This window comes from Sphaerothrix gracilis Ecp01 (assembly GCF_030405905.1).
Classification (GTDB): domain Bacteria; phylum Cyanobacteriota; class Cyanobacteriia; order Phormidesmidales; family Phormidesmidaceae; genus Sphaerothrix; species Sphaerothrix gracilis.
Map to the genome: position 1 here is coordinate 1 of NZ_JASATW010000014.1, position 115,343 is coordinate 115,343.

Here is a 115,343-nt window from a genome sequence, read left to right on the forward strand (position 1 = left end):
CCTCTGACGTCATCTGAGTAGCCTCGGTGAGGTTCGTAGGTGTCGATGAACTGACGACCGCAGGCGACGCAGATGTGATTTTGCTTACCTTTTCTCTTACCGTTCTTACGGATGTGAGTGGCTCCGCACTCTGGACATTGCATCGCAGATTCCCTCTAATTCATCTTTTAATTATGCAACGCCGACTATCTCTGGTTTTATCGGCGGCTGATCGAGAGTCTCAATGATCAGTCTCAACGCCAGATGCTCGTTGAACTCAAACAAAACGTAGCTGCATTAGAGAAAATCGTTGTCTCAAGCAGCCGCGATCGCTGCTTTAACTGGAGAAGCCAGGGCCGCAGTAGAGCGAACCCGGCAGATGAAGATGTGATAGTTCAAGTGCATCCAGGTAACAGCCATAGATGAATTCAGGCCCTGCAAAGGGTCTAAAGCTGTCAGCAGGTCATCATCAGTTTGAGCTGATTGCTCGGTGGGCTGTGCGTACTAAAGATTTACGGCGATCGCTCCTAGAGCATGTCCCCCAAATCGTTCATTTTTCCGGTCATGGCACTGGCGAGCCGGGTCTGATTTTGGAAGATGAGCTCGGTCAGACCCAACCTATCACCGGCACAGTCCTGGCTAGACTGTTCTTTTACGCCTAGCGAGAACTGACATATCGTCGAACTTGAAGATCGTGAAGTAACCATTAGACAGCATGAGCCAGCATTTCTTCTGTCTTAGCTAAACTGCTTCAACAGCCAGCGATTGACGGCTCCGTCGTCTTCGGTTTGGCTGCGCTGTAGAGCTTCTTCGATGACCGATATGGGTAAGTCGGGGAGGACTGCGGAGACCTGAATTTGGCGACTGCCACCGTCTGCGATCGCAAACGCAATCACTGTTGCAGTCTCTACATTGACGACCCAGTATTCCTGGACGCTTAACCGCTCGTACAGCAGGCGTTTTTGGCCGAGATCGTCGCTTAAGGTGCTGGCAGAGATTTCAATAGCTAAGTCTGGTGGGCCATAGCGATCGACATCGACGGGTTGATTATTTTTGGGGGGACGCTGGATGTCTGGGCCGATGTAGTAGGCCAAGTCTGGCTGGCATTCGCGTTCACCTGCTTTCCGAAAGCTGCCGTTGGTAAATGAGATATAGCTAATGTCTTTTAGGGTGCCGTAGAGACTGACCACGGCAGCCAGAATTGAGTTGTCCTGACCGTGGGCTGAACCAATCGGCATAGTTTCAATTCTCATCCAGCCAAGGTCGTAGTAAAAACGGGCTTTTTCCAGGTCGGGATGTCCTGTTAGCGTCAAAAATTCGTCCCAGGTGGCTACTACCCAGGTATCAGTGGCTATGGCTGGGGTTGCGTTGACCATTGGCTCTCACCTCGTGAGTTCCAGTGTACTCAAATTCTGCTGGTGCGATCGCAGGCATGTCACTTTCAAATCGGGACTTGATCCAGGGTGAACATCAATGGATTTACTTGACTGAGCAAAGCTGATTTTTAACTTCAGAAGGTTGCCTCGCCCTTCTTTATTGTCATATTGAGTAAAACTTTGCCGTTTTGAAACTCGCGGGCGATAGTCAAGTTTCCATCAATGCGTATCTTGATGTCCCTCTGTTTAACTTTAGTGTTTGGGTCGCGAGTAATGTAAAACTTGCCATCGCTGTCTTTAGAAAGGACCGGTCAGCCTGCGAAGAAATTGATACAGCAACTCAGGATGCGATCGCTATCACTACAATTCAGTTCACTCCCGAAGAATATTTTGAAGTGGATTGGAAACTGGGCAATAAGAGTACAGCCAGCTATCAAGAGTCGCCCGCACAGTTTCTATCCGAATGGGTTTAGCAATATAGTCATTCATGCCTGCTGCTAGGCACTTTTCGCGATCGCCCTCCATCACGCTTGCCGTCATCGCAATAATGATAGGCGACGAATCTAGCGCCATCTGGCGCAGTTGGCGTGTTGCTTCAATGCCGTCCATTTCTGGCATCCGCACGTCCATAAAGATGAAGTCGTAGGGCTGCTGCCGGATGGCCGCCAAAACCTCTAGCCCGTTGGTAGCTGTCTCAATCGTGTAGCCAAGCTGAGCAAAGACTCTGACCGCAACTTTTTGATTAACGGCACTGTCTTCGGCCAGCAAAATCTTAGGGAGTGGGCGATCGCCAGCATCAGGGCGTTTGGCTGGCTGTGACAGCTTTGACATGTTGAGGTCAGTCGCGATCGCCGGTTGGGCCGCAATTGTGAAGCCCACCTTAGTTCCCTGACCGATCCTGCTTTCAATCCAAATTTGTCCCTGCATCAGGTTGACCAATCGCTTGCAAATAGCCAGGCCCAAACCTGTGCCTTCAAACTTTCGCGTGGAAGATGAATCAGCTTGAAAAAAGGGTTCAAATAGAGAAGCCTGTTGCTCAGCCGGAATGCCGATACCAGTATCTCGAATAGTGAACAGCAGCCGATCGCCTTCCTGGGACTTTACGGCTACCTCAATCTCACCCTGATCGGTAAATTTGACCGCATTGCTGAGCAAATTGACTAGCACCTGCCGCAGCCGAATCACATCTCCCTGAATCCAAGCAGGTACCGTAGGAGCCACATGCAAGTTCAGCTCCAATCCTTTAGATTTGGCTTCTGCCACCAGCAGATTGACCACCTCATCCAAGCAGGTTCGCAGCGCAAAGGGCCGAATCTCCAAATCGAGCTTGCCCGACTCTACCTTAGAAAAATCCAGGATGTCATTGATAACAGCCAGCAGGGAGTCCCCGCTGAGGCGAATGGTTTCAACATAGTCCCGCTGTTCATCCGTCAGTTGGGTATGATCCAGCAGGCTCGTCATGCCGATTACCCCGTTCATCGGCGTGCGAATTTCATGACTGACCATTGCCAAAAACTCAGACTTAGCCTGAGCGATCGCCTCAGCAGTCTCCTTCGCCTGCTGCAGCTCTAGCGTATCGTTGCGAGCCGCCAGCAGTTGTCGCATCGTCACCAAGCTGCTCTTAACTACCAAATAGACAAACAGCGCTCCAAAAAAGAAGATAGCTCCCGTCAGCGCCAGCAAAAGCGACTGATAGCCAACCAGTAATAAACCTAGCACTCCCAGATAGCCGCACAGGAAGAAGACCATCAGCCATCGCAGCACCTGCCAGGTTTTGCGCGTCGGCTGCTTTTCAACTAGCTGTAGTACGTGCCTTGTCTCTAAGATGGAAAGAAATAAAACACCGCCACCACTTAGAATCAAGAGGCCCGTCAGAGCAAGGTCAACCATAAAGGGACACGGACTCTCAAGGATTGATTACTTTAGTCTACCCGCAGTCCGCGGACGGAGTTGAATCTGCCCCAGCGATCGCGTTCACAGGCTTTTTCTAAACTTTCTGTTCTAGCAACGCCAGCATCTGCTGCAGCAAAAGCTCATCGGGTCGGGTCGCCAGAATTGACTTAACCAGGTTAACAAAGGCATTGTCTAACACGGCATCATCCTTAATCGTTTTGCTAGCTGCGTAATAAGCCACCTCTGGTGGTACATCTAGCTCATTGGTGGCTCCTGTCCGCAGAAGCTGCCGCTGGCGATTCCAGATTAAAGACTTGCCGCGCAGCGTTAACTGAAACCAGTCAATCTGGTCGGCTTCCATTTCGCCGTGGATATCAAAGTAAGCTTCTTTCCCCTGGTACCAGATCCGCGTTTTACCCGGTGATGTGCCTGGCTTCAGGTAGTCAGCGCCAATCTTTCTCAGAGATTGACCTAGCGCAGCAGTGTCTGCCTCATCTAGCTTTGAGATCCAACTGCTGGCAGAAGAGGTGTTATACGACATGATTTCATGGTGAGTGGTAATTCAGTCATAGCTGCTCCCTTGGTAACTATTAAGACAAGCCAGGGGGGCTTTCCGGAATGTTTGATAGACAGTTTTATCAGTGGATTACGACTAGGTGAACGCAGCGTGAGTTTGCGACCGCCGCCAGCGCGCCTATCCCCTACCGCTACAATAGAAAATTGACGCGCCTTTGTGGCTGGGATATGGCTGTAGATTTTATTGATGAATTTGAAGTTGTAGTTGTGGGAGCAGGCCATGCAGGCTGCGAAGCGGCTTTGGCTGCCGCTCGATCGGGCTGCCGCACTCTGCTGCTCACTCTGAACTTAGACAAAATTGCCTGGCAGCCCTGCAATCCGGCTGTCGGTGGCCCGGCTAAGTCCCAGCTTACTCACGAAGTCGATGCGCTGGGCGGCGAAATTGGCAAAATGGCCGATCGCACCTATCTGCAAAAGCGGATTCTCAATAACTCTCGTGGTCCGGCAGTCTGGGCCTTGCGCGCTCAAACCGACAAGCGGGAATATGCCGCTGTCATGAAAGAAATTGTGGAAAATCAGCCCCATCTCACTATCCGCGAGAGCATGGTAACGGATTTGGTGCTGGGGGCCAATGACGAAGTGGTTGGGGTCGAAACCTACTTCGGCGTCGCTTTTCGTTGTAAGTCAGTCATTCTCACGACTGGAACCTTCTTAGGCGGCGTCATCTGGGTGGGCAACAAGTCCATGCCTGCGGGTCGCGCGGGCGAGTTTGCCGCCGTAGGGCTGACGGACACGCTGAACCGTTTAGGCTTTGAAACCGGGCGGCTGAAAACAGGAACTCCAGCGCGAGTAGATAAGCGATCGGTAGATTACAGCCGGCTAGAGCCGCAGCCCGGAGACGAAGCGGTACGCTGGTTTAGCTTTGATCCAGAAGTCTGGGTCGAGCGAGAGCAAATCCCCTGTCATCTCACCCGCACGACAGCTGAAACCCACCGGCTGATTCGAGAAAATCTGCACTTGTCTCCAGTTTACGGCGGTTGGGTAGATGCCAAAGGGCCGCGCTACTGTCCCAGCATCGAAGACAAGATTGTTCGCTTTGCCGATAAAGAAAGTCACCAGATTTTTATTGAGCCAGAAGGCCGTACTATTCCAGAGCTGTATATCCAGGGCTTTTCCACTGGATTGCCAGAGGCACTGCAGTTGCAAATGCTGCGATCGCTCCCTGGTTTAGAACACTGCGCCATGCTGCGACCGGCCTATGCAGTCGAGTACGACTACTTGCCTGCGACTCAGTGCTTCCTAACCCTGATGACCAAGAAGGTGGCCGGGCTGTTTTGCGCTGGGCAGATCAATGGCACCACAGGTTACGAAGAAGCCGCCGCCCAGGGAATTGTCTCAGGCATCAATGCGGTGCGCTTTGCCCGCAATCAGGAGATGATCATTTTTCCGCGCGAGCAGAGCTATCTGGGCACGATGATTGACGATCTCTGCACTAAAGACCTGCGTGAGCCTTACCGGATGCTGACATCCCGTTCGGAGTATCGGCTGCTGCTGCGCTCAGATAATGCCGATCAGCGACTGACACCGCTGGGACGCGAATTGGGCTTGATTAGCGATCGCCGCTGGGATCTCTTCACCCGCAAGCAGGCTAATATTATGGCTGAAAAGGCTCGTCTGGAAGCCACCCGCATCAAAGCCCATGAATCTGTCGGTGAGAAAATTGCGGCTGATACCCAACAGCGAATCAAAGGCTCCATCACCTTAGCCGACTTGCTGCGCCGCCCCGGTTTTCACTACGTCAATTTAGAGCAATACGGCCTAGACAATCCAGAGCTAGATCAGGCTGAAAAAGAAGGGGCCGAAATTGACATTAAGTATTCCGGCTACATTCAGCGGCAGCAAAATCAAATCGATCAGATTTCTAAGCAAACTAACCGGAAGCTGCCGGAAAATTTGGACTATCACGCGATCGATACGCTTTCCAAAGAAGCCCGTGAAAAACTTGCTAAAGTTAAGCCGCTCACCATCGGTCAGGCAACTCGCATTGGCGGCGTTAATCCGGCGGATGTGAATGCGCTGCTGGTACACCTAGAAATTCAGTCGCGCCTCAGCGAACAGGCGGCTCAAAAAGTTTCGGTGTAGCAGTTTCCTTAACGTTATTGAAGACTGCGAGAGTGCTTAGCGCGCTTTAGAACACTTGCTTCGTCTAAGGGGCTAGATGGATGATAAGACAAGCATAGGGGAGTGGCCATCTTTACAGGCGGAGTTAGGCTTTCAGCAGCGGCATAAAACTGTCCCCGCTCTAGTTGCGGCACATCATCCCCTGTTCCGCCCCGCTGTCTAATTTGATCGCGAATTACATCAATGGCAGCGGGAGAATTAGCACGGCCATAAAACTGAGTCGAGCAGTTGGCGATGATGTTGTGATCGATGCTTTTGGGAGCCTGGGTTGCAAAGATCAAGCCCAGACCATACTTGCGCGCCTGGGCTGCTAGTCGATTTAGGCTCGATTTGCAGGGCGTAGTCCCCTTCGACGGGACGAAGTCTTTGGCTTCGTCAATTACCATTAAGCCTCTGAGCGGTTGCTCAGGGGGGGCTGGATTTTTCTTAATCCAGGTAAAAAGGGTCATTGCAAGCTGATTCAAAAACTGTTGTTGCTGAGTTTGGCCCGGTAGCCCAACAAAGTTAATCACCGAGAGGCGAACTTTATCTGAAGATGGGTTTGCCCCCAACAGTAACGCCGGATCTAAGGCCGCTCCCTGCTGTCTTAGCAGGGGATTATTAGAAATTTCTGCATATAAAGCATCAGCCATGTCCTGCGCTTTTTGGGCTGCTTTTGAAATATTTCCGGTGGCTTCTTCCGGTAAATCAGCCAGAAATTCAGCAAAACTGTCTAAACTGCCGCCCCCTGCTTTAGCAAAGCAGTGCAAAGCGTTTCTTAGAATACCCCGTTTGACTTTTATGGTTTGGGCCGTGCCGGAAATCACAGTGTCTTGGAGGCTGTCACGGGCCATGTCTATGGCTTGATTTAGCTCATCTGAGTTGTCAATGAGTGCCGCAAAATCAGGCAACGGGTTCAGCGTCATCGGATTTCCGGCCTCTCGGCCAGGTGTCCAGACGACAACTTCTGTACGGTGGTAATACCGCTCTGCTTTTTCTCGGTCTTGAGCTGTCAAAGCGGTTGGCGGCTGCGGCCAGCGATCGCCCAATCGGGCCAAATCATTGGCACAATCAACCACAATTGCCGGAATTCCCTGTAGTGCAGCTTCTTCAACTAGGCGGCGAACTAAGACGGTTTTTCCTGCCCCGCTACTGGCTAGGATGACAGTATGCTTGGTTAAAACTTCTAATGGAATCGAAAGGGATGTTGTCTGCTGTCCGTTTAAAGGGCTACCAATTGGTAAGCCTTGAGAGGTGGTTGAAATAGGCTGGCTGACAGGAGGAAGAGGCTGAGTACATGAGGCTGGCTGGTTAACGACAGGAACGCGGCCATTGGTAGAGGCTTGAGCTGGAACGACATGCGCAGAGGTGCCATTGGCAGAGGCAATATCAGTTTGAGGAGTGACTGTTTCTGAGAAACGCTTAGTCTCTTGGAACAGCCAGGCTACTGTGTTTTGCATAAAGGGCAACTGAGAAACTGGACGGCGATCGCGCAGCCAAGTATTAAAATTCGGTAAATTCTGACGTTTGAGCTGATGCAGTGCCCCTATAGTCCGCAGCTCTGCCTCTGTCGGATAGGCGAACAGGCCGCCAGCTTGTAAGCATGTCTGAGTTAGCTCTTGGGTTTTGGCGCCACCAGGTAGGTCGTGGGTGCGCACAATCATTAAGCGCCGAAAACTCAGAGCGTGATCAATACCTGAAATTGTCATGGCGGCTTTTAGTCTAGCTCTGTAAGCCGCGTGATTTGAGCGCTGTAAGGCTCTCAGACAAAGGTGCTTTTCGCGATCGCCTTCTTCTCGAAACACCAGTCGTACCCGCGAGTGCATTTGGGGATAGTTGCGCCCGCCTGGAAAACGAGTTTCGGTAAAGGCGTCAATCTCATCAGCGGTAGGGTTTTCTAAGACTAAGCAATCACCAACGGTTTCTAGCCACTTGCCTAAAACACCATCTTCCTGACTTTCATCAAGGGCAGCCTGAATATTGACCTGTCGTTGAGCAGCCGCAAATGCCCGATCGATTGTCTCGAAGCCATTTATTGGCGGCTGAATTGGATCTGCCGGATCAAACGTGTTTAGCTCAGTGACTTCTCCCACCGCTAAACACTGCTGACGATGCTGATCGCAGCGCTGTAGAATCCGGCGGGGTGATTGCCGAACGGCAGCTTGAAAAAAGGCGTCAGTATAAGGCCAGGTTGGATAAGGTGGCATGAAGCCAATCTGCTCATAAGCTTTTTGTAATCGAGCCTGAATAATGCTGCGGGCAGTCTCAGTTTTCAGTACCCTACCCAACACTAATGGCATCTGAAAACGAGCTTGAAACGTGCTGATGACCTGCTGCCGCAAAATTTGCCAGGTCGCCTCCAGGCAAGAGGTGATAATTTGGGTGCGATAGGTTTTATCGCGCAGTGCCATCAGACCGCCACCAATGCCCTCGATGATGAATTTGGAAGTCTGCTGTTCTGCTGATAGCTCGGCACCAGTGGCGGCACTAGCCACATAATGATGCTGCGTAACAATAGCGTCAAACTGATCTAGAGCCAACACCGAGGCTCCCCGCAGACTCATAATCCAAGACAAGCCTTCAACAATGTCGCTGAGTTGACTAGCTACGCTGGCTTTAAACCCAAACAGTTGCTTGTCTGTAGGTTCAATTTCTAAACCCTGAAGCCAGTTATAGCCAATTCCCGATAGGGCAAAGTCCTCTGAGTTGAGGAGTATTACAGCCCGGATGACGTCTTGGAACTGAATGGTTTTTGGCTTTTCTTTTTTAGCAAGCGCGTTCAAAATAGCGTTGACACCGTTTTTCAAAGCTTCATGTGTCAAACTAGCCATTTTCTTGGGTGTGACAGAACGTTCGGTGAACGAGACTAGACAGGCAATTAGCTTTTGAATTTGAGGCATACCCTTTGAGTCAGCTTCCTGTAAGGAACTGACATAGCCCTGTAAGACCGTTTCCCAAAAATCCCGCACATCAGTCATATCGACCAGTACGAAGTTCATCCCTTGGGATAGGGCATATTTGCGGATGGCTCCAAGCAGGTGTGTCTTACCCGATCCAGCTTCTCCTGTAATAGGAAAACCTAGAGGAGATTGAGTATCAGCAGCCTGATTCAGTTTATTTAATGCGCTTTCAATTTTTGTACGTTTCTCTTGATGAAGATCGTTAACATTTGAGGTATCTTGCCAGACGCTTTTGACGTGCATTGTCCAGCTAAAGTCAGCTATTCTGAGTGCTTGAATTGCAGAATCTCTCTCCGACATTGTTTTTATACTTGCAAATAAACAATATGACTCTTATGCCCACCGATTTCTACAGCTGCTTCATCATCTTCTGGATTGATCTCTTGAGGGTCATCTAAATGCATGAGTACAAGTTTTTCTGAAAGCTCCATTTCTCCTAAAACTCTATCCACCTCTGAACGAGAAAACTCACCTAAATGTTGTCGCAAATCGGCCAGTCGAACACGTACACTAGGTTGCCCACCTGAAACTTTCATATACGCTTTGCGGATGCTTGATTCTAGGTCATTCTCAACTGGCAAATTCTCTTGTATGTCTGGTTCTGACTGTCCTTCAACTGCAAGAAATTCGGCAAGGGAAATATTGTACTTTTGCAGAGACTTGTTCATTTTGATCAGCAACGTTTGAAGAACAGGTACCGCATATTTAGATAAAGAAAGCTGGGCATCGAAGTTCTCCACAGCCCAATCCCAAGCTTTGTCCTCTAACACAATATGCGTCGCTCGACCACGCCTATCTAACTGAATTAGGCCAGTCTCTAAAAGTACCTTCCGCTCAGCAGGCGACAAATCTGGTTGGACTTTAGACATCATTGGCTGATCACCTGTAATAATCAAATTCCAAATGACAAGCGCGTGTTTAGGGGTCAACTGAGTGCTCATATCGCTATTTTGCTTAGGTGAAATTAGGTGTTGCGACGAAACCGTACCACATCTCGAATCTTTTCAACAGCGCGTTCCACATCATTAACAACCTCATCATGAGGCAATCTTAAAATCAAATAGCCGCTAATTAAAAGTTCATAATCTCGGTGGCGATCGCGGCGAAATCCAAACTGATTGCCATGATGTCGATAGCCATCCACCTCCACAATCACTCGTTCCTGCGGCCACAGCAGATCGACTAAATACTGGCTATGACGAATCGTGTATACGGTTTGATTGAACTGAAATAATGAAGCGAGTTCCACATCTTTAGCCAACCACTCAGCTAGCTTTTGCTCGCCCGGACTGAAGGGATGGGGTCTGCCCTGAACTGGAAAAACGACATGGGTTGACTCTTCAAAATCATCCTCTTCAGGCATTTGAAAGAGTTTGGGCAGCGCGATCGCCCCGTATAGGACGCTGTCTAACTCACTGGCCTGAGCCAGCACTTCTGGGATGAATAGAGCAATCCGGGCCTGAGTCTGATGGGCTATCCAGCTAGCAGCTTTTGCTAAACCTAGTAGCTGATGCGCTAAAGGCTGTTCATCTTCAACAGCGATCGCTACCACTAAATTCTCGGGATCAATCGTCAATGCAAGCTGAGATAGCTGGAGTGCTCTTGTAAAACCAGGCAATACAGGCTGTTTTTGACTTTGACACGCGTTAACCGCAGCTTTTAGCCAAGGTAAACAAATAGCCTTCGTTCCTGCCTGCAACTCCAAGCATTTGAAATGATTGAGTAAGGCTGTCTCTGTTAGACATGGACTAGAGCGGCAAAAAATATCCTCTTGGCAATACCACCGAGGCCACAGTCCATAGGCAGCCTGTGCTAAAGCTTGCAAGACATCTTCAATAATCGTTTGCTGATCAGGTAATGAGTTCCAAGCCTGAGCGATGAAGCGATAACTATTCGTCCAGCTTGTAGCATTCAGCTCCAGATAAGGCAGCGTACCAGCGACATCATCACACACAAAAGTAGCGACCTCGCCTTTAGAAAGCTGGTCTAAGTAATCGTACAGACAAGCTAAGCCCTGAGTAAACCGTTGCTCCATGTGCCTGGAAGACTCTGTCAGCCTGTAATAATTGCGTCAATATTGCGACTAGGTAACAACAGCAACCAGCTCAAACTTTGATAACTTAACTGTTGTGGCCTATCTCTTGATACTTATAGAACTTAACAGCTAGCATTACCGCTAAAGAGGTAGACAGCTAGTTTAGACAACCAAGTAAGAGTCTACATATTCAAACTAGGCAGACAGCTCACTATATCTGTGCAACACTTTTACATAAGATATAGTAAATTGCGACTTTAGCAAGCTGAAATTTCAAGCAAACTGTAGAATTTGATAAAGATTTTCAGTAGATATGGCTTAAATGCTCTTAAATGCTAATTTCTGTGATAGAAATCGAGATCGTAGCCACCTTTGACCGCTCTGGTGAGGAGTTGCGTCCTCCATCGGTAGCTATAAAGCAGAGGAAGCGACAAAAACTCTGCACCATCTCGACCTTTAATTCCTAGACCGTCCTAGTACCTGGCGTCGCTCTCCTTCGGCACTAAGCAATGGAGCACAGCGGTAAAACCTCCATCCGGTCTTAACGAATCAATTTGTATCAACTCAACTTGCAGTATAGGTTTCATTTAGGTTCGCTGAATCACTCTTTAGTCAGACGTTTAAATCCGCAGAAGGAACAGTTCTAGCCTCGACTAAATCCCTCCTTAGCAGCATCCAGTCAAATCCTGTCTCTTGTATTGTTGCCTCAGCTTGGTCTGTGTGTCAGACCGCAGCAAACTATCTATTATTTTCAGAAGAAAGCACTATGCAAAGTCAAGAAAAACGTCCCACTCCGGATCAAATTCCAGGACAAAAGCAGCCCTATCCGGCCAAACAGTCAAAGATGACGCCGCAGCCCGATAGCGATCTTTCCAACTATCAGCCAGCCAATAAGCTAAAGGACAAGGTAGCTATTATTACCGGCGCTGACTCTGGAATTGGTAGGGCTGTGGCGATCGCCTATGCTCTGGAAGGGGCAAACGTGACGATTACCTATAACGAGAATGACGACGATGCCCAGACCACTCAGGCAGAAGTGGAAAAGCGCGGCGGCGAGTGCCTAGTTGTCAAAATGGACGTGCGTAAGCCAGAAGACTGTCAGGATACGGTGAAGCAAACCGTGAACAAGTTTGGCAAGCTCAATATTTTGGTCAATAACGCGGCTTTCCAAATGACGCAGGAAAAGCTAGAAGACCTGACCGAAATTCAGTTTCGTCAGACCTTAGAAACCAATATTTTTGGCTATTTTCATATGGTCAAAGCAGTCCTGTCTCATCTCTCTGAAGGAGATGTCATCATCAACACGGGCAGCATTGTCGGTAAAATTGGCAAAGGAATGCTGATTGACTATGCCACCAGCAAAGGGGCGGTTCATGCCTTTACAAAGTCTCTAGCTCTCAATCTGGCGGATCGCAAAATTCGGGTCAATGCGGTAGTTCCTGGCCCAGTATGGACGCCCAATATTCCTGCCACCATGCCGATTGAAAAAGTGGACAACTACGACACTGACAATGCTTTAGAGCGAGCGGCTCAGCCAGAAGAGTTGGCCCCCGCCTATGTCTTTATGGCAGCGCAGGACAGCAGCTTCGTCACGGGCGCGCTGTTAGACGTCACGGGCGGACAGCTATCTAGCTGAGATAGGAATATGCCTAGGCTGGGCCTGTACCCGCTCAATCCAGCCGCGAATCGCCGGAAAACCTGACAGGTCAAAATTGCCTTCGTGGGCAACGTGGGTGTAGGCAAACAGAGCGATGTCGGCAATGGTGTAGCGATCGCCGACAAAAAAGTCATGCTGGGCCAAATGCTGCTCCATCACCTGCAGCGCCGCATAGCCCCCCGGCTGCTTTTGGGCCAGCTGCGGCTGGTACTTTTCCGGCTGCCCTAGACAGGTAATCCAGTAGCGCGACGTAGCAATATACGGTTCGTGGCTGTATTGCTCAAAAAAGAGCCACTGCATCACCTGTGCCGCCTGCCAGCGATCGCTGGGAAAGTAGTCGGTTTCCTGACTGAGGTAGTAAAGGATGGCATTAGACTCAGCCAGGAACCGTCCTGACTCTAGTTCCAGCGTCGGCACCCGACCATTAGGATTTTTGGCTAAAAACGCCTCAGAGCGCGTTTCTTGATTAAGGATGTTCACCTCAATTCGCTCGAACGGCCTTTCCAGTTGCCTCAGCAGCAGACGTACCTTGTAACCATTGCCTGACGGCAAAAAATCGTAGAGTTTATACATGGTATGGAATTTGGCGGCTGGATTTAGCCGATCTTTAGCACAATAGTAGACAAGTAAAGAGGGGAATCGCAGGAAGATCGTCATGGCACATCTGCTCGCACTCACCGTCGGACTGGGAGGCTTTGTCCTATACATGGCCGCCTTTTTTTACCCGGAAGTTCACCGCCGCTTTGACTTTCTCTGGAGCGGCGTTGCCATGCTTTACGGGCTGGTGCTGTGGTTCTGCGCCGGACGCATTAGCGGTGCGCTGATGTTGGGTCAAATGGCGAGCGTTTCGCTAATTCTGTGGCTGGGCTGGCAAACTTTGACCCTACGGCGATCGCGCACCCCGGCTGAACTACAAACCCCCGCCTCTGCCAGCGACGTGCAGCAGCAAGCTCAGCAAGCCTTCTCCCAACTGCAGCAAGGTTCTCTCTCTAAAACCCTCCGCTCTGCCTGGAGCACTGTCCAAGACACCCTGCAAAAAGGCATCGCCGCCGCCACCAGCGTTTCTCAGTCCTCGCGTATCACCAAACCGCGCCACGCCGACTACGAATACACTGATGACTCTGCTGGGCGATCGCCCGCTCATTCCGCGATCGCTCAGGCATCCCAGTCTGCGTCACCACCGGCTACCCCTGATAGCCCAAGGACTCCCCGGCCCCCCAAACCGTCAGCTGCCTCTACCGCCGCCAACCCCTTTCTCCGCTCCTCCCAAACTTCCCGATCCACCCCATCTTCTTCCTCCGCCCCGGCTGATTCGGCTGACGCTCAGTCCTCTCCCAAACCTGCCCGCCTGCCTGCCTCCCCCAGCAAGCTCACCCTCCTCAAAGACTGGCTCACTGAACTCCTCAGCCGCAAACCCAAAGCCAAGCCTCCCATGATTGAGCTGCCCCCTCGTCCCCCTTCTATCCCACGTCCGCCAAAAGCCAAAACCGCAACGTCCAACCCCCAGCCCTCCCCGGCACAGCCACCTACCGACATCATTGATGCTGAGATTATTGACTCTGAGGATTAACTTTCCGCTGGGATACCGCGAGCTTAGCTGGCCGGTAAACGCTCCCTCACCGCTCAAATGCGCTACGCTAGCCCAATAGCAGATCTCAACAATCTCAGCTAGCTACTTGAAGCCGATAAGCTTGTAGCTGATAATGGCTGGGAGCAAGACTTTAAACAAATTAACGGGCAGTTGTGACAGAGTCCAAGAGCTACAAAGACACCATTCTCCTTCCGCAGACCAGCTTCAACATGCGGGCCAATGCGACTCGCCGCGAGCCGGAAATTCAGCAGTTCTGGGCAGATCACAAAATTTACGAAAAGCTCTCGCAGGAAAACCCTGGAGACGTGTTTGTCCTGCATGACGGGCCGCCCTATGCCAACGGCAGCCTGCACATGGGTCATGCCCTCAACAAGACGCTCAAGGACGTTATTAATAAGTATCAGCTACTTCAGGGCCGCAAAGTGCGCTACGTGCCCGGTTGGGACTGCCACGGTCTGCCAATTGAGCTGAAAGTTTTGCAAAATATGAATCCAGAGGCGCGTCAGCAGCTCACCCCGATTAAGCTGCGTAAAAAGGCCAAAGCCTTCGCCCTCAAGACCATTGAAGAACAGCGCACCGGCTTCAAGCGCTACGGCGTCTGGGGTGACTGGGATCATCCCTACATGACCCTCAACCCTGAGTATGAAGCCGCTCAGATTGGCGTCTTCGGCAAAATGGCGCTCAAGGGCTATATCTACCGGGGGCTGAAAGCGGTTCACTGGAGTCCGTCGTCGCAAACTGCTCTAGCGGAAGCAGAGCTGGAATACCCCGAAGGCCATACTTCTCGCAGCATCTATGCCGCCTTTCCAATAGTGAGCTTGTCTGAAGCGGCTAAGCCTGTGTTGGAGCCGTACTTGGACAATCTTGGTGTCGCCATCTGGACCACAACACCCTGGACAATTCCGGCTAATCTGGCAGTGGCTGCCAACCCAGAGCTGACCTATGCCGTCGTCGAGGTGGCTACGGATGCGCCCTACCGCTACTTGATCATTGCCAAAGATCTAGTTGAGCGACTCACCGATGTTCTAGCCACTGAGCTGAGGGTTAAAGCGACGCTCAAGGGGGAAACCCTAGCGGATTCCACCTATCGCCATCCCCTATTCGATCGCGAAAGTCGGATTCTTATTGGCGGTGATTACGTCACTACAGAGTCCGGCACAGGACTGGTTCATACGGCTCCGGGGCACGGGCAAGAAGACTTTAAGGTGGGTCAGCGCTATGGTTTGCCCATTCTCTGCCCGGTGGACGAGCGGGGCATTTTCACCGAGGAGGCAGGGCCATTTGCGGGGCTAAATGTGCTCAAGGATGCCAATGGAGCCATCATTGCAGCGCTCAGTGACGCTAAAGCGCTGCTGAAAGAAGAAGCCTACGTGCATAAGTATCCCTACGACTGGCGCACGAAGAAGCCGACAATTTTTCGGGCCACCGAGCAGTGGTTTGCTTCGGTAGAGGGCTTTCGGGATGAAGCGATGCAGGCGATCGCCGGCGTGCAGTGGGTGCCAGCCCAGGGCGAAAACCGGATTACCTCAATGGTGGGCGATCGCTCTGACTGGTGCATTTCCCGGCAGCGCAGTTGGGGAATGCCGATTCCGGTGTTCTATGACGAAGCGACGGGCGACGTGCTGCTGACTCAGGAAACACTAGATCACGTACAGGCCATCATCGCCGAAAAAGGCTCAGATGCCTGGTGGGAACTGCCGGTCGAAGACCTGCTGCCAGCGTCCTATCGCAATAATGGCCGCACTTACCGCAAGTGCATGGATACGATGGATGTCTGGTTTGATTCCGGCTCCTCTTGGGCGGCAGTGGCCGATAAGCGCCCGGAGCTGAAATATCCTGCTGATGTCTATTTAGAAGGCTCTGATCAGCATCGGGGCTGGTTTCAGTCCAGCCTGCTCACCAGCGTTGCCACCAATGGCTGCGCCCCTTATCGCACAGTCCTTACCCACGGCTATGTGCTTGACGAGCAGGGCCGCAAGATGAGCAAGTCCCTGGGTAACACAGTAGACCCGGCGGTCATTATTGAGGGCGGCAAAAATCAGAAAAAAGATCCGGCCTACGGCGCAGATGTCCTGCGCTTGTGGGTATCCGCCGTAGACTACTCTTCCGATATCTCCATTGGCCCCACCATCCTAAAGCAGATTGCCGATATCTACCGCAAGATTCGCAACACGGCCCGCTTCCTGCTAGGCAATCTCTATGACTTTGACCCGGCTCAGGACGCAGTGCCCTATGAGCAACTGCCCGAACTGGATCGCTATGCCCTGCATCTGGTTAATGAAGTATTCAGCAACGTTACCCAGGCGTTTGAAACCTATCAGTTCTTCCACTTCTTTCAGGCAGTGCAGAACTTCTGCGTGGTGGACTTATCCAACTTCTACCTAGACATTGCCAAAGATCGGCTCTACATCAGCGCGGCTGACTCTGTCCGCCGCCGGAGCTGTCAGACCGTACTGGCGATCGCGATCGAAAACCTGGCCAAAGCGATCGCTCCTGTCCTGTCCCACATGGCTGAAGACATTTGGCAAAACATTCCCTACGAAACAAGCTATCAGTCTGTGTTTGAGTCCGGCTGGGTTCGGTGTGAGTCCCAGTGGCAAGCGCCAAAACTGGCGGCGCAGTGGCAAGAACTGCGGTTTGTGCGGCAGGAAGTCAATAAAGTGTTAGAGCAGGCCCGCGCCGCTAAAGAAATTGGTTCTTCCTTGGAAGCCAAAGTCTTACTCTATGTGACGGATGCAGAACTGCGCCATCGCCTCGCTAGCATGAACCCAGAGAACGCGATCGCTGAGGATCGGCCCCATGTGGATGAACTGCGCTATCTCTTCTTGGTGTCTCAGGTAGAGCTGTTAGAAAGCAGCGATCGCCTCCAAGGACTGAAGTTTAGCAGCGAGTCTGATGCTTTGGGCGTAGGCGTGGTGGCAGCCGATGGTGAGAAGTGCGATCGCTGCTGGAATTACTCCACCCATGTGGGTGAATCGGCGGCAGATCCGGCGCTGTGTGAACGCTGCGTGGAGGCGATCGCTAATCGGTTTTAAGGCGGCAAGTCTTTTCGAGATTACTGTCGCAGTGCTCTTGTCGTTTTAGCAATTCAGTCGGGCACCCTAAAGCTACAGGCTACCGTCCCCTCCAGTTTTGGGACAGTAAATACCTATAGCGACTTTTGGCTAGAGAGCAAGGTGTTTAGATTACTGCGCTACTTTTCGATTACCAGCTTCCTGGCGCTAATTTTGACCGCCCTAGCCTTGAATATCTTGACCCGGCGCAGCGCTGTTGAGCAGCTCATTCACTTCAGCGAAAAAGCAAATACGGCTCTGGCTCAGTCTTTTGCCAATACGATTTGGCCCTATTACGAGAGCTTCTTAAGCAATACGTCTAATCTCAGCCCGCTGCAGCTACAGCAGGCCGACGAAGTGCAGGAAATTCGTCAGGCATTAATGAGACAGACAGAGGGGCTATCAATCGCAAAAGTAAAAATCTTTGACTCCCAAGGACGCACTGTTTTTTCCACTGATGAGACTCAAATTGGTCAAGACAAAAGTCACTCAGTCGGTGTTCAACGTGCCCTCCAGGGCGAAATTAGTACCTTTTTTGATCACCAGAAACTGTTCGGCACCTTTCGCAATCTCGGCGATCGCCAGCTTGTTTCTGTCTATATTCCAATTCGCCCTGAGGGCGCGGGCAGTTCCATAGTAGGTGTTTTTGAACTCTACACCGATGTCACTCCAGTTGTGGCTGAGGTGGAACAAACCCAGCGGCAGCTACTGCTAGGAATGATTGCTATTCTCGGTGGGCTTTACATTGTTCTGTATCTAATTGTGGCTCGCGGCGATCGCATTTTAAAGCAGAAACATCAGGTAGCCAAAACAGCCGCGATCGCTAAAGATCAGTTTTTAGCAACCATGAGTCACGAAATTCGCACGCCGATGAACGGTGTCATTGGCATGACCGGGCTGCTGCTAGATACATCGCTCAATCCACAACAGCGAGAATTTGCCGAAACGATTCGCAAAAGCGGCGAATCTTTGCTGACGCTGATCAACGATATCCTTGACTTCTCTAAAATTGAAGCCGGTAAGCTAGATCTAGAAGAGCAGCCTTTTAACCTGGTTGACTGTGTTGAAGACGCGCTTGATTTGATAGCGGCCAAGGCTGCGGAAAAGAAAATTGAGCTGGCCTATTGGATTGATGCTGAAGTTCCCCCAGTCATTGAAGGGGATGTCACCCGCTCAAGACAGATTCTGGTCAATTTGTTGAGTAATGCGATTAAATTCACTCATGAGGGAGAAGTCACAGTCAGTATTACCGCAAAGCAGCTGATCTCCAGTAATAGGGCTGATCCACTGTATGAAATTTGCTTTGCCGTCAAAGACACGGGCGTTGGCATCCCGACCAACAAGCTGCACCGCCTGTTTCAGCTTTTTAGTCAGGTAGACTCTTCAACCACGCGCAGGTATGGCGGCACTGGCCTCGGCTTAGCCATCAGTAAGCGCCTCTGCGAGATGATGGACGGCAGAATTTGGGTCGAAAGCGAAGTTAATCGAGGATCTACTTTCTATTTCACTTTGGTGGCACCGGCAGTGCCGATTGCCTCAGAAGCCATTTCTCTCGCGGCCAGTGCCCTCGCGGGCAAACGGGTGCTAATTGTGGACGACAATGCAACCAATCGCCGGATTCTGGCCCTCCAGGTACAGTCCTGGCAAATGCAGGCAATCACTGTCCAGTCAAGCGAGAAGGCATTAGACTTGATTCGATATGCTGCCCCGTTTGACATCGGCATTTTGGATCTACAAATGCCTGATATTGATGGTATCGCCCTAGCCAAGAAGCTGCGGCAGTCTCCTCAGGGCGCATCGCTACCCTTAATCATGCTGACCTCCATTGGCTATTCTGCGGTGCAAAAGCAGGAGGTTGATCAGTTGTTTATCGCTAGGCTTAGTAAGCCTATCAAGCAGTCTCAGCTTCACAACGCGATTGTCAAAGCCTTCACAGGCAAGGTGACACGGCAACAGGCAACAGCCGCAACAGTGACGTTCGACCCTGAGATGGCCCAGCGCCTGCCGCTGCGTATCCTCATTGCTGAAGACAACCGGGTCAACCAGCAGCTCGTTCTGAGAATTCTTGCCAAGATGGGGTACCGAGCCGATATTGCCGGCAATGGCTTAGAAGTGCTAGAAGCCCTACAGCGACAAAACTATGATGCCATTTTGATGGATGTTCACATGCCGGAGATGGACGGTTTTGAAGCGACCCGAGCGATTTGTCAGCGTTTTTCAGAAACCGAGCGGCCCCGAATTATTGCCATGACGGCCAATGCGATGCAGGGCGATCGCGAAAAATGCCTTCAGGCGGGTATGCAGGACTACGTGAGCAAACCCATCAACGTTGCCAATCTCGTCTCAGCACTGTGTCAATGCGGCCCTGCAGAGACTCAAAACCAAAGTCGGCCTTCTGCCTCGACCCCAGATTTAAAGCCTAAACCTCACGGTATCGATCGCAGCGTGCTGCAGACCTGCCTCGATATCTTCGACATTTCCGATTGGCAACAACCTCAGGTAGCCAAGGCGGAACTAGTCGAGGTGTACATCACTCAAAGCCAAGAACTGACTGCACTTTTAGCGATCGCTGTTGAAACCGGAGATATGAGCCAAATAGCCCAGATTGCTCATAGCCTCAAATCCAGCAGTGCCTCTCTGGGGGCGCTACAGTTAGCCACACTTTGTCAACAGCTAGAACAACTAATTTTTGCCGAAAATATCAGCCAAGCTTGCATAATTATTAAGCAGGTTCTTATGGAATATCAGCAGGTAAAAACAGATTTACAAAATTACCAGCTCACCTAAATTTTTTCTAAAAGATATCTGCTTATAAATGCTGAAATTGCCTGAGTGAGGGCAGATGCGACGTTTCAGCGATGCGACAGGCAAGCGATTTTAGTTCGTGGAAATTATTAATAAACGTCAACAAATGACAAACCGGAACCCATCTATATTGCTTAAAGATTAGCAATGTCTCAACTAGAACTTTACTGAAGTTTTAATCAGCCAATTCTAGATTAAACGTTCAGTAAACGCGGGAACCTGAAATTCGCTGTTCTCTCAAGATTAGCGCTACTCTTCTAGTGGAAATCACTAGTGCGTGTAACAAAAAACAAATCCATTTGGTGTTAAACACCTATCCCTAAGCTGCGGATTCTGCTCTTGGCAGGCTTAGTAGAACTCGAAAAGTCAGAGCCGGAGGACTCTCAAAGACACCCCAGGCATAAACTAGCTCTCCCTCAGATGAGGTCAGAGTTACCCCTGCCAAAAAATCGCTTCTGCCTTTCAGGGAAAAGAGTTAACTGAACCCATCTACCCAAAAGCCTCTCAGGAACTATGAGAAAAACTGCTATGGGCTTTGACACAATTGCAATCAGCTTCATGTCCAGAGCTAATAGATTTCACGTTGTCAAAGCTCTGAGACCTCACCAGTGGACTAAAAATCTGGTTGTGTTTGCTGCTCCATTATTTGACTTCAGTTTTGGCGGGTCATCTATCTTAAGGAGTAGTTTAGCCTTTGCCCTGTTTTGTTGTCTTTCCAGCAGCTTCTACCTGATTAATGATGTTGCTGATGTTGAGTCCGATCGGCGACATCCGATTAAATGCCAGCGGCCAATTGCATCTGGACTCGTAAGCGTGCCGTTTGCGGTCGCGATGGCCGTCGTTTTAATGGCAGGCAGTCTAATTGTCGGCTGGGCGACAGCTCCCCTGCTCGGCGCTATTCTACTGGGCTATGCGCTGGTGCAGGTCGTCTACAATCTCAAAGTTAAGCACTCGCCCATTCTAGATATTGTGGCGATCGCAACTGGCTTTGTGCTGCGAGCCTGCGCGGGCGGCGCTGCCAACAATATTGACCTCTCCCCCTGGTTTTTGCTTTGTACCGCAATGCTGGCGCTGTTTCTAGGCATTGAGAAGCGTAAGGCCGAGCGCCGCCTGTTTGAAAGCGGCAGCACTCAGAAAACCCGCCGCGTCCTCAAGCACTACTCCCTAGACCTGCTCAACCGCATGGAGAGCATGGTGACAACTGGAGCCGTCATGAGCTACGCCCTCTGGAGTTCTGGCCCTGCGGTCAACGGCGCTGCTACCCCCTGGATGCTGCTGACGCTGCCGTTTGTGCTGTACGGCATTTTTCGCTATCAGCTGCTCAGCGATCCAAGCGGGGCGCTTTTAGAATGCGATCGCCCCTGCAACCGCGAGCGCACCGAGCGGCCTGAAGAAATTTTGCTAAGCGATGGCCCGATTCTAGGCACCGTTGCTGGCTGGGTATTGACTAGCCTGATTATTCTCACTGCCCATCAGTACGGCTGGATTCAATAGGGCAGCTGCCGACTAACTTTGACCGCGTTTCAACTAACTATCATCGTTGTGGGAAACTCTACCAGAACATGCTGACGCTACAAGAAGCCGTCTCCTTAGACGTTAAACAGGCTAAAGAACTCTATAAAAAACACCTCAATCCTGGCCTCATGGAGATTTACGAACTCCTGGGCGTCAGCGAAATGGATATTGACTCTGCCGAAGGTATTGAAATTCATCTGCGCGATGGCCGCACAATTTTAGATTTTTCCGCTTCGATTGGCGTCTTAGGGCTAGGCCACAACCATCCCCGCATCCTCGCCGCCGAACAGCTTTGCCATCAGAGAAAGCTCATCGATGCAATTAAGGTCGCGCCGCAGAAGCTACAGGCTGCTTTGGCCCATAACCTGGCTCAGCTATTGCCCGATCCGCTGGAACTTTGCTTTCTTACCGTTTCTGGGGCTGAAGCCGTAGAAGCGGCGATGAAGCTCTGCGAACGGGCCCAAGGCCCTGACAAAACCAAGTTTATTTCAGCCACAGGTTCCTTTCACGGCAAAACCCACGGCTCGCTCTCTGTGACCAACAGCGGCGGGTTTCAAAGAGGCTTCCTGATGGGAATTCCCTCAGAGAATCGAATTGAGGTTCCCTATGGCGATCTGGAAGCGCTAGAAAAAGCGATTCGAGCTGAGGAAACCAGCTTAGGCGATAATGCCGTCATCGCCATCATCCTAGAAGCTTTTCAAGGTCAGGGGTTAGCCACACCACCACCGGGCTATCTCAAAGGCGTGGTTACGCTCGCTAAAGAGTATGACATCTTGACTATTTTTGATGAGGTCAAAGTCAGCATGGGCCGCACCGGCACCTTCTGCGCCTTTCAGATTGAAGATGTCGTGCCGGATGTCGTGACCATTTCCAAATCTCTGGGGGGAGGTAAGCGGGCCGTTGGCGCGATGGTGACCAGTCAAAGTTTGCATAAAAAAGCCTACGCCAAGCGCAAAGATAGCTCCCTGCATACCACGACCTTCGGCGGTTTGGGAGAATCCTGTGCGGTGGCGATCGAAGCGCTGAATGTCCTAGTCGAAGACAACTTAATTCAAGCGGCGAGAGAAAAAGGCGACTATCTGCGGGGCAGACTCTTAGAGCTGCAGGCTAAACATCCCGGCCAAATTACCGAACTGCTAGGCCGAGGTTTGCTGCAGGGCGTTCGCTTCTCGTTCAGTCACGGCTATCTCAATCTGCTCGATTCGGTCATGATGGCGAGCCTAGTCCGCTATCTCTACGAAAAGCACGACATCATTGCCCATTTCTCCGCCTCCGATCCAGACATTCTGCATATCATGCCGCCCCTGATTGTGGAACAAGCGCATCTCGATCGCCTAGTGGCAGCCCTAGATGACATCCTCACTCAAGGACTCGTCAAAGTTGTTGGCAGCTTTGTCAAAAATAACCTGCTGCCTTAGCCAAGTTTTTGTGCGGTGGCGAGACCCTATGCAGAGCGTCTCGACCACGCCGCTTTGCAACCATTCCTAAACGTTAATTGCGTTGCTGATAACTAATCGATTGAGGAGATTAGCAGGGTGACTCAGTCTTTACCCGTCGTTGAGCGTAACCTATCGGGCTGGGGCCGCTGTCCGGTCGTGAAAAGCTACGTCCATTCTTTGCAGGCTGCCTCGGCGGTACCGGACGTAGTTCGCACTAGTCAAAATTGGCCTGTTTTAGCCAGGGGGGCCGGGCGTAGCTATGGCGACGCTGCTCTCAATTCCCAAGGGTACACGCTTTCAAGTCAGCCGCTGGATCAGATTTTGGCATTCAATCCTGAGACCGGGATTCTGCGCTGTCAGGCCGGGGTCACATTTGCGCAGATTAATCGAACATTTGTGCCTCAAGGCTGGTTTCCCGCCGTAACGCCGGGTACCCAGTTCCCGACGATGGGGGGAGCGGTTGCCTTTGACGTACACGGCAAAAATCATCATCGGGACGGCTCATTTTCCCAACACCTGTACAGTCTCAAGCTGGTTTTGCCCTCTGGTGAGACTGCTTATTGTTCACGCCACGAAAACAGTGATTTGTTTTGGGCCACTGTTGGCGGTATGGGGCTAACAGGCATCATCACCGAGGTGGAGCTGACCCTGCGTCCAATTGAAACGGCCTATATTCAGAGCTATCGGGTCAAGGCGCAAAATCTAGATGAGGCGATCGCCCTATTTGCAGCCCACGAAAGCCAGTATCAGTATTCAGTCGCCTGGCTAGACTGCTTAGCCACAGGTCAGTCTCTAGGCCGCAGCGTTCTCACCTTCGGCAACCACGCTGGTTTGAATAATTTACCCCCCGCGCAGCGGGCTAAGCCGCTGCAGGTTCAGCCCAAGCAGCGTTTGCGCATTCCGTTCGACCTGCCCGCTAGCCTGCTGAATCGGTTTACCGTCGGCGGCTTCAACACGCTCTACTACCACCTACAGCCTAACCATCCCAAACGCTCAGTCGTAGACTACGAGAGCTTTTTCTATCCCTTAGACACGCTATGGGACTGGAATCGGCTCTACGGTCGGCGGGGCTTTATTCAATATCAGTTTGTGGTGCCGCCGGCAACGAGCAGAGCCGCGATCGCCCAAATTTTGCAGCTCTTTAGCCAAAAGGGCTGGGGCTCTTTTTTAACCGTTCTGAAAAAGTTAGGTCCGGAAACGGGCTGGCTGTCATTCCCCATGCCGGGTTACACCCTAGCCCTGGATATCCCGGTGCGCCGGGGACTGTGGCGCTTTCTAGAGCAAATTGATCAGGTCGTGATTCAGCATGGCGGGCGGGTCTATTTAGCTAAAGATGCTCGCCTAGGCCCAGAGGCTTTTCGCGCCATGTATCCCAACTGGTCACAGTGGAGCAAGGTGAAAGCCGCAGTCGATCCGACCCAGCGCTTCTCTTCTGAACTTTCCCGTCGCCTGAAGATTGGACAAAGATATCTATGAGCCAGCTTGCTTCCCATTCTGCCAAAACCGTCATCGCTGCCTTTGATTTTGACGGCACGCTAACTTACGGCGACTCGTTCTTTCCCTTCCTCAAATCGGCGGTGGGGCCAGTGTGCTTTTATCTAGGACTGGTGATTTTGAGTCCGCTGCTGCTGGGTTACGGGCTGAAGCTGCTGCCAAACTGGTGGGTAAAGCAGGCCGTTCTGCGCTACTTCTTCAGCGGCTGGTCGCCCGAACAACTACAGCAGGCCGCCGATAAGTTTGCGGTGCAAAAGCTACCCAGTCTTCTGCGTTCAGAAGCCGTGCAGCGCCTAGCCTGGCACCAGCAACAGGGACATCGGCTGATTTTAGTCAGCGCTTCTTTGGAAGCCTATCTGCGTCCCTGGGCCAAAAGTATGGCTTTCGATCAGGTGATTGGCACCCGGTTAGAAACGCGCAGAGACAGGCTGACTGGCCGCATTCAGGGTAAGAACTGCTACGGGCCGGAGAAGGTACGACGGCTGAAAGCGGCCATTGACAATCTCGAAGATCACGTCCTTTATGCCTACGGAGATTCTAAAGGCGATCGCGAACTTTTAGCGATCGCTCAGTCTCCCCACTATCGCTCTTTTGGCGCGATCGCTGAGGACAAGCCCTCGAGCCAGCGCTGGCAGAAACTCGTAGCGCCGATGGTGGCGGCAGTTGTGCTTTATGCGGCGATTGTGCTGTGGAGCGGCAGCGAGCAGTTTTTAGCTGCCCTGCAGCAGCTCCCTGGCTGGCTAATTCCAGCAGCTTTGGGGATTGTACTGGTTGGTTTTTACTTCCGCTTCTTACGCTGGCAGGGCTACTTGCTCAATATGGGCTACCGTGTGCCTTGGCAGGGGAGCTGTCGCATCTTTTTTGCGGGCTTTGCCCTGTCGGCCTCGCCCGGACGGGCCGGAGAATCTATTCGCTCGCTAATGTTAAAACGGCGCTACCAGGTTCCGGTTGCACCGACTTTGGCCGGACTCCTGTGCGAACGGCTCACTGATCTATTCGCAGTTTTTCTACTCATCAGCTTTGCCGTCCTGACAATAGTGCCGCAGCGATGGTCAGTAGTGGCTTTCGCGCTGATTTTAATGGGGGTTTTGCTGCTGCTGCAGCGCCCGCGACTGCTCAAGCATCTACTCAGACTGGGTAATCGCTGGCGACGGTTGCAGCCTATTATTTGCCGCCTGGAATCGCTGCTTGACAGTACCCGCCAGCTCCTCAAACCCAGAACGCTGCTGCTGGGAATCGGGCTTGGCGCTCTGTCTTGGATCTTTGAAGGGATTGCTCTTTATCTTATTTTTCATTTTCTGGGTGCTGACGAAATTAGTGTTTATCAGGCCGTGATGATTTTGGCCGCCTCGGATTTAATCGGAGCACTGTCACTTATGCCCGGCGGCATTGGGGGCGCAGAAGTCACCATTGTCGGCTTATCAATACTCTACGGCGCTAGCCAGCCTGTAGCCATTACGGCCATGTTCCTAATCCGGTTTATTACCCTGTGGTTCGGTGTCTGGCTCGGCATTTTAGCGTTTCTGCTAGAGCAGCGGCGGCCTCAACCAGCAGTCTGGGCCGAGCGGTTTATAGGTCAAGAAGATCCCTTAGTAGGGAAGTAACTTATCATGCAAGCGTCTACCTCAAATTCACCAGCCAAACGGCACAGCGGTCTTAGAGACTTTCAGTCCCGCATTCTAACGAAACCCCTAGGACAGACCCTTCTCGTTGCCTTAGTTATTGCTTTACTGGCAGCAGGCTGTAGCTACATAGGACTGCAGCTCATTGACCCAGCAGTATGGGATTTTCAAGCGACAAACACGTGGTTTGAGGCCGATCTCTCGCGTGTTTTTCAAAACATGACCGATCACAACAGCGATCACCAGCGGACTCAGGTACATCCGCTATTCTCTCTAATTGCTTTTCCGCCGACCTATTTGCTGGGTCGTTTCTTCGGCCTTGAAGCTCAGACTGCGGTTGGCCTAGTAATTGCCTGCGTGGCCGCCTTCTGGGCCGCCGGTTTGTTCAGCCTGCTGCGGCTCGTAGGCTGCCGTAATTTAGATGCTGTCCTATTCACTTTGCTGGGTAGCGTGAGCGCAGCAGCGATGTTTTGGTTTGTGGTGCCTGATACCTATCCTTTTAGCTCACTGACCATTGTGATGGGTCTGTTGTTTGCTGCCGTAGCAGAATACCGACCGCTACCGGCTTACAGCTATGTTGTCGTCAGCGCTATCACGCTCAGCGTCACGGTGACCAACTGGATGGTAGGCATTTTGACAACTCTGGCCCACCATCGGCTACGGCGTACGGTTCAGCTTTCGGTTAATGCCTTTTTTCTAGTGACCCTGGTGTGGGGCGTCCAGAAGTTTTTGTTTTCCAGTGCTGAGTTCTTTTTGGGGAGCCGGGAGGAACAAAAATACGTGGCGATGGCCTCTTCCGGGGGGCCTTGGCGAGTTTGGCAGTCTTTTATCGCCCACACGCTGGTGATGCCTGAAATTCAGCTGAGAGAAAACATCAGCAGTTACTTCAATCGCCCTGATTGGCCGACCATGACAACGCAGATGTCGCTGCCGGGATCCGCTAGCCTGTGGGGAGCGATCGCAGTGGGTCTTTGGCTGGCCCTGCTGGGGCTGGGGCTGTGGAGCCTTTTCAGCCTCCGAACCCTGCCCAAGTTTCGTTGGATCCTTGGCTCGACTCTGGTAGGCCAGCTCCTATTGCATAGCGTCTACGGCAATGAAACATTTCTGTACTCGCTTAACTTCTTACCGCTGTTTTTAGTTTTAGTGGCTCTCAGCACGCTGACTAGGGCACGTCACATGGCTTTAGGCTTGGCTTTGGCACTAATCGTCACTGCCGGAATCAACAATGCAGGTCAGTTTCAGCAAGTACGTGCTCTTATTGCGACTCATGGTTCTCCGCGCCATCAGATGCAGGCTCAGATGCAGCAGCGACCGAGTGATCCCTGGCCGCGTGGCATCGGACATGTGATCTTAGCGACCCCTGGAAGTTTAGAGCAGGATAAGTCATATCACGAGCCGGGGGGCAGCTTTAGCCCCTCCGTAGGCAGTTTTGGCGTCTCGATCTGGATTTTTGACTCGGCTGGCAAGCTCAAAACCACCAGCGACACGATTGCGTTGGAGCAGGTACAGCAGCGACTAATTTCGGCTGAAGCGGCGCTCCAACCCCAAATTGAGACGGTGACTGAAAGTTATCAAACTACCTGGTCAATTCCTCAGCCTCAAACCTGGCAGCTTGATTTGCAAACTTCTAGCTTGGCACCGGGCGATCGCGCTGCGATTGTCATCCGCAGCGTCGGGCCAGCCGGTGGCGAAATTACTGCGCTGCAGTGGCAAGAGCAAACGCTCAAGATTAACGATCGCTGGTCGGCTCACTTAGACCAGCCACCCGCTGCCGTTAGCTTAGGCCAAGAAGGCTTAGACGACTGGATTACAGCAAAGTCAACTGCCTCAGCTTGGCGCAGCGAAGACGGCTGGGGTTACGCTAGGTTCGACCTGGGCGAGGGCGATCGCTGGACGCTGACTCTGCACGATAGCGTCCCTGTCCCCCCCGGGGAACTGCAGTGGTCAGGTGAACCCTCGCCGCTCAAACTTGATTTACCCAATCGCACCTTTGTTGACAGTCTAAAGGCCCAGACTGCCCACATTTTAATGGGCTTGGTCAACCGCCAGCCCCGCCCAGGAGATCCCATCAACTATCCCCTGCCGTGGCTACGAGATGGTGCCTATGAAATGGTTGCTTTAGCCCGGTCCGGCCAGCTTGAGGTAGCGCGTCAGCTCACCGATGAGTTTGCTCAGAATGACTTTTTTGGCGGGTTTGGCCCTGAAGCAGATGCGCCGGGCTTGGCAATTTGGTCGCTGACTGAAATTGCCGAGCAGCTCAAAGATCCTGACTACGACCAGTGGCTCTGGCCGCATATCTATCGCAAAGTGGGGCTGATTACGGATATGCTGACGGCTCAACAACCGATCCGCCAGCCGGTAACAGCGCCCCTCGTACCTGAGGTTCGCAACGACCCCAACCGGACGCTTGTAGCCGAGGCAGCTCAGAATGGCCTGATTGTAGGGCGAATGGATCATCATCGCCCCGTCCTGTACGTCAATGCTGTGAGCTATGCCGGTCTCGTGAGAGCAGCTGACTTTGCTGAGCGGATTGGTCAAGCAGAGCTGTCACGCCAGTGGCGATCGCAGGCTGAAGCTTTGCAAACCGCTTGGCATAGCGCCTTTCATCCCCCTGAATCCCACAACGAGCGCACCTACATCAGTGGCCTCTGGCCCACCGGAATTGCCGCTCAGCAACCTGATGCCTTTCGAGCTGGTCTAGAAAAACGCTGGCAGCAGCAGCGCGATCGCCAAGGAAATCTGCTAGAAACGCCTCTCTGGACATACTTCACCGTGGCAGAAGCCCATCAGTGGCTCCTGTTGGACCAGCCTGAGCGCGTTTGGCAGACTCTAGCCTGGTTCTGGCATCACCAGGCTTCACCCGGACTCTATACCTGGTGGGAAGGAGAAGGGGAAGAAAATGCCTCTGGCCTCTGGCAGCAGGTCTATGGCTGGGTTGATCCACCCCATGTCACCCCCCACTACTGGACGGCGGCGGAGATGCTGCTCTTACAGCTCGACATGCTGGCCTATGTCGATACCGCGAATTCAGTGCCAGAGCTTGTCATCGGAGCGGGCGTTCCCGCCGCCTGGTTGCAACAGCCTATGAGCATAGAGAATTTAACAGTTGGCAGCCGCCAGATTAGCTGGCAGTGGGACGGCCAGAAAATGCAGGTTCAGCTGACAGGCCCGCCGCTAGCCGTACGCTTGGGATCTGCTTTTGCGCCAGAAACACCTTTGCAGGTTGACTCAACCATCCTTTTGCAAGGAGAAGCATGAGTTTCTCTAAAAGCCATAACCGAATCAGCCCTCTAACTGCAGCGCTTGCTATTGCAGGCTGCGGCATTCTGTTGACGCTGCCACTGCTGATTAATAGCTGTTTGGTAGAAGCTCATGACTTTAGGTATCACCTAGTCTGGGCCGTTCGCTTCTCAGAGCAGTTTTGGCAAGGAGAGCTATATCCTCGCTGGCTGCAGGGGATGAATGCAGGATTAGGCAGCCCAGACTTCTTTTTTTACCCCCCTTTGCCTTACTTTGTCACCAGTCTGTTTTCCTATTTTTCGGGCAATGATGCGGCTAGCTGCAGCACTGTCAACGCCCTCAACCTATCGGCTACTTTTGCGCTAATTGCTTCTGGGCTAACGGCCTATCTCTGGCTGCAAGAAATTACCGCTAAAAGCGCAGCTCTGATAGCCGCCATCTTGTATATGGCTTGGCCGTATCATTTGGTCGTCAACCTGTATCGGAGCTTTGCTTTTGCAGAGTATTGGGCCTTTGTCTGGCTGCCGCTAATTCTCTTTTTCAGCCTAAAAATTATTAAAGGAACCTGGTTTGGCAGTGTCGGGCTATCAGTCAGCTTGGCACTGCTCATTTTTACTCACTTACCTACTTTTGTGCTTTTTGTCGGCGTACCTATCCTGTACGTTCTGTTTTCTCTCAACAGAAAGAACTGGAAAGTAGCCATTCATTTAGCTATTTCAGTGACTTTAGCAATCGGCATAGCAGCTATCTATTGGCTACCGGCGATGACCACGCAGGCCTATGTGCCTATAGAAAATATGGCTACTGATACCTACTCATACGCTAATAATTTTCTATTTGTTGGCCCTGAGTTTGCTTTGCCTAGGTTTTGGCGCTACTTAGAAATTACGACAGCCTTATCAGCCGGGCTTGCTTGTGGAGCTTGGATTTTTCTTAAGCGAACAGCTGAGTCTAAACCTCAGTTTGAGCCTAACTATTGGGTAGCGGTGGCCGTCACCTCATTGGTCATGATGCTGCCAATTAGCTATCCAATTTGGTTCTTAATGCCTATTTGGCAGAAGGTACAGTTTCCCTGGCGCTTTAACGTTGTTTTGACCGTTGCGGCGATCGCGCTTGTCGCTTTAGCTATACCGCTCATACAAAAGCAAGCAAGTTGTCTTAACCGCCAGCGGTTGCTCAAAGAGACTCCCCGACTGCTAGCAGCCCTTTTTCTCGCAACAATTTTGCTCTACCTGCCTATTCAACCTAAGCTCGGCGAACACCGAGTAACGCTAACTTTTATCGCTCTGGCAGCTTTCTTAGCTTTGTTGCTCACTCTCCTCAAGTTCAAGCAACCGTTTTGGATTGGCCTTCTATTAGTTTGTACAGTTTTCGCCAGCGGATTCCTGCCGTTCAGGCACTACCTGTTTCAGCGATCGCCTGAACAAAGAGTCAACGATATTGTTGAGATCAGTCCGTCTATCTGGTATCCGCCCAAATGGGTGCCTCAGGAGATTGCCCTAGATCACAATAGGCTCAAAGCGCTGAGCGATCGCACGCCTCAGGCAGTAACCGACTCAGCCGCAGCAAAAATTACAGTGGAGCAGTGGCAGCCCAGAAAGCTCTTATTTCAAAGTGATGCTGTTACTAGAACCGAAGTCACTTTGGGTCAGTTTTATTATCCAGGATGGTACGCCAGCTTACTTAATAGCAATCAATCGCTACCCACAAAAGCTTCTGAACTAGGTCTATTACAGTTGGTTGTCCCAGCCGGTAAACACCGCGTATCTGTGGTGTTTAATACTTTGCCAGAGGAAAAAACTGGGCAGATAGTGAGTTTGATAGCCAGTTTAGGTACGGCAGTCTTGGCTATTAGCTCGCGGCTAAGCTGGCAACAAAAACTGCTGAAAAAAAGCTAACTTTATTGTTTGCAAAGTTGACTATAGGACAAGTTATTGAAGATGAGACTACAACTTTGCTTTATCTTTAAAGTTCCCCTTCTTATTCAAAGTATCGATGAACCTGCAGTGACGTAGATTCGGCTTTGGGATATTCAAGATAGGATTTTTTTGGGTTTTTACTGGTATAGCGGTACGAACAAAACCTCTTTTCTACGTGAAAACACTCTCCTAGAAGCAAAACTTTAGCAAAACTTATTCAAAGCATGGCTTTGTCAATAACTATCAGCAAAGAGTTTCTATCTACGGGCGTTATAGGCGAAAATTTCCTGTATGAAATGTTCTAAGAAAGTAGCTTTTATAATTTTGTTTGCCTGCTCGTTTATAACAGTTGTTAGCCTCTACTTAATGAGCGGCATTGAACAGTCTCAAATTCAGTCATGGCTAGAGAATTCCGGAGCCTGGGCACCAGTTTTTTATGTGACCAGCTACACCCTACTAACCCTCTTCGTTCTGCCCTCAACACCGCTTAATTTAGCGGGCGGCTTCATTTTTGGCCCCTGGCTAGGCACTTTCTGGACAACAATGGGAGCGCTGATTGCGGCTGTCCTTTCGTTTGCTTTTGCCCGCACAGTTGGACGTGAAATAGTTGCCAAGAGACTGGCAGGCTACTGGCAATCAGTTGATAACGAGATTAAAGGGGGTGGGCTTCCTTATATTTTTGCGATTCGGTTGTTGCCCATCGTTCCTTATGGACTGTTTAACTTTGCAGCCGGACTCACATCAGTCAGCTTTAAGGACTACATGATGGGTACTCTCTTGGGAACGGCACCAGGTCTTTTTCCTTTTGTCATGTTGGGAAGTTCAAGTGCAGCCGCCTTTAAAGCAGGCAATCTTTTTTCTTTAACCTGCGCGCTCATACTTATCAGCCTTTTAGTCATTGCTGCAACTTGGTATCAGCGTCATCGCGGTTCTGCTCAAAAAATAAATCATTAACGCGAAGTCTGCAAAATTAGCGATCGAGAAATAAATCAGACATCAGTACGTCAGCTTACGTTTTACAAACAACTCTTTTCTTCAGTAATAAAGCATATGGCTAAAGTCAAGTTTCTAGATCTAAGCGCTCAAAATCAAAGCATTCGAGCTGAAATTGATGCAGCGATCAAGCGGGTTATAGACAGTAACCAATTTGTTTTGGGGCCAGAAGTAGAGGCTTTTGAGGAAGCTTTTGCTGCTAAGTTAGGCGTCGCCCATGCGATCGCGGTTAACTCTGGCAGCAGCGCCCTGCATCTAGCCATGCTAGCAGCCAATATTGGTCCTGGCGACGAAGTCATTACCGTCCCGATGACCTTTGTGGCTTCAGCCGCCACGATTGGCTATACCGGGGCACGGGCAGTTCTTGTCGATATAGACCCCCACACCTACACTCTCGATCCGACCCAACTAGAAGCTGCTATTACCGATAAAACTAAAGCTATCATTCCGGTTCATCTCTATGGTCAACCGGCAGATATGGATCCTATTTTAGCGATCGCCCGGCGACACAATCTCCTTGTCATTGAGGACGGTGCCCAAGCTCATTTGGCTCAGTATCGCGGTCAACCAGTCGGCAGGCTGGGGGACTTGGGCTGTTTCAGCTTTTATCCCGGTAAAAATTTAGGGGCCTGTGGTGAAGGGGGCATGGTCGTTACTCAAAATGCAGAGTATGCCCGTGAAGTGCGTATCTATCGGGACTGGGGCCAAGACGGTAAGTACAATCACGTTCGCAAAGGCTACAACTACCGCATGGACGCTATTCATGGCGCTGTTCTAGCCGTCAAGCTCAAGTATCTTCAGCATTGGACTGACCTACGCCGAAGCTGGGCCGCTCGATACGATGAGCGTCTAGCTGATAGCACAATTATTCGCCCCGCGGTGAGGCCCGACGCTGATCATGCCTATCACCTATACGCTACCCGTATTCGTAATCGCAATCAGGTGCAGCAGCAGCTAGCGGCAAGAGGGATTGAAACCAACATTCACTATCCTACGCCCGTCCATTTGCTGCCAGCTTACCAAGACTTCGGCTATCAGGTTGGAGACTTTCCCGTAGCTGAACAGCTAGCCAAGGAAGAACTCTCTCTGCCCCTATTTGCTGAAATGACGGCAGCCGAGATTGACTTCGTCAGTGAGTCACTAATTGAGATTACCCAGCAGTCAGCTCAAGAACTGGCCCGGTTCTAACGGCAGCTTCATTGACAAAAGTTGTTTGCTGACTGGCACGGAAACTGCAAATCAAGTGGAAGTTAAAAAGGAAGAGGGTATGGCACTATGGACTCCAGCCAAAGCTTGTACATCGTATTTCCGGTTTTAGACGAAGAAGAACAGCTAGAGGCAACTGTCGTCAAAACCCTAAAATTCTGTCATGACAGCCAGATTGTCAATTACAAAATCTGTATTGCTGATAATGGTTCTACCGATCGAACGGAAGAAATTGGCCTAGCTCTGCAAGAACAATTTGCACAGGTCAGCTACGTGAGATTGAATCAGCGGGGAGTAGGACGAGCTTTAAAGGCGACTTGGTCGGTCTGTCAGGCTGACTATGTTGGCTTTATGGATGCTGATCTGTCGACCAGTTTAAAGCACCTCAAACAGGTCTATGACTTGATCCAAAACGAGCAACCCTTGCTGATTACAGGTTCCCGCTTGAAACGAGGCGCAAAAGTCGAAAAGCGAACTCTGCTGCGCGAAATTATTTCAAGATGCTTTAACTTTTGGCTGCGGGTAAATCTAAGAGTCAAATTTACCGACGGGATGTGCGGCTTTAAGTTTATCCAAAAAAGCTTTTATGAGCAGCTTGCTAGTCAGTTCGAGTTCTCTAATCAGTGGTTTTTTGAAACTGAGCTTTTAGTTCGCGCCGAGTGGCTAGGTGCAGAGATTGTCGATTTACCCGTTCACTGGATTGACGATCCTGAAAACTCACGCTCTTCATCACGTCTAATTAGTCTGATCTTGGAATATTTAGCTGATATCGAGCGGCTGAGACAAGAAAGAAAGGCTTTCTTAAAAGCCCGTAAGCAAAAATATGCGGCAAACTTACGCTCCAATGCTTATAACAGCCGTCTACAATAACTTCTCTAGATTTAGCCGATTTAGAACTAGTCAAACGTTGAGTTAAAGCGATGAGCTATAGTCACATTATCGTCGGTGGAGGCGCATACGGATGTTATTTAGCGCTCAAGCTAACCGAGATAGCCCCAGCCGCTAAGATTCTAATCATAGAGCGTGAAGATGAGTTGCTGTTGCGTGCTTCCTATAACAATCAGGCTAGAATTCACAACGGATATCACTATCCCAGGAGCCTGCTGACAGCGCTGAGATCTAGGGTAAATTTTCCCCGCTTTATTCAAGAGTTTTCCGAATCTGTTGTCAATGACTTTGAGAAGGTCTACGCTTTAGCTTCTCAGCGATCGCAGGTAACAGCAAAACAGTTCTACAATTTCTGTCAGCGGATTGGCGCAGACGCTAAAGTTGCTCCGCCTCGGATCAAAAAGCTATTTAATCATGACTATATTGAAGATGTATTCTTAGCCAAAGAATATGCATTTGATGCTAGAAAGCTCAGAGAGATACTAGCACTGCGGCTAGCGCGTACTAGCGTCACGGTTTTAACGGGTGCAGAAGCAATTCAGGTTGAAAGCCTAAATGACAACAGCCAATCTCAAAAACTATCTTTGCTGGTTGAAAGTCGTCATACTGGGCAAAAGCAAGCGTACCTCTGTGACTATCTCTATAACTGCACCTATGCTAGCCTCAATAGCTTGCTAGCTCGCAGTGGATTAGAAATTATTTCTCTCAAACATGAAGCGACAGAAATGGCTCTTGTAGAAGTTCCTGACTGTCTGCATCACTTGGGCATTACTATCATGTGCGGCCCTTTTTTTTCAGTTATGCCGTTTCCTGATAAGGGTCTATCGACATTTAGTCATGTTAGCTATACGCCTCACTATGACTGGAGAGAGACGGGGCCTCTTCAAACGTTTCGATCGCATCAGCCTGAGTTTCCTTTAAAGAGCAGTTTCAACCGCATGGTTAAGGACGCAGTTCGATATTTACCTTCTTTAGCTAACTGTGTTTATCGCGGGTCTCTTTGGGAAACAAAGACAATTTTGCCTCGTAGCGACGGCGATGATAGCCGTCCTATTCTATTTAAAGAAAATGCTTTAAATTCTAAAGTTATCTCTGTTCTTGGTGGAAAAATTGATAACATTTTTGAATTAGACGAAGCGTTGACTACGCACCATTAATATCTCGGCAGTTGAAATAATTAAGACGGCTTTAGCACAAAGTTAAAAAGGAGATAATTGTGAAAGAAAATACGTTTTTATCTGTTGTCGTTCCTATTGCTGAGGATGGCGACATCCTTGAGGACGCAGTTTACGACATTGCTGATGTAGTCATGCGTAACTATAGCAATTATGAAATAATCCTGGTTGATAACTGCTCTCAGGATCACACGCGATCGCTCTTTGAGAAAATAAGAAAGTCTATAGACTGTATCCGCTATGTACGGCTTTCTAGAAAATTTGGGTTGGAAATTTCAATTGCTTGCGGTTTGGAGCAGGCAATTGGCAACATAATTGTAGTACTGAGACCAGATTGCGATCCGCCAGCTCTGATTCCGGAATTTGTCCGGCGAGCAGAAGCCTGTAGCGGTGTCGTTGTCGGCAAACGGGATGTCTTCAAAGATCGTTCAATCCTTTACTGGTTAGCCTACAACTTCTACTACAGTATTTGTAAACTGCTGCTTGAGAGACCTCATATCTATCAATCTACGCACTTTATTGCTCTTACACGCCCATCATTAAATGCCCTGCTCAAGATTAAGGGAACCTATCGATATTTGCGCGTTTTGAGTATGTATTCTGAGTCTAGAGATAAAGTTAATACATTAAAGTACAGCAGAATTTCTCGCCGTCGTTCAGAACGCCATCGGGATGCGCTATGTCTTCTAAACGAGTGCGTCCTAATGATTACTTCCAATTCGGTCAGACCGCTACGCTTAGTAGGGGCTATATCAATGATCGGTGCTTTGACAAACTTCATCTATTTGCTTTATATCCTAACAAATAAAGCTTTTTTTGACGTTGTGCCTGGTTGGGCCGCTATCTCTTTTCAAAGCTCTATTATGTTTGGCCTGATTCTCTTTGTCTTTTCCATTATTAGCGAGTATATGGCTCGGCTATTATATGAGGTCAAGAGTTCTCCACTCTATTTTATTCAGGAAGAAGTTCAAAGCAATTTCATGGTCAAAGACAGAGAATCTCGCAATGTCGTTTATAAGTAGTTAAAACCGATTTCCAGTTTGCCAGACAAACTTGTTTGCTTCACTTTCAGGCTTAGCTATCAAAAGGCTTCGGCTTAAATTGGGAGCTTGATCCTATGTCGAGTATAAGTATTCGCAAGCTTTTTTCTCGTGAAGTCGCTTGCCTAATCTTGCTTTTAACTGGTTTTTTAATTGTTGGAATTGTAGCTTCCTCAAAATGGCCTATTGTCTGGCGCGACGAAGTTCAGCTACTTGATCCCGCCGCTAATCTGTTTTTTAGCAGAGGTTTTACCTCAGCGGCTTGGTACGTACAAACCCAAGACGAATTTTGGGCGGGTAATGCCCCTCTATTTTCTTTTCTTCTGTATTTGTGGATGCGACTGCTTGGCTTTGGCCTCGTAGAAGTGAGATCTTTGAACTACTTTTTGATAGTTGGCAGCGTTATTATTATTTGGCTAGCAGTTCAGCGTTTTCAGCTAATTAAGCGATCGCTTAACCGCATAGTACTTGTAGTCATTTTGCTCTGCGGCAGCGGTATCACTTTCAACTTTAGAAGCGTACGCTATGACTGCCTATGCATACTTTTAGTTTCCCTTTTGTTCCTGAGTTCTTCCATTCATTCCTCTCGCGCACGTTACTCTCTTTTAGTATTTATCAGCTTCTTTGTTCCGTTTTCAGGCATACAGTTAATTCCTTATATCCCGATTTTAGGAGGGACAATCTTTTTATTCCATCGCCCTTTTTGGAAGAACTTTATAGCTATTTTGATGGGAATGACGCTTGGGGTAGCAGGCTTACTACTTTTTTATCAGCTTCACGGTGTCCTACCTGACTTTATAGCCTCATTTCAAGTCAATGCTAGCACCGCCGCAACTCGATTTTCGGGTGTCAAAGCAGACCCTAGCTTTCGCATTCTATTTGTAACGGCCTGTATTCTTGCTGCCTATCGAGCACTGTTTAGCACTCAAAAGATTTCTTACGTTTTGCTATTTGGCATTAGCCTCAGCCTTGGGGTGCCCACTATCATGTTTTTGCTAAGCAAGTACCCGATTTATTATAGCTGGATGGCATTCATACCGCTCTCTATTTGTATTTGCGCTGAGATTGATGCAATATCTTTATCAGAATTTCCCTTAAAACAGAAAAGATGGTTGCTATTGTTGACCTCGTTGATGCTGCTAACAGCTTGCCTGAGGGGACTGCCAGATCAGCTCTTAGGTATTGTCAACGAGTGGGAAGCAAGAAACTATTCTGTAGTCGAATCCTTTGTCGAGAAAAATGTACCCGCTAATAGCTGGGTCTATTCTGATTATGTCAGCTATTATGCCGCTAAGCAGACCGCATCGACCGTCATTTTGCCTACATACCTCCAATACATTATGCCCGATTTCGAGAAAGAGCAGGTATCTATACTAATTATTGATCCAGAGGCTTTACAGCCTGTCGTGGCAGAACTAGGAGGAACCTGGATTGAAAGCAGTGAAGTTCTTGAGATGAAGTCCCGCAGTTTTTGGGGGGATGCTGAAACGCTTTATAAGCTGCAGGTTTTTGCTAGGACATCGTAATGAGATTTGGCATTGTGTAGGGGGCTATGTAACCTGAAGAATACAGAGGAAAAGCGCAGCCTAATCTACCGCCTGCAAGGCTTTGCTACCCTACGCGATCGCGAATGCCTCCTATCAGCAATTGGGGCTTCCTGGTTAGGAAAAGTCAGAGTGGTATGGCAGCGGCTTTGTGAAGGGTTAAAAACTGTCAGACATTCTTAAAGCTTTAGCAATTTCTGCAAAAGCTCTCTTGTGGGTTTTCTGTAGCCGGTGAAAGAATGAGCATGACGTTGAGCCGCATATTTAGACCCTTCTCAACTTATTGTCAATTTTTCATTCCGCCAGCTATCAGGATAGGTTTTAATGAGCAGCCCCCGCATTGCCTGGTTACTGACCTCTGCTTTCTACTACTGGCATCCGATGCTCAGTCAGCTAGCGCAGCGCGTTCCGGACATGAAGGCATTTGCAGCCAACTGGCGCGGCTATGCTCCCGGCTTGGAAGATAGCTTTGCGGTCGATGTTGTCGGCAAGCGCAAAATTATCCCGCTGCTCAAGTCTAAAACGAGCTACGGTTCCAACTTTACGTTTTTACCGCTCAATATCGTCAACCGTCTCCTGCAGTTTAAGCCCCAAGTAATTTTTTCTAATTCCTTTGGTATGTGGACGCTGCTGGCCCTGCTGGCCAAGCCGATTGGCGGCTGGAAGGTGGTGATTGCTTATGAGGGTAGCTCTCCCGGCGTTGACTATCGCAATTCGCCTATGCGACTGCAGTTGCGACAGCAGATGGTGAAATGGGCGGATGCCTGCATTACTAATAGTCAGGCCGGCCGGGATTACTTAGTTAAGCTGCTGCACGCTCCGGAAGATGGCGTGTTTGTGCAGCCCTACGAGGTTCCGGCAGCCGATGCCCTGGCAGAATCTGAAACGGTAGCGATCGCGGCTCCGGCCAAACGCCCCTGTTTCATCTTTGTCGGCAGCGTCAAGCCGCGCAAAGGGGTACAGCTCATGCTGCAGGCCTGCGTCAAGCTAGCAGAGCAGGGGTACTACGACTACAGCGTCTGGATTGTGGGAGATGGGGAACAGTGCGAGGAACTCCAGACTTTTTGCACAGAGCAAAATCTGAATGAGCAGGTACAGTGGCTGGGCCGCGTAGATTATGACCAGCTTGGCAGCTACTTTAGTCAGGCAGACGTGTTTGTTCTACCGACTCTGGAAGACACCTGGGGCATGGTGGTGCTGGAGGCAATGGTACTGGGTAAGCCCATTCTCTGCTCGACGCTGGCAGGAGCTTCTGAGCTCATTCAGGACGGTGGGAATGGCTATCGATTTGATCCGCGTGATGCCGAGGTCTTTGCCGATCGGATGCGACAGTTCATTGATAATCCAGCCTTAGTCTCTGAAATGGGCCAGCAGTCTCTCGCGGTCATGTCGCAGTACACGCCCGCTGCGGCGGCGGACTTTTTGGTGGATGTGGCAGCATTCACGACAGCGCAGTAGGAGAAGAAATCTGTGACGGCCTTAAAGATTTTAATTTCGGCTTATGCCTGCCGACCCCACGAAGGTTCTGAACCGGGAATTGGCTGGCATTTGGTACAGGAACTGGCGAAGACGCACCAGGTTTGGGTGCTGACGCGGGCGAACAACCAGCCAGCGATCGCGGCTGAGCTTGCTAAACATCCCAACAACAACCTGCAGGTTCTCTACTGTGATCTGCCGCAGTGGCTGCAAAAGCTGAATCGCGGTCAGAAGCTGGTGCATTTACACTACTATCTTTGGCAAATCATTGCCTATCGCTTAGCCCGTCGTCTGCATTCAGAAATTGGCTTTGACTTGGCCCACCATGTCACCTATGTTCGCTACTGGAGTCCCAGCTTTTTGAGCCTGCTGCCGGTTCCCTTTGTCTGGGGGCCTGTGGGCGGCGGTGAGGCAACCCCGCGTGGTTTTTGGTCAGAGCTGAGCCAGCGTAGCTTAATTTATGAACTGCTGCGGGAAGGCATTCACCGGATCAGCGAACTGGACCCTTTTCTGAGAATAACGGCGCGGCGCAGCGCGATCGCCTACGCTACCACCGAAGACACTGCTAGATGCCTGCGGCGTCTGGGAGCCGAGCGGGTTGAGGTGCTGTCGCAGCTAGGACTCTCAGCATCAGACTTATCGCCCTTGGCTGAACTGCCTCCGCCTGCCCAACCTCGCTTGATCAGTATCGGCCGCCTGCTGCATTGGAAAGGGTTTCACCTCGGCCTGCAAGCCTTTGCTCAGGCAGACCTATCCCCTGAAGTTACTTACTGGATCGTGGGCGATGGCCCAGAGCGCGATCGCCTCAGACAGCTAGCCCAAGACTTAGGCATTGGTGAGCGGGTCAAGTTTTGGGGCAAGCTATCTCGCGCAGAGACGTTGCAAAAGCTGGCTGACTGCTCAGTCCTGGTTCATCCCAGCCTGCACGATTCAGGGGCGCTGGTCTGCGCCGAGGCAATGGCGGCGGGGCGTCCAGTGATTTGCTTAGACCAGGGTGGCCCGGCCTTACAGGTCACGGCTGAGACAGGCTTTAAGGTACCCGCCGAGAATCCGGTCCAAGCTGTGCAAGACATGGCGGCTGCCATGTCCTGCTTAGCCCAGGAGGCTGATACCTGGCAGCGCCTGAGTCAGGCCAGCCGCCAGCGCGTGCAGCACGTCTTTAGCTGGACTAGCAAAGGGCAGCAGTTTGATCGCCTTTATCGGCAGCTACTTAACCTGCCAGCTCCTTCAGCTGGGACTCCTGCCGGTTTATCTCAGTCGGCTGCGGCAGCAACGACTCCCAGTCAGCCCCTGTCTGCGGAACTCAGTGCAAAATTAAATCGTGACGAGGTATCTGCGTGAGAAACGTTTTGATGTTTAGCAGCCTGCTGCTGCCCCCTTCTCAGACTTTTGTGCGGGCTCAGGCAGAAAGTTTAGAAGCCTTCACCGCTTACTATGCCGGATCGCGGCGAGTAGAAGGCCTAGCTTTGCCAGAAGAGAGAACTTTTGTGATCAACGCTGGCAGCCAGTCCGGCAAAATGCGCGAGCTGATGTTCAAGCTGACGGGCAAAGACGCGGCCTTTTATCAGCAGGTGCGTCAGGTCAATCCGGCGCTAGTTCACGCCCAGTTTGGCCTCAGTGGCGTACTCTTAATGCCGCTGATGCGATCGCTGGGAGTCCCTTTAATCGTTCATTACCGGGGGGCCGATGCTACGGTTGATGCCAAGCAAGCCCGCTTCGATTCTCTCAACCACTGGCTCTACTATCAGCGCCGCGATCGCCTCAAGCAGAGCGCTCAGAAATTCCTCACCGTTTCCAAGTTCATCCGAGACAAGCTGCTGGAGCAGGGCTTTCCGGCAGATAGAGTTCAGGCCCACTACCACGGCGTCGATATTTCCCAGTTCAACCCTGATCCGTCCTTGCCACGGGAGTCAGCGGTGCTGTTTGTGGGGCGGCTAGCCCCCAAAAAGGGCTGTGACGATTTGATTCGGGCCATGAGCAAGGTGCAGGCCGTGTATCCAGAAGCAGAACTGGTACTCATTGGGGACGGGCCGCTACGCGCATCTCTAGAAGCACTCGCCCGCCAGCACCTCAAGCGCTATCGCTTTCTGGGCGTGCAGCCTCAGCCCGTGGTGCGAGACTGGATGAACCGGGCGCGAGTTTTGGCGGCCCCCAGCGTCACGACGCCAGCAGGCGATTCGGAAGGCTTACCCAACGTGGTGCTAGAAGCGCAGGCGATGCAGTTGCCAGTGGCCAGTACCTATCACGCGGGGATTCCAGAGGCGGTGATCCACGGCGAGACAGGATTTTTAGTTAAAGAGCATGACTGGGAAGGCTTAGCCAGCTACCTGGTGAAGCTGCTGCAAGAAGACGATCTGTGGCAGCACTTTAGTCAGCAAGGGCGATCGCATATGGAAAACAATTTCAATCGCTATCGTCAGACCCGCGCCCTAGAGCGCATCTACGAGGCGGTCTTGGAGCAAAAACCGGCTTTGGTGTAAGCGCTATCAGGCCGAATCAGATCGGCTAATTGGACAATTCTCTGGGAGACTATAAAATCTAGTTTTTTAGAGCTGCATCATGATTGACCTATCTGGCAAAGTTGTTCTCGTAACTGGGGCTTCGCGGGGCATTGGCGCTGCGATCGCCCGCACCCTGGGCGCTGCAGGCGCAAGCGTGATTGTTCATTACGGGCACGATCAGGCAGGGGCTGAACGGACAGCTAGCGCCATTGGCTCGTCTCACCTGGTTCAGGCCGACCTAGCTGAGACAGGAGCGGCAGTAGCTCTTTGGCAGGCCGCGATCGCCTGGCAGAGCCGAGTTGATGTCGTGGTAAATAATGCTGGCATCGCCCCTGCGGCTGGCGTTGCTCCCGCTGCCGATGTTGATGACGACTTTGCGATTTGGTCCCAAGCCTGGCAAAAAACGCTGCAGGTGAATCTGATTGCCGTAGCCGATCTCTGCCGGGAAGCGATCCGTCATTTTCAAGCTCAGGGCGGCGGTACCCTAATCAACATTGCCAGCCGCGCCGCTTTTCGCGGCGATGATCCCGAATATATGCACTATGCGGCGTCTAAAGGTGGCGTGATTTCCCTCACCCGCAGCATTGCCCGTGGCTATGGCCGTGACCATATTCTGGCCTACGCGATCGCCCCTGGCTTCGTACGCACCGAAATGGCAGCAGACTTCATTCAAAAATACGGCGAAGATACCCTCACCCAAAATATTCCGCTAGGGGCGATCGCCTCCCCCCAGGATGTTGCCAATGTCGCGGCCTTCCTCGCCTCCGGCCTCGCCCCCCATGCCACAGGCACTACAATTGATATCAACGGCGCTTCCTACGTCCGGTAAAAAATCTATTGAATAAGCCGTGATGATTAAGCTAGGCGGACTCACAGGGATTCAGGATATTAGCTTTCCTGCTGTCGCTCCACCTAACGGATTAGCCGACAAAGTTGACAACCAGCAGGCCGAGGACAGCCCCTAGAGGAACAAGCTGCCAGGTGGGTACTTTATAGCGAATTAGAGCTACGCCAGCAGCGATGCCGATCAGGGCGGCGACTATGGCATAAGTCAGCGTCGGCTGATCGAGGGCAGCCTGGGCTAAAGGAATGGCGGCAGCGGCGATCGCCCCTAGCACCGCAGGCGTCACTCCCTGCAGAAAAGCGCGGATCCACTGGTTCTGACGAATGCGCAGCAGCAGGGGAGCCGCCAGCATGATGAAGGCAAAAGAGGGCGTGAAAATGGCGATCGCTGCCGTCAGCGCCCCCAAAACTCCGGCCACTTTATACCCCACGAAAGCTGCCGTTAATACCACCGGGCCTGGGGAAAGCTGGCCAATTGCCACGCCGTTGATGAACTCGGTGCGGGTGAGCCAGTGGAGCTGTTCGACTACCTCAAACTCCAGCAGCGGAATAATCACCAAGCCACCGCCGAAGATAAAGCTGCCCACCTTGAGAAAAAACAACGTCAGTGGCAGAAAGAAGTCACCAATCCGCTCTATGCCCCAAAAGCTGGCTAAGGTTAGGCTCTCAGCCGGGGTTGGGGTCAATAGTAAAGGCAGCGGCGGCAGCAGCCAGCCTTTGAACTGGCTAGTTCCCCCGTTAGGACGAAACCAGTAAATCCCCAAAAGTCCGGCGATGATGAACTGGATCAGAACGCTGAGAGAGGTGAAGCTGGTGATCAGAAAAACCGCGATCGCGATCGCACCCCGTCGCCAGTCTCGGATTGACTTCTTGCCCAGCTTCCAGCAAAAGGCCAAGATGATCGCGGTGACGACGGGCGAAATTCCTAGAAAGATAGCTTCTAGCTGCGGCACGCTCTGAAACCGAAAGTAGCCCCAAGCCAGAGCCACCACGATCAAAAAAGCGGGGGCAATAAAGCAGAACCCAGCCACCAGAGCGCCGAGCTGTCCAGCCCGGACATAGCCAATATAGATGCCCATTTGGGTCGAGGCTGGCCCCGGCAGCATCTCGCAAACGGCCAGCCCTTCGGTAAACTGCTCTGGCGTCAGCCAATGACGCCGCACTACCACTTCATCGTTAGCCATTGCAATATGAGCTTGGGGGCCGCCGAAGCCGATGGTGCCCAGTTTGGCAAACAGCTGAGCCAGTTGCCAAAGTCGTTGACTGGGAGGTTCTAGTGGCTCATCAATAGATTCGGACATGTAGCAGTAGCCATAGCGATCAGCCTCAGCCTACTATTTCTGTGCCAGCCGCGTCGGTTTTCCTCAACACCTTGAGGATTGCTTGAATCAAGGGATAAACCCGGTGTTGCCGATCGTGAGCGAGACGCTCACACTCCCTTGCCTTTGGGCAAAACGGTTAGGGAAAAAATGAGATGGAGCTGTGAGCAAGCTATGCTGGCAGCTCCCGTCAGCAGCGACTGCAATTGCCTAGTCGAGGCGGCAGCGCTTGGTGAGGATGACCTTTACTTCACCAGGGCGATCGGTGGGCATCGGTTTGCTCCAGGCGATCGCTTCGGCATAGCCCAGCACGTGCAGGCGGTGAATCTCTAGCCGCACGCAGGGCCAGGGGCCATACATGAGAATGCGCACCTGATCGCCAGAGTCAGATGATTCATGAGCAGGCGGGGCGATCGCGCAGGACGGGCGATCGCTGACGTGGCTTTCTTGAAACATGATTTTTCCCTCTTTTAGGTTTGAGTCTGGGAGGGGAAGGCGGAAAATGAAGGATGAAGGATGAAAGCAGAACGATGAAGTGAAAGGCGCTCAGCCTGTATCACCCCGCCGCTTAATTTCTGCCCTTTGCCTTCTAACTTCTGACTTTTCTCCCGCCTTTCCCTATCCCCAGAATCCAAAAACATAGCCACCCCACAAAATTGCAGCGCAAAGTAGGGTGGCTAAGGGTAAAATCGCCCCTAGACCTGCCCGAACTGCTACCCAGTTTGGGGGGTTCAGGCTCCTGTCGGTGTTTGCCGCACCTTCAGGGGCCGCTAGGTTTTTGAGTCTGTGTGAACGGCTGTAACATTTAGACTGCCACAGCTTAATGAGCAAGTTTAGAATATTGGGCGATCGGCGTCAACAGTGATGTGAAGCTATGCGTCTAAAGGGCTTTTCACGCCGCGCCCCCCTCGGTTGAGTACGTGAGTGTAAATCATCGTAGTCTTGCCATCTTTATGTCCTAGCAATTCCTGTCCTGTACGGATGTCATAACCGTTTTCTAGCAAATGTGTAATCAACATCTTTTATCCGCAAACATAGGCATTCCATCAAGCGCATACCGTTGCCATAGAGCAAGCTAACAGTCAGATGGTGAACACCATCTAAGTAGGCCAAGATTTGTTTGACTTCATGCTGGGTAAAAACGACGAGTAAACGTTCGGTACGCTTTGCGCGTTCAATGTCGTCAATGTAAGGCAGCTCAACTTACAAGACCTGTTTACAGAAGAACAATAGTGCACTTAATGCTGCTATGGTTTGGGTCGAGGCAGCTACCTGTCGCTTGTCGCTAAATGCGATAAGTACGCTCAAATTTTATCGACCCTCATATCTTTTGGATGGCGCTTGTTATAGAAAAGAATGAAATCTCGAATGTAGTGAACGTAAGATTTTTCGGTTTTTAAACTGAAATGCTTGAGTCAGATAAATTACCGTACTTGATCTAGCAGACGAGGCGAATGAGGTTGAGTCATAAGTGTAGATGCAGGATAAGTCCGGTGGCGGAGATATTGTTCATCAGACCTGGCATTGAATGTATAGTTAGGCGTACAAAGACACACACAGGAGAACCAGTGAAGAATTTGATTAAAAAACTGCTTTCCTTACCCGTAGTGGACATAATGTTGCTGCCGCTCGTTTATCCAGCCGCATGGCTATTGAAAAGCATTCGCAAAGTCGGCGTACAGAGGTTGCCGCTCTGTAGAGGTGCATTGATGAATGTAGGTGTATTCCCAATTCGCGATCATTACTTCGAACCACAATTTGATAATCGGAATCCAAGACTAGATTTCGCCCAAGACAGAAATTTGCAAGGAATAAACTGGAACATTCTAGGGCAGTTGAAAATGCTTGGGTCATTTACATTTTCCCAGGAACTCTTAAGCCTTCCAAAAACGAAACAAGAAACCTTGGAATTTCACTTAAACAACGGCGCATTTGAGTCAGGAGATGCTGAGTATTGGTATCAGATAATTCGCGCCATTAAACCAAATAGAATTTTCGAGGTGGGTAGCGGAAACTCCACTCTAATGGCAGTTAAGGCTATCAACAAAAATCATGAAGAAGATCCAAGTTACAAATGCAATCATTGTTGTATTGAACCTTATGAAATGCCTTGGCTTGAGGAAGCCGGAGTGTCTGTAATCAGGAAAAGAGTTGAAGAAGTAGAGTTGTCATTCTTTTCTCAACTAAAAGAAAATGATATCTTGTTTATTGATTCGTCACACATCATACGCCCGCAGGGTGATGTTCTTTTTGAATATCTCGAACTGCTGCCGTCCCTCAATAAAGGTGTGATCGTTCACATTCACGATATCTTTTCTCCCAAGAATTATCCAAAGGAGTGGTTGACCAACGAGGTTAAATTTTGGAACGAACAATATCTTCTTGAAGCATTTCTTTCACACAACGCCAATTGGAGAATTATCGGTGCTCTAAATTTTCTACATCATAATCATTATGAAGAATTTAAAGCGGCTGCGCCGTTCTTATCACCTGAACGAGAACCTGGGTCATTCTATATTCAAAAAGTTGCTTAACAAGGTACCGCTCGGTGAGTTTTGTCGTTATACCGCTGTTCACCCTTAAGAGATATAAAGCAGCGCTAGTAAGAGTTCAAAATGGCTGGGAAAGAGTCAAATAGCTTGATACAAGTACCTGAAATCTATTTCAATGGCATGAGTATTCAGCCTATCAGCAGAATACGGTTCAGATGAAAGTAAGGCGCAGTTGTTTGCCCCGTATTTTGAGCGAGTGAACTAGATACTCTCCAGCGAACGCAAATGCCGGTGCCAAACGGACATTTTCTAGGGTATTGACAAGAGCTGGTAGTGCTGAATCTGTTCTAGCAATATCAGCGAAATACCAGTGAAATCGGAATTGAGTCTCCTCAAAGTGCCTACTTAATGACAGAATTGGGAATTCTTTTATGCCAACCTCTACGAGCCGCTCCAGAATTTCGACATGCCCTAGTTGGGGTCGAAATAGACAAGTTTAGGACTTACAGCGAGTGATTGAAGGGTTCCCCTAGTTCAAGATTCTGGCAAATAGCGCTGTAGCATAGACTGCCAGTCCGATTCGCTCAGTTCTTGTAAAATCTGGCGACTCAGGGGTTCTCGCAGCGGTGAGTTATTCGCCACGGCAAACGTATACTGACTCATTTGGACGCCCGTATCCTCGACTTGGAGTCGCTTTTGAAACGCATTGCGATTCAGCGTTCGCAGCGTAGCTGTACCATAAACAAAAGCATCAATGCGGCCTTGATTAATCGCCTCCAAACCCGCCTCCGGGTTGGAAAACGGCTGGAACTGAATCTGCTCTTGTTGCAGATAGCGAGCTGCTGCAGAATCCGCTAGACTTCCCACCTGCATCGTTCGTAGCTGCTGTACCTGCAACGGCTGAATCCCCTGATTCAGCACCAAAACTGAAGTAATTGAAGCCGTGAGACTTGCAGTGAGGCCCATTGCTACCAACATCCAAAGCAGGGCTAAAATGCGACCTCCAATCGTTTTAGGCGCTTTATCGCCGTAGCCAATCGTTGTCATCGTTACCCCAGCCCACCAGAAGCCATCCCAAATCCCTTTAGCCGGTGACTGGTTGAACATGTCTTCATTAGAGCGGTTTTCCAGCAGCCAGCACAGTAAACCGACAACTATCAAAATTAGAGACAGCCACAGGCAGATTTTCAAAAATTGAAAGGACACGACAGCTCTCACAATCTCCCAAAGTCGTTGCCGTCGCCGGCTGATAACTCCCAGGGTGTCGGTAAAGTAGCTCTGGGTAAAGTCTACCTGGACTTCTCTCGGCGCTGTCGCCGTCACCAAGGCAACGTCGAGGTTGCCTGATTCAAGCTGGGCGATCGCCTGATCGCTCTGAAACTCCTGCCATTGATAATCTAAGTCAAGTTCGTAGGCTACTTCCCGCCACAGGTGAACGCCAATGCCGTCCCAGTCAATTTCTGTTTCAGCGCTGCCCGACTTAATGACCAAAGGCGGCATGGGGCTAAGACCTACTCTTAGCCTGCGGCTGCTAGGAGCTGGCTCAGCCGGTTCGCTTGCAGAGGCTGGCGGCGTCTGGGGAGACGGGGCTATCTGAGCGGAAACCAGTTTTCCCTGAAAAATCAGCGTCAGACAGACAAGCAATGCAATCAAGCTGAATAACCTGCGGCTGGTCCCTAGAGAAAATATCCGTCTGCTTCTTCTGGCTTTCATCAACTTCAACCTACTCAGGTACGGCTCTACTGTGCCTGACCCTGACCTGTTCCCCTACCCTCCAAAGAGAGACGCTAACCGCTAGTGACTACCAGGGCCAAGAGTCTGCTAGTGCTAAAAAGACGTGCAGACCGCGATCGCCCTTTACAATTTGAAAGAGAGCCTGCCTGAAGACAAAAAGTATGACAACGACAACCACCGCCCCCCTAAGCTGGCAAGAACTTGCAGCCCTCACCAACTTTGAGATTGATACCGTTAACGGTCCCACTAATGCCCAGGCCACGCTGCGTCTCTTCGGTCAGGGCGAAGCCGACGTCCGCGTCACCCTCTACCGCGACAATCATGCCTGGTGTCCTTACTGCCAAAAAGTTTGGCTGTGGCTAGAGGAAAAGCAGATTCCCTACCGCATCGAGAAAATCACCATGTTCTGCTACGGCAAAAAGGAGAGCTGGTATAAGCGCAAAGTGCCCTCTGGAATGCTGCCTGCAGTTGAGCTAGACGGTCAGCTTGTCACCGAAAGCGACGATATTCTCTTAGCCCTAGAGCAAGCTTTTGGCCCCTTAGAAAAAGGCATGAGCGATCCGCAAGTTGTCCCGCTGCGACAGTTAGAGCGGCAGCTTTTTCGGGCCTGGTGTCTGTGGCTGTGCTATCCCACTCGCTCAGCGCGGCAGGAGCAGGCCAGTCGGGAGCAGTTTACTAGCGTAGTATCTCAGGTGGAAGCCGCCCTTGCTGCTACCCCCGGCCCCTATTTTTTGGAGAATTTTAGCACCGCTGATGTCATCTTCACCCCCTACGTTGAGCGGATGAACGCCAGCCTCTACTACTACAAAGGCTACTCGCTACGGGAAGAAAATCCGCGTTTTTCTGACTGGTTCGACGCGATGGAGAGTCGCCCCACCTACCGAGGTACTCAGAGCGACTTTCATACCCACGCCCACGACCTGCCTCCTCAGATGGGCGGCTGCTACGCCAACGGCGATCCGCAAACGGCAGCGAACCAAAAACGGGTAGACAGCGGCCCCTGGCTAGGACTGCCCGACGTGAAATACGCAGAGCCAGACACTTCACGCACCGAAGCCCTGCAGCGGGTAATTAAGCACCGGGCCAATATCATTCGCGTCAATCCAGCCGCTGCTGACCTGTTTGATCCAGCCCTGCGCTGTGCTCTGACTCACCTGATGACTGGGGAAGACTGTCCGCCCCCTGCTGGCAGCGATGCCGCCCTGCGGTATCTGCGCGATCGCATCAACGTGCCCCGCGATATGTCCATCTACGCCGCTAAACGACTGCGGCAGGCGCTAGAGGAAACGGCAGTGCTAGCGGGCGATCGCCAAGGGCCAGCTATCCCCACCCGCCACCGCCGCGATCAGGATCCGGTGAATTTTGCAACTGCTTAGAACGATTGCCTAGGGTCGTAGCGCCTGGTTGGGGAAAAGGCCGCTCAAGGCGGCCTGCCGCTCCTGGGGCGCTTCGCGGTTCATGTTGAGGACAGTTTCATAGAAAAAGAAGGAAATCCCGGCATATTGGCGATCGCGCACCGCCTTAATTTGGGTATCAATTAAATCCATTGCCGTCGGGCGACCCTTGAGTCCCGTCAAAATGCCAACTGCCGTAGGAATTCGCCGTCGTGATGCCTGAGCGGTGGCCTTGTTCATCTCCCAGACAAAGCGGTTGAGATTGTCCCGGTAAAGCTGAATAATCAGCTCGTCTACAGAACCCTGCTCGACCCAGGTAGGCCAGTCCTGCAGGTAGTTGGCGTAGGAAAACGGGTAGGGATTGGGAGAAACAGATACAATTGCTCCCGGTCGCCGCATCCGCACCACCTGAGCCACCTCGGCCATGAAGTCAGCGATTTTGCTGGCCCGCCAGCGCACCCAGGCATCATCCTGAGCCGATTCGGGGGGCTTTTTGCCGCCATGTTCTTGCTGATAGAGCGCTACCGTCACCGGATCGTAGCCAAACTCGACCGGCAAACCCATGTGATCGTCTACCTGAAAACCATCCACCGGATACCGGCGCATCACCTCATCCACCAGCAGCAGCATAAACCGCTGGACCTCGGGGTGAAAGGGATTGAGCCAAACGCGGGCATCGTTGCCCTCCTGCTTGATCTGAGTGCCGTCGGCCCGCTGAGTAATCCAGTCGGGATGACGCCGCACCAGTTCCGAATCCGCCGGGGCCATAAAGCCGAATTCAAACCAGGGAATCACCTTTAAGCCGGCCGCGTGGCCTAGCTCAACTGCCTCTTGCAGCATGTCGCGATCGCGCTGGGTGGCTTCCAGCCGCGCATCTTCAGCAGGTTCTTCCGAAAGCGGGTAGAGTCCTTGCTTCTGCCCGATGAAGCGTTCGGCAATGGCGCTGGGATAGAGGGTATCGCCCCAGTTCCAGATGGTGGGATAGATTGTGTTGAAATTTAGCTCAGCTAGGGTGGTGATGGCTTCTGACAGGCGATCGCGGCTAAAGAGCACGTCGCTATCAATGTTCGTCAGCCAGACGCCGCGAATTTCCTGGCTAGGCGCAGGTCGATCTGTGGCTAACTGCCGGGCGATGACGGTATCGGGGGGTAAAGTGCTGAGCAGTCCTGGTAGCTTGCTGGTTTGGCAGAGCAAAGCCGCCGCTTCTCCCCGGCTGACAAGCTGGTTGGGCTGTAGGCGGCGGGAAGTAGGATAGATCACTAGCCCCTGCTGTTCGAGGGCAGCGGCGATCGCTTCTCTGGCGAAGTCGGGAATGGCGGCGCTGTCTTCAAAGTTGGCGACTAGCGTAGCGTTGGCATTGCTGATGTAGGGATAGTCGCGGTAGGCAGCGATCGCGGTGATCACCTCAGCGCGTGATAGGGGGCGACTGAGGTCAAAATATTGGTTGGGATAGTGAGATAAAAAGTTGGCCGGATCGTCGAGTCCTAGGGCCGTATCGGCAGCAGTAGGAGCAGGGCTAGGAACTGGGGCCACTGTCAGCCAGCTCACCAGTTCACTCCAGGTAATGCTGTCATTGGGGCGGAAACGGCCTGCGGGATAGGCGTCCGGGCTGAGCCGATCAGACTTAGCTAAAACCTGAATGCACTGATCAGCCCAGTGATTAGCCGTGTCCGTGGGATAGACGACTGGCGGCGTTAACAGGTCTTCCAGTGGCGTCTGGGCAACAGCGGGTAGGCTGCGGTGGATGCCTAAAACTAAGGTGAACGTAAATATAAAACTGAGTGAAAGTGCCCATAGGCGCTGCGATCGCCGCCCCATTGAATCGCCTCCTGTAATGTCTTCAGTCTTTTCGCGCTGAGAAGCCCCTGCTCAGGAAAATCATTCTCCTGATTTTGCCTCAAAACGGTAACGCTGCTGAAAAAATTTGAGTTGGCGGGTAATTTTGCTGGTAGATAAATAAAGAGCGAAATGCTCGGCACGCTGGTGTTGCTGAATCAAGGTATGAACCCGACGTTTGAGGGCCATGAGCGAGATGCTCACACTTCTCCCTCCATCATTCAGATATAGGGGACAAACATCTTGCTTGCGTTCAATTCACGCACAAAACCAGCAACTGGGATGCTTTGCCCGTCCTAGCAGGCGCAGGTTTAGCCGCCGCTGCGCTTGGCTTTGTAGCCTTTGGCGGTCAAAATTTCCACTAGCTTTTGAGCATGATCGCCTTGAATTTCGACGGTGCTGTCTTTGACGGTGCCGCCGCTGCCGCACTGGGCTTTGAGGTCTTTGGCTAAGGCGGTGAGAGTTTCGGGCTTGAGCTGAAAGCCGCTGATGACGGTGACAGTTTTGCCTTTGCGTCCCTTGCGGCTGGCTTCTACTTTGATTGTTTGCTGGTTGGGCGGTAGCTCTTGTACCCCCCGCGCAAAGGCGGCGGAGCTAGAAGCGCCGAATTCGGAATAGACGACGCGATCGCTTTTGGAGCTTTTCTTTTGACGAGCCATAGATTCTAGTAGCTGTACAGGGCAAAGCTAGCAGTTCAACTTTTCCAAGCTTAGTTAATTATGGCGACACGCTGGCTTCGGCTGCGCTCAGCCAGCGGTCGGTTACGTTCAGCCAGCGGTCGGTTACGCTCAGCCAGCGGCGGCACAGAATATTTACACTTTGACGGATTCTATGAACGAACGATGAAGAATGTTCTAAGCGTAGTTATTTTTCGCATCCTACAATACTTCTCTAGCGCTTAGTCTGATGGCTATGATGAATAGCTGTGACGCATCTGCCCCTTATGCAATTCCTGCTTAGCTTTAAGATGCCTGATTTGTGTTCCCTCATCGCTGCTAACCCTCTTACTTCAATTCCGCTGCATCTGCCGGGTTTCAGAACTGACATCCGTTCGGGTACCTAAATCTTCTATCCTCAAAAGCTTGGCAAAAAATTATGTTTCTCACCCCCCGGAGAATTACCCACTGGGTCGGGCTTTGGGCGTCTACAGCGCTGGTGCCCACAGCCGCCCTAGCCCAGTCCATTACGCCTGCTACTGACGGTACAGGAACGCAAATTAATCAAAACGGCGATCGCTACACCATTACCGGCGGCAGTGCAGCAGGCAATAATCTATTTCACAGCTTTCAGGAATTCAATCTGAATGGGGCTGAAGCAGCCAATTTTCTGGCTGCGCCGACGGTTGAGAACATTTTGGGCCGGATTCGCGGCGGCAATCCGACGGCCATTAACGGGCTGCTTCAGGTTATGGGCACTCAGGCCAATCTGTATTTGATGAATCCGGCTGGGGTTTTGTTTGGACCCAATGCCCGGCTGGACTTGCCCGCTGCTTTTGGTGTCACCACCGCTGACGGTATTGGCTTTAGCAATGGCTGGTTTAGCGCCTTTGGAGACAATGACTACGCGGCCCTAGTGGGCGACCCCACCCAGTTTGCTTTTACCCAAACAACCCCCGGCCCTATCGTCAATGCCGGACAGCTCAGGGTTGAGCCGGGAGAAAGCATCATGCTGCTGGGCGGCAGCGTCATCAACACCGGAACGCTTTCAGCCCCCGGCGGTGAAGTGACGATCGCGGCGATTCCGGGTGAAAGCCTTGTTCGCATTAGTCATGATGGACTGCTGCTAAATCTAGAAGTAGAAGCGATCGCCAACAATGCCGCGATCGCTCCTAGCCCCATCACCCCCAGCACCCTGCCAGAACTACTCACGGGGAGCATCCCTAGCAGCGCGACCGGAATTACCCTTAACCCCGACGGCACCGTCACCCTCCGCGGCTCTGAGATTGCTGCCCCGGTGGCACCGGGGACAACGCTGGTAGCCGGTACGGTCGATGTGGCCGATCCGTTTGTGGGCAGCGGCGGGGCGATCAACCTGCTGGGGCAAACGGTGGGCGTGCTGGCGGCTCAGGTGGAAGCCAGCGGTGCTGCGGGTGGGGGAGATATTCGCGTCGGCGGCGGCTATCAGGGGCGAGAGGCTGTGCCCAATGCCGAGATGACGGTGATTAGCGAGGGCACTACCGTCCGGGCTGATGCCCTCAGCAATGGCAATGGTGGCCGCGTTATTGTCTGGTCAGACTTGGCAACGCGGATCTATGGCGATCTATCTGCCATCGGGGGAGCGTTGGGCGGCAATGGCGGCCTGATTGAAACTAGCAGTTTAGGCCAGTTAGATATTCAAACCGCGCCTGATGTCAGTGCGGCTCAGGGCAGCGGGGGGACATGGCTGATTGATCCGCCGACCCTGTTTATTGGCACTTCGCCTTCTAGCAACCTTGAGAACCCTGGTGCAACTTTTTTTAACCCTATTAATTCAAATATTGATTCAGTTCTAAACGTTGATACGTTATTAGCGGCGCTGGCGCCTGACAACATTACCGTAATTGTCTCAACTAGAAGTACTTCAGGCGTAGGGGGCGATATTGTCCTCAATCAACCTCTTATTTACAATGCTGGTAACGCTAGCGCTCTGGTTTTGGAAGCCGCTGAGAATATCAATATCAATGCTGCAATCACAGCGGCGGCAGGCAGTCCCCTGTCGCTGACATTTCAAGCCGACACCGACTTTACCGGCAATGGTCAAGTCCAGATTAATAACAACATCTTGACCAGCGGTGGTTCCATAACCGCAACGGGGAATACAACAGCATTAGGAGCCGAGCCTGCGATCGCCATTGCCTCCGGCGTCAATATCAATACGGGCGTTGGCGACATTAATTTAACAGCGTTGGGGAGCGGCGGCGGTATTCAAGCCAATTCGCCGCTCGTCTCTACCGGGGGCAATGTCAATCTGAACGCAGCGAATACCAGCATCGCGGTTCAAGATATCAACAGCGGCAGCGGCAATATTTCAGCCACGACTCAGGGAGATTTGACGGTCGGTAATATTCTCTCAGGCGGCAGGGTTGAATTAACCTCCAGCAACGCCAATATTCAAGCAAATACGGTCAATGCCACGGCTGGATCTGGCCCCGTTCTCCTATCTGCGGCCAGCGGATTTATTCAGGTTTTAGATAGCTTTGCCTTCAGCAACGGCAGCGCCAGCGTTGCTAGCAATGGCGGCCCGATTAGTATTGCGCACGGGGGCAACGGTCAGATTGCTTTTACCGTAGGCGATGCCAGTCAAAATGGTTCAGCCGCCGCGATCGCCAATAGTTCTACAGCGTTTAACTTTGCCCCTACCGAGGAAATCCTGTTTACTACCGCCAGAAACGGCGTCTCAATTGAGTCAATCGCGCCACCGCCACCGCCGCCCCCTAGTCTCCCCCCCGGCAGCCCCAGTTTTGTCAATGTGGAATGCCTCCCCGATTGCCGCGAAGAAAATTTGGCGGTGCAGCCGAATCTCGATCGCTCGTCAGTTTTAGGGGCAGACGCAAACATCCTTACTGAGACTAGGCAAAGGATTACAGACATTGAGACTGCCTTTACCCAGGATTTTGCCAGCTATTTAGGGCTAGAAGAGGCGGTGCCAATTCAGTCCATTGACCAGGGACAGCAAAGACTTCAGGAAATTGTCCAAACTGCAGGGACAACGCCCGCGATTATCTATGTCGCGTTCACGCCTACGGCTAGCGGCGTGCAGCAGGCGACTAAGCCCGTCATTCAGCCGGAAACTGAGGACACGATTCAGCTAGCCTCTAGAGCACAGACTAGGCTCAAAGCAGACAGTGAATATATAGCCCAGCCCAATCAGCCCCAGCAGCCCACCGATCAGCTAGAGCTAATCTTGGTTACGCCCGGCCAGGATCCGGTGCGGGTACGCCTGCCCGAAGTAACGCGATCGCAAATGCTAGAGGTCGCCAGTCAGCTCCGGCGAGAAGTCACCGATCGCACGCGCCGCCGTACCACTAGCTATCTGGCTCCAGCCCAGCAGCTCTACGACTGGATCATCACGCCGCTAGCCCCAGAACTGGAAGCTCAAAACGTGCAGCACATTTCCTTTGTGCTCGATGCCGGGCTGCGATCGCTGCCGATTGCGGCGCTGCACAGCGGGGGCGGCTTCATCATTGAGCAGTACAGCGTTGCGCTCATGCCCAGCCTCAGCCTCACCGATACCCGCTATCAGGATGTACGGGGGGCGCAGGTATTGGCAATGGGGGCCTCTGACTTTGCTCAGCTATCGGATTTGCCCGCTGTTCAGGTGGAGCTGTCCCAGATTACGGATGAGCTATGGCCGGGAGAAGCCCTGATTAATGATCAGTTTACGCCGAGCAATTTAGTAGAGCAGCGGCGCAATCGCCCCTTTAGTCTGCTGCATCTGGCCACCCACGGCGAGTTTAACGAAGGCAGCTTAGAGAATTCGTTTATTCAATTTTGGGATCGGCGGGTGCAGCTAGCTGAGATTCGCCAGCTTCAGCTCAGCGATCCCCTCGTAGAACTGCTGGTGCTGAGTGCCTGCCGGACAGCGCTTGGCAACACCCAGGCAGAGCTAGGCTTTGCCGGACTGGCAGTCCAAACCGGAGCTAAAACCGCTCTAGCCAGTCTGTGGCTAGTCGATGATGTTAGCGCCGCTAGCTTCATGATTGAGTTTTATAGCGCCTTGCGCACAACCCCCATTCGGGCCGAAGCCCTGCGACAGGCCCAGCTAGCGATGATGCGCGGCGATACTGCGGTGATGGGCGGCGTGCTGGACTGGTCTGGGGGAGAATTGCCCTTACCAGACACGGTGGCCCAAAACTTAGGCACCCTATCTCATCCCTACTTTTGGTCGGCGTTTACCATGATTGGCAGCCCTTGGTAATAAAAATTTGGCAAATCCTGGTGAATTTTTCGGATATTGCCGGGAAGGGCGGGATAATTTGGGTGATGCTATGCCGTACGGTACGGTGTCTAAACGGATACTGCTAATCGATGTATGGGGAACAGGGGCATGAAATACCAGAGTGCTGCTTGGACGACAACTTTGCTGAGCCTCGTCATGGGCTATTTGCCATCACGGGCAGTAGCTATATCCCCGGTGCTGCTCGCCAGTCCCTCTGAGACAGCGGCGGTTGATCCAGCCGCGATCGCAGCCCTACAGCCCACCGTGACGCCCACTCTGGTACCGGAAGCTGCCTCAACCCCGTTGCTAACCACTGCGCCCGTGGCAGAACGCTCTCCCCAATTGGCCCAGCTCGAACCTGAGCGCGATCGCTTTCCCCAGGCTCCCGATCCAGCACCGCTGCCGCCAGAAGACGATTCCCTTAGTCCCCCAGCACCGCCCGTAGAAGCGGCTCCGGCCAGCCCCGATGAAACCCGCGTCGAGGTAACGGATATTCAGGTAACGGGCAGCACCGTGTTTGACCAAGAGACTTTAACAGCGGCGATCGCCCCGTTTGAAAATCGTTCCCTGACGCTGGCGGAGCTGCAGCAGGCCGCCGACGCGATTACGGCCCTTTACCTACAAGAAGGCTACATTACCTCCCGCGCCATTCTGCCCAGCCAGACCGTCACCGATGGCACAGTCCAGATTACGGTGATTGAAGGCCGACTGGCTGACATTCAGGTAGAGGGAACCGAGCGACTGCGGCGCTATGTGCGCGATCGCATTGCTTTAGCAGGGCTACAGCCCCTCAATCAGGCTGAACTGGAAGATCAGCTACGGCTGCTGCGGGCCGATCCCTTGTTTGACAATATTGAAGCGAGCCTGCGAGCCGGAGAAGGTCCCGGCGAGAGCATTTTGATTGTGCGGGTAGATGAAGCGGAGGCCCTGGCGGTAACCCTCTCTGCCGACAACTACTCCCCCATCAGCGTCGGCCAGGAGCGGGTAAGCGCCAATATCCGCTATCGCAATCCGGCGGGCTTAGGGGACGAACTGTTTACTTCGGCCTATCTTTCTAGCGAAACCGGCTCTGAGATCTACGAACTGGGCTATCGAGTACCGCTGAACGCCATGAATGGCACTTTGCAGCTTCGCTTTGCCCCCAGCAATTTTAAAATTATTGACGAAGACTCGATTGGCTTTGCCCTCAACGTGCGCGGCTCTGCCGATGTCTATGAGGCCAGTTTCCGCCAGCCGCTGATTCGTACACCACGCGAGGAGCTAGCCCTGTCTTTGGGCTTTCGTCACCGGGATGGGGAAACCCTGATTGCTGACTTTATTCAGCAGGACAGCCGGGTGAGTGTCATCCAGTTTGGACAGGACTATCTGCGACGGGATCTGTCGGGGGCTTGGGCACTGCGATCGCAGTTTAGCTTTGGCATTGATGCCTTTGACGCCACAACGGCAGACTCCCCAGAACCCGACAGCCAGTTTTTTAGCTGGTTAGGCCAAATTCAGCGGGTGCAGCGCCTTGGCGCTGATCACCTGTTGATTATTCAGGGTGATTTGCAGTTGGCCAGTGATAGTCTGCTGGGGTCGGAGCAGTTTATCGTGGGGGGCGGCCAGTCTATTCGCGGCTACAGCCAAAACGTGCGGGCTGGGGACGGCGGCTTTCGCTTTTCGGTGGAAGATCGGATTACGCTGCAGCGCGACGAAGGCGGCAATCCTCGGATTCAAGTGGCCCCGTTTGTCGATATGGGCGCGGTGTGGAATCGCTTCGACGAGACAGAAACCACGGACGACAATTTTCTGTTAGGAACCGGGGTCGGCTTTATTGTCAATCTCACGTCTCAGTGGGATACGCGCCTAGACTTTGGCGTACCGCTGATTGAGCTAGACGATCCGGGCGATCCAACATCGCGCTTGCGAGTCTATTTCAACGTCAACTACCGGCTTTAATGCCAAGTAGAAGCAAGGGATAGCGGGCGGGCCGGAGGGCGCCGTATAGCCCAAAGGGCATAGAGGAAAAGCGCAGCGCAGCGCACCCCTTGAAACTGCGATCGCCCATTTTAGGTGAGTGGGGCAAAAATTGGAATTCTTGTAGAGCTTCTCGGTATTTTCTCGATTCCCTGATTAACCTGAGGTCAGATTGAGCGAGAGGGACGCTATGCGAATACTGCTGATCGAAGACGACGAGATTCTCAGTGATTTGCTGATGCAGACTCTCACGGAGCAGCGCCATGCCGTTGATTGCACTGACGACGGGCAGTTTGGCCTGGAATACGGCCTGAGCGGCACCTATGACCTCATTCTGCTAGATGTAGGTCTGCCCCGGCTAGACGGTATCGCCGTCTGTCAGGCACTTCGTCATGAAGGGAATACCACCCCCATCCTGTTGATGACTGGCAAAGATGAAACCGAGGAGCGAATTCGCGGTTTAGATGCCGGGGCAGACGATTATCTGATCAAGCCTTTTGACCTAGGGGAGCTGCAGGCTAGGGTGAGAGCGCTGCTGCGGCGCGGTAGCGTTACGCCTTCATCCATTTTGGAAATAGCCGATCTGCGGTTAAATCCTATTCGCTGTGAAGTGTCTTATCAGCAGACGCTGCTGAAGCTAACCCCGAAGGAATACAGCCTGCTAGAGCTATTCATGCGCAATCCCCAGCGGGTGTTTAGTCGGGGTCAGATTGTGGAACATCTCTGGACGTTTGACGACCCGCCCCTGGAAGATAGTGTCAAGGCTCATGTCAAAGGACTGCGGCGAAAGCTGAAGCAGGCAGGAGCCGCTGACTGGATTGAAAACGTCTACGGCCTGGGTTATAAGCTGACGCCTCAAAGCGCGATTCCGCCTCAGTCTACCGCTGAGGCAGTTACTCCGGTTACTGTCGAACAAAACTTTAATCAGGCAATGGCGGCCCTATGGCAGCAACACGCTGATCGGATGCAAGCTCGTTTAGAGGCGATCGCGGCAGCGACGGCAGCTCTGCAAAATAACCAGCTCACTGAGGAGCTAAGGGCCGCAGCAGCGACGGCAGCCCATAAGCTAGCGGGCGTGCTGGGAATGTTTGAGCGGCAGGCGGGCACTCAGATTGCTAGAACGCTAGAGCGTCTATGGGCGAGTGAGACAGCTTCTGAGATCACCGCCATATTGCCGCTAGTGCAGCAGTTAGAAACCATACTGAACCTTACTCCCTCTGTCCCTTCCAGTAGCCAGAGCCAGCCAAAACTATGGCTCATCAGCCGTGACTCGCAGCTTTGTAACCAGCTACAGTCGCTGGCTGAGACCGCAAGTCTGGGCTGGCAGCAGGTGGCTGAGACGCAAACCGCTCAGCACCTACTGCGATCGCGATCGCCAGAATTGGTGGTGCTTGATATGGCTGATACTGAGCAGTCAGAAACAGACTTGTCCCTGCTGGCGGACTTAGCCGCGCGATCGCCCGCCATCCCCACGATCGTACTAGCTCAGACAGATGACCTGAACGCTCGGATTCAGCTAGCCGCCGCTGGCATTCAGGAGCTTCTCGTTCCTCCGGTCACAGCCACTCAGCTTTGGGAACGGGTCAACCAGTGTCTCAGCCACAGCCGGGCACAGACAGCTACGGTGCTAGCGGTAGACGACGACCCAGTTTTGCTGAGTTCGCTGCAGCCCATGCTGGAGCCCTGGGGACTACGAGTGGTAACGCTGAGCGATCCGAGCCAGTTTTGGCAAACCCTCCAGGCAGTACGCCCGGATATGCTGATTTTGGATGTGGAAATGCCGGAATTTAGCGGCATTGAGCTGTGCCAGGCTGTCCGCATCGATCCGGACTGGCAAGATCTGCCCATCGTGTTTCTCACTGCCCATCAGGATAGCGAAACCATCCAGCAGGTCTTTGCCATCGGCGCTGACGACTATGTGACTAAACCGATTTTGGGGCCAGAACTTTTGACTCGTCTCACCAATCGGCTAGAGCGCAGCCGCCTGTTACAAACTTTGGCCCATCAGGACTTTAAGACCGGATTGGCAAATCAGTCCCACTCGCAGCAGCAGCTAGAACAGCTTATCCAACAGAGCGATCGCGCCCCTTTTGTGTTTGTCCTGTTTCAGCTCACCGGGCTAGCCGACATCAATCTCAAATACGGTCACTTCTGTGGCCGTCAGATCCTAAAGCGCTGGGGCACAGCGTTCAAGTCCCATCTGCCTAGCAGTGCCAAGCTAGGATATTGGGGCAATGGTGAGTTTATTGTCGGCCTGGCCAACGTCATAGTGGCGCAGGTGCCGCTGACGCCGCTGCTGACGGCTTTGCGTAAACAAGTTGTCAGCGCTCCCGATGGCAGTCGATTTCAGGTGGACTACCAGTGGAGCGCAGTCGAGGTGAGTCAGCGCGATCGCTCTGTGCAAAGTATTTATCAAGTTGCGCATCAGACCCTTGCTAGCCAGTTTGAATTTTTACCGGAAAGACTGGTCATTGCGGGACGAAATCGGCAAACTTAGATTTATTTGCCAAGCGTTCTTCTATGCCCTCTCAGTCTAATGGCGTGTTCGCCGAGGCCGCGTTTACCCAACCCGCCCAGGGGCAAACTCTCAACTGCTCGATTTTAGTTGTGGGCGGTTCCCTGGCAGCCTACTCCGCCAGCCTAACCATACTGAAAAATAACTTAGACCTGTGCCTAGTGCAGCCCCAGCGAATTGTAGGCGGGCAGTTCACCACCCAGGCTTTACCCGCCTCCGATGACGGTGACCTGCTGCGGCAAGCAGCTGGGCCGCTGCAGCTAGCGGGAGAGCAATTTGCTATTTCTAAAGCGCAGCGGCAGTTTCGTGAACGACTGCGATCGCTGCAGCCTGTCCAAAACCGCCAGGTGAGTAATCCGGGGGGAAGCTGGGTCAGTCCGCTGAGCGTCACGCCGGTCGTGGCGGCGACGGCGATGAATGAGGCGATCGCCCCCTATCTCGACAGCCAGAAGCTGAAGCTAATTGTAGAAGCTGACCCGGTTCAGGTGCTCACCCAGTCACCATCAGGACAGCCACGCCGCGTCACCGGGGTCGTCTTTCGCGATCGCAAGCGGAATCTGACTTTTACCGTCAAGGCCAAGATCGTCATTGAGGCGACCGACTTAGGCGATTTGCTAGAAATTGGCAATATTGAATCGCGGGTAGGCCAGGAAGCCCGGCACGAAACCGGAGAGGCCATTTTGCCAGAGGTGGCGCGGCCCCAGTGTCAGCAGTCAATTACCTGGGACGCGGTGGTGGAATATACCTCCTTAGAGCGCCACAGTGCCATCAAGCCGCCGTCTGGCTATGGTCAAGCCCCCTGGTTAGGAGCGCATGAGTTTACTGAACGCTTCTGGACGCAAGACAAGCACGCAGGCTGGCAAAAATGGGACTTCTTTAGCGACTTTGGCATTTTCCGCTATCGTCGTCTGGCTCGCCGCAGTCTCCACGAAAAAGAGGTGCTGCCAGGTGATGTCAGCGTCATTAACTGGGGCACTTCCAAAGAACCTGACCGCGCTTTTTGCTGCGGCAATGACTATCGACCGGGGCGGCTGGTCGGGGTTCCACCCGAAGTTAGACAGCTTCATCTACAGCGATCGCGCGATCGCACCCTGGCCTATCTCTACTATCTGCAAACCCACGGCCTGCCCAACCTGAAGCTGCGCGGCGATCTAACCTGGACGAGCGATGGCCTGGCCCTAGAACCCTATATTCGCGAGGCCCGGCGCGGCATCGCCCTCACCACGATTCGTCATGAAGACGTGGCTCTAGCCTTCTTCCCCAATCAGGCCCGCGCCCGCTGCTTTGACGATACCGCTGGCATTGGCCAGTACCACTATTTAGATCTACACGGCAACGATGAACCTGGTCACGTCAGCCCGCAGGGTAAGGACGTGATTGCGCTGCCGTTTACGCTGCCCCTCTCCGCGCTGATCCCGATCGCAACGGAAGGCTTAATCCTGTCCTCTAAAAGTCTTGGCACCAGCCACATCACCAACGCCGCTTATCGGATGCATCCGATGGAGTGGGCCATTGGCGAAGCTAGCGGCTTTTTAGCTACTTATGCGATTTGGACAGGTCATTCTCTGCGCCAAATCGTCACGGAGACGCACCATATTCGCAAGCTGCAGGGCTTCCTGACCCGCAACGGGATGCCCATTTTCTGGTTCGATGATGTGGCCCACGACGATCCAGATTTTGAAGCAATTCAGGTAATGGCGGCCGCGGGTATTGTCCGCAGCGAAAGCCACCAGGATCTGCACTTTCGCCCCTATGCCACTGTCACCCGCGCCGTTGTGTGCACCGCTCTAGTCAACTTGCTGGCGTTGGAAAAGCGACTGCCCGCTATTCCTTCTTTCTTTGACGTACGCCCCGGTGCTCACTGGGCCTACGAAACCATCGAAACCCTTTCCTCTCACAGACTTGTCGCGGGCATGGGCTATGGTCGCTTCGCCCCCGATACCGCTATGACGCGAGAGCAGCTTTCCTTCTTGCTCAAAAAAGCGGCTCCTGACGCCTATGAACTGGCCTTTGCTCAAACCCCCCAAGACAAACAGGTACTTCAGCGGCGAGAACTGTCGCGGGTGCTCTATGCTGTCTTGCGGCAGCGCCTGGAAGCGAACTAGCTCACGGCTCGCCTAAGGCAGCGGTGCTCGCGTGATCAAGCTGCGATCGCGGTCTACTTCTAGTCGCTTGACCTGCATATTGGCCACGGCGGGCATCGCTTGGAGGCTAGCAAAAATTGGCCCTGTCAGATAAGCTTGAGCGCTAGCCTCATCTGCAAACAGATAGACGCCCCCCGCTTCTGATGTATCTGGGTCATAAGTCCAGATCTTCCAAATCAACCCCGGTACGTCTGAGGCAATGCGCTGCGCGCGATCGCTGGCTGCCTGCTGCATCGCTGGCGTAGGGGCTGCTGCGTAGTGAAAAAGCACCTGCACTAGCTGATAAGCCACTGACTTCCTAGCTCCAGTTAGCTGTCTAGGGAAGACTCACTATCGACTGTCTCAAACTGATCTTCTTCAATCGGCTGATCAAAGAGGCCAAACAGCGGCCCTAAAACTGCGCCGAAGACAAAGCCGCCAGCATGAGCCCAATAAGCGACACCGCCGCTTTCCATACCGACGTTGGCAGGAGCTTCTAAGCTGGCAACACCATAAAATGCCTGCTGCAGGAACCAGAAGCCAAGATAGACAATGGCCGGAATGCGGAAGGTGGTAAAGAAAAAGCCAAGGGGAACAAAGGTGAGAATTCGCACTTTGGGATAGCGGAAGATGTAAGCCCCCATCACACCCGCGATCGCGCCGCTGGCTCCCAGCGAAGGAATCGTCGAATCGGCGCTGAAATACCACTGGGCCAGTCCGGCTAGAGCACCACAGAATAGGTAAAACAGCAAAAACCTAATTCGGCCTAGCTGCTCTTCTAAATTGTTGCCGAAAATCCACAGGTAGAGCATATTGCCGCCCACGTGCAAAAATCCGGCGTGTAAAAACTGGCTGGTAAACAGCGTTTTCCACTCGCTGAGGCTGGGCGCTGCTAGTCCCGTCTCAAAACTGACTGAGAGTTCTTGGGGCACGATTGCCCACTCGTGGAAAAAGTTGAATAGTCCGGCCTGGGAAAGTGACAGCTCATACAAAAAAATGAGGACGTTTAAAGCAATTAGCCCATAAGTCACATAAGGCGTAATTGTAATTGGATTATCGTCTTTAAGAGGTACCACAGCCTTACAGCCTCGACGCAACACGTAGCAGCAGAATAGCGAACCACCTGCCACTCGGTATAGTCCCACTGCCCCGGTTGAGATTCATCTGTCTATTGACGTGGTTTGGCTACTATTTTGACCGCTATCAATCTGGAAACAGGCCCGTCTGGAATTATCTTTTTGATGAGTCTGCAATATCTGCCCGTCATAGAAATGGGGCTAACCGTCATTGACAGTCGCTTTTAAACTGCGCCAAGATAAAAAAGATTGCAATTTGTAAACCTCTTGGCATGACGCCTGAAATTATTTCGCTGGAAGCCTTGCAGGCCATTGCTCATGAGTATGGCTACTGGGCAGTTTTCTTAGGCATTCTTTTAGAAAATACGGGGATTCCAATTCCGGGGGAAACAGTGACCCTGGTGGGCGGCTTCTTAGCCGGGGAGAAAGAGCTGAGCTACTGGTATGTTCTGGGCTGCGCCACCGCCGGAGCTGTTCTAGGCGATAATTTTGGCTATTGGATTGGCTTTTATGGCGGCTGGCCGCTGCTGACGCGGCTGGGTAAAATTTTTCGGATTGAAGAAGAAAAGCTAATGGCCGTCCGTGACAAATTTAGTCGCAACGCCCCTAAGGCCGTTATTTTTGGGCGTTTCGTGGCCCTGCTGCGAATTTTTGCTGGGCCTTTGGCTGGCATTGCCAAGATGCCCTATTCTCAGTTTTTCGTTTGCAATCTGGTCGGGGCGGCGGCCTGGGCAACGGTCATGGTCAGCTTAGCCTACTTTATCGGTCAGATTATTCCGCTCTCGGTGCTAGTAAACTGGACGGGCCAGTTCGCGGTGCTGACGCTGGTAGCTATCCTGATTTGGCTGGGCGTAACCTGGTGGTTAGGACGGCGGCAGGCCGCTGAAGTACTCAACTCAGAGAAGTAAGATGACAGCTGGGTTGAGCCTGAGCCTTTGACAGAAAGAGAAAGGTTGCTGGCGATCGCAGATACCAGGCCGACTTTTTCTGGGCAATCTTAGCTAAGAAAGGTGCGATCGCCTGTAAACCTACTACGAGAGTCTGTTATGGAAAGCGGTATCTATATTGTCGCCAATGATAAAGTTGCCGATAATGCGATCGCCCTGCTGAACAGTCTCCGCCTGCAGGATCCAGATATTCCGGTCGTTTTAATTCCCTTCAATCAGGACTATCAGCGAACCGCTGCTATTCTGTCTGAGCTGCATCAGGTCACGCTCTTTCCTGACTTACCTTTCCTTGAAGACTTTACCCAAACCATCGGTGAGATTTTTCCCAGAGATTTCTTAGCCCTGCCCAACAAAATGCGCAAGCTGGCGGCTTGGTTTGGCCCGCTGCAAAATTTTCTGTACGTTGACACCGATATTCTGCTGTTCCGTCCCATCACCGAAACGCTTGACTTTTTAGCTCAGGCTGACTTCATTTGCTGTGACTATCACTCCACCGGGCGAGGACTGGCCGATGTCTTCTCAGAACAGGTACTAGAGCAGCAAATTTTCTCGGCAGCAGCGCTACAAGACGTCTTCAACAGCGGCTTCTGGGGATCTAAAAAAGACACGATTACGCTAGAGCAGATGTATGGTCTGCTACGGGAATGCGCTCAGCACCGAGAATACTTCGATTTTTCCAGCGGCACCACCGATCAGCCGCTAATGAACTACCTCGTGCTGCAGGCGATTCCGTCGCGGTTGAATTTGACCCAGGCCGTTGAGCATGAACCGGGAAGCTGGGCCGGATCCTCTCATTTTCAGCGCAAAGACCATAAACTCTACGATGGGGAAACCCCCTTACGTTATCTGCACTGGGCCGGAACTCCTATGCACACCGGCGGGCCATACCGCGATCTTTGGGAGTACTACCGCTATCTGCATAATCCCGGCGAGCGGCCAGCGGCGGCAGATACGCCGCCGCGCTGGCGTACTTGGATGACCCAGCTCAAGCAGACTCTGAAGAGGTAAAGCCTAAATAGGCAAACCTAAACAAGGGTACTGTAGATTGCTGTCGGGCATAGCCGCAACGCCCCGTTGGCAAAGCTTTAAGACATGGCGCTGCTGACGGCAAATTGCCTGTCTCCGTGAAAACCCATCCTGCGGTAGACGATTAAAGCTTCTGATTATCCTTAACCTGAGCATGGCTAAAATTTAATCTGGTTATTGGTCTTTATGAAACATCAGTTCAAAGTTCCTAGTCTCTCTGCTGACTCCGCCGACAAGGTTAAGGAAATTATCTTAACGGCTGAACCCAAAGCCTCAGTTGATTTAGACTTGGATCAAAAAGTAGTCATGGTAGAAACCGAAGCATCAGATGAGTCTCTGCGTCAACTGATTGTCTCGGCTGGGCACGAGGTTGCTTAGATTAATTCCTAATTGCCGTCAGGCCGATTCTGCTCTCTTGCAGGTAATAGGTTAAATCAGCCAGAGAACTTAAAAATAGGTTCTCTGGTTTTCAATTCAGAGGCTCTTATTTGAAGTTATGGCTACCAGATGGGTAAGCTGAGCTTTAGAGTCTTTGCGTGCTGTCCGTGCCAAAAGTTAGCGTTTGCATTCCGACCTATAACCGGGCTAAGCTTCTGCCCTATGCGGTCAACAGCGTCTTAAACCAGACATACCCTGATTTTGAGCTGCTGATCTGTGACGACGCCTCACCGGATAACACAGCGGCTATCGTCCAGCAGTGGCAAGACCCTCGGATTCGCTACATTCGTCATCCGCAAAACATTCAGCGCAGTCGCAATATGCGCTCTGGGTTTGAGGCCGCCACCGGGGACTATTTCATCAAGTTTGACGATGACGATGCCCTTACCCCAACCTTTTTAGAGAAAACCGTCGCCGTCCTCGATCGCCATGCAGTCGTAGATTTCGTCTGCACTGATCATTGGGTCATCAATGCCCTCAGCCAGCGAGATTCAGACGCCACGGCAGCCAATTCAGCCAAGTGGGGCAAAGATCGCCTAAAGACCGGCATCATCTCAGATTTGGTGACAGAAACTTTTCATCATCAAAGCCTGCAAGTCGGCTCGACCCTGTTTCGCAAAGATTGCTTAGAGCAAGTTGACTTCATGCGCTTTGAGGCCGATGGCTGTGAGGACTTTGATTTGCTAGTGCGTCTAGCGATCGCGGGTAAAACAGGCTACTTCATTCCAGAGCGGCTGATGGAGTATCGTTTTCACGGTGGCCAAACTAGCCTGAAGCAAGATATCCACTTTTTATCTGCTAAGCTGCACTGCTTAGAGAGCTATCGGTTCAAGCAAGCAGATTTGGAGCGATCGCGCCACAGCAAGATACAAGACCTCAAACAGGTTTTAGCCTTACGACTGATTGAGCAAGGAGAAACCCATCGGGGCCGTCAACTCTTGCGAGAACTACAGCAGGCTGAGGGGCTTTCTACCCGCGCCAGAGCAGGGCTGATGCTTTCCTATGCGCCCCTGGGCTTACGCCAGCTTATTTTCCAAGGCTTCCGTCAGATACGCCCCCCAGATTACAGCGAGCGAGTGCGCAATGCCACGGGTTAAATATGCTGTCTGGTTGGGATTGTGGCTGGCTGTGGCCAGCTTGATCGTTGCGTGCCGCAACTTCTCACAGCCAACCGTTGAGGCAATGTCAGCGATTTCCCCTATTTCACAGCCAGCCCCAGCTATTACCTATCAAACACATACGCTGCCTGACGCCACGCTGCACGTATTGACAGTGCCAACAGACAGCTACGAGGTTGCGGTAGAGCTGGCCGATGGACTCGCCTCAGTCCGCGAAATAGGAATACAAACTGGCGCGATCGCAGTGCTCAATGCTGGCTTTTTTGATCCGCAGAATGGGCAAACCACTTCTTATGTCATCACCCAAGGGGAACTGGTCGCCGATCCAAACCAGAATCAGCGCTTAATCGGCAATCCCGATCTGCAGCCTTACCTAGAGCAAATTTTGAACCGCTCAGAATTTCGGCGCTATCAGTGTGGCTCGGAAACTCAATACGACATTGTGGCTCATAAGGCTCCCATTCCCCCAGCCTGCAGTTTAACCGAGGCTGTAGGCGCAGGGCCGCAGCTACTGCCAGCAGACACGTCTGCAGCAGAAGGCTTTACTACTTACAACAGCGAGGGCCAACTGATTCGAGACGCCCTGGGCGGGCAGCGACGCAATGCCAGAACCGCTATCGGCCTGACGGCGGCAGGTGAGGTAATTTTAGCAATGGCTGCCCAACAGCCGCAGGCTCCTACAGACTCTGGCTTTTCATTAGGGGAAATGGCAGCGTTTATGCGATCGCTGGGCGCGGTTAAAGCGCTGAATTTGGACGGTGGTAGTTCATCCTCTCTCTACTATCAGGGGGATTTGTATCTGGGGCGGGTAAATGCGGCAGGCGACTTTGTTGAGCGGCCTGTTCGCTCAGCGCTGCTGGTCAGGCTTAAATCTGAGTAGCTGGGAGTTGAGCTCAGTCGGTCTTGCCAAGCAGCGCATATAAAACAGACGTTGTGGTTAAGCATTACGGCTTTGGGCCTAGCATTGCCCCCCTGAAATAGCAGGCCAGCAAAAAAGTTTGATGCCTCTTGACAATCAAATGCGCCAGCCTGCTATTATACAAAAGCCTGATTTATTGGGGTGTGGCCAAGTGGTAAGGCAGCGGATTTTGGTTCCGCCATTCCTAGGTTCGAATCCTAGCACCCCAGTTAAGCCTATCTAGTTTCCACATCTGGCTGCTCGGCATCTGAATTTTGGGAGAGCTAAGCAGCTTTCTGAGATGGCTAAAATGGCTGTCTCAGAAAGCCCGTTTGATTAGACATTGTGATTAGTGACAATAGCGATTAGGCTGAGAGCCGATAGCGCCAGCCTTTTTTAAGCTGGCGTAGCAGTTTGAGCCAGTATTGAGCTGGAACGGCGTAAAAAGTAAAGACGTCGCCATAGGCTAGATTGGCGTTTTGATGATGCAACCAGTGCCGCTCAGGGGTGGTGATACAGAGTAGTCGGCACAGCTTTTTCACCAGCGGCGGCGTCTGATAGCGGCTGGAAAACTGATGCCGCCAAATAACGTGAAGTTCAGCTAGAACCAGTCCTAGCAAAACACCCTCAGCTGAAATTGACCACAGCAAGGGTATCCACACGACGTAAGAAAGAAAAGCCAAAAAGCCGAAAAGCAGTGCCACTGGCTGCCGATTGAGCCAGGCATAGCGGACAAAGCTGCGATGGGGACTGTGGTGAACAATTGCATGGTATCGACCAAAGACGTGTTCTGGAACGTGGTATAGAAAGGTGGCGACAAAATCTCCTAGCAGCAGCAGTAATAAAGCGCTCAGGGCAATTTCCATAGGGCTGAATTCCTCACAGTTGAGTGCAAGCTAGCAGCCCAGCGTTAAGCTTTATTTAATTTTTGCTTTAGATTTTGTTACTTTTCCTTTAAGCCCTCAAAGCCGATGGCGATCGCAGAGCTGCCGCTAATAGCTTCTAAACTTTTTGGCTGAAGAAAAAATGTCTGCTCTTGGAAATAGGTCAATATCCGCCAAATGACCCTCATGCGCGACTCGAAGAGGCTGTATCTTAAGGAGAGTCAGCGCTTGTAGTTCCTGAGCAATGCCATTTGAGCTGCCCCCGCCCCCAAGCGAGAACGCTGTTTATCTGCAACATCGACGGTGGATGATACGCGCGCTGGAGCTGGCAGAGGCCGCTGGGGCCGCCGACGAGGTGCCGGTGGGGGCAGTGATAGTGGGGCCTGATAATCAGGCGATCGCGGAAGCGGCTAATCGCCGCCAGCGAGATCACGACCCGACTGCTCACGCCGAAATTTTGGCTTTGAGGGCGGCTGGACAAGTGCTCAAAAGCTGGTATCTCAACCAGTGCACTCTGTATGTCACTTTGGAACCCTGTGCCATGTGTGCGGGCGCGCTGATTCAGGCTAGGCTAGGGCTTTTAGTCTACGGCGCAGACGACCTAAAAGCAGGCGCTGTGCAATCCGCGCTCAATTTGCCGGATAGTGCCTGTTCTAACCACCGTCTACCCGTTATAGCGGGCATTCTAGGGGTTAGCTGCCGTCAGCAGATGCAGCAGTGGTTCAAGCAGCATCGCCAGCAACCGCCTACCTTTTAACAGTAGGCACTTTTATAAATCCTCAGACGTCATTCATTTTTTTGTCGAGTCGCATGACACCCCCTAAACTGTCCTGATAAATGCAATATTTTTGAGCCAACCGTTTTACGGTAAGACTGAAGCGCACTCAGCCCGCTTCACTGTCCAAAAACTGACGATACTAATTTTTGAAATAACTATGGTGGACGATTCCAAACAGGAGCAGCTAGCTACTCAACACCCCAGCACATCTCAACTTTCTCCCTGGCTAACTCCCCTAGCTTATTTCCTGGGCAACCGTATCCTAATGCCGTTTTACTTTGGCCAGATTAAAGTGACCGGACAGGAAAATCTACCGGAAACCGGCCCCGTCATTTTGGCCCCAACCCACCGGGCCCGGTGGGATGCGCTGCTCATTGCTTACGCTACAGGTCGCAGTGTCACCGGACGAGATTTGCGCTTCATGGTCACGGCTGATGAGGTCAAAGGACTGCAGGGCTGGTTTATCCGTCGACTAGGGGGATTTCCAATCAATGTCTTTCGGCCTTCGATCACGACGATCAGACACGGCGTAGACCTGCTGCGTAGCGGCGAGATGATGGTAATTTTTCCAGAAGGCGGTATCTTCCGGGATGAACAGGTACACAATCTCAAGCCCGGACTGGCCCGGATTGCGCTCCAGTCTGAGTCCTTGGCTGAAGGGCTAGGCGTGCAAATTGTCCCTGTTAGCCTGCACTACGAACATCCCTATCCCCGCTGGGGTAGCGACGTGGAAATTCGGATTGGTAAGCCCGTGGCCGTTGATGCCTATGTAGAAGGTACGCCCAAAGTTCAGGCCCGGCGCTTAACCGATAAGCTGAGTGAGTCACTGCAAAGCCTGTCAGAGGGCAAAGTCAACCGACCTCTGGCGATCGCGGGTATGCGGTAGCACAGCCAGAATTTGGGGCCGGGGCAGCGATGGCAAAGTCAAAAATTAGACCGATCGCGATTTGCTTGTTTCGCCAGGGCGATCGCATCTTAGTTCACGAAGGCTATGACAGCCAGAAAGTGGAAGCCTTCTGCCGACCATTGGGCGGCGGGATTGACTTTGGCGAAACCAGTCAAGCCGCGATCGCCCGTGAAATTCAGGAAGAACTGGGGGCTGAAATTAGCGATATTCGGCTGCTCGGTATCTTAGAATCAATTTTTGAATACAGAGGCGATCGCCTGCACGAAATTGTCTTTGTGTATGATGCTCGGTTTGTCGATGCAGCCTGGTATCAAAAGCCAGTTCTACAGGTGCAAGAGGGTAAGCGGCAGTTTGAGGCTCGCTGGCGATCGCTTGATCAGCTGCGGGGCGATAATCCTCGTCTGGTGCCAGAGCAGCTTTGGACGCTTTTACAATGAGGGGTGCTCAATCATGGTAGAGGGTTTGGTCTTGGTGGCGGGTGCCACCGGCGGCGTCGGGCAGCTAGCGGTAGCTCAGCTACTGGCCCAGGATTATTCAGTTCGAGTGTTGACCCGCAGCGCTGCTAAAGCGCAAAAGCTTTTTGGCGATCGCGTTGCCATCGCTGAGGGAGATATACAGCAGCCCGCAACGCTTCCGGCTGCGACCCAGGGAGTCAGCGCTATCCTCTGCTGTACAGGAACAACGGCTTTTCCTTCTAGTCGCTGGCAGTTTGAGTTTGAGCAGAGCGAAAGCGGCTTTGCCCAAGCAATCGGGTGGGCGAAAGTTCTGTTTGATGCCGACTACCGCCGCCAGCAGGCTCAAAACAGTCCGTATCAGGTAGATGCTATTGGTGTCAGCAACTTAGTTGCCGCCGCGCCTCAGTCAATCAGCCGTTTTGTGTTTGTGTCCTCCTGCGGTATCGAGCGCAAAGATCAGCTACCGTTTAGCCTGCTCAATGCCTTCGGTGTTTTAGAGGCTAAGCAGCAGGGTGAGCAGGCAATCTTAGCTTCCGGTTTACCCTACACAATTATTCGACCCGCGCGGCTGATTGATGGGCCATACACTTCTTATGACCTCAATACGCTGCTACAGGCCAAAACTCAAGGTGAGCTAGACGTTGTCCTAGGAACCGGAGATCGGCTAAACGGCCAAACTAGCCGTATCGACGTGGCTGCTGCCTGTGTCGCCAGCCTGCAGTTTGCAGCCGCTCGCAACCAAATTTTTGAGATCATCAGTCAGGGCGATCGCCCAGCCCAAATTGACTGGCAAGAGAAATTTGAGCGCCTGTCTGCCTAAGCGTACAGATCAATCGCCAAGCGGCTGTAGGTCTATTGCCAAAGTGACTAGCCCTTTAATCCTAGGGTGAGCTGAAGCTGGGGAGGATTTCTGGCGTCGTCTGGTAAGGACTGGGGACAGGAGTGAATGGCCGGGCAGTAGGGGCGATAGCTGCAGCGATCGCACTGATTACCGGGCTGAGGTTCCCAGGTATAGTCAGCCCTAAGCTGGAGCGCTAAGTGGCAAATCAGCCGCTGCACCTGCTTTTTGTGATCCGGCGTCACTGCGAAACTAAACTTTTCGCTGGTTCTCAGATTAATTAGGCTGAGCTTTTGTAGAGCGCGCTGGTAACGTTGCTCTAAGGCCAGATAATACAGCCCTAGCTGAATTTCGATTTCCTGAGAAGCCGCTGGCGGCTGAAACGACTTGCTGGACTTGTAGTCAATCAGCTCTAGGCCGCCGTCTGGTAAAAGATCAAGGCGATCGTAGCGCCCAGAAAGTCTAAACTCTAAACCCTCTGCCTCCAACGTGCCCTGGATTTTGCCCTCCACGGCCAAAGGACGCCGTAGGCTAACGGCGGGCTGCACAAAAGCAGCATAATAGTCCTGCAGCATCAGCCAGCCCTCGCTTTGCTGGGCGGGCGTAAGGCGATCGCGCGATCGCGTCCAGCAGGAGGCCAGCCAGGTCAGCTCTGGTAGCGGTTCCTGGTAGTGCCAGTCCTGGTAGAACTGAGCTAGGGTCTGATGCAAAGCAATCCCCAGCGTTGCTGTGCCAAAAGCAGTGCCTGCCTGCAATCCACGCTCATATTTGAAGTAATACGCCTGGGGGCAGCGATGATAAGATTGCAGCTTCGTTGCAGAAAGAAAATAAGCCATAGGCACAGACAGCATAGGGGCCTCGGCCTGATTGTATAGCCTGACTCTGCTAACCGACAATTACAAAGATTAGACAAGTTCAAATTCAAGTCTTTGACCAAAAACCGTAATTTACCGGATGCCCAATTCCGTTTTCATATGGGTAAATACAGTTTAGGTCAGTGCTTCTACCCAACTACGACATAGCGGAACCTTTCCCAAAACTGTCAAGTCTTTATAGATGGCTTTGAAGTTATTGTAAAAGGCACAATAGTTTGTCCGCTTGTTCAAATCTGTTACGCGCAGTGCATTCTCCCAATCTTGCACATTCACTAAGTTCACTGACGTATGTTTTTTCTTCACTCCTTGACCAAGACTTACAGTTTTTTACAGCGACAAAACAGTAGTCGTTCAAGCTGACTATTTCGAGGTGCTTCAGGATTTATTGGGGTGAATTGCGCAGTTAGCTGTCATATCTCTATCGATGACTGTCGGGATGGTTGGCCATATCTGAGTCCTAGCAGTCTCCCTAAGTTGACGCCTGAATTAGTGACTTAATTCCTGGAAGCACTTTAAAGAGCGTATGTTCTCTCTATATAGTTTTTTTTTGATTCAGAATTAGCGACTGAATCTTTCGCACATTGTCCTAAGTTGGTTTTTCCCAAAGCCAGCTAGGTTTTGTCTGCCAAACTTTTTGAAATTTAGCTGAATTTTATTGGTTGAGCGATCGCTCAATCCAGCTTTGCGTGCGGGTGCAACTACCAGGCCCAGTTTTTCTAAAGGAGCTTTTGTAAAAGCATGAACATGAATCACACCAGTCATTCTGCGCCTGATAGCCAAACTGCCACGCTCAAGGGCAACGAACATGCCCAGTTCATGTCCACAATGGATTCGCTCGATGTCACTCATGAGGCCGTTCAAAGCGGGTCTTGGTTTGATCCGACGACCTGGAAAAATGGTGTCATTCCCGGCAATGACGCTCAAGTTTTAATTCCTGCAGGCGTTGATGTTACTTATGACGGCGTTGCCGATACCAGGCTCTTTTCGGTCTATGTCAAAGGCGGGCTAAACTTTGCCACCGATGTTGATACTCGCATGGTGGTCGATACCCTCGCAACTGCTCACTCCAGCACCTTCAGCATTGGTACAGACGGCAATCCCATTCAGGCCGATCGCAAGACTGAAATTATTATTCGCGGCGATGGTACTCCTGCAGATCAGCGCAGTTGGGATGCAGGGCAGTTTACCAAAGGTATTATTACCCACGGCAAGGTCGAGATTTTTGGTGCTGAGAAAGCTACTTTCCTGACGCTGGCTGCAGATGCGCAGGCCGGAGACACTTCCCTGCTGCTGCAAGAAACGCCCCAAGGCTGGCAGGTGGGAGACAAGCTGGTGCTGGGGGGTACCAATTACAACGCCAACGGCTCCGATGCCAACAACACGCGCTTCCAAGATGAGGAACTGACGATTACCCGCATTGAAGGTAATCGTATCTTTTTCACGAATGACGATACAGGTAGCAATGCCCTGCGTTTTGACCATGCCAGACCTACCGGCAGTAACTTCAATCAGAATGAGTTAAACCTCTACGTCGCCAATCGCTCACGCAACATTGAGATTGCTGGCGAACTGGGGGAGCAAACTATGGCCACAAACGGTGGAGACGTGCACCAGCGAGGGCACGTCATGTTTATGCATAACCCAGACGTGAAGGTACATTATGCGGCCTTTAATGATTTGGGACGCAGCGATAAACTGCAGCTCGCCAACAGCAGCGACAACGTCCGCGGACGGTATAGCCTACACTTTCACCGCACTGGCGCAGAAGACATCACCAGTACGCCAGCGGAGGCCGTCGGCGTTGCCGTGAAGGGATCGCCGGGGTGGGGCATTGCCCATCACCAGTCTCATCTCAACATTGAGAACAGTACCGTCTTTGAAACGGTGGGTTCGGGTATCGCCGCGGAGGCCGGAGACGAAATTGGCCTCTGGCGCAACAACATCGTGATTAAGACGATGGGCGATGGCGTCAATATCTCAGCCGATGGCATCAACGCCAAGGGCGTTCCCCTCTCTGCCCCAAATTTTGTCGATTATCGCGGTAACTTAGCCAAAGATCGCGTGAGTGAATTTGATTTTGGCTTTGCCGGCGAAGCCTACTGGCTGCAAGGCGGCTTGCAGGTGCAGATGCAGGACAATATCGCCGTCAGCTCCGTCAACGGGGTCAACCTGTTTTCAGAAAACTGGCTGCTATCTAATAAAGATGCTCACACGATCGCCATTCGTAACTTAGCGGTCCGCCAGGCTGATGGCACTCTAACTGAGCCGCCGATTATGCAGGCTTTGCTAGATGCAGGCTATTCCCCAGACGATCGGGTGCCCGTCGGTATATTACCGCCTAAGCAGCTCAGCGGTTTAGAGGTTTACAACGCCAATATTGGCTTGGTGAGCTGGTTTGTTCAGCGGAATGACAACGGACAGGGCAGTTTTGATCTGACACTAACCGGACAACCAGGCGCTAATATTTCCCACGATGTTCAAGGCCAGATCCAAGACCTGACGGTTTGGGGCGTCACTAATCAGGGACTGGCTCTGCAAAACTCTACTCAATTAGACTTTAAAGATGTCTTACTGATAGGAGATCCGGCTAACCCGCTGGCTTATGAGAGTGGCGGTATTGGTCATGCCAAAGGGGTCGGTATTACCAGCGACTATCTATCTAGCCAAAATACGTTTGAAAATTTTCGGATTGCCGGATTTGCCAATGGAGTGTCATTACCGATTGATCCAACCTCTCCTCAGAATGTTCCTGGTAATCCTAGTGACACCCTTGAGGTAGCGGGCGGTCTGCTAAAAAATGGTCAGTTCTCTGAGGTGGATAATCCTCTATTCCCGGCGACTGTCATCAGAGGGGGAGCCGGTAACGACAGAATCATCATCGATGTAGAAGATGCCACAGCGACGAACGTTGAAGTCATCTATGGGGGGCCGGGCAACGATATTCTTGGAGGCGGCCCTGGCAATGATGTTTTGATCGGGGGGCCGGGCGATGATGTCTTTGGTACGGAAGAAGAATCAGGCGTCAATGTCTATATTGGTGGCGCTGGCAACGATACGTTCTACGTCGATGGCGACAACAACTGGTCTTCTACTTTTCGGGGCGGGGAAGGCTTTGACCAGATTATCAATATCAGCTATTGGGTCGGATTTGAAAATTTCAATGCCCGTGAAAGCAGTATTGAATACTTTGTCTCCTATTTAGATGCTTCAGATTTGAGACTGCGCGATTTTGTCGGTTCAGACAATACCAATATCTATGACTTTCGCGGCATGGCCTTCAGCCAAATCGGCACGATGAGGCAGGTCGTCGATGGTCAGGGAGGAGATGACATTATCTATGGCGCTGAGAACGCCAATGGTGAAGAAATTCGAGGGGATGCAGGCAATGATTTCCTCTCTGGGGAAGGCGGCGATGACTTCCTTTTAGGCGGTGTCGGAGCTGATGTGCTGCGAGCAGGAGCAGGCCGCGATCGCCTCTCAGGCGGCAGCAGCGATCGCGCTACTGATATTTACGAATTCGATCAGCGATCTGAAACGGCTATTATCACGGCTGAAAACTTTGAGCTGAATCATGATGTGATTCGGATCGCTCTGCCAGACGTGAAATCGCTCGCTGATGTCAAGGCGATCGCCCGTTCAATCCAGTTTGAAGGTCGGAACGCCGTTGAACTGGGATTTGGCAATGGCAAACGGATGATTCTAGAGGGCTTCAGCAATCTGAATGCTTTTCAAGCAAGTAATTTCGAGTTTGTTGAAGTACTGCCAGAACCAGTTGTGTTGGCTAATCAGAGGGTCAGCGACGGCGGTAATAGTCCTGTAATCCCGCCTGATCCGGTGACGCCGCCTGTAGATAACGGTGGCAGCGACCCTGATCCGGTAACGCCTCCTGTAGATAACGGCAGTCCCGATCCAGTGACGCCGCCTGTAGATAATAGCAACCCCGATCCGATCACGCCGCCTATAGATAATGAGGGGGGCAGCGACCCTGACCCAGTGACACCGCCTGTAGATAACGGCAATCCCGATCCGGTCACACCGCCTGTAGATAACGGTGGCAGCGACCCTGATCCGGTAACGCCGCCCGTAGATAATGAGACTAATCCTGACCCAGTGACGCCGCCTATAGATAACGGTAATCCCGATCCGGTGACGCCTCCTGTAGATAATGAGGGGGAGAGCGAACCTGATCCAGTTACGCCTCCAGTCGATGATGAGATAGGCAGCGAGGGGCCAAACCCACCAGTTCCCTCAACTCCCGCTGCGCCGCCAGCCGATGATGATGAAGTCGAAGAAGGAGAAAGCTCAGACCCAGTTACCCCGCCTGGCAGCGGCGAATCCGATCCGATCACCGCTCCGGTAGGCGGGAGCAATCCGGATCCCGTTCCACCTGCTGTAGATGATGAAGAGGCTGAAGTAGAGGATGAAGATTCTCGCCCTTCGCTGTCTCTGCCAGTGACGCCGCCAGTCAATGACGATGACGAAGAAGATAATGAAGCCGATGAAGCCGATGAAGCCGATGAAGCTAGTGAAGCTGAGCTATCAGCCTACAGTTTTTCGGCAGGTAGCAATGAGGCAGTTCTGGAGAGTGGTTCTTCAAGCGGCGATGATGTAGATGACCTCCTAGGAACTGAAGCTGTTATTAACCAGCCCAATGGTAGACAGACTGACACGCTGATTGGGAGCAGCCTATTCGAGGGCAGTTCATTCAGCCAAGCCGGACTGTTGCCCCGCTCTCGATTCTTCTCCCGGAATTGGGGAAATCTGTACTCTTCTCAAATAGAGGACTTGGCCGCAACTGATGAGTCAGACATTCCGACAGGACGAGAAACGCAAATTTCTCGCTTCATGAACGAATGGAGACAATACTCTTTAGGCGCTTCTTCAGAGCCAGAAGTGCTAGACGATGATCTCCTGAACACAGGTGAAATCACCGGCATGAATGCAGCGTCAGTTCTGCTAACGTCAACGCCAAGTGAGGTGTAATACCGACTCTTGGTTTTACGGCTACAGATCAGACCCCTCCCAACCTCCCCTTGGCAAGGGGAGGTGCCGCAGGCGGTGGGATGCTGATAGGTAGCGCTAGTTCATAGAACTGGTATAAGGGGCGAGGATGATTGAGGCTCTGCGCTTAGCGCTGGCCCGTAGTTAACAGGGCACTATTAGGCGGACTGATTACGGTTGCCCCTAGCAGTGCCTACAGCATCGTTGGTGTTAATTTATCTGGGCCGCTACTGCTCTCAGTAGCGGTCTATCCTGTCTGAGAGCCGCTATGATAATATGGTTGACTCTGACAAAAAGCGTTCAAAGTCGAAATACACGTCAAATCTATGTCTTTGGTACAAGCCCGCAAACAAGAAATTATCTCTGACTATCAGGTGCATGAAACTGACACCGGATCGGCAGATGTGCAAGTTGCTATGCTCACCGAGCGCATTAACAAGCTCAGTGCTCACCTGAAGCAAAACAAGAAAGATTATTCATCTCGTCGCGGCCTGCTGCAAATGATTGGTCGCCGCAAGCGCCTGCTAGGCTACATCCAGAAGCGAAACAACGATCACTACCGCGAGCTAATTGGCAAGCTGGGTATTCGCGGCTAGTCGAATTCAGCAGTTTTGTAATATCACCTTAAAGCTCATGGCCTCAGAGTCTAAACGCGATCGCCTACCGTTTGAACCGAGCAGCAATCGCAAAAAGACCGAAAAAACGCCCGCTCAGCCAGCCGCCCAGCCAGATAAGGCTGAGAAAAGCAGCGTTTCTAGCTCCAAAAACACCTCTAGCCGCAAGCTGCGAAAAGCGCGGGATAACGCAATTCCAGAAGTGGTGAGTCAGCGGATGCTACGCCGCATGGCCCTATTTTCTGGCCTACCAACGGCGCTGGGAGTTGCCGTCTTTTTTGGCAGCTACTGGCTGCTAACCCGGCAAATTTTGGAATTTCCCAAGGTGATTGTCCTGCTATCAACTCTGGGATGTTTTGGTTTAGGCGTTTTGGGACTGAGCTACGGCGTTCTGTCTGCTTCTTGGGATGAGGAACGAGTCGGCACCCGCTTCGGGTGGAATGAATTTGGCACCAATTTTGGCCGCATGAGATCTGCCTGGCGCTCAGGTCGGACAGACTCTTCAGAAGTCAATTAGATGGGGTTCATACCGCTGGCTGTTTCCTAATATCCGCTGTAAGTCCTCAGCTAACCAAAGTTTTGGGTTGGCTGGGGACAAGTGCTATTTTGAGGACGGTTGCAGGTAGCGAGCAAGGCTAAATTACTCTACGCTCTGCTACCCTAATTCGCTCTTTTTGTTGCTTACTCTCAACGGAATTCACTGGCATGATTGTAGTTCTTAAACCAGGTACGCCAACCCCGGAAATTGATCAGCTAGCGCAGGAGTTCCAGAGTCAGGGACTGAATCCTGAAAAAATTGTGGGCAAGCATAAAGTGGTGATTGGTCTGGTGGGTGACACCGCAGACTTAGATCCACTGCAGCTGCGAGAACTAAGCCCCTGGATTGAGCAGGTTTTGAGGGTTGAAAAGCCTTTTAAGCGAGCTAGCCGCGATTATCGCCACGGTGAAGCCAGCACGGTTACGGTGACAACGCCAAACGGTCCCGTTCATTTAGGTGAGCAGCACCCCATTGCCGTCGTAGCAGGACCTTGCTCGGTGGAAAACGAGGCCATGATTATTGCTACGGCCCAGCAGGTACAGGCAGCAGGTGCTCATTTTCTGCGGGGCGGAGCCTATAAGCCTCGAACATCTCCTTACGCTTTTCAAGGTCACGGAGAGAGCGCCTTAGAACTGCTAGCGGCAGCGCGGGAAGCTTCAGGGCTAGGCATCATCACCGAAGTGATGGATACGGCTGATGTGGAAAAAGTGGCGGCAGTGGCAGATGTCCTGCAGGTAGGCGCTCGCAATATGCAAAACTTTGCGCTGCTGAAAAAAGTAGGGGCGCAAGATAAGCCTGTGCTGCTGAAGCGCGGTATGTCAGCGACCATTGACGAGTGGCTGATGGCGGCTGAGTATGTTTTAGCGGCGGGCAACCCCAATGTAATTCTCTGTGAGCGTGGTATCCGAACTTTCGATCGCCAATATGCGCGCAACACTTTAGATCTGGCCGCTATTCCGGTGCTGCGCAGTCTGACCCATCTCCCTATCATGATTGATCCCAGTCACGGCACCGGACAGGCTGAGTATGTACCGGCGATGGCGATGGCTGCGATCGCGGCAGGGACAGATGCCCTAATGATTGAAGTACACCCCAACCCGGCTAAGGCTCTATCCGATGGCCCTCAATCTTTAGCGCCGCCGCAGTTTGATCAGCTCATGGCTCAGCTTGCCGTTTTGGGCAAGACCTTGAATCGGTGGCCTCGTCAGTCAGCGATCGCTGGCTGATTCGTCAGAACCAGGCTTTTGGGAAGCGGCACCGCGATCGTTAACTTGAACCTGCAAAATATGCTGCACCTGTACTTCCATCTGCTTCAGCAGTTCTACAATGGCAGGCAACGCCTCCACCTGGTTAGCCGCAAGGCTGAGATCTTGGCGGGCGCGATCGCGAATCTCATAGATCCGCTGCTGTAAAACTTGGGCCATGTCCAGCGCGTCTCGGCCCAGCTTGTCAATCTGCTGTTGCTGATAGAATTTCAGCGCCGCGCCGCGCAAAACCTGTAGGGTCGCTTCTTCACCCTGATTGCCTGGCATAACCCGAAATCGCAGCAAAACGCGCGTATTCTCATAAAGCCGCTCAATTTCTACCTGCTTGGCTTTCTGCAAAGGGATGAGAGAAATATGAGTCAGCAGCTTGAACTCATTAATGACTCCTTGAAATCTATCGATTTCTAAGTTCTCCAGAATAGACTGAGGAACACCGTCTTTGCTCCACAGAATTCTGCCGCACTCCGGCGTCCTTTCAAAATAAAGCCGCCCGATCCCTTCGTCTAAAACCTGGCTGAGCAAAGCCTGCATTAGCTCCTTGGGGGGCAAGTGGCGTAGCGACTCAATTGAGCTGGCCTGATGCTTAGACTCGACCTGCAGATGGAGGGGAGGGCGCACTTTAGAGCGCGATGCCTGCATGACCGCAGGAGAACCCGCCTGAGCGGTTCCTGTGGCTGAGCTGATGCTTTGCGGGTTTGCAGACGGCGTTTGCTGCGGTTGTGGAGCTGACGTTTGAGCTGCAACTGCTTCAGAGCTACTTTCATCTAGCTGCTCTGGCGTATCGACAACAAGGGTGGGCTGAAGATTTTGTTCGCGATAGTCATCCTGACGGTTAGGGGCCCGCTGTTGTACTTGCTCAGAGGCGTCTTTTTGACTTTGAGAAGCCTGCTCTGCCTTTTGTTTGGCTTTGGCAGAATAACTCAGATACTTAGATAGTGTATCTCGATGCCACTCTGATGAAATTGGCCAGGAAACAATCGAGCAGTTGATATAAGCAATTAAGCGCCTGACATAGTCGGCTGCTGCTCGGTCATTCGGATTGACCATACCTAAGTTGAGCCGACTACCTTCAATTGAAAGCGGCAAGACTTGGTAATATAGGCAAGCCTCAAAGGGCAAAATGCCATCGACTAGAGTAAACATTTGCTTTAAGTCGGCTCTCTGAGCAGCCGGAGACGACTCATTGGCGGAGGATGAAAGCGATAAGTCAGTGGGATTTTCAGGGGCGGTTGGCATGGCAGCGGATGGAGCAACTGAGCCTACTATTATTGTCGAGCCTATGCACCTGCTTCAGGAAGTTGCCATTATTTTTAGGGCAATTCGTAACAGATATCTAAAGATACCCCAAAACTACAGGGGGCAATCGCCGTTCAAACAGCAGCATTGCGTAAGTCCTGAGCAGTTAAATAAAGCTTAGCCCACTCAGAGAGAACTTGTTTAGGTCGTAAATTAAGCTCTTTTGCAACGAGGTCAACGCTCTTTCCATCCTTGAAAGCACTGAGTAAATGTTGCTGCTGCGGATCGCAAGTAGCAAAGAATTCTTGCCACTGAATTGGCGTCAGACCCAAATTATGCTCTTTCAAAGATGTTTTGAGCCAGCTATGGACAAGCTGGGGCTGTTCTTTGAGGGTAAAGACACGGATGGCATGATAGCTAATCTTTTCTCTCAGTCGATAAACCTGCTGGATAGGCATGGCTAACTGCTGAGCGATCATCTCCTGGCTATAGCCCTGCAGATGCAGCTCTAACCACTGGGTTGCTTGGGAATCAAGATGCTCGGATAGATATCGTAAAAACCGTTCTTTCACCTGAGTGCGCGCTGCTTGTTGTTCCACCCAGTCCTGTTGTTCCTGATAGGCTGCCAGGGTTTGAAGATCGAGCAAGCTGAGAGAGCTTTCGTCGTCATTGGTAGCAATTTCATCTGAAATCAGCCGCACTAAGTCATTAGTCGGCACCTGAGTCATGCCGCCTTTTTGGGAGCGTCTGAGGTAGTTGACAAAGCGGTAAACCAATAGCGGCTGGTTACGAATAGGGCGCAGGCAATATTCTTCAATGCTGGCTAGCATCAGCGTGTTGCGGAGCCGTCGGCTAGACGTGCATTCTGAAATCCAGTCGATTTGCCGCCGCAGATGATTATCGCTTTGCAGCATCTCCTGAATTACTTCCTGTAAAACATCTGTTACTGTCCGCCGCCGATCGCGGCTCAGAGCAATCCAGGTACGAATCTTGCTGCGGATTAAAAACAGGCTGCCCAAACGCTTAATTAACTGCTGATAGGCCCGTTCGGGGGTTACGTCCCAATAGCGCTGCTGTAAGATGCGATAGCGATATTCAATCGCCTGCCGAACTACCGCCAGCTCAACATCGCTGTACTGCTCAAAACGCTGCGGGTTACTGCCAATAAGCCACTGGGTAACCGCTGCATGTACGGCGGGAGTTTGATTGGGATAATCTTTCTGTAGGCGTGATTGCCACTTATGCGTCAGGTCTTCAGCCAATGGCATTCGTAAGCAACCCCCAACTCTCCAATACAACCGCAGGTAGACATGGCTCTCCAGCCTCAATGCAAACGGTATTTTGCATTTAATCCTACCAGCAGGCTGCTGTAGCAGACTACATAATAAGAAATTCGGAGACTATCTGCGCCTCCAACCTGGGCTTAGCCCTTGCCGGTCTGCTGCTTTTCCAATGCGTAGACCAATTGCTGCAGCGTCTCAGTCAGGATATTAAGCTGTGCTAAGGAGCGGTCTTGATTCTCAACTAGCGTCTGAATCGCGTCTGTTAGGGCAAAAATCTGATAGCCCTGCTGTTGAGTTTGCTGAGCGATCGCATCTACCCGTTCAGATAGGCAATTGATTGTTTCTGTCCCGGCTAATACCGTTTCGCCAATCTTCTGAATTATCTGATCGCTCTGACTCAAAATAGCTGCTCCACTCTAGTTCAGTGGTCTTCATAATACCCCTTCTGTTTGCTAGCAGCTTCACTCAGGTGGGAGACTGTAGTGCATTTGTTTCTAACCACCTAAAAAACGGAACCAATCGCCTCAGGCAGCGTCTAGAGGGCTAAGATTACCAAGCTTTTGAGCGGGTGCTAAGCCAAATTCAACTTAAACGGCATTGCTTTTCCCAATCTGCAAAAACAGGTTGCTTAATCAACACTGCCTTCACGGAAACTTTATAAAACAGGGCTATTTGTTCAGTATTTTGCGAAGATTGTCAGAATCTTCCTTTCGGTGCTATCTCAACTCCAAGCAGAGTTTGTAACGTCGTAGGTAATCGCGTCTAAATCCATTTGTACACTGCACTTCTGTGCTGCAGCCCATGACTCAATCGTCTAATCTGAGAGCATCGAAGCCAGTTTTTCCTATAGCTGCTTCTAATCCTTTGAACAACTCCTTGACGCAGCCAACTGCGGCCCGCACCTTAGAGAATGTGGCTGCCTCGATCGCTGTTTTTGATCCCATGCCACATCCTTCCACCTTGAGCGCAGTCAAGCGCCTGATCGATATCACAGGTGCCCTAATTGGGCTAATTGTTTTAGCAATTTTGTTTGTTCCAATTGCAATCACCATCAAGCTTGATAGCCCAGGTCCCATCTTTTATTCTCAAACCCGTTACGGTTTGAAAGGGCAACCCTTCCAAATTTGGAAGTTGCGCTCAATGGTGCAGGATGCTGATCGGCTGAAGAATTTAGTCCCCAATGAAGCCGCAGGTCTGATATTTAAAAATGAAACCGATCCGCGTATTACCCGCGTAGGTCGCTTTCTACGGAAAACTAGCTTAGATGAGTTTCCCCAATTCTGGAATATTTTGCGGGGAGATATGAGTATTGTCGGGACTCGCCCACCAACGGGCGATGAAGTGGCTAAGTATTCTGAGCATCACTGGCAACGGTTGAATGTTAAGCCTGGTCTGACCGGCCAGTGGCAGGTGAGTGGCCGCTCCCAAATTAAAGACTTTGAAGAGATTGTTAGCCTAGATCTAGAGTATCAGTCCCTCTGGACGCCGCTGTACGACCTCCAAATTATTGTTCGTACCGTTGTGGTGCTGGTGCGAGGAACGGGGGCCTGCTAGAGCCGCAGCTCAAGACGGGGCTGGCTGGCAGTCAGGGCAGTAGTAGTAGCGACGGCCTCCGGCAGCTTCCTTAATAATTTTACTGCCGCACTGAAAACAGGCTTTACCCTGACGGCCAAAAACCCAGTGGCGATAGTCCTTGCGGGCGTGGCCTTGCGTTTTGAGGCGCTCTGCAATCTCTAGGTCATTAGTAATGCCGTTATGACGGTAAGACTGATGGGGAAGGGCGATCGCTGCGGTGGCAAACTGCTCAAGCTGCTTGGAAGTGCAGTCTAGCGGTCGCTGAGTGGGGTGAATCGCGGCCACATGCAGAATTTCGCTGCGCAAATAGTTGCCGATGCCTGCTAAAAACTGCTGATCGAGCAGCAGTGTCTTAAACTGGCGGCGGTAAAACTGTGAGTCTTGAACTCTAGCTAAAACTGCTGCAGGTTCTGCTTCAGGGCGCATTACATCGAGTCCAATCCGCTGAATAAAAGGATGCTCAGAAATTTGTTCATCCCGGATGACTTCAATATCTGAGGCACTGTAGAGCAGGGCCGATTTGGTCGGGTTGTGGAGAGCGAGACGAAGCTGCCGCTTAGTTTCCGGATAATTGTAGGCTCGCCGCACCATCCACTTGCCGTAAAGCTGATTGTGGCTGTAAATGTTGAGCTTATTCTCAAAGCGAATCAGCATAGCTTTGCCATAGGTTTCTACCGCTTTTACCTGACAGCCTGCTAGCTTAGCTTCATAAGGTTTGAGATGCTCGAAGGCAAAAAACACGTCTTGAACAGGCTGATGGGCGATCGCTTTTTCAATTTTGTCGGCAGCTTTACGGATTTCCGGACCTTCTGGCATTCCGATTCTGGCAGATAACAGCCTTTTTATTGTGACAAGGATTGGAGCTTGATGAGCGCCTGCTAGGCTGCTGATTGCAGCGTAATTACCGTCAACTCTGGCGGACAAAACAGCCTGCCGGGAAGATAGGTGCCCAAGCCGCGATTAACGTAGAGCTGATTATCGCCTATCTGCGTCAGCCCCATGGCCCATTCCCAATGCCTGACCACTTTGGCGCAGCGATCGCTCATGTAGGGAATCCGCTCCCGCAGCCACCCCGGCACAAAAGGACGAAACTGACGGAGAACCGCTGGTGCTGGCCCTATTCCTGGCAGCACAATTTGACCACCGTGGGTATGCCCAGAGAGCTGTAGGTCTACCCGCCAGTTTTGCAAAACCTCAGCGCTGTCAGGATTATGCGATAGCACGATGCGAGGCGTGGCCGGATCGAGCGCGTCGAGCAGGGGCCGAGGTGCAAACTCCTGAGACCAGAAATCGGGGAGACCGACCACGGGTAAGTCTGGGCCAACCGGATAGACAGTTTGATTCCACAGAACGGGAATATCCGCCTGGGTCAGCGCGGCGGTGACTACCCGCCGCGCGTTGCACCGATAGAGATCATGATTGCCCAAGATGGCGTAAGTGCCGTAGGTGCTTTGCAGGTGCTTGAGCTGTTGGGCTAAGGCATAGGCAGGCTGCGGATCGTGGGTGACAAAATCGCCTGTGAGAAAAACCAGATCGGGCTGTAGGAGGTTACTTTCAGCGATCGCCTCTTGCAGTAGTTTATCTGAGAGTCGCTGGCCGTCATAGTGAAAATCTGAAAGCTGTACTAGCGTCAGTCCGCTGAGAGATGCGGGCAGATTGCGCATGGCAATCGATACTGGCTCAATTGTCAAAGGCCCTGTCAACAACCGATGCATAGGGTTTTCAGAAGTTTAGAGCATCCCCAGCGTAGCAAACCTTAACTGAAGACAGCGGCGCCAGGGGGCTTGGCTTTGCCAAAGCTTAATCAAGGTGCTGAGAACTCTCATTATTCTTAGCGCTGCCGGATTTGTGGTCGATGGCGATCGCCTGCTCTAAAGCGATCTTTTCTCTAGCCCGCCGAGCATAGGGCTTTAGGCTAGGGAGATCTTGACCTGTGAGAATACTGAGGTTTTCTAAAGACATACCTTTCATCAGCATTTCCACGCACCAGGTTTGCTGAGCTTGTTCAATCCGGGGAGGCGTGCCCGCCAGGGTTGACAGATCGGCGGTTAGTTCCTGCCAGCGCTGGGCGATCGCCTCCGCCAATAGGGGATTGCCTGTGTCGTCTAAAAATAAGGCGCTCTGTTCGCCCTTGCGATTTTTTAGCCACTGGGTCAGCGGATTGCGCGTGTAAGAACCGTAGCGATGATCCATAATCCAGCGGTTGATCGGCACCTGGCGGCTGGTTCCGGTCGTCACCTGTAGCAGATGCTGGTGACTGTTGCTGATATGGTGCGATCGCTGCAGGTTGGCTATTTCTGCTGGACTCAGTCCGGCCCCGAACAAGACGTAAACCAAAGCATAATCTTGAGGACTGCTTTTTTTAGCGCGCTGCAAAATTAGTCGCACCAGTGAAGCCGACAGATCAGCAACCTGCTGTGATAGGTTGCGTTCGGCGCTGGCTGCCTGAGTTTCAGCGGGAGCGATCGCGGCTGGCGAAAAGGCCCCATGCAGAAACAGCAGCGTCAGGTTTTCGACAAACTCTTCGCGATCGTGCCAAAACTCGTGAAATTCACTGGTAAATTCTAGAACTGCATAGCCAAACAGTAGAGCATTGAGCAAGCTTGCCAGCTTTTCTAAATCAATCTGACTGTCTAGATGCTTTTGTTCCAGCACAGTAGCCAGGTACTGCTGGGTATAGCGATTGGCCTGTCGCAAACCGTAGCCGAGAGCCTGCCGGTTTTCAGGGGGATACTGTCCGGCTTCTCCCACCAGCGATCGCACAAATTCGGGAATCTGGGCCAAGGATTCTAGGCAGTCTCCGGCATAGCTTTTAAGCGCCTGAGAAAGGCTACCAGCCTGATTCACCTGATGGTTCAGCGTTTGCTGCAGCTGCTCAAATACCTTGGCGTCTTCTAAGACAGCTAAAAGCAAGCCGTGCTTGCTGCCAAAATGGCGAAACAGAGTTACCTCATTAACCCCTGCCATGTCAGCAATCTGCCGAGTTGTCGTTTCTGTAATGCCCTGAGCCGCGAAAAGCTGTAAAGCCGCCTGGATTAAACGTTTTCGGGCCGAGTTGCGCTGAGAAGTCATAAATACATGCAAGTAACGCTTGCACTTTTAAAGGTAATGCTGTTAAGCTCTAACTGCAAGTGCCACTTGCACATAAAAGGTGGAAATATTTCACCTATCGTCTAAAACTGAATTTTTTTGCCTATCTGCGTCCACCCTATCTCTTTTAAAAACTTGTACAGATAGAGCTGTCCTAACGAGGAATTTTTATGAAATCAAAAGTGCTCCAAACTGCTCCGGCAGTCAATCAGTCCCTGCCGCTTAACTGGCCAACTATTTTCTTCTTCGCCATTATTCATGCTCTGGCCCTGTTAGCTCCCTGGTTCTTCTCATGGTCTGCTTTAGGCATGATGGTGTTTCTGCACTGGCTATTTGGCAGTATTGGCATTTGCCTGGGCTACCATCGCCTATTGACTCACCGCAGCTTTCAGGTGTCTAAGCCCTTAGAGTACATAATTGCCACTATTGGCGCTTTGGCACTACAGGGGGGGCCGATTTTCTGGGTCGCGGGTCATCGTAAACATCACTTACATACTGAAGACATCGAGAAGGATCCCTATTCTGCCCGTCGCGGCTTCTGGTGGAGTCACATGCTCTGGCTATTTTATGTGCAGCCCCAGGTCTTTGACCGGCAGCAATATCAGCGCTTTGCCCCGGATCTAGCTCGCGATCGCTATTATCAGTGGCTCGATCGCAACTATCTGCTGCTGCAGCTACCTTTAGGCGTTCTGCTCTATGCCTTGGGCGGTTGGTCTTTCGTGCTCTACGGCCTGGCCGTACGCTCAGTTTTCCTTTGGCATTCCACCTGGCTGATCAATTCAGCTACCCACATGACGGGCTACCGCAGCTTTGACGAGGTGGAAGATAATTCTCGCAACCTCTGGTGGGCGGCGCTGCTAACCTATGGTGAAGGCTGGCACAACAACCATCACGCTTATCCTAACGTAGCCAAAGCGGGCTGGAAATGGTGGGAAATCGACCCTACCTGGTGGGTTATCAGAACCTTGCAGTCTGTAGGTTTGGCTAAAAAAGTCGTGATGCCGCCAACGGTATAGACGGCATCGCAAAAGTAAAAGGTCTGAGCAGCGAAGGTATCTCGTACAGATATCTTCGCTGCTGTCTATAGTTATGAACTGAAGCTACGCACTGAGCAATCTAACTAGCCTGAGCTGACTCAGCAGGGCCGCGAAGAGAATGATAATTGCACTTCTTAAAAGTCCTCGCAGCATTTACTTCTGCGATCGCGGGTCATGCATAATCCTTCAGTAAGATCGAGGCAGGAACAGAGTAATTTACAGGCACTCTCATGAGTTCAATAAATGGCTTGCTAACTCGAATTACCCAAACGCCTGGTCAGTGCGGTGGTCGTCCCTGTATTCGAGGAATGCGAATTCGGGTCACCGATATCTTAGAGATGCTGGCTGAAAACGTCGGGAGCATGTCAGGTTTGCAGAATAAAGCTAGAGCATGGAGGATATAGCTACCGTGACACCTGGTAGCCCCCATGACCCCGGAGCAAAAAGCACAACTGCAACTACACCTCGATGCGATTGCCAAAATCCTGTATGAAGACAGTGACCCGGCATCAATGCAGACACTCGAAGCTATTGAACTGAGGGTTCGTGAGCAAATCCAAGCCCATGTGAGTCCAGAACTGGGGCGTTTTTTATCGGCTCAGTTAGCGGCACGCAAGTCGGCAAAGCACGAAAGCTCAAAAGCACCCTAGGGGAGTTAGTGTTGACCAGCGCTCAGGCCAAACACTTATCGGTTGGGGCTTACCGTCAGATTAGTCCCCATTTGGAGAATTGCTGTCTGCGCATCAGCGCCAACGTGTCCTACGCGCAAGCCTGCAACGATGTCAGCTACTTGACGGGGATGCGCGTCCCGGCCAAGACCCAGCAACGTCTAGTGCAGTCCCATAACTTCGCCGAGCCTCAGTTGGCTGAGCTAAAGGAAGTGAGCGTGGATGGAGGGAAGGTGCGGTTGCGGACACCTTTGGGCGAACCCTGCCAGTGGAAAGACTACAAAGCGGTTGCCAGCGAAGTGGCGATGGTCGCCCGCTATCAACAGAATGATGAGCTGGCCGAGTGGGTCAATCAACAGCCTCTCGCAACGCCTTTAACTTGTCTAGGCGACGGGCATGATGGGGTCTGGAATCTGATCGCCCAGATGAGAACGGACCCCGCGCGTCGCGAGGTGCTCGACTGGTATCACTTGGTGGAAAATCTGCATAAAGTCGGCGGCTCGATTAAGCGCCTTAACCAAGCTGAAGCGCTTCTATGGCAAGGCAAAGTTGATGCCGTACTAACCTTGTTTGAGCCGTTGAAGAAGAAAGCGGCCCAGAACTTCTGTCAGTATCTGCGTAAGCATCGGCACCGCATCATCAACTACGATTACTATCAGCAGGAGCAGATTTGCTCGATTGGCTCAGGCGCAGTCGAGTCGGGCATCAAGCAGATTGGTCGCCGGATCAAAATCTCGGGTGCTCAGTGGCAAGAAGATAACGTTCCACAAGTTTTGGCTCATCGCTGCGCCTACCTTAACGGCATGATTGGGGCGCAAAGGTGACATGCTCCCGATCTGGTACAGCAATCCTCGGCCCCATCTAGCTGCAATCAGTCTGTTTACTGGAGGCTGGTTTGTCTGGCGGCAGCACAAATTTCTGTCAGTCCTGTCCCTGCTGGCGCTGCTGCTCAATCTGGCGCCGCTCTTACCGCTATTTGTGCCGCCAGCGCCAGCGGCGACTTCTGGCCTCACGCTAACCGTAGCTCATCTCAACATCCACTATGGCAGAGCTGCAATCGCTCATTTAGACAGTCTCAACGCGGATATTCTACTGCTACAAGAAGTGACGCCCAGTTTGAGCCCTGCCCTGCCAAAAATATTTACCGCTTACGAAGTGGTTCATAGTCATCCCCTAACAAACACTCACGGTTCGGCCCTGCTGAAACACAAAGCAAGTTCAGTCAACATTGCCAGCACTGAAATCATTCACCTGCCTGCCACCTCAGATCGACCGTTGATCAGCGCTCAGGTAGAAGTAGGCCAGCACTCCGTTCAGCTTCTAAGTCTGCATCTCATCCGGCCCCGCAGTTCCCAAACGGATCGCTATCAAAAAGCTGAATTGGCTGCAGTGGCGAAATGGAGCCAAAAGATGCAGCAAGCGGAGACAACTGAAGTATTAGTGATTGGTGATTTCAACGCCACGCCTTGGGCCAACCGCTTTTTGCACTTGCTGTCAGCCGGAAACCTAAAAAACTCTCTGCGCGGCTACGGCTTACAGAATACCTGGCCCACGAATCTGCCCCTAATTTTAGGCGTTCCAATTGACCATGCTGTTCACAGCAGGGGTTTAGTAACCACGGCGCGATCGGTCAGCCCAGTAGCGGGGACAGACCACGCCCTTCTACAGCTAGAACTGGCTTTCGCCTCAGCCTCTTAGCTATCGACTCTTAAAATAGCTGCTCAGTGGGTAGCCGACTATCTCGATGCCATCGCGGCAGTCGGTGAAACTGCCTTAAGTTTGGGGCTAACGTGCTTAGCCGCTGGAGCGCAGTGCCGGCTGCACCCTGATACGCCCGGCAAATTAGGATTTATCACTCGCACGGTGGGGCTATAGCGCGATGTGGCTGTACGCAGGGATGAAAGAGGTAGAACTAGAGTGTCGCCGTTAGCGATGCTGAATTTGAATGCTAAAAAAGGCCAATGGCGATCGCCACCGGCCTAACCGAGGTACTTAAATCTAATTTATTCCGTCGTTCCCTCAGCGGACTCTGCTGGAGCGCCGCCCTCAGCGCTACCTTCGGCAGGAGCCGTCTCAGCCGCACCCTCTATCGGGTTCGGCACTTCAATATTCACTTCAGGTGTCTCAACTGGCGGCGGACTGACATTTACGTCAGGCACTTCTATGTTGGGAGCCTCCACGTTGATGTCGGGCAATTCCTGCGGTTGAGGCGTTGTCGGCTCTGCCGTCTCAGTGCTGGTACGACCGAAGAAATAGAACGTACCAAATCCTAAAACCGCCAAAATGGCAATAATAATTGCCCAGAAAAAACCGCTCGTTTCATTTGCTCGCTGCTGGGCAATTCGCTGATTCTCTTCTCGGCGCATCGCCACATTATGTTGGGCAATCTGAGCACTTCTATCCGAGCGCAAGTTCTGGTTTTCCCGCGCTAGCTGTTCGCTTCTAGCGCGTTCATATTGGAGCTGTTCCTGCTCAGGTGTGAGGGGCACTGAGCGTTCTGGCGTATTGTAAGGTGCATCTTCAGGAGACTGGGGTTTCATAGTTTTAGAAAACTCTTGTCAAAGGTGGAAAGCCAACCGCAACGCAAACTTCTTGGCTATTAGTTTTTTTGAGGTTAACGAACTTTGAGAAATTTGCTGTTTGATCAGCTTGACCCAATCATAGATTTCTCAGATCCAACCAACCTCTATCGCTTGGACAGTCTGATCATCGGTCTGAAGACTTATTTGTAAGTTCCCGCTGGTCTTAAATTCCGTAAAAACCCGTAGTTTTTGCTCAAGTAATCGCGGCCTATGCGGTGAAATAGTGCAAATAAACTAAAGATCGAGTGTATTAAAGATCGTCTGTACTGCTATCTTGATAAGTTAAGGATGGATCCTTTGGCCTGCTATGATCCCCCGTCAGCTGACCCTCAGCAACTTCCTTAGCTATCGCACCGCCACTCTAGATTTCAGAGGGCTACATGTGGCTTGTATTTGCGGGCCAAATGGGGCTGGCAAGTCGTCTTTGCTAGAGGCGATCGCCTGGGTGGTTTGGGGCCAGAGTCGGGCCGTGATTGAGGATGATGTAATTCATTTGGGGGCCGATGAAGCTAAGGTTGACTTTATCTTTCAGCACCAGCAGCAGACCTATCGCATTATTCGATCGCGGCGAAGGGGACAGAGCAGCACTTTAGAATTTCAGGTTGAAACCCAGGGGGGATTTCGCCCTCTAACGCAGCGGGGAATGCGGGCCACCCAGCAGCTCATTAAGCAGCACCTCAAGCTGGATTACGAAACCTTTGTCAATTCCGCCTACCTGCGTCAGGGGCGAGCTGACGAGTTCATGCTCAAGCGCCCTAGCGATCGCAAGCAGATCTTAGCGGACTTGCTGAAGCTGGGGCAGTACGATCGCCTGGCAGAGCAGGCCAAGGAAAAAACCCGCGACTTCAAAGCTCAGGTAAAGCTGTTGGCGGCGAGTTTAGAAGCGTTTGACCAGCAGCTACAGCAGCGTAGCGCCATTGCTCAGGTCTACCAGGCGCTGAAAACTCAGTTGGCTACCCGGCAGGCAGAGCAACACCTGCAACAGCAGCAGCTTCAGCAGTACCAGACCCAACAGCAGCAGCGGCAAGTCTGGCAGCAGCAGCAGCAGCTCCAACAGCAGCAGCAGGCCAGTCTGCAGCAGTCCTGCCAGCGGCTACAGCAGGAGCTATCGGGCCTGCAGGAACAGCGCCAAAAACTCGCTGACATAATGGCAGAGTCAGCGGCAATCGCCAGCGGCTGTCAGCAGCTCAACCAGCTCCAGCAGCAGGAGAGCGCTTATAACGCCCGCTTTCAGACCTATCAGCAGGCTCAGACCCAACTAGCCCAACTGCAGCAGCAGCAGCGATCGCAGCTAGACCCCTTAGAGACAGAGCTGCGCCAAGCTCAGCTCAGCCTAGACATGCTTCGGCAGCAGCTTCAGGAAACCCAGCAGATCTTAGCCAAAGCCGAGGAGATTGCCGCGGCGCTAGATCGGCTCCGGCAGTCTCAAGCTCAGCTCAGCCAGTTTGAGCAAGCTCAGCTCCGGGTGATGCCCCTCCTGCAGCAGCGTCAAGCCCTGCAGTCGCAGCTAGAACACACCCAGTCGCGGCTAATCGCTCGTTTAGAAGAGCTTAAGCATACCGAGCAGCGGCTACAGCAGGAGCAGTCCCAACAGCCTCAGCTGCAGCAGGCCGTGCTGGAAGTGTCTTACGCAGTGGAGTATTTGGAGCGGCGACGGGGCTATCAGGAACAGGTGCGCGATAAGGGGTTGGAGCGGCGCAGCTTTATGGAGCGGCTGCAGGCCAATCAGCGCACTTACGAAATTCAGCTAGCTCAGCTAGAGCAAAAGCTGCAGCTTCTCTCTGATCCAGAAGCCATTTGTCCGGTCTGCGATCGCCCCCTCGATCCTAAGCACTGGCAGCTTGTCGTCAAGCGTCAGCGCCAGCAGCACCAAGACACCCAGCGAGAAATCTGGGTGATTCGCGAGCAGCTAGCCACCTCTGAAAAAGAAATTCAAACTCTGCGGCGCGAATATCGCGAAGTCGAAGAAGAGCTAGCCAAATATGGCCCCATCCTGGAGCGGCGGGGGCAGCTACAGGCCCAGCTCAGCTCCAGCACCGAAGCCCAAACTCGCCTGTCTCAGCTTGCTCAAGAGCGATCGCAGTTGGAAGTTTGTCTCCAAGAGCAACGCTTTGCGGGCGATCTGCATGAAGAACTGGCTTTACTAGAAACTCAGCTCACTCAGCTTGACTATGACGATCGCGATCATGCCTTGGCCCGCAGCCAGGTAGATCGGCTGCGCTGGGCCGAAATCAAGCATAATGAGCTACAGCAGGCACAGCGACGAGAGGCAAAGCTGCTGGAGCAACAGACTGCCTTAGAGGCGCAGATCGCCGCCTGCCAGCAGCAAATCGCAGCGCTACAGCAGGCTCCAGCCCAGCAGCAAATTGCGCAGCTAGAACAGCAACTAGCCGCTTCAGACTACTGCTTTGAGCAGCATCAAGAATTACGCGCAGCCCTGCAGCGATCGCAGGTTTGGCAACTCCGGCAGCAAGAGCTAGCCCAGGCGCAGCAGCAGTTTCCTCAAATCGAGCAAAAGTGGCAGCAGCTAACTCAGCTCCAGCGCGATCGCCAAACTGAACTCAGCGCCGTGGAGCAGCAGCTAAACTGGCTCAGCGAGCAGCTTCAGCAAATTCCCGATCCGCAAGCTGAAATAGCTGACTTAGAACAGCACATTCAGGCCGAACGGGCTGATCGAGAACAGCAGCTTGCCTACCTAGGTCGCTTGCAACAGCAACTAGATCAGCTTGATAGCCTACAGCAGCAGCGCGATCGCCAGCAGCAGGAACTAGAGCAAGCTAAACGTCAGGTTAGAGTCTATACAGAACTGACCTATGCCTTTGGCCGCAACGGGATTCAGGCGCTGATGATTGAAAATCTGCTGCCTCAGCTAGAGGCAGAAACCAATCAGATCCTCGGTCGCCTCAGCGCCAACCAGCTCCATGTGCAGTTTGTGACTCAGCGAGCAGGCCGCAGCCGCAATAAGCTGATTGACACCCTTGACATTCTGATTGCTGATGCCAGAGGTACCCGGCCCTATGAAACCTATTCCGGTGGGGAAGCCTTTCGGGTCAACTTTGCCATTCGTTTAGCGATCGCCCGCCTGCTGGCCCAGCGATCGGGGACAGCGCTACAGGTTTTGATTGTTGATGAAGGGTTTGGCACCCAGGATCAAGAGGGCTGTGAGCGGCTGATTACGGCCATCAACGCGATCGCGGCTGACTTTGCCTGTATTCTGGCAGTGACCCATGTGCCCCACTTCCGCGAAGCTTTCCAAACCCGAATTGATGTTTTCAAGACGGCGGCAGGCTCCCAAATTCAGCTTTCTGTCTGAGGCTGAAATGCAGCCGGAACCAGGCTGGTGAGAATGTGGTCTTCCCAATGGCCGTTGATTTGCAGATAGTTGCGGGCGCGGCCATCGATGCGAAAGCCCAAACGCTGCAGTAACTTGCCGCTGCGAGTATTGCGCGGCATGTAGGCCGCCACAATACGGCGTAGCTTCAGCGTTTCAAAGGCATAGGGCAAAATCAAGGTGAGAGCTTCACCCATGTAGCCCTGTCCCTGCTTTTGGGCAGCGAGGTTATAGCCCAGCGTGGCGGACTGGGAAAAGCCTCGAACAATCCGGTTGAGGTTGACGACGCCAATAATGGCTGGGCGATCGCGCTCAAACAAAAACAAGCGCAGCGATCGATCGGCGTAGAACTGCTGAATGCGCTCCTCTATTTGCTGATGCCAGTACCACTGGCTGTAGAAAAGACTGGGGCGAGCTGGCTCGTAAGGCTGCAAGTGCGCTCGATTAGTGATGTAATAGTCCACAACCGCAGGCACATCGGCCTGCTGACCCAGGCGCAGACAGGTACGAGGCGAGATCAGTTCTGGGAGATGATGCAGCATTAAGCCGGCAACATTTTTACAGCAATTGAGGATTTAGTTTAGGCCAAACGCCCCATTTTAGATAGGCCAGAGACAGACTAGGCCCAGCCGAAGACAGGCAGCCCCTGTCTAGGCCTCGTTGGGTGGCATCTGATAGCGGTTAAACCAGCTCTGGATCTGCGGCTGCCAGCAAGCGTCAGTCAAGGCCAGTTCCAGGTAAACGTTGCTGCACTGCTCAAACAGGGCCGTTGCCATTGCCGCCAGCGATCGCTCTGCCGTCTGCGGAGTCAAGAATTCGCAATAGATAGTTTCTGTCTGTGCGCCGATGCGCAGCGATAGGGTGACGCTGACTCGCTCACAAATCTGGGGGGCTTGCTGAGTGACGGTGTGCAGCAGCCAGGTGGCCGCCTGAATTGTGAGCAGATTGCCGCTGGCGATCGCATCTGTTGTGGCTCTAGCGGGCGCAGTAAAATCCTCAGCCTGCAGCTCTAAACCGCTGATCTGCCCTTCTCCTAAGTCAATTTCAGCTAAGGGCTGATGCTCCGGCGTCACCTGCTCAACAATCAGCTTTTCCCGGCGGACCGGCACTTCCACCATGCGAGTCTCAATCACCTTACGTACAACCACCTCGCCTACCTTGCGGCGATCGCGATTGACCTTAAGCCGCTCTTGCAGCAGCCTGACCGAGGTTTCAGGAGCGCGGGCATCAGCTATGCCTTCTGCTGGCGCAGCGGGGTGGGGGCTAGGATGTGGCTCAGCGAGGGGGGCTGTACTTAGAATCTCAGGATTGTGCGAGCCGTCGTCATTGAGGGTAGGTTTATGAGATTTCATGCTGAATGATCAATGAAAAAATCGCGCTAGCAGTCGGATGAAGCGGTAGGCAATCAGGCAGCCACAAAATCTGCCTGAGATGACGCCATCGCTCCACCCGACCCGCTAACCTAATCTATTAGGCTTTGTTAAGCTAAATCGTTTTAATCCTTAGCGGCGATCGATTTTAGGATTGCCATCGGTCTTCACGTCTAGCTCTTCACGGCGTACGGTTTCTTTAGCCCGCACTTCGTCGCGGTCTACTTCCTTGCGGACATTGACTTCTTCACGGACGAAGGGCTGCTTTTCAATATTGGCCTCTTCTTCGTAGACTTCCATCCGCGCCACTTCCCCAGCCTTAAAGTTGGGGTCAGCCGCACCGCTGACGGGACGGGCCGTATCTGCAGAATGACGCTCAATCACGACGCGCTCTTTCTCAACTGGCACGGAGGCTTCAGCCGACTCGGTTTCAACCCGCTTACCGACTTGAACTGCACCGGCTCTTTCACGGTGCTTCTGAGTCACTAGCCGCTCTTCATAGAGTCTGAGCTGCTTGTGGTTATCTTCCTGGCTGAGGCCGTAGTAGGTAGGTTCGCGGTCATAGTCGTAGTCTGTGACTGTCCGATCTGTAGACTGAGCTACCATCTCTCTAGAAGCCTCAGACTCTGAAAGTCCTCGCTCTGCTGGCGCTACGGTGCGATCGCCCGTGTAGTATTCACCATCAGTCGCGTAGGTTTGACCCATAAACTGTCGCTTAGCCCGCCGCTGAGCTTGGGGGCGATAGCCAGCCCGAATCTGCTCTTCGTGAACCTCATCCACCACCTGATCGTGATGATATTCCGGTAAATCTTCTACCTGCTGACGGCTCAGCCCGTCTACATAGATGCGTTTCTGGTCGTAGTCGAAGTGAGCGAGTCCAATCGGCAGCAAAACATTCTTGCCGAAAACCCAAAATCCCGTATCCACTACAACGTAGCGAAAACGCCCACTTTGATCGACTAAAAAGTTCTTAACTGAACCAATCTGATCGTCATTTTCGGTGTAAACCGAGTAGCTATCATAGTCAGTTAAAACACTATCGCCAAAGGTTTCACGATAGTTAGGATAAAAATCTTTAAATTTGTATAAAGCCATAAAATTACAGAAAACTCCTGTTGAATCTACTGCTCTAATACTATGTAGCAAGGGATTTTAGCTCATCTCCCTTAAGGACTTAAAGACAGTCCTTCTAAAGTTGAACATATTGGCAGGCAGTCTCTCTCTGTGGAGATAGAAGCTCTATGTCTCTAGCATTTGGAGTCGATAAAGGCTGGCATAAAGTCCAGCTTTAGCTAGTAGCTCTTCATGGCTGCCCTGCTCGACCAAATGACCTTGCTTTAAGACCAAAATACGATCGACATTGCGAATTGTAGAGAGTCGGTGAGCAATAATAATGGCGGTGCGATCTACTAGCAGCTTATCTAAGGCGTCTTGAATCAGCGCCTCGGTGCCCACATCTAAATTGGCGGTGGCTTCATCTAGAATCAGAATCCCAGGGTCGCGAATTGCGGCACGGGCAAAGGCAAGCAGCTGTTTCTGTCCGCCGGATAAATTGGTGCCTCGTTCTCGCAGCGGCGTATCGTAGCCCTGCGGCAGTTGCTCAATCAGCTGGGCAATATTGGTGTTTTTAGCCGCCTGCTGCACTTCCTGCAAAGAATAGTCTTCGCCCAGGGTAATGTTGCTTTTGACATCTCCGGCAAAGAGAAAGCCGTCCTGCAAAATCACCGCCATGCGGCGGCGTAGCTCGCTCTGAGGTAAATCGCGAATATTGACGCCGTCTAACAAAATTTCCCCTTCGCTGACGTCATAGAGTCGGCACAGCAGGCGGATAATCGAGCTTTTTCCGGCCCCGGTAGGACCCACCAAGGCAACTTTTTCGCCGGGGCGAATAGTGAAATCCAGATCGTGCAGGACATATTCATCTGGCTTATAGCCAAACCAAACGCGCCGGAAGCGAATTTCGCCCGGAACGGTGGCCGATTGCGAAAGCTGCTTGACCTGATCGGCCCGTTCTGGATCTTTAATTTCAATCGGCTCATTCAGCAAATCTCGGATCCGCTCGATCGCCGTGAAACCAGCCTGAATCGCCGTGAACTTATCAGCAAACTGTCGCAGCGGATCAAAGAGTCGCTGGGCAAACAAAATAAAGGAGGCCAGAACCCCAAAGGTCATAGCGTCTCGCATGACCAGCAGCCCGCCTAGCCCTAGAACGCCTGCGATCGCCACCAGTGAAATCCACTCCAGGGTTGAAGAAACCGCTGAGTCATGAAAGATAGTTTTGTCAACTGAGCGAATATAGCTCTGATTGGTTTTGCGAAACAGTTCGGCATTAAAGTTCTCCCGCCGAAAAAGCTGCACCACGTTGATGCCCGCCACGTTTTCCTGCAGGGCGGCATTTAGCTCTGAGAGTTTTTCGCGGGCTTTGTAGTTGGCTTTGCGATACTGCTGTTGAAAGTAAACAATTAGCCAGGTTACTGGCAGCAACAGCATCACCAGCAGCAGCGCTAGCTGCCACTGCATCACAAACATCGTCACCAACAGCACCAGAATTGATACGATGTCGCTGACGATGCCGATCGCCCCCGTTGAGAATACATCTCCTAGCGCATCTACATCGCTAGTCAGGCGGGTAATCAGCTTGCCTACCGGGGTGCGATCGAAAAAGCGCACCGATAGAGCCGTGACGTGTTCAAACAAATCATCGCGAATGCTGGCGGTAATCCGCTGCCCTACCTTCTGCACCAGGTAGCTCTGCAATCCGTCTAACGTCAGCCGCACCGCCACCGTGATCAGCAGCAAAATCACGATCAGGTTCAGCCCCGATCGCAGGGTTTGCGCTTCTAAAAACCAGGCCACTGGCTCTTGCCGAATTAGCGAAATTGCCTGACCAATCAGCACCGGCTGCAGCGCATTGGCTAACGCTAGGGGCACCAGCAAAATCATGGGCCAAACCAGCAGCCGTCGGTGGCGTTTGATGTAGGGTACCAGCCGCAGCAGCAAGCGCCAATCGCTATCGTGTTGGCGATCGGCTCCTTGAACAGCCGAGAGGTGAGAAGCGGAAGTCATATGAATGTCGGCAATAAAGGTGGCAAAGGCTACAGAACCGCTGCTCTCATCACTCTATCGCAAGCCTTAGCCTCTGCGAAGGGAGACAAAGAGGTCAGGCAGAGGCTCTATCAAGCGACAGAGATGAGGTGGTTAAAGGATTTCAGCTCAGTCTAGAGGCTGATGAGCGCCAACGGTTTAGATGCTACAACTGCATAGGAATCGACCCAATATTTCTATAAGAATCAAGAGGATAGATTATATGAAGACTTTTAACCTAGCTAGCAGCTTCGTTAAGGCTGTCCAAAAGCAGCTGGCGATCGCCTTTGCGGTCTTGCTCGTCGCTGGTAGTCTGTTTGTCTCTGCCGCTCCAGTCACTGCTGCCGTGGGCGCAGATGCCAGCCGAGTTGCTCCCGGGTCCAAAGCCGCTGCCGACGTGGTGCAAGAGCGGGCTAAGCGCGAAACTGACCGGATGCTGGGCGCGGGTACTAGCGACAAGGTAGAAGGCGCTGTTGAAGGCACTGTGGGTAAAGCTAAGCGTCAGGCAGGCGATCAGTTTGATGACTTCGGTACCCAGGTTGAAGGAGCGGCTGAGCAGGCCGAAGGCCGCGTTAAGCGCGATATTGGCCGCGCCAAAGGTGCAGCAGCAGAGGCCAGCGATAAGGCCGAAGATGCGGGTGAAAGCCTGATTGACAACATCAAAGATTTCTTCAACTAGGCTGCGGCTCTGTTTCGATGGAGCATAGGCGCTCTCTAGGATGCCTTTTTCCCATTAGCTAAAATCTAAAGCCCTGGCTGCTATCAGTCAGGGCTTTTTCCATCGCGATCGCCAGCTTTGAGTTGCCCCCCTTTGCAGCCTGTCCCAAAGTACGGTACTATCCTCTATCTCCTAATCGTTTTTGTCGGACTGTCAGGTCAAATTCCAGACCTGTGCGACGAAAACGTGAATAGGCCAATTCTTTTAGTTACGGTTTCAAGGTCATGGTTGCAAAAGGTCGAGCAGAAGTTTCTATTAAATTTACCGGCATCCCAATGACGCGGCAGCTTCCCAGCGGTCGTCAGCAAGTTGAAGTGTTTTGCGAAGGTTATAACTTTGTCGCTGAGATTAAAAGCAAAACCTGGCAAAAATTTCTCCAGTCTGCTAAAGATTTTCCGGCTTGGGCCGGGGGGCTTTCGGGCAAGCTAGGCGAACAGAAAGGAGCGACTATTTATTTAGAAGAAGCAGGGCTACAAATTTATGAGAAAAAGTCCTGATTTGCTTTGAGCTAGTCTATGTTCGCGAGGGTTGTCTTGCAGGCAGCTCACGCGGTCTTTGCTTTTCGGCGATCGCTGTATCCTAAAGGGCGGCTTTAATTGCTAAAGATTGCTAGCAGATAACCTTTCTTTAGAAGGAGAACTCCGTACTTGCTAAAATGGTACGTTAAATTGAATACTTTGTTTAGCGCTACGTTTGGCAAGTCTCTGTTTTTCCCTGCATCATGAATCCGTCCAGTCAGTTAGAGTCAGGTCTGTATCCTTTTCAGGAACAGCCTGCTCTCATCCTTGAAAAAGTTGATGATGCCGTTGCGCTACTAGATGCCGATCAGCGGCTGATATTATTCAACCAGAAGCTAGTACAAACGCTGCATCTTGACAGTAATTGGCTAAAGCAGCAGCCTTGTTTGCAGACCATTATTGACTTCTTAGTCGAGCAAGATATTTGGGACGGGCAGCAGCGCGATCGCGTCTTAGCGGCTTGCCATCAGTCCCTCAATGAAAGTCAGGCGATTCAGATTACCCAAAGCAATCAGATTTACCTCGACCTTTCCATCACCGCCACCTCCAACAGCGGTAAACTGCTGATTTTTCGGAATCTCACTGCCCAACGCCAAGCCCAAAATGACCTAGCCAACGAAGTGCGCCGCCTCACATTTCTTCTGGGGCTGACCGAGCGCCTGCAGACTTCCGACAATCTCATCCAAATCGGTTGCTTTGCCCTGAACTACTTGGTCGAGGCTATGGGGGCGGCTTTTGGGGATGTCAAGGTGATTAGCGGCCAAGGGACTGCGCGCACGGCGGGTAAGCTTACCAACCTGATTTCCGGTCATTTTATTGCTACCCACGGGGAGCCGGTGGCGGCTGCCATGCAGCAGCGCCTCGACCAGGGCATTCCTTACGGCCAGGGCATTCTTTGGCAGGTCGTCGAAACCGGGCAGCCCTGCTTTGTCGAAGACTATGCCAATCATCCCAATGCGGTTGCAGAATTTCGTCATCCCGCCATTGGACAGTTGGGCATCTTCCCGATTCCTTCCGCCGACGGCAGCATTATCGGCGTGCTGACCTTGGAATCGCGTAGCCTGCAGAAGCTCCAGGAAGCCCCCCAGCAGGATATGCTGCTGGCTGCCTGCCGCACCCTGGGAGCCGCCATTGAGCGGGTGCAGGCCCAGGAGCGATTGCAGCGTATCAATCAGGATTTAGAGCGGGCCTCGCGGCTCAAGTCTGAGTTCTTGGCCTCTATGTCTCACGAACTGAGAACGCCGCTGAACAGTATTTTGGGCTTTTCAGAGCTGCTGTTGCGCCAGCGGCAGGGGCTAGACAATCGTAAGGTGGGACATGTCAGCCTGATTCGCCAGAGCGGGCAGCATCTGCTGCACTTAATCAACGACATCTTAGACCTTTCTAAAGTTGAGGCGGGGAAGGTTGAGCTAGATATCGCTACCGTCTCAATTCAGAGTCTCTGCCGCCAGTGCTTGCAGATGGTGCAGCCGCGGGCTGAGCGCAAGCGACTGGCCTTGGCCCTAGAACTGGACTATCAGATTGATCAAGTCGCCATTGATGAGCGCCGGGTGCGGCAGATTATTATCAATTTGCTTTCCAACGCCATCAAGTTTACGCCAGAGAAAGGCAAGGTCAAGCTCTCGGTGCGGCTAGCCTATGGCAATCAGCTTTTGCAGGATATGCGGCCTGATGAGAGTCCGGTCAATCTCAGCACGCCCTACCTCTGTATTGCCGTGGCCGATACGGGCATCGGCATTGCAACAGAAAAACAGTCTCTTCTGTTTCAGCCCTTCCAGCAAATTGATGCCTCCCTGACCCGGCGACATGAGGGGACAGGGCTGGGCTTAGCGTTGACTAAGCGACTGGCAGAGCTGCACGGTGGTACTGTATCATTTATCTCCCAGCCCGGGGAGGGCAGCACGTTTCGCGTATGGCTACCGCTCAACGAGCTGCGATCGCCCTCCAGTCAGACCGCACCCTCGGCGTATGCAATGGGCCGCTTACCTGCCTTTGCCCAAACGGCGATCGCCCAGGAAGAGAGCAGTCAGTCCCGCATCTTAGTGGTCGAAGATCAGCCCTATAACCAGTCTTTGATTGCTGAACTGCTAGAGATGGAAGGCTATACGGTAGATATCATCGCCGATGGTCAGACCATGCAGCAGACTATTGCCTCGCCCCTAATCAAAGCGCGATCGCTGCCGTTAGCGGTGCTGATGGATATTCAGCTGCCCCATGTCGATGGCTTTGAGCTGATTCGACAGATTAAAAACCATCCCCTGTGGCAGGCCGTACCCGTAATTGCGGTCACGGCAATGGCAATGGCGGGCGATCGCGATCGCTGCCTAGCCGCCGGGGCTGATGCCTACCTCAGCAAGCCGCTTGACTTCAATGACCTCATTCACCAGCTCAATCGGCTAATTGATCCGCCAATTGGCTGAAGTTAGGTTTACTCATCTGCTTCAGCGGATATTCGTCAAAACGCTTGTAAAGTTAAGCAGCGCATCTACTTTTACGCATCTACCGCTACACATTATGGGTACTTATAGATCAATTGCTTTCACCTAACTTACCGACCGTTGCGCCGTCGCCTACGCTTATGACATCAGCTCCTTACATCCTGTTAGTTGATGATGAACCGCATAATCTGCTGTTGCTAGAAGAGCTGCTAGCGGCAGAAGGATACATCACAGACTCAGTGGAGTCGGGGGCTGAGGCTTTGCAAAAAGTTCAGTCAAAGCGGCCAGACTTAATTTTGCTGGACGTAATGATGCCTGATATGGATGGGTTTGTCGTTTGCGAGCAGCTCCGCGCTGATGCCGCCTGCCAAACCGTGCCCGTTATTTTTTTGACCGCCCTAGATGATGATACGTCGCGGCTCAAAGGCTTAGCTGCGATGGGCGATGACTACCTCACCAAGCCGATTAAAGCTGACCTGGTACTGACCAAAATCGCCAGTTTGCTGCAGCTACGACAGCTCCGCGAGGCCGCCTATGAAAGCAGGTTGGAACAGCAGGTACAAGCCTTTGAGCAGGTGCAGGTACAGTCAAAGCAGCAGATGACAGCGGCGTTGAATATCAACAAAGCCCTGTCTGAGAAGTTTCGCCTATTTGTGCCAGATCAGTTTTTACAGCGAATTGCGCCCCAAGGCGTTGAGTCGATTCAGCTTGGTGACGCAATTGAGTCAGAGGTGACAATTTTATTCTGCGACATTCGTGATTTTACGGCGATCGCCGAAGCTCAATCAGCTCAGAAAACCTTTAGCTGGCTCAACCAGTTTTTTACCAGCATCAACCAGGTAGTCGAAGCCTGTCACGGCTTTATCGACAAATATCTGGGGGATGCCGTTATGGTCGTCTTCGATCGCTCCCAGCATCACGCCACCGATGGCCTAACCGCCGTCGTCAAGATTGCTCAGGCACTGACCCGGCTCAACCAGGAGCAAGCGGCTAGCCTTGATGCGCCCATTCGCGTGGGGATGGGGCTGCACACCGGGCAGGCCGTCATTGGTACAATAGGGGCCAGCCGCCGCATGGATACTACCGTTGTCGGCGATGTCGTCAATACCGCCGCTCGCTTAGAAGAACTGACCAAAGTTTATGCCTGCCAGTCTATCGTTAGCGAAGCCGTTGTGGCGCAGCTAGCCGAGGGGCACCCGTTCCAGCTCCGCTGGGTTGATCAAGTCATACCGCGCGGTAAGCAAACTCAGATTCAGCTCTACGAAGTTTTGGGCATGGTTGCTAGGCCATAGGCTTAGGCAACCGGCTCGCTTGCGGCCTCATCCGTATCGGGTGCCGCTACCGGCTCTGGGGCTGCTGCCCCATCATCAGCCCCTACAGTCTCGGTCGTAGTAGCCTCTTCTGCAACGGCGGTTTCTATGGGGGGTGTGGTCGGCTCAGCTGCGGCTGTCGCTGCGGGGGGCTCGGCTTCTGTATTCATCTCTTCTGCCTCCTGATCGGTGGCCGTCTCAGTGACTGCGGCTTCTGTTTCTGCTGTTTCAATAGCTGCTGGCACTTCGGTCGCGGCGGCGGCAGGCGTCACCTCTGCTGTATCAGCTACATTGGCCGGGGAGGTAGCGGCAGACTGGGCCGCTTGGGTAGGCGTGTTGGCAGGCGCTGCTGTTGTCGGGCTGTCAATAACGGCGGGTGGAGTAGAGGCAGACACGGCGCTGGCAACGCTCAGTCCTAGCTCGCTTATCCAGTCAGTTTGCATAGCCAGTTGACGTACCACGCCGCGATCGAGATTTTGTTTACCTGCCTGCTGTGACAGATCGGCTATTTTTTCGCCTAGCTGCTCGCCCACAGCGATCGCCGCCTGATGGGAAGAAAAGCTAGCAGCCCTGAGCTGCTGTAGCAGAAAGTCAAACTCTTTGTTGCCTTTGCGAGTATTGGGCTTCAGACCTTTTTCTGTTAAAACACGCTTAGCGGCTTTACGAATAGACTTTTGCGCCTGATTAAAGCTGAGCTGGGCTGGCATAGAAAGCTATCGGGATAAACTATGCTGCTAGCCTATAGGACTGGGTAATGACGCCCATGCAGTCTCGAACACATTGCCCCAAATTTGCCTTTAAAAAAACTGCTGGCTCGCTACTCTTCCAGTTCTGCCATCATCGGCGATCGCCAGAGAAAATCGCCTATAGGCTGCGCCGTCTCGATCTCAAATGCCTCTACCGGATTCAGCAGCACTGTCTGCTGCGCGACAGTCGGCCCCAACCGCCGCTGCACCCGGCTAGGAATGCCAAAGTCGTAGATAACATGGCCCTGGCCAGCAATTACCAGCACCGGGCGATCGCTAGCCTGATGCAGCCGCGCGATCGCTGCTGCCATCGTTTCATCCCAGAGAATTTGCACGGCAAAAAAGCGATCAAATCCCTGCCCTACCCCCAATCCCTGATGAATGTCCTTATAGATTCTCAGCATGAACTGGCGATAGTCCGGGGGGCCAATCATCCATTCTGCAACTGGGGGGATATAGCGCTCGTCGGCTGGCTGCAGCGCCTGCGGCCCTTTTCGGGATACCCGTTCGGTGGCTTCGGCGGGCGCGGTTAGGGCGATCACAGGAATTTCGTGACTGCGAGCAAAGCGTAAAATTGGAGCGTAATAAGCCCAGGGATAGCCCCAACGGCTCTCATACTCGCTTTGCTGACGCAGCGTTATCTCGTCAATTTCGCCTGCCAGATAGCGATCGATGACTGGCTGAAAAGGCTGCTGGAACATTTCTAGCGCAATCGCCAGTCGGGGCTGTTCAGCATAGAGTGCCTGCAAAATAGCCAGTTCAGCCAGGTGATCCGCAGCACGGGTATGGGTTTCTCCCAAATAGACTACGTCAGCCGCTGCCAGCTCTGACATCAACGCGGCAGGCCCGTAGGCAGCGCCCGCTGGCGTTTCAACCGCAGCGCCCGCCTCAAATAAAAAGGGTAGGCCCTGGGCGATCGCGGGCGGGGGAGCTACCGCCAGGCCCCAGAGCAAAATGACTAAAGCAAGACACCCTTTGAGGGGGCCAGCGAGGCTACCAGCACCCGTCATGCTTCTGGCTCTGCGATCGCTGCAGAGGCGAAAACAGTTTCATCTTCCGGTCGCCAAGCCGGATCAACAATGCAGATGAAGGTCAGCGGTTCATGGCCGCAGTTACGGATAAACTGCCGCGCCTGGGGAGGAATATAAATGGCATCTCCGGGCTTAACGAGCTGTGTTTCCTGGTCGATGTGCATTTCTCCTCGACCGCTGAGAATATAGTAGACCTCAGAAGTTTTCAGCTTGTGAGCCGCTGATACCTGTCCCACCGGCACGACGGCATGGGCCAGACTGTAGCGCAGATTTACCGGCTGCTTGTCAGGATGCAGCAGCTCTCGCAGCAGGGTTCCATCTCCGGCTACGAACTCTGCGCAGTCCATCAGCTTTTGCACTAGCATAGTCGTTTCAGTTTCCGGCAGAATAAGGGGCGATCGCGGCAGACTCAAAGTCAGGACAGTCAATTGCGGCTTCTGAAAGCGCCTGACAGGGGTGAACCGGACACTTAAGCTGATGCTGATTGGTGAAATAGCGACAATCGGCGCAGGGAATCTGATGCATCCGCCGGGCGTTGGCTAAGCCGTCACGCCCAGCCGCCAAAAGGCTCCACAGTCCCAGAAAAATGATTGACCAGGCAAAAATAAAGCACAGAGGCACGAGAATTGGCTCACAGGTCTGGATGAGCCACTGCGAAATAAGCTGCAGAAGTTGCAGGAACTGATACACAACGCTAACCGTTAAGGGCCAAGAATTTTAGGAGATGCCCAAACAGCACCTCAGGAGCTGAGAGAAAAGCTCCCCTGCCTTGAGTAAAGCGGCGACCGCGATGGACTGTCAATAGCCAAGCTGCAATCAGCAATAATCTCTGACGCTTTGTTATTTCTAGATACTTTTTGTGGCATTCCTTAAGACTTTGCCGCTAGCAGACAGATGTGTCTTACAGTCATCGTGCCATCAAGCACTGCTGCCCGCTAAAATTTCGCGCTAGGATCTAAACGGCAGATTTAAGGAGCTAAGCGCACTGTGTTTTTAGACGAATTGACCCCCCTAGCCCAGCAAATGTTTGGTCAGCCTATTGCGTTTTTAGGCGGCTTCTGTTCAGGTGCTTTTCATCTCAGACTCGGCGAAGATCCGGTAAAAACCTGGCTCAGCCAGCAGACCGGACAGCCTGTCACCTCGGCAGCCTCAGCCCCTCAAAATGGCAACGGCAAGGGGCCAACTACAATTTCTATTGACTAGACAGCCGCTGATGATCTGAATCTTCTTATAGGCGATAGGCTGCTAATCTACACCCTTCTCAATGCAAGCTGCCGGAAAGTTCACTGCTCAACGAACTTTCCGGCAGCTTTTTAGGAACCTAAAGCAACTACCCCTCGTCAGCAGCTATGAACCTGATAAAATCCAGCTCGGCTGTCTCGGTCTATTCAACGACTAAGACAGAATTTTCTTTTGGAAGAAACTAATTATTTTAGAATAAACACTTAAGACTATCGATATAAATTTGAATTTTTAGGTAAATTATCTGACCTCAACGTCATATTATTAATTTATAACTAAGTCAGTCGGGGAGTGAAAGTAATCTACTCAAGCTGCACACCGATTGACACTAGAAGCTATGTTTTCCATGCTAGTCAAGTTCTATTTTCTTTTTGCTGCGATCGCTCTGTTTCCGCTGTTACAGGCTTTTTTCAAAGATAGCTCAACGCCCAAAGAAGATTGGGATACCTGGTTATTTATTGCTCTAGCCAGCCTGCTATGGCCTTTTACTTTGCCATCTATCTTAAGTAAGAAATTCTCCTGAAAAAGGGCTTATTTCAGGCAGGCAAGCGATTGCTTTTCACAGCTAGATTTTGCTTTTGGCCTACTTGCTTTTTCCACAAAAATGAGTAGGCTCTCAAGACTAAATATTAAACTCAACTCTGCCGCAGTAGATACACATGAGCATCAACTCTTGTGTTCCCACTGGGTTTTCATCCGGATAATCCGCTCTAGCAGAGTTTCGTTAGATAGACGCGAACTCAGGCGCTCAACGAACAGCGGAAAGGCCAAGGGCGAAGGGCGCGATGTGGCTTTCCAGACAGTAGAGAGATGACTAAGACGCTCTAGGGTCTGGCTTAGGCGGGGTGCTTCTAGCTGCTCGGCTAAAACCTCTTGTTCGGCCTGCTGCAAAAGCAAATTGTCAGGCTCGTATTTGGAGAATACGTCATAGATCAGCGAAGCACTGATGTGAAGCTGGCTGACGGTTTTGCGAGAAGAGGGATAGCCTTTAAAGACCAAACCGGCTACCTGGGCGATACCGCGAAACTGGCGCTGAGTCAGTTCTGAAATGTTGAGGCTGGCTTTAAGATCGGCAATCAGCTGGTCTTGGGCAAAAAAGCGATCGCCAAACAGGTCTTGGAACGGATAGTCCTTGGGCGCTAAGATCTCCAGGCCATAGTCATTGACTGAAACCGTAAAGGTTGCTTTTTGCTGTTTGGCAAAGCGATAGGCCCAGAGAAATCCAATTCCCTCGTGGACGAAGCGGCCTTCAAAGGGAAAAACGTAGAGATGCTGGCCTTCGCGGGATTTGAAGGTTTCTAGCAGCAGCTCTTGGCGGCTAGGCAGGTGCGAAAGACTGTCCTGCATAGCCAGAATCGGCAAAATGCAGTTCAGCTCAGCATTTAGCTCAGCCAAATCTTTGACCCGATCGATTTCCTGACGCAAATAGAGGCCAAGGGTACCTGAAATGGCTAAATGACTGCCCCCCCAGCTCGGCGTAACGGTTGATTTCTTCTGGGTGCCTTTGACATAGAGCACCATGTCTTTGAGCTGAAAGTACTCTAGCTGTCGCCCCGCAAAGAAGAAAACGTCGCCTTTCTTCAGCTTGGAGACAAAGCTTTCTTCCACCGTACCAATCTCTTTGCGATTGGTATAGACAACGCGCACCGTCTGATTGGAGGTAATGGTACCGATGCCCAACCGATGCATGCGAGTCATTTGGGCGTTAGTCACCCGGTAAACGCCCTGATCGAGGCTAATTTTCTGGTAGCGGGGATAGGCTTTGAGACATTTTCCGCCCTGGGCCAAAAAGTCTAGAATCCAATCAAATTCAGCTTCTGTTAAAGCTGCATAAGACACCGTTTGCTGAATGTGGGCTAGCGTTTGGGCGGGGGCAAAGCCATCGCCGCAGGCCAGCGTCACTAAATGCTGAATTAAAACATCGTAAGGTTTAGAACGGGGATGCCGGGTTTCAATATGTCCGGCGGCCAAACCGTGACGAAAAGCGGAAATTTCTAGCAGTTCCAGGGCATTCGTCGGTAAAAAGAATACTTCTGCTTTGCCCTCTGGGACATGGGCCGAGCGCCCAGCCCGCTGCAGCAGCCGTGCCAGGTTTTTGGCGCTGCCAATCTGCACTACCCGCTCTACTGGCTGAAAGTCAACCCCCAGATCCAAGGAGGAAGTACAAACAACCCACTTAATTTCTCCCTGCTTTACTCCCGCCTCGATCGCCTGCCGGGTCTTAAAGTCAATTGAGCCGTGGTGCAGGGCAATGCGATCGCTCTGTTCTGGCAGAGCAAACTGCAGCGCCTGAAACCAGCGCTCTGCCTGCGATCGCGTATTGGTAAAAATCAGAGTTGACTTCTCAATATCGAGGGCGGCAATCAGCTCCTCATACAGCCGCAGGCCCAAGTGTCCGGCCCAGGGAAAGGTATCTACTGACGTCGGCAGAATGCTCTGAATCACCGTTTGCCGCTTGAGGTCAGACTGCACCACCATCGGCTCGCAGCCCAGCCCTACTGCTACCTGGGCCGCTTCCGGCAGATTGCCCAAGGTGGCCGAGATCGCCCAGGTTCTAAGCGGGGGGCTAAGCTGGCGCAGATGAGACAGGCACAGCTCTGTTTGCGTACCGCGCTTGGAACTCATCAGCTCATGCCACTCGTCTAAAATCACTGCTCGCAGCTTGCCAAACCGCTTGGCCGTCTCTTTGTAGGACAGCATCACCGCCAGCGACTCCGGCGTCGTAATCAAAATATGGGGCATGGCTTTAAGCTGCCGTGATTTGCGCGAGGAACTGGTGTCCCCGGTGCGAGCATCTACCTGTAAGTTCCAGCCCATTGTCTCAATAGGGCGGCGAATCGCCTGCTCAATATCACGGGACAGTGCCCGTAGCGGCGTGATATAGAGTAGCTGCAGGCCGGAGCCGGGATTTTGCAGGAGGTCTGCCAGCGGCCCCATGACGGCGGCATAGGTTTTACCCGCCCCAGTCGGTACCTGAATTAGGCCGCTGCGGCCTGCCAAATACGCTTCCCAAGTAGCTTGCTGAAAGGGCAAGGGCTGCCAGCCCTGCTGTTTAAACCAGGCTTGTATCGGCGCGAGGAGGGAAGACACTGCCGTCATGAGTTTTTATGTCTAGAACTAGGCTAGGAAAAATCTGCTTTCCTCAGCCTAATACGACCGACAAAAGGCGATCGCCCTGGTGGGCTGAAACCGTAGAGCCATTAAGAGCTTTAGGCGATCGCAAACCGTATCTAATCAGACAAAATACATCTTCCAGTAGATGATTCTGTCTGCAGATCAGCCTAGGGTTTTGTTAACGCATTGATAAAACTTAACAGCTAGGAGAAATTTTATATGCCTATCAATCTAAGAGATGACGTTGCTTATATCTTGCTAAAAAGAATCGGTGAAGGGGACTCGAGCGCTGAGGGTAAGCATGAAGTCAATCTCACCGAAAATGACTTTGTAGGGCGTCAGCTCAGTAAATCAGATCTGCTAGGCCATCTTGACTATCTAAATCAAAAAGGGTTTATCGACGCTAAGTTTTCCGGAAACGCCTACGGCAATCAGGACGATGTGCCAAGCGTCGTCAATCCCGATGAGGTAGATGTGCGGGTTGCCAATACGCTGGGCGCTGAAGATGGTCCCCTGCCTCACCTGATTGAGTTTGAAAAAGCCGAACTGACGGAAAAGGGGCAGCGACTGCTGGAAAAAATGAACGAGAATCCACCAGAAGCACTTAAGGGCGGTCCGGCAACGCCGATTGCCACTGAGAACATGGACTTTTTAGAGAAGGTCATGATCAAAGGGCAGCTAGAAGACATTTTTGATGCCCGTGACCTAGCCGAGGTTGTCTTTCGCACCATGCGCGACCTGATGACTAAGGACGCTTCCGGACGGGTAGCCGATGAACTGCATGAAAAAGCCGTCGAGACTGAAGACAAAGCGCTACAAAACGAAGTAGCCGAGCTTTGGCAAGATACCAATCCCATCGTGCATTTCCTCAGTCAGATTCGCCCGCCGCTGAAGTTTGACGGTGAAACCTTCCTCTTTCGCATTAGGCAGGAAGGCGGCTTATCCAAATATGTCAGTCCTGAAAAGGCGACCTCTGCTGTTTTCTCAGCCACCAAAGATGAGCTATCCCAAGAGCGGATTTCCGAGATTGCGGGCTATCTGCCTGACAAAGTGCGTCAGCTTTGGCAAGAAGCCTAATCGCTGCTTAAAGGGCTAAATCCCTTACTCTTAAGAGTTACACAGTTCAAAAATTGGACACTAGGGATTCATACTAAAGTCCCCCTATTTCCCTCAATCAGGGAGAGCGATCGCTGGGAGCTAGCGATGAGTTAAAACCTCGTCAAGTGCGTGAGTCCCGAATCTAAAAGTCCCTGGAGATAGTTTTTATCTCCAGGGACTTGTAATGAGTAAAAATAAGGAAGCTAAACTATCAGGCCAGCATACGTGTGACCCTGACATCATATTCAGTTGCCTTCGGATGGGCAGCTTCGGCTCGGTTTAGAGCATTATATTGAGCTTGATTTCTAGAGTCAGCGCTAATCTGATAGCGCTCTTCTAAAAAGCGACAGCTAGAGCTGGCTAGACTTTGACATTCGCAAATGTCAACGAATACTTCATAGGTGTGCATTGGAATCACCTCTTTGTCCTAATAGGATTAAGTCTTCGGACAAGATAAGTATCCTGCACAACTTTGGCTAGCGACTGGCAGCGTTAACAAAATTTGCCGTAAGTATTTTTATTATCAAGGTGTAAAAATCTAGGTTAAACTATCTTTTCTATTTGCTAAGTTTTAAGGCTTTTGCTAGGCAAAAGTGCTTTTTCCTTCTATAGGCTATGGAGGTATCAGGCTATGCTGCCTCCACAGCTTGTTCTCAGGTCGCAGCTTCAATCTAGTCGTGCCCGCGCCAGTGTAGACTCTTACGGTTAAGGGCTGCTAAATACTCGTCTGGCTGTTCTAAAACGCTGTTTGCGATCGCGATCGCCGCTTCTAGCTGCGACTTAGAAAGCTGCTGATAGGCCGGCGTTTTACCTTTTTCGAGTACCTCATACCAGCAGGTTTGGAACAGATTGTCTAGAATAATGCGCTGAAAGCAGTGGTTGAAGCGTACTGGAAATTGTCGCGTTTTAGCGGCTTCTGGCAGCACCTGATTGGTGAGCTGCAGGTAGCGCGATCGCAGCGCTTGGAGTTGATCTGCTTCAGGCATGGGCCAAATTTTTTGCACATCTAAACTATCGTAGGCAATTCATGAAGCAGCTTGCATCTCGGCTTTCCGTGCCGCCCATGGGACTGGTTCTGTGTTCCATTGGCTCTACGCAAATCGGCTCTGCCTTAGCCAAGTCGCTGTTTCAGCAGTTGGGGCCAACAGGGATGGTGCTGCTGCGGGTAGGCTTTGCCGCTGTCATTCTGTTTATTCTGTGGCGTCCCCGCTGGCAGGCGCTGGCGCGAACTCACCTCTGGCTACTGGCCGGATTTGGCCTTTCTCTGGCTTTGATGAACTGGTCATTTTATGAAGCTATCGACCGGGTACCGATTGGCATTGGCGTCGCCCTGGAATTTTTGGGGCCGCTGGGCTTGGCGGTTGCCAATTCGCGGCGCTGGCTAGACGGGCTGTGGGTGCTGCTGGCGGGGGCAGGAATTTTGCTGCTGACGCCGATTCAAGGGTTTGAGGTGGATCTGCTGGGAATGGGACTGGCGCTGCTGGCGGGCGTTTTTTGGGCCACCTATATTCTGCTGTCGGCCCAAACAGGCCGCGCTATTCCGGGCATAGACGGCTTGGCCTGGGCGATGGCGATCGCGACGATTGTGCTGCTGCCTGTGGGCGTTTTGGGCGAAGGGGCTGCCCTACTACAGCCTCAAGCCTTGACGTTGGGGTTAGGGGTGGCTCTGCTGTCGTCGGTGATTCCCTACTCGTTCGAGCTGATGGCGCTGCGGCTGCTGCCGATCAAGACGTTTGGCGTGCTGCTGAGCCTGGAACCTGTGGCAGCGGCGATCGCAGGCTGGATTATTTTAGGAGAAACCCTATCGCTGCGAGCGATGATTGCCGTCGGACTCGTGAGTTTGGCCGCAGCGGGAGCAGCCCGGTTTCGCTCCTAGCTTTTTGAATTATCTCTATGGAGCGCTGGGGCCTGGAAAGCTGCTGAAAGCCCCGTAGCGGGGGGACATTAGCTATTCGGCACTGGCAGAGACGGCGGCTACAAGCTGCTGAATGAACCATTCGTGATCCCAACTGCCGCGTAGCTGGGAGAGGCCAAACCGCCCGACGACCAAATCCAGTGACGGAATTAGGGTTAGAATTTGCCCTTGATAGCCGCAGGCCATGAACGTGTCTGCTGGCATTTGGGGTTTGGGCGATCGCTTTGAAGCGTAAGAATGGGGCACCTTCAGCCAAAAGTGAGCCCCATACTGCTGCTGCGGGGCTGCAGGGGCGGGGGTGCGGGAATAGTCCACCCAGCCTTCCGGCAAAATTCGCTCCCCGTCCCAGACCCCATCCTGTAGATAGAGCTGTCCAAACTTAGCCCAGTCTCTCGCCGTCGCGTACATATAAGAGGATCCGACAAACGTACCGCTAGCGTCTGGCTCTAAAACAGCGCTGGTCATGCCCAGCGGCTCAAACAGCCTCTGGTGAGGAAAGGCAAAATAAGCGGCCTCGGTGCTGCCGACCACCTGCCGGATTATCCGGCAAAGAATGTTGGTTGTGCCGCTGGCATAGCTCCAGTGCGCTCCTGGAACTTCCGCCAGAGTGCGATTGGCCGCGTAGGCTGCCATGTCACCGCGACTAAACAGCATTTTGGTGACGTTAGAGAGCGGATTGCTGTAAATTTCGGAGAATGGCAGGCCGCTGCTCATGCGTAAAAGCTGGTCGATGGTGATGGCTTCACAGCGATCGCCTGCCTCATTGCACTCAGCTACCAGGCCGCAGGTGTCTAGCGATAGCTTGCCCTGCTGCACTAAAATTCCGACCAGCGCATTCACCACGCTTTTCGTCATTGACCAGCCCAGCAGGGGAGTTTCTGCCGTAAACCCTGGTGCGTAGCGCTCAGCGATGATTTGGCCTGCCTGCACGACGATCAGGGCCCGACTGCGCTGCTGCCGCTTTGGATCAGCCTCAGCAAACGCTGACTCGACCACGGCTGCTAGCTGCGCCTCGTCAACGCGATGGGGAGGTTCTGCCGCGATCGGAAACTCAAAAACTTTGTGGCTGCGAGAGCAAGTTGCCAGCGGATTT

At 52.2% G+C, this 115,343-nt stretch carries 91 protein-coding genes, 1 tRNA gene and 1 pseudogene (1 of these 93 running past the window's edge); 56 read left to right on the forward strand and 37 right to left on the reverse strand.

Features of this window, described 5'->3' with window-relative positions; translation table 11 throughout:
* The coding region (locus tag QJQ48_RS16240; protein ID WP_428843059.1) for an IS1/IS1595 family N-terminal zinc-binding domain-containing protein at positions 1 to 143 on the reverse strand (143 nt) is incomplete at its 3' end.
* A gap of 258 nt (positions 144 to 401) precedes the next feature.
* Between QJQ48_RS16240 and QJQ48_RS16245 the strand changes: the two genes are divergently transcribed.
* The gene (locus QJQ48_RS16245; protein ID WP_346292291.1) at positions 402 to 641 is read left to right on the forward strand and encodes a hypothetical protein; all 240 of its coding nucleotides are present in this window, start codon (positions 402 to 404) and stop codon (positions 639 to 641) included.
* Positions 642 to 716: 75 nt separating this feature from the next.
* Here QJQ48_RS16245 and QJQ48_RS16250 read toward each other — a convergent pair whose 3' ends face one another.
* The 3 genes from QJQ48_RS16250 to QJQ48_RS16260 all read right to left on the reverse strand — a co-directional run bounded on the left by QJQ48_RS16250 (position 717) and on the right by QJQ48_RS16260 (position 3,789).
* Entirely contained in the window at positions 717 to 1,355 is a 639-nt protein-coding gene (locus QJQ48_RS16250) for a Uma2 family endonuclease (RefSeq protein ID WP_346292292.1), read from the reverse strand.
* A 372-nt stretch (positions 1,356 to 1,727) separates the two neighbouring features.
* On the reverse strand, positions 1,728 to 3,245 hold the full coding sequence (locus QJQ48_RS16255; RefSeq protein ID WP_346292293.1) for an ATP-binding protein: 1,518 nt from the start codon (positions 3,243 to 3,245) through the stop codon (positions 1,728 to 1,730).
* A gap of 97 nt (positions 3,246 to 3,342) precedes the next feature.
* Positions 3,343 to 3,789, reverse strand: coding sequence for a hypothetical protein (locus QJQ48_RS16260; protein ID WP_346292294.1), 447 nt, complete (start codon positions 3,787 to 3,789; stop codon positions 3,343 to 3,345).
* A 203-nt stretch (positions 3,790 to 3,992) separates the two neighbouring features.
* Between QJQ48_RS16260 and mnmG the strand changes: the two genes are divergently transcribed.
* A complete protein-coding gene (mnmG, locus tag QJQ48_RS16265) occupies positions 3,993 to 5,906 on the forward strand; it encodes a tRNA uridine-5-carboxymethylaminomethyl(34) synthesis enzyme MnmG (protein WP_346292295.1) in 1,914 nt (637 codons plus the stop codon).
* A 14-nt stretch (positions 5,907 to 5,920) separates the two neighbouring features.
* Here the strand turns inward: mnmG and QJQ48_RS16270 are convergent, their stop codons facing one another.
* From QJQ48_RS16270 to QJQ48_RS16280, 3 genes are all read right to left on the reverse strand, one after another.
* Entirely contained in the window at positions 5,921 to 8,923 is a 3,003-nt protein-coding gene (locus QJQ48_RS16270; protein ID WP_487247700.1) for an ATP-binding protein, read from the reverse strand.
* A gap of 266 nt (positions 8,924 to 9,189) precedes the next feature.
* Positions 9,190 to 9,825 carry a hypothetical protein gene (locus tag QJQ48_RS16275; RefSeq protein ID WP_346292297.1) on the reverse strand — a complete coding sequence of 212 codons (636 nt, stop codon included), beginning with the start codon at positions 9,823 to 9,825 and terminating at the stop codon, positions 9,190 to 9,192.
* A gap of 23 nt (positions 9,826 to 9,848) precedes the next feature.
* Positions 9,849 to 10,919, reverse strand: a complete 1,071-nt coding sequence (locus tag QJQ48_RS16280) for an endonuclease domain-containing protein (protein WP_346292298.1) — start codon at positions 10,917 to 10,919, stop codon at positions 9,849 to 9,851.
* A 766-nt stretch (positions 10,920 to 11,685) separates the two neighbouring features.
* Here QJQ48_RS16280 and QJQ48_RS16285 point away from each other — a divergent pair.
* Entirely contained in the window at positions 11,686 to 12,555 is an 870-nt protein-coding gene (locus QJQ48_RS16285; protein ID WP_346292299.1) for an SDR family oxidoreductase, read from the forward strand.
* Here QJQ48_RS16285 and QJQ48_RS16290 read toward each other — a convergent pair.
* Positions 12,544 to 13,149 (reverse strand): glutathione S-transferase family protein, encoded by a 606-nt coding sequence (locus QJQ48_RS16290; RefSeq protein ID WP_346292300.1) that lies wholly within the window; start codon positions 13,147 to 13,149, stop codon positions 12,544 to 12,546. The two genes, QJQ48_RS16285 and QJQ48_RS16290, sit on opposite strands and share 12 nt — an antisense overlap.
* A gap of 82 nt (positions 13,150 to 13,231) precedes the next feature.
* Here QJQ48_RS16290 and QJQ48_RS16295 point away from each other — a divergent pair, with 82 nt between their 5' ends.
* From QJQ48_RS16295 to QJQ48_RS16385, 19 genes are all read left to right on the forward strand, one after another.
* Positions 13,232 to 14,146, forward strand: coding sequence for a Ycf66 family protein (locus QJQ48_RS16295; RefSeq protein WP_346292301.1), 915 nt, complete (start codon positions 13,232 to 13,234; stop codon positions 14,144 to 14,146).
* 173 nt (positions 14,147 to 14,319) lie between these two features.
* Positions 14,320 to 17,202, forward strand: a complete 2,883-nt coding sequence (gene ileS / locus QJQ48_RS16300) for an isoleucine--tRNA ligase (protein ID WP_346292302.1) — start codon at positions 14,320 to 14,322, stop codon at positions 17,200 to 17,202.
* 141 nt (positions 17,203 to 17,343) lie between these two features.
* A complete protein-coding gene (locus QJQ48_RS16305) occupies positions 17,344 to 20,007 on the forward strand; it encodes a response regulator (protein WP_346292303.1) in 2,664 nt (887 codons plus the stop codon).
* A gap of 576 nt (positions 20,008 to 20,583) precedes the next feature.
* Positions 20,584 to 21,519, forward strand: a complete 936-nt coding sequence (locus QJQ48_RS16310) for a decaprenyl-phosphate phosphoribosyltransferase (RefSeq protein ID WP_346292304.1) — start codon at positions 20,584 to 20,586, stop codon at positions 21,517 to 21,519.
* A 68-nt stretch (positions 21,520 to 21,587) separates the two neighbouring features.
* Positions 21,588 to 22,958 carry an aspartate aminotransferase family protein gene (locus QJQ48_RS16315; protein WP_346292305.1) on the forward strand — a complete coding sequence of 457 codons (1,371 nt, stop codon included), beginning with the start codon at positions 21,588 to 21,590 and terminating at the stop codon, positions 22,956 to 22,958.
* 117 nt (positions 22,959 to 23,075) lie between these two features.
* Complete coding sequence (locus QJQ48_RS16320; protein WP_346292306.1) at positions 23,076 to 24,455, forward strand: FAD-binding protein; 1,380 nt, start codon at positions 23,076 to 23,078, stop codon at positions 24,453 to 24,455.
* Entirely contained in the window at positions 24,452 to 26,077 is a 1,626-nt protein-coding gene (locus tag QJQ48_RS16325; RefSeq protein ID WP_346292307.1) for an HAD-IB family hydrolase, read from the forward strand. The genes QJQ48_RS16320 and QJQ48_RS16325 overlap by 4 nt, the downstream gene beginning before the upstream one ends.
* Before the next feature lie 6 nt (positions 26,078 to 26,083).
* Positions 26,084 to 29,353 (forward strand): glucosidase family protein, encoded by a 3,270-nt coding sequence (locus QJQ48_RS16330; protein ID WP_346292308.1) that lies wholly within the window; start codon positions 26,084 to 26,086, stop codon positions 29,351 to 29,353.
* On the forward strand, positions 29,350 to 31,233 hold the full coding sequence (locus tag QJQ48_RS16335; RefSeq protein WP_346292309.1) for a 6-pyruvoyl-tetrahydropterin synthase-related protein: 1,884 nt from the start codon (positions 29,350 to 29,352) through the stop codon (positions 31,231 to 31,233). Before QJQ48_RS16330 ends, QJQ48_RS16335 begins: the two co-directional genes overlap by 4 nt.
* Before the next feature lie 312 nt (positions 31,234 to 31,545).
* A complete protein-coding gene (locus QJQ48_RS16340) occupies positions 31,546 to 32,208 on the forward strand; it encodes a TVP38/TMEM64 family protein (RefSeq protein ID WP_346292310.1) in 663 nt (220 codons plus the stop codon).
* Between the two features lie 96 nt (positions 32,209 to 32,304).
* Positions 32,305 to 33,435, forward strand: a complete 1,131-nt coding sequence (locus tag QJQ48_RS16345; RefSeq protein ID WP_346292311.1) for a DegT/DnrJ/EryC1/StrS family aminotransferase — start codon at positions 32,305 to 32,307, stop codon at positions 33,433 to 33,435.
* Between the two features lie 87 nt (positions 33,436 to 33,522).
* On the forward strand, positions 33,523 to 34,323 hold the full coding sequence (locus tag QJQ48_RS16350; RefSeq protein ID WP_346292312.1) for a glycosyltransferase: 801 nt from the start codon (positions 33,523 to 33,525) through the stop codon (positions 34,321 to 34,323).
* A gap of 50 nt (positions 34,324 to 34,373) precedes the next feature.
* Positions 34,374 to 35,498: an FAD-dependent oxidoreductase gene (locus tag QJQ48_RS16355; RefSeq protein WP_346292313.1), complete on the forward strand. Its 1,125-nt coding sequence runs from the start codon at positions 34,374 to 34,376 to the stop codon at positions 35,496 to 35,498.
* Positions 35,499 to 35,557: 59 nt separating this feature from the next.
* Positions 35,558 to 36,538 (forward strand): glycosyltransferase, encoded by a 981-nt coding sequence (locus QJQ48_RS16360; RefSeq protein WP_346292314.1) that lies wholly within the window; start codon positions 35,558 to 35,560, stop codon positions 36,536 to 36,538.
* A gap of 95 nt (positions 36,539 to 36,633) precedes the next feature.
* Positions 36,634 to 38,082, forward strand: coding sequence for a hypothetical protein (locus tag QJQ48_RS16365; protein WP_346292315.1), 1,449 nt, complete (start codon positions 36,634 to 36,636; stop codon positions 38,080 to 38,082).
* A gap of 342 nt (positions 38,083 to 38,424) precedes the next feature.
* On the forward strand, positions 38,425 to 39,558 hold the full coding sequence (locus QJQ48_RS16370) for a glycosyltransferase family 4 protein (RefSeq protein ID WP_346292316.1): 1,134 nt from the start codon (positions 38,425 to 38,427) through the stop codon (positions 39,556 to 39,558).
* Between the two features lie 12 nt (positions 39,559 to 39,570).
* The gene (locus tag QJQ48_RS16375; RefSeq protein ID WP_346292317.1) at positions 39,571 to 40,917 is read left to right on the forward strand and encodes a glycosyltransferase family 4 protein; all 1,347 of its coding nucleotides are present in this window, start codon (positions 39,571 to 39,573) and stop codon (positions 40,915 to 40,917) included.
* A gap of 11 nt (positions 40,918 to 40,928) precedes the next feature.
* On the forward strand, positions 40,929 to 42,056 hold the full coding sequence (locus QJQ48_RS16380) for a glycosyltransferase (protein ID WP_346292425.1): 1,128 nt from the start codon (positions 40,929 to 40,931) through the stop codon (positions 42,054 to 42,056).
* Positions 42,057 to 42,135: 79 nt separating this feature from the next.
* A complete protein-coding gene (locus QJQ48_RS16385) occupies positions 42,136 to 42,906 on the forward strand; it encodes an SDR family NAD(P)-dependent oxidoreductase (RefSeq protein ID WP_346292318.1) in 771 nt (256 codons plus the stop codon).
* A gap of 91 nt (positions 42,907 to 42,997) precedes the next feature.
* Here QJQ48_RS16385 and chrA read toward each other — a convergent pair whose 3' ends face one another.
* From chrA to QJQ48_RS16400, 3 genes and pseudogenes are all read right to left on the reverse strand, one after another.
* Entirely contained in the window at positions 42,998 to 44,221 is a 1,224-nt protein-coding gene (gene chrA / locus QJQ48_RS16390) for a chromate efflux transporter (protein ID WP_346292319.1), read from the reverse strand.
* Positions 44,222 to 44,449: 228 nt separating this feature from the next.
* Positions 44,450 to 44,695: a hypothetical protein gene (locus QJQ48_RS16395; protein ID WP_346292320.1), complete on the reverse strand. Its 246-nt coding sequence runs from the start codon at positions 44,693 to 44,695 to the stop codon at positions 44,450 to 44,452.
* A 416-nt stretch (positions 44,696 to 45,111) separates the two neighbouring features.
* Positions 45,112 to 45,660: pseudogene (locus QJQ48_RS16400) on the reverse strand (phage integrase N-terminal SAM-like domain-containing protein).
* A 147-nt stretch (positions 45,661 to 45,807) separates the two neighbouring features.
* On the opposite strand from QJQ48_RS16400, the gene QJQ48_RS16405 reads away from it, so the two are divergent.
* The gene (locus QJQ48_RS16405) at positions 45,808 to 46,773 is read left to right on the forward strand and encodes a class I SAM-dependent methyltransferase (protein WP_346292321.1); all 966 of its coding nucleotides are present in this window, start codon (positions 45,808 to 45,810) and stop codon (positions 46,771 to 46,773) included.
* Positions 46,774 to 47,265: 492 nt separating this feature from the next.
* Here the strand turns inward: QJQ48_RS16405 and QJQ48_RS16410 are convergent, their stop codons facing one another.
* Entirely contained in the window at positions 47,266 to 48,384 is a 1,119-nt protein-coding gene (locus QJQ48_RS16410; RefSeq protein ID WP_346292322.1) for an ion channel, read from the reverse strand.
* A 242-nt stretch (positions 48,385 to 48,626) separates the two neighbouring features.
* Here QJQ48_RS16410 and QJQ48_RS16415 point away from each other — a divergent pair, with 242 nt between their 5' ends.
* Positions 48,627 to 49,841: a glutathione S-transferase family protein gene (locus tag QJQ48_RS16415; protein ID WP_346292323.1), complete on the forward strand. Its 1,215-nt coding sequence runs from the start codon at positions 48,627 to 48,629 to the stop codon at positions 49,839 to 49,841.
* Between the two features lie 9 nt (positions 49,842 to 49,850).
* On the opposite strand, the gene QJQ48_RS16420 is transcribed toward QJQ48_RS16415, so the two are convergent.
* From QJQ48_RS16420 to QJQ48_RS16430, 3 genes are all read right to left on the reverse strand, one after another.
* Entirely contained in the window at positions 49,851 to 51,677 is a 1,827-nt protein-coding gene (locus QJQ48_RS16420; protein WP_346292324.1) for a glycoside hydrolase family 10-like protein, read from the reverse strand.
* A 60-nt stretch (positions 51,678 to 51,737) separates the two neighbouring features.
* Positions 51,738 to 51,899, reverse strand: coding sequence for a hypothetical protein (locus tag QJQ48_RS16425; RefSeq protein ID WP_346292325.1), 162 nt, complete (start codon positions 51,897 to 51,899; stop codon positions 51,738 to 51,740).
* A 107-nt stretch (positions 51,900 to 52,006) separates the two neighbouring features.
* Positions 52,007 to 52,354: a translation initiation factor gene (locus tag QJQ48_RS16430; protein WP_346292326.1), complete on the reverse strand. Its 348-nt coding sequence runs from the start codon at positions 52,352 to 52,354 to the stop codon at positions 52,007 to 52,009.
* A gap of 436 nt (positions 52,355 to 52,790) precedes the next feature.
* Here QJQ48_RS16430 and QJQ48_RS16435 point away from each other — a divergent pair, with 436 nt between their 5' ends.
* The 4 genes from QJQ48_RS16435 (at position 52,791) to QJQ48_RS16450 (ending at position 63,188) form a co-directional block, all read left to right on the forward strand.
* Positions 52,791 to 56,591 carry a CHAT domain-containing protein gene (locus tag QJQ48_RS16435; protein ID WP_346292327.1) on the forward strand — a complete coding sequence of 1,267 codons (3,801 nt, stop codon included), beginning with the start codon at positions 52,791 to 52,793 and terminating at the stop codon, positions 56,589 to 56,591.
* Between the two features lie 129 nt (positions 56,592 to 56,720).
* Positions 56,721 to 58,550: a ShlB/FhaC/HecB family hemolysin secretion/activation protein gene (locus tag QJQ48_RS16440; RefSeq protein WP_346292328.1), complete on the forward strand. Its 1,830-nt coding sequence runs from the start codon at positions 56,721 to 56,723 to the stop codon at positions 58,548 to 58,550.
* A 208-nt stretch (positions 58,551 to 58,758) separates the two neighbouring features.
* Positions 58,759 to 61,065 (forward strand): response regulator, encoded by a 2,307-nt coding sequence (locus QJQ48_RS16445; protein WP_346292329.1) that lies wholly within the window; start codon positions 58,759 to 58,761, stop codon positions 61,063 to 61,065.
* A 23-nt stretch (positions 61,066 to 61,088) separates the two neighbouring features.
* Positions 61,089 to 63,188 (forward strand): FAD-dependent oxidoreductase, encoded by a 2,100-nt coding sequence (locus QJQ48_RS16450; RefSeq protein WP_346292330.1) that lies wholly within the window; start codon positions 61,089 to 61,091, stop codon positions 63,186 to 63,188.
* Positions 63,189 to 63,200: 12 nt separating this feature from the next.
* On the opposite strand, the gene QJQ48_RS16455 is transcribed toward QJQ48_RS16450, so the two are convergent.
* Positions 63,201 to 63,518: a YdhR family protein gene (locus tag QJQ48_RS16455; protein WP_346292331.1), complete on the reverse strand. Its 318-nt coding sequence runs from the start codon at positions 63,516 to 63,518 to the stop codon at positions 63,201 to 63,203.
* Positions 63,519 to 63,535: 17 nt separating this feature from the next.
* Positions 63,536 to 64,282: a rhomboid family intramembrane serine protease gene (locus QJQ48_RS16460; protein WP_346292332.1), complete on the reverse strand. Its 747-nt coding sequence runs from the start codon at positions 64,280 to 64,282 to the stop codon at positions 63,536 to 63,538.
* Between the two features lie 105 nt (positions 64,283 to 64,387).
* On the opposite strand from QJQ48_RS16460, the gene QJQ48_RS16465 reads away from it, so the two are divergent.
* The 7 genes from QJQ48_RS16465 (at position 64,388) to QJQ48_RS16495 (ending at position 68,939) form a co-directional block, all read left to right on the forward strand.
* Positions 64,388 to 64,510: a hypothetical protein gene (locus tag QJQ48_RS16465; RefSeq protein ID WP_346292333.1), complete on the forward strand. Its 123-nt coding sequence runs from the start codon at positions 64,388 to 64,390 to the stop codon at positions 64,508 to 64,510.
* 44 nt (positions 64,511 to 64,554) lie between these two features.
* Positions 64,555 to 65,190 carry a DedA family protein gene (locus QJQ48_RS16470; protein ID WP_346292334.1) on the forward strand — a complete coding sequence of 212 codons (636 nt, stop codon included), beginning with the start codon at positions 64,555 to 64,557 and terminating at the stop codon, positions 65,188 to 65,190.
* A gap of 138 nt (positions 65,191 to 65,328) precedes the next feature.
* Complete coding sequence (locus tag QJQ48_RS16475) at positions 65,329 to 66,237, forward strand: Npun_R2821/Npun_R2822 family protein (protein ID WP_346292335.1); 909 nt, start codon at positions 65,329 to 65,331, stop codon at positions 66,235 to 66,237.
* A gap of 204 nt (positions 66,238 to 66,441) precedes the next feature.
* The gene (locus QJQ48_RS16480) at positions 66,442 to 66,633 is read left to right on the forward strand and encodes a copper chaperone (RefSeq protein WP_346292336.1); all 192 of its coding nucleotides are present in this window, start codon (positions 66,442 to 66,444) and stop codon (positions 66,631 to 66,633) included.
* A gap of 167 nt (positions 66,634 to 66,800) precedes the next feature.
* A complete protein-coding gene (locus QJQ48_RS16485; RefSeq protein WP_346292337.1) occupies positions 66,801 to 67,790 on the forward strand; it encodes a glycosyltransferase family 2 protein in 990 nt (329 codons plus the stop codon).
* Positions 67,791 to 67,875: 85 nt separating this feature from the next.
* Positions 67,876 to 68,691 carry a phosphodiester glycosidase family protein gene (locus QJQ48_RS16490; protein WP_346292338.1) on the forward strand — a complete coding sequence of 272 codons (816 nt, stop codon included), beginning with the start codon at positions 67,876 to 67,878 and terminating at the stop codon, positions 68,689 to 68,691.
* Between the two features lie 176 nt (positions 68,692 to 68,867).
* A tRNA-Gln gene (locus QJQ48_RS16495) sits at positions 68,868 to 68,939 on the forward strand.
* A gap of 135 nt (positions 68,940 to 69,074) precedes the next feature.
* Here QJQ48_RS16495 and QJQ48_RS16500 read toward each other — a convergent pair.
* Complete coding sequence (locus QJQ48_RS16500; protein WP_346292339.1) at positions 69,075 to 69,575, reverse strand: sterol desaturase; 501 nt, start codon at positions 69,573 to 69,575, stop codon at positions 69,075 to 69,077.
* A 262-nt stretch (positions 69,576 to 69,837) separates the two neighbouring features.
* On the opposite strand from QJQ48_RS16500, the gene tadA reads away from it, so the two are divergent.
* From tadA to QJQ48_RS16520, 4 genes are all read left to right on the forward strand, one after another.
* Positions 69,838 to 70,350: a tRNA adenosine(34) deaminase TadA gene (tadA, locus tag QJQ48_RS16505; RefSeq protein WP_346292340.1), complete on the forward strand. Its 513-nt coding sequence runs from the start codon at positions 69,838 to 69,840 to the stop codon at positions 70,348 to 70,350.
* A gap of 178 nt (positions 70,351 to 70,528) precedes the next feature.
* On the forward strand, positions 70,529 to 71,257 hold the full coding sequence (locus QJQ48_RS16510) for a lysophospholipid acyltransferase family protein (RefSeq protein ID WP_346292341.1): 729 nt from the start codon (positions 70,529 to 70,531) through the stop codon (positions 71,255 to 71,257).
* A gap of 29 nt (positions 71,258 to 71,286) precedes the next feature.
* Positions 71,287 to 71,715 (forward strand): NUDIX hydrolase, encoded by a 429-nt coding sequence (locus QJQ48_RS16515; protein ID WP_346292342.1) that lies wholly within the window; start codon positions 71,287 to 71,289, stop codon positions 71,713 to 71,715.
* A gap of 13 nt (positions 71,716 to 71,728) precedes the next feature.
* The gene (locus tag QJQ48_RS16520) at positions 71,729 to 72,553 is read left to right on the forward strand and encodes an SDR family oxidoreductase (RefSeq protein WP_346292343.1); all 825 of its coding nucleotides are present in this window, start codon (positions 71,729 to 71,731) and stop codon (positions 72,551 to 72,553) included.
* A gap of 47 nt (positions 72,554 to 72,600) precedes the next feature.
* Here the strand turns inward: QJQ48_RS16520 and QJQ48_RS16525 are convergent, their stop codons facing one another.
* The gene (locus QJQ48_RS16525; RefSeq protein WP_346292344.1) at positions 72,601 to 73,422 is read right to left on the reverse strand and encodes a RecB family exonuclease; all 822 of its coding nucleotides are present in this window, start codon (positions 73,420 to 73,422) and stop codon (positions 72,601 to 72,603) included.
* Positions 73,423 to 74,190: 768 nt separating this feature from the next.
* On the opposite strand from QJQ48_RS16525, the gene QJQ48_RS16530 reads away from it, so the two are divergent.
* From QJQ48_RS16530 to aroF, 4 genes are all read left to right on the forward strand, one after another.
* A complete protein-coding gene (locus QJQ48_RS16530; RefSeq protein WP_346292345.1) occupies positions 74,191 to 78,429 on the forward strand; it encodes a G8 domain-containing protein in 4,239 nt (1,412 codons plus the stop codon).
* A gap of 344 nt (positions 78,430 to 78,773) precedes the next feature.
* Positions 78,774 to 79,043, forward strand: a complete 270-nt coding sequence (rpsO, locus tag QJQ48_RS16535; protein WP_346292346.1) for a 30S ribosomal protein S15 — start codon at positions 78,774 to 78,776, stop codon at positions 79,041 to 79,043.
* Positions 79,044 to 79,080: 37 nt separating this feature from the next.
* Entirely contained in the window at positions 79,081 to 79,578 is a 498-nt protein-coding gene (locus tag QJQ48_RS16540) for a PAM68 family protein (RefSeq protein WP_346292347.1), read from the forward strand.
* Between the two features lie 188 nt (positions 79,579 to 79,766).
* The gene (gene aroF, locus QJQ48_RS16545; protein WP_346292348.1) at positions 79,767 to 80,825 is read left to right on the forward strand and encodes a 3-deoxy-7-phosphoheptulonate synthase; all 1,059 of its coding nucleotides are present in this window, start codon (positions 79,767 to 79,769) and stop codon (positions 80,823 to 80,825) included.
* Here aroF and QJQ48_RS16550 read toward each other — a convergent pair.
* From QJQ48_RS16550 to QJQ48_RS16560, 3 genes are all read right to left on the reverse strand, one after another.
* The gene (locus QJQ48_RS16550; protein WP_346292349.1) at positions 80,808 to 82,100 is read right to left on the reverse strand and encodes a GspE/PulE/PilB domain-containing protein; all 1,293 of its coding nucleotides are present in this window, start codon (positions 82,098 to 82,100) and stop codon (positions 80,808 to 80,810) included. The two genes, aroF and QJQ48_RS16550, sit on opposite strands and share 18 nt — an antisense overlap.
* A 134-nt stretch (positions 82,101 to 82,234) precedes the next feature.
* Positions 82,235 to 83,368 (reverse strand): HetZ-related protein 2, encoded by a 1,134-nt coding sequence (locus tag QJQ48_RS16555; protein ID WP_346292350.1) that lies wholly within the window; start codon positions 83,366 to 83,368, stop codon positions 82,235 to 82,237.
* A 155-nt stretch (positions 83,369 to 83,523) separates the two neighbouring features.
* Entirely contained in the window at positions 83,524 to 83,784 is a 261-nt protein-coding gene (locus QJQ48_RS16560) for a hypothetical protein (RefSeq protein ID WP_346292351.1), read from the reverse strand.
* A 541-nt stretch (positions 83,785 to 84,325) separates the two neighbouring features.
* Between QJQ48_RS16560 and QJQ48_RS16565 the strand changes: the two genes are divergently transcribed.
* Positions 84,326 to 84,937: a sugar transferase gene (locus tag QJQ48_RS16565; RefSeq protein WP_346292426.1), complete on the forward strand. Its 612-nt coding sequence runs from the start codon at positions 84,326 to 84,328 to the stop codon at positions 84,935 to 84,937.
* A 9-nt stretch (positions 84,938 to 84,946) separates the two neighbouring features.
* On the opposite strand, the gene nei is transcribed toward QJQ48_RS16565, so the two are convergent.
* The 3 genes from nei to QJQ48_RS16580 form a co-directional block, all read right to left on the reverse strand.
* Positions 84,947 to 85,774: an endonuclease VIII gene (gene nei, locus QJQ48_RS16570; protein ID WP_346292352.1), complete on the reverse strand. Its 828-nt coding sequence runs from the start codon at positions 85,772 to 85,774 to the stop codon at positions 84,947 to 84,949.
* A gap of 62 nt (positions 85,775 to 85,836) precedes the next feature.
* Entirely contained in the window at positions 85,837 to 86,673 is an 837-nt protein-coding gene (locus tag QJQ48_RS16575; protein WP_346292353.1) for a metallophosphoesterase, read from the reverse strand.
* Positions 86,674 to 86,758: 85 nt separating this feature from the next.
* Positions 86,759 to 88,030 (reverse strand): TetR family transcriptional regulator, encoded by a 1,272-nt coding sequence (locus tag QJQ48_RS16580; protein ID WP_346292354.1) that lies wholly within the window; start codon positions 88,028 to 88,030, stop codon positions 86,759 to 86,761.
* A 188-nt stretch (positions 88,031 to 88,218) separates the two neighbouring features.
* Here QJQ48_RS16580 and QJQ48_RS16585 point away from each other — a divergent pair, with 188 nt between their 5' ends.
* From QJQ48_RS16585 to QJQ48_RS16600, 4 genes are all read left to right on the forward strand, one after another.
* On the forward strand, positions 88,219 to 89,064 hold the full coding sequence (locus QJQ48_RS16585; protein ID WP_346292355.1) for an acyl-CoA desaturase: 846 nt from the start codon (positions 88,219 to 88,221) through the stop codon (positions 89,062 to 89,064).
* A gap of 251 nt (positions 89,065 to 89,315) precedes the next feature.
* Positions 89,316 to 89,489, forward strand: coding sequence for a DUF433 domain-containing protein (locus tag QJQ48_RS16590; RefSeq protein ID WP_346292356.1), 174 nt, complete (start codon positions 89,316 to 89,318; stop codon positions 89,487 to 89,489).
* Positions 89,490 to 89,513: 24 nt separating this feature from the next.
* A protein-coding gene (locus QJQ48_RS16595; protein ID WP_346292357.1) for an ISKra4 family transposase occupies positions 89,514 to 90,577 on the forward strand; the annotation gives its coding sequence in 2 pieces (ribosomal slippage) (positions 89,514 to 89,670 and positions 89,670 to 90,577; 1,065 coding nt in all).
* 1 nt (position 90,578) lies between these two features.
* Positions 90,579 to 91,451, forward strand: coding sequence for an endonuclease/exonuclease/phosphatase family protein (locus tag QJQ48_RS16600; RefSeq protein WP_346292358.1), 873 nt, complete (start codon positions 90,579 to 90,581; stop codon positions 91,449 to 91,451).
* 305 nt (positions 91,452 to 91,756) lie between these two features.
* Here QJQ48_RS16600 and QJQ48_RS16605 read toward each other — a convergent pair whose 3' ends face one another.
* On the reverse strand, positions 91,757 to 92,293 hold the full coding sequence (locus QJQ48_RS16605; protein WP_346292359.1) for a PLD nuclease N-terminal domain-containing protein: 537 nt from the start codon (positions 92,291 to 92,293) through the stop codon (positions 91,757 to 91,759).
* 349 nt (positions 92,294 to 92,642) lie between these two features.
* Here QJQ48_RS16605 and sbcC point away from each other — a divergent pair, with 349 nt between their 5' ends.
* Positions 92,643 to 95,648: an exonuclease subunit SbcC gene (gene sbcC / locus QJQ48_RS16610; RefSeq protein ID WP_346292360.1), complete on the forward strand. Its 3,006-nt coding sequence runs from the start codon at positions 92,643 to 92,645 to the stop codon at positions 95,646 to 95,648.
* Here the strand turns inward: sbcC and QJQ48_RS16615 are convergent.
* The 4 genes from QJQ48_RS16615 to QJQ48_RS16630 form a co-directional block, all read right to left on the reverse strand.
* The gene (locus QJQ48_RS16615; protein WP_346292361.1) at positions 95,633 to 96,208 is read right to left on the reverse strand and encodes a GNAT family N-acetyltransferase; all 576 of its coding nucleotides are present in this window, start codon (positions 96,206 to 96,208) and stop codon (positions 95,633 to 95,635) included. The genes sbcC and QJQ48_RS16615 overlap by 16 nt on opposite strands.
* Before the next feature lie 108 nt (positions 96,209 to 96,316).
* Positions 96,317 to 97,018, reverse strand: coding sequence for a YsnF/AvaK domain-containing protein (locus QJQ48_RS16620; protein ID WP_346292362.1), 702 nt, complete (start codon positions 97,016 to 97,018; stop codon positions 96,317 to 96,319).
* Positions 97,019 to 97,168: 150 nt separating this feature from the next.
* A complete protein-coding gene (locus QJQ48_RS16625; RefSeq protein WP_346292363.1) occupies positions 97,169 to 98,131 on the reverse strand; it encodes a DUF2382 domain-containing protein in 963 nt (320 codons plus the stop codon).
* 144 nt (positions 98,132 to 98,275) lie between these two features.
* On the reverse strand, positions 98,276 to 100,102 hold the full coding sequence (locus QJQ48_RS16630) for an ABC transporter ATP-binding protein (protein ID WP_346292364.1): 1,827 nt from the start codon (positions 100,100 to 100,102) through the stop codon (positions 98,276 to 98,278).
* A 241-nt stretch (positions 100,103 to 100,343) separates the two neighbouring features.
* Here QJQ48_RS16630 and QJQ48_RS16635 point away from each other — a divergent pair, with 241 nt between their 5' ends.
* The 4 genes from QJQ48_RS16635 to QJQ48_RS16650 all read left to right on the forward strand — a co-directional run bounded on the left by QJQ48_RS16635 (position 100,344) and on the right by QJQ48_RS16650 (position 105,086).
* A complete protein-coding gene (locus QJQ48_RS16635; protein ID WP_346292365.1) occupies positions 100,344 to 100,799 on the forward strand; it encodes a CsbD family protein in 456 nt (151 codons plus the stop codon).
* 263 nt (positions 100,800 to 101,062) lie between these two features.
* Positions 101,063 to 101,335, forward strand: a complete 273-nt coding sequence (locus QJQ48_RS16640) for a hypothetical protein (protein WP_346292366.1) — start codon at positions 101,063 to 101,065, stop codon at positions 101,333 to 101,335.
* A 224-nt stretch (positions 101,336 to 101,559) separates the two neighbouring features.
* Positions 101,560 to 103,776, forward strand: a complete 2,217-nt coding sequence (locus QJQ48_RS16645; protein ID WP_346292367.1) for a hybrid sensor histidine kinase/response regulator — start codon at positions 101,560 to 101,562, stop codon at positions 103,774 to 103,776.
* Between the two features lie 158 nt (positions 103,777 to 103,934).
* Positions 103,935 to 105,086 carry a response regulator gene (locus QJQ48_RS16650; RefSeq protein WP_346292368.1) on the forward strand — a complete coding sequence of 384 codons (1,152 nt, stop codon included), beginning with the start codon at positions 103,935 to 103,937 and terminating at the stop codon, positions 105,084 to 105,086.
* Between the two features lie 2 nt (positions 105,087 to 105,088).
* Here QJQ48_RS16650 and QJQ48_RS16655 read toward each other — a convergent pair whose 3' ends face one another.
* The 4 genes from QJQ48_RS16655 to QJQ48_RS16670 all read right to left on the reverse strand — a co-directional run bounded on the left by QJQ48_RS16655 (position 105,089) and on the right by QJQ48_RS16670 (position 107,571).
* Positions 105,089 to 105,811 (reverse strand): hypothetical protein, encoded by a 723-nt coding sequence (locus QJQ48_RS16655; protein ID WP_346292369.1) that lies wholly within the window; start codon positions 105,809 to 105,811, stop codon positions 105,089 to 105,091.
* Positions 105,812 to 105,921: 110 nt separating this feature from the next.
* On the reverse strand, positions 105,922 to 106,860 hold the full coding sequence (locus QJQ48_RS16660; protein WP_346292370.1) for a ChaN family lipoprotein: 939 nt from the start codon (positions 106,858 to 106,860) through the stop codon (positions 105,922 to 105,924).
* Entirely contained in the window at positions 106,857 to 107,246 is a 390-nt protein-coding gene (locus QJQ48_RS16665; RefSeq protein WP_346292427.1) for a cupin domain-containing protein, read from the reverse strand. The genes QJQ48_RS16660 and QJQ48_RS16665 overlap by 4 nt, the downstream gene beginning before the upstream one ends.
* 7 nt (positions 107,247 to 107,253) lie before the next feature.
* Positions 107,254 to 107,571, reverse strand: coding sequence for a hypothetical protein (locus tag QJQ48_RS16670; RefSeq protein WP_346292371.1), 318 nt, complete (start codon positions 107,569 to 107,571; stop codon positions 107,254 to 107,256).
* A gap of 297 nt (positions 107,572 to 107,868) precedes the next feature.
* On the opposite strand from QJQ48_RS16670, the gene QJQ48_RS16675 reads away from it, so the two are divergent.
* Positions 107,869 to 108,084 (forward strand): ssl0294 family protein, encoded by a 216-nt coding sequence (locus QJQ48_RS16675; RefSeq protein WP_346292372.1) that lies wholly within the window; start codon positions 107,869 to 107,871, stop codon positions 108,082 to 108,084.
* 705 nt (positions 108,085 to 108,789) lie between these two features.
* On the opposite strand, the gene QJQ48_RS16680 is transcribed toward QJQ48_RS16675, so the two are convergent.
* Positions 108,790 to 111,222: a ligase-associated DNA damage response DEXH box helicase gene (locus QJQ48_RS16680; RefSeq protein WP_346292373.1), complete on the reverse strand. Its 2,433-nt coding sequence runs from the start codon at positions 111,220 to 111,222 to the stop codon at positions 108,790 to 108,792.
* A 234-nt stretch (positions 111,223 to 111,456) separates the two neighbouring features.
* On the opposite strand from QJQ48_RS16680, the gene QJQ48_RS16685 reads away from it, so the two are divergent.
* Entirely contained in the window at positions 111,457 to 112,314 is an 858-nt protein-coding gene (locus QJQ48_RS16685; RefSeq protein ID WP_346292374.1) for a DUF2267 domain-containing protein, read from the forward strand.
* 692 nt (positions 112,315 to 113,006) lie between these two features.
* Here QJQ48_RS16685 and QJQ48_RS16690 read toward each other — a convergent pair.
* Positions 113,007 to 113,321 (reverse strand): hypothetical protein, encoded by a 315-nt coding sequence (locus QJQ48_RS16690; RefSeq protein WP_346292375.1) that lies wholly within the window; start codon positions 113,319 to 113,321, stop codon positions 113,007 to 113,009.
* A gap of 41 nt (positions 113,322 to 113,362) precedes the next feature.
* Here QJQ48_RS16690 and QJQ48_RS16695 point away from each other — a divergent pair, with 41 nt between their 5' ends.
* Positions 113,363 to 114,211, forward strand: a complete 849-nt coding sequence (locus QJQ48_RS16695; protein WP_346292376.1) for an EamA family transporter — start codon at positions 113,363 to 113,365, stop codon at positions 114,209 to 114,211.
* 72 nt (positions 114,212 to 114,283) lie between these two features.
* Here the strand turns inward: QJQ48_RS16695 and QJQ48_RS16700 are convergent, their stop codons facing one another.
* On the reverse strand, positions 114,284 to 115,343 hold the 3' portion of the coding sequence (locus tag QJQ48_RS16700) for a serine hydrolase domain-containing protein (RefSeq protein WP_346292377.1). The gene runs 353 nt beyond the window's last position; the window shows 1,060 of its 1,413 coding nt (coding positions 354–1,413); the start codon falls outside the window, past its right edge; its stop codon occupies positions 114,284 to 114,286.

Excerpts from the sequence above, each read along its gene's own strand:
- QJQ48_RS16245 (WP_346292291.1), top strand. The coding sequence starts at position 402 with ATGAATTCAGGCCCTGCAAAGGGTCTAAAGCTGTCAGCAGGTCATCAT.
- QJQ48_RS16250 (WP_346292292.1), bottom strand. The coding sequence starts at position 1,355 with ATGGTCAACGCAACCCCAGCCATAGCCACTGATACCTGGGTAGTAGCC.
- QJQ48_RS16255 (WP_346292293.1), bottom strand. The coding sequence starts at position 3,245 with ATGGTTGACCTTGCTCTGACGGGCCTCTTGATTCTAAGTGGTGGCGGT.
- QJQ48_RS16260 (WP_346292294.1), bottom strand. The coding sequence starts at position 3,789 with ATGTCGTATAACACCTCTTCTGCCAGCAGTTGGATCTCAAAGCTAGAT.
- mnmG (WP_346292295.1), top strand. The coding sequence starts at position 3,993 with ATGGCTGTAGATTTTATTGATGAATTTGAAGTTGTAGTTGTGGGAGCA.
- QJQ48_RS16270 (WP_487247700.1), bottom strand. The coding sequence starts at position 8,923 with ATGAACTTCGTACTGGTCGATATGACTGATGTGCGGGATTTTTGGGAA.
- QJQ48_RS16275 (WP_346292297.1), bottom strand. The coding sequence starts at position 9,825 with ATGAGCACTCAGTTGACCCCTAAACACGCGCTTGTCATTTGGAATTTG.
- QJQ48_RS16280 (WP_346292298.1), bottom strand. The coding sequence starts at position 10,919 with ATGGAGCAACGGTTTACTCAGGGCTTAGCTTGTCTGTACGATTACTTA.
- QJQ48_RS16285 (WP_346292299.1), top strand. The coding sequence starts at position 11,686 with ATGCAAAGTCAAGAAAAACGTCCCACTCCGGATCAAATTCCAGGACAA.
- QJQ48_RS16290 (WP_346292300.1), bottom strand. The coding sequence starts at position 13,149 with ATGTATAAACTCTACGATTTTTTGCCGTCAGGCAATGGTTACAAGGTA.
- QJQ48_RS16295 (WP_346292301.1), top strand. The coding sequence starts at position 13,232 with ATGGCACATCTGCTCGCACTCACCGTCGGACTGGGAGGCTTTGTCCTA.
- QJQ48_RS16310 (WP_346292304.1), top strand. The coding sequence starts at position 20,584 with ATGTCCAGAGCTAATAGATTTCACGTTGTCAAAGCTCTGAGACCTCAC.
- QJQ48_RS16315 (WP_346292305.1), top strand. The coding sequence starts at position 21,588 with ATGCTGACGCTACAAGAAGCCGTCTCCTTAGACGTTAAACAGGCTAAA.
- QJQ48_RS16325 (WP_346292307.1), top strand. The coding sequence starts at position 24,452 with ATGAGCCAGCTTGCTTCCCATTCTGCCAAAACCGTCATCGCTGCCTTT.
- QJQ48_RS16330 (WP_346292308.1), top strand. The coding sequence starts at position 26,084 with ATGCAAGCGTCTACCTCAAATTCACCAGCCAAACGGCACAGCGGTCTT.
- QJQ48_RS16335 (WP_346292309.1), top strand. The coding sequence starts at position 29,350 with ATGAGTTTCTCTAAAAGCCATAACCGAATCAGCCCTCTAACTGCAGCG.
- QJQ48_RS16340 (WP_346292310.1), top strand. The coding sequence starts at position 31,546 with ATGAAATGTTCTAAGAAAGTAGCTTTTATAATTTTGTTTGCCTGCTCG.
- QJQ48_RS16345 (WP_346292311.1), top strand. The coding sequence starts at position 32,305 with ATGGCTAAAGTCAAGTTTCTAGATCTAAGCGCTCAAAATCAAAGCATT.
- QJQ48_RS16350 (WP_346292312.1), top strand. The coding sequence starts at position 33,523 with ATGGACTCCAGCCAAAGCTTGTACATCGTATTTCCGGTTTTAGACGAA.
- QJQ48_RS16355 (WP_346292313.1), top strand. The coding sequence starts at position 34,374 with ATGAGCTATAGTCACATTATCGTCGGTGGAGGCGCATACGGATGTTAT.
- QJQ48_RS16365 (WP_346292315.1), top strand. The coding sequence starts at position 36,634 with ATGTCGAGTATAAGTATTCGCAAGCTTTTTTCTCGTGAAGTCGCTTGC.
- QJQ48_RS16370 (WP_346292316.1), top strand. The coding sequence starts at position 38,425 with ATGAGCAGCCCCCGCATTGCCTGGTTACTGACCTCTGCTTTCTACTAC.
- QJQ48_RS16380 (WP_346292425.1), top strand. The coding sequence starts at position 40,929 with ATGTTTAGCAGCCTGCTGCTGCCCCCTTCTCAGACTTTTGTGCGGGCT.
- QJQ48_RS16385 (WP_346292318.1), top strand. The coding sequence starts at position 42,136 with ATGATTGACCTATCTGGCAAAGTTGTTCTCGTAACTGGGGCTTCGCGG.
- chrA (WP_346292319.1), bottom strand. The coding sequence starts at position 44,221 with ATGTCCGAATCTATTGATGAGCCACTAGAACCTCCCAGTCAACGACTT.
- QJQ48_RS16395 (WP_346292320.1), bottom strand. The coding sequence starts at position 44,695 with ATGTTTCAAGAAAGCCACGTCAGCGATCGCCCGTCCTGCGCGATCGCC.
- QJQ48_RS16415 (WP_346292323.1), top strand. The coding sequence starts at position 48,627 with ATGACAACGACAACCACCGCCCCCCTAAGCTGGCAAGAACTTGCAGCC.
- QJQ48_RS16420 (WP_346292324.1), bottom strand. The coding sequence starts at position 51,677 with ATGGGGCGGCGATCGCAGCGCCTATGGGCACTTTCACTCAGTTTTATA.
- QJQ48_RS16430 (WP_346292326.1), bottom strand. The coding sequence starts at position 52,354 with ATGGCTCGTCAAAAGAAAAGCTCCAAAAGCGATCGCGTCGTCTATTCC.
- QJQ48_RS16435 (WP_346292327.1), top strand. The coding sequence starts at position 52,791 with ATGTTTCTCACCCCCCGGAGAATTACCCACTGGGTCGGGCTTTGGGCG.
- QJQ48_RS16440 (WP_346292328.1), top strand. The coding sequence starts at position 56,721 with ATGAAATACCAGAGTGCTGCTTGGACGACAACTTTGCTGAGCCTCGTC.
- QJQ48_RS16445 (WP_346292329.1), top strand. The coding sequence starts at position 58,759 with ATGCGAATACTGCTGATCGAAGACGACGAGATTCTCAGTGATTTGCTG.
- QJQ48_RS16450 (WP_346292330.1), top strand. The coding sequence starts at position 61,089 with ATGCCCTCTCAGTCTAATGGCGTGTTCGCCGAGGCCGCGTTTACCCAA.
- QJQ48_RS16470 (WP_346292334.1), top strand. The coding sequence starts at position 64,555 with ATGACGCCTGAAATTATTTCGCTGGAAGCCTTGCAGGCCATTGCTCAT.
- QJQ48_RS16475 (WP_346292335.1), top strand. The coding sequence starts at position 65,329 with ATGGAAAGCGGTATCTATATTGTCGCCAATGATAAAGTTGCCGATAAT.
- QJQ48_RS16480 (WP_346292336.1), top strand. The coding sequence starts at position 66,442 with ATGAAACATCAGTTCAAAGTTCCTAGTCTCTCTGCTGACTCCGCCGAC.
- QJQ48_RS16490 (WP_346292338.1), top strand. The coding sequence starts at position 67,876 with ATGTCAGCGATTTCCCCTATTTCACAGCCAGCCCCAGCTATTACCTAT.
- QJQ48_RS16500 (WP_346292339.1), bottom strand. The coding sequence starts at position 69,575 with ATGGAAATTGCCCTGAGCGCTTTATTACTGCTGCTGCTAGGAGATTTT.
- tadA (WP_346292340.1), top strand. The coding sequence starts at position 69,838 with ATGCCATTTGAGCTGCCCCCGCCCCCAAGCGAGAACGCTGTTTATCTG.
- QJQ48_RS16510 (WP_346292341.1), top strand. The coding sequence starts at position 70,529 with ATGGTGGACGATTCCAAACAGGAGCAGCTAGCTACTCAACACCCCAGC.
- QJQ48_RS16515 (WP_346292342.1), top strand. The coding sequence starts at position 71,287 with ATGGCAAAGTCAAAAATTAGACCGATCGCGATTTGCTTGTTTCGCCAG.
- QJQ48_RS16520 (WP_346292343.1), top strand. The coding sequence starts at position 71,729 with ATGGTAGAGGGTTTGGTCTTGGTGGCGGGTGCCACCGGCGGCGTCGGG.
- QJQ48_RS16525 (WP_346292344.1), bottom strand. The coding sequence starts at position 73,422 with ATGCTGTCTGTGCCTATGGCTTATTTTCTTTCTGCAACGAAGCTGCAA.
- QJQ48_RS16530 (WP_346292345.1), top strand. The coding sequence starts at position 74,191 with ATGAATCACACCAGTCATTCTGCGCCTGATAGCCAAACTGCCACGCTC.
- rpsO (WP_346292346.1), top strand. The coding sequence starts at position 78,774 with ATGTCTTTGGTACAAGCCCGCAAACAAGAAATTATCTCTGACTATCAG.
- QJQ48_RS16540 (WP_346292347.1), top strand. The coding sequence starts at position 79,081 with ATGGCCTCAGAGTCTAAACGCGATCGCCTACCGTTTGAACCGAGCAGC.
- aroF (WP_346292348.1), top strand. The coding sequence starts at position 79,767 with ATGATTGTAGTTCTTAAACCAGGTACGCCAACCCCGGAAATTGATCAG.
- QJQ48_RS16550 (WP_346292349.1), bottom strand. The coding sequence starts at position 82,100 with ATGCCAACCGCCCCTGAAAATCCCACTGACTTATCGCTTTCATCCTCC.
- QJQ48_RS16555 (WP_346292350.1), bottom strand. The coding sequence starts at position 83,368 with ATGCCATTGGCTGAAGACCTGACGCATAAGTGGCAATCACGCCTACAG.
- QJQ48_RS16565 (WP_346292426.1), top strand. The coding sequence starts at position 84,326 with ATGCCACATCCTTCCACCTTGAGCGCAGTCAAGCGCCTGATCGATATC.
- nei (WP_346292352.1), bottom strand. The coding sequence starts at position 85,774 with ATGCCAGAAGGTCCGGAAATCCGTAAAGCTGCCGACAAAATTGAAAAA.
- QJQ48_RS16575 (WP_346292353.1), bottom strand. The coding sequence starts at position 86,673 with ATGCATCGGTTGTTGACAGGGCCTTTGACAATTGAGCCAGTATCGATT.
- QJQ48_RS16580 (WP_346292354.1), bottom strand. The coding sequence starts at position 88,030 with ATGACTTCTCAGCGCAACTCGGCCCGAAAACGTTTAATCCAGGCGGCT.
- QJQ48_RS16585 (WP_346292355.1), top strand. The coding sequence starts at position 88,219 with ATGAAATCAAAAGTGCTCCAAACTGCTCCGGCAGTCAATCAGTCCCTG.
- QJQ48_RS16590 (WP_346292356.1), top strand. The coding sequence starts at position 89,316 with ATGAGTTCAATAAATGGCTTGCTAACTCGAATTACCCAAACGCCTGGT.
- QJQ48_RS16600 (WP_346292358.1), top strand. The coding sequence starts at position 90,579 with ATGCTCCCGATCTGGTACAGCAATCCTCGGCCCCATCTAGCTGCAATC.
- QJQ48_RS16605 (WP_346292359.1), bottom strand. The coding sequence starts at position 92,293 with ATGAAACCCCAGTCTCCTGAAGATGCACCTTACAATACGCCAGAACGC.
- sbcC (WP_346292360.1), top strand. The coding sequence starts at position 92,643 with ATGATCCCCCGTCAGCTGACCCTCAGCAACTTCCTTAGCTATCGCACC.
- QJQ48_RS16615 (WP_346292361.1), bottom strand. The coding sequence starts at position 96,208 with ATGCTGCATCATCTCCCAGAACTGATCTCGCCTCGTACCTGTCTGCGC.
- QJQ48_RS16620 (WP_346292362.1), bottom strand. The coding sequence starts at position 97,018 with ATGAAATCTCATAAACCTACCCTCAATGACGACGGCTCGCACAATCCT.
- QJQ48_RS16625 (WP_346292363.1), bottom strand. The coding sequence starts at position 98,131 with ATGGCTTTATACAAATTTAAAGATTTTTATCCTAACTATCGTGAAACC.
- QJQ48_RS16630 (WP_346292364.1), bottom strand. The coding sequence starts at position 100,102 with ATGACTTCCGCTTCTCACCTCTCGGCTGTTCAAGGAGCCGATCGCCAA.
- QJQ48_RS16635 (WP_346292365.1), top strand. The coding sequence starts at position 100,344 with ATGAAGACTTTTAACCTAGCTAGCAGCTTCGTTAAGGCTGTCCAAAAG.
- QJQ48_RS16640 (WP_346292366.1), top strand. The coding sequence starts at position 101,063 with ATGGTTGCAAAAGGTCGAGCAGAAGTTTCTATTAAATTTACCGGCATC.
- QJQ48_RS16645 (WP_346292367.1), top strand. The coding sequence starts at position 101,560 with ATGAATCCGTCCAGTCAGTTAGAGTCAGGTCTGTATCCTTTTCAGGAA.
- QJQ48_RS16650 (WP_346292368.1), top strand. The coding sequence starts at position 103,935 with ATGACATCAGCTCCTTACATCCTGTTAGTTGATGATGAACCGCATAAT.
- QJQ48_RS16655 (WP_346292369.1), bottom strand. The coding sequence starts at position 105,811 with ATGCCAGCCCAGCTCAGCTTTAATCAGGCGCAAAAGTCTATTCGTAAA.
- QJQ48_RS16660 (WP_346292370.1), bottom strand. The coding sequence starts at position 106,860 with ATGACGGGTGCTGGTAGCCTCGCTGGCCCCCTCAAAGGGTGTCTTGCT.
- QJQ48_RS16665 (WP_346292427.1), bottom strand. The coding sequence starts at position 107,246 with ATGCTAGTGCAAAAGCTGATGGACTGCGCAGAGTTCGTAGCCGGAGAT.
- QJQ48_RS16680 (WP_346292373.1), bottom strand. The coding sequence starts at position 111,222 with ATGACGGCAGTGTCTTCCCTCCTCGCGCCGATACAAGCCTGGTTTAAA.
- QJQ48_RS16685 (WP_346292374.1), top strand. The coding sequence starts at position 111,457 with ATGCCTATCAATCTAAGAGATGACGTTGCTTATATCTTGCTAAAAAGA.
- QJQ48_RS16690 (WP_346292375.1), bottom strand. The coding sequence starts at position 113,321 with ATGCCTGAAGCAGATCAACTCCAAGCGCTGCGATCGCGCTACCTGCAG.
- QJQ48_RS16695 (WP_346292376.1), top strand. The coding sequence starts at position 113,363 with ATGAAGCAGCTTGCATCTCGGCTTTCCGTGCCGCCCATGGGACTGGTT.